Raw genomic sequence first — 110419 nt, forward strand, 5'->3', positions numbered from 1 at the left:
GCGGCGAGCTGAAACGTCGTGAACGCCTGTCGGCCCGATTGGGTGATGTGCTGAGCCATCTGTACCTGGGTTCGGCCGCACTCAAGCGCTATTACGACCAGCATTCGCCAGAGCATCTGCGTCCCCTGCTGCGCTGGGCCATGGAAGAAAGTCTGGGGCAATCCGAGCGGGCACTGGACGAGTTGCTGAGCAACTTCCCCAACCGTCTGCTGGGCGGCCTGCTGCGAGTGGTGATCTTCCCGTTCGGCCGTCGCCACAAAGGTCCGTCGGACAAACTGGGTGCCGAAGTCGCGCAAGTGCTGGGCCGCGCCAAGGGTGACGCTACGCTGGAAGAGCTTCTGGCCGGTTGCTATCGCCCACAGGCGGAAGGTGATCCGGTCGCAGCACTGCAACAGGCCTGCGACTTGCTGAGCGAAGCCCAACCGCTGCACAAAAAGCTGCAAAAGGCGGTCAAGAGTGGACAGGTCAAGCCTGAGCCGGGCGAAAACATCATCGATGCCGCCCTGCGCCTTGGCGTCCTGATGCCCAGCGAAGCACAAAGCCTGAAGACTGCAGAGGCCGCACGCCGCAAGGTGATCGACGTGGATGATTTCGACAAGGAGCAATTGACGCTGGCACCGGGCAAGACTCGATAAGCATCAGTGCATTAGCACAGCGAGCGCGCAGAGCCTTATACTCTCGCGCTCGTTTTTGTCTTTGAGGATCACATCATGGCCGACGCCACTCTCGACCACCATCTCAGCCTGCTGACGCACCTGCGCAGTATTCTGGTCGCGCTGGGCGAGGCCGACCAGGTTCCCGAGGAAAGCCATGCGCTGTTCCTGGAACGCTTCGACGAGTTGATCACGCTTCTGCCCCAAGACCCTATCGAAAGTCAGTATCTGGGTCAGGACATCATCTGCCAGGTGATCCAGCGCTACCCGCAGATTGCCCATCTGGTGCCCCGCGACCTGCTCTGGTTCTTCGCGGGTGATTGCCTGCATTTCATGCCGGACGACGAAATCGACATGTATCAGGCACTCGAAGAGCGCCGTTACGAAGCCGAACAGAATGACGAGCCTTTTGACTGGAACCAGGAAAAACAACTGCTGGCGATGTCGGAGCAAAGCAGCAAGCATTGAGTAATGCTTTTCGCGAATAAATTCGCTTACGGTATAGGAGCGAATTCATTCGCGAATAACGATCAGCTGATCCCCGCCAACAACTCCCGCGCCATCTGTTTGTGCTGCTCGTCGGACTCTTCAATGACCTGCAGCAATATTTCCCGCGCTGCTTCCATATCGCCCTCATCGATCAGCACCTGAGCCTCGTTGATGCGAGTCAAGGGGGCTTCGTCCAGATCCAGCAGGTCGAATTCCGAATCGTCGTCCATGAAGCTATCGAGAAACTCGTCGCTCAGGGCGTCGCTATCGGCCGGTTCGATGACTTCAATCGGCTCGATGACTTCAGGCTCAGCGTAATCACTGAGGAACTGATCTTCAGGCAGCTCGAACACTTCAGGTAACTGGGTGAGGTTCGAGGCGAAGGCCGGATCAACTTCCGGGGCGGCAGGTTCTGCCGGCGCGGCCGCTTTGCTACGGGTCGGTGGAGCATCGAAAGGATCGACCAGATCCCAGTTGGCATCCATCGACAGGTCATCCAGGTTCAACTGGAACTCGTCGATCTGCTCAGGGTTGAGCGCAGCGGCTGCTGTTTCGTCGAGCTGGGCCGCTGGCGCTTCGGGCTGTGACGATTTTTCAAGAATCAGCGGCGCAGAGACGGCGGCTATGACCGCTGCCGTAACAGCAGGTGGCTCGCTGACTTTCATTTGCGGATAACGCGCATGAATTTCCTGGATTTTCTCGGCATCGACACCATGTCGCAGAGCTGCCTCTTCTTCCCTGGCGAAGCCGGCAACATCGCCCTGCTCGGCCAGCAGCTCAAGCATTCTGATGCGGATATCTTCACGCTCCGGCTGTTTGACCAGAGCATCACGCAGGATGCCCAATGCCTCGCTGAACCGTCCATAGGCGATATAGATGCTGACGCCATCCAGCGCATCCGGGGCGGCGCCCGCAAGACGTGGCGCAACAGGTGCCTTGATCGCCGGCGCAGGAGCAGCAACCGGTTGCGGCTCGGCAATGGTCGGCACCTCGAAGACCGGGAGGATGGTCGACTGGGCGGGTTTGATCAGCGGCTCTTCCGGTGCCACGATGGGCTCCAGGTCTTTCCTGGCCTGATGACGGCGTTTTGAATAGGCAAATGCCAGCAGGAGCAGGACGATAACGACCGCCCCCAGCAACAGAGGCCAACTGATGAAGGAATCGCTCTGCACGGGTTGCGCTGCCACAGGTACGGGCGCAGCCGGAGCAACAGCCGGATTGGCCGCTGGTCTGGTCTGGACCTGTGCCAGTTCAGTGCGCAGGGCCGTGATCTGTTTGTCCTTGCCTGCCAACTGTGCTTGCAGTTCCTGGGTCGTGACCTTGAGGTCTTCCACGGCCCTGTTCAACTGCTGACTCTCAATGGCTGCCGCGGCCAGTTGATCGGCAGTCCGCTGGGCCTCGACAGCCTGGGCGTCGGTCGGTGCGGTCTTTGCCACCGGGGCGGCTGCGGCGCCAGTCGGCACTGCCGCAGCATCCGGCAGCAGCAACACCTGACCGACCTTCAAGGCAGCGTTCGCGCCACTGGCAAAGGTCTGCGGATTGAGTGCGCGGATCCCCTCGGCCAACTGGCTTGCAGACACCTTGCCCTGAGGCTCTTGAACCTGCCGGGCGATGCCATTGAGCGTATCGCCTTCGGCCACGGTGTAACGTTTGCCTTCCCGGGCAGCAGGTGGCGCAACCGGCATGCGCGTCTCGGGCGCTGGCTGGGCGGCGCGTTCCTGTTTCCGGCTGCGGATCGCGGCCTGCCCTTCAGGCGTAGTAGCCGGGTCGAGCAGCAAGGTATAAGTGCGCAACTGATCGCCGTTGGGTCTGGCCAGTTGCACCATGAAGTTCAGGTAGGGTTCGGTGACAGGCTTGCTCGATACCACGCGAATCACGCCGCGATTACCACGAATGACCGGGGTAAAGCGCAGGTCATTGAGGAAGAACGAGCGTTCGACATCGGCCTTGGCGAAGGCTTCGGCCGAGGCCAGCTTGGCAACGACATCTTCAGGTCCCAGGCCGCCGGTTTCCAGCAGCGCGATCTCGGCATCGAGTGGCTGGTTCAAGGCCGAATGCAGAGTGATATCGCCCAGCCCCAGAGCCGAAGCGAGTGTCGAATAACACAGCGACGACACGACCAGAGAGGCAGCCAGCAGGCTCTTGTGAACACTGGTTGCAACCTTGCGCTGCGTGCCACCGGCACTCTCGAAAACAGCCTGAGAACTCTTCAGCATGCGAACCCTTATGGAAAGCTTGGCGTAATCGGTAATGGACTTCACTGTCCGTCAGCAGTATGAGCGAGAACCCGTGGCCTCGCCTCAGGATCTTTCCAGATTGGCCAGAATCCGTGCGTGCACGCTCATGCACACTCGCAGCTCTTCTTCGCTCACCCCTTCGAACAGCTCGATACGCAACGCATTGGCGATGGTTTCGATCTTCTCGATCAGGGGACGTGCCGCATCACTGAGGACGATTTTCTTGGCGCGGCGGTCTTCGAGAACAGCCTGACGCTGCACCAGTTGCTGAGCTTCAAGGCTGTCGAGCAGACGCGCCAGGGTCGGGCCTTCGACGCCGATGCTCTGGGCCAGTTCGCGCTGGGTCGGCGGCTCTTCATGACGCGCCAGATGCAGCAGGACCAGCCAGCGCGCCTGGGACAGCCCCAGGTCGGCGAGGCGGCGGTCCAGTTCGGCGCGCCAGCCTCGGGTGAGATGCGCCAGTTGCATCCCGAAACGATGTTCATCAGTCAGCGGCATAAAAAACTCATATCTAAAACTAATTATTAGCGAGCTAATCATGCTCCAGATATTCAGGCAAGCATGACACTGTGATGTTTCATCGTGAGCGTTACATCTCGAATTCGGACTGCAAGGCTGCCCTTACGCAATACAGGACACCTTCGGGGACTCGTCCGGTGAACATCCCGGCGATTTCCGCAACGGCAGGCAGTTCGCCTTCGCCATCGAGGAAGGCATCCTGAACTTCGCCCAGCAGGTCTTCGGGCAGATCCAGAGCCTGTTCCAGTGACAACTGCTGCTTGCCGATGGCTTCGGCGAGCATGGTGTAGACGTTCTTTTCCGAGCACTGCAATTGCCCGGCGATCTGCGCGGGAGTCATGCCGGCGCGAGCCAGGCTGATCAGTTCGTGACGCACATCAGCCACCACGCGAGGCGCTTCTGCCGCCCCGCCCAGCACTTCAAGAAACGCTTCGCCATAACGCTCCAGCTTGCGGGCACCAACGCCGCTGACCCGGGCCATCTGGGACATGGTTTCAGGCTTGCTGCGCAGCATTTCCAGCAGGGTCGAATCGGGGAAGATGACATAAGGCGGCACGCCATGCTCTTCGGCCAGCTTGCGACGCAAGGCACGCAGGGCTTCCCACTGTTCGCGCTCTTCGCCACGCACCAGTTGACTGGCCGGGCTGCCGGAGCTGCCTTTGGAAGTGGTCTGGGGTTTCAGGTCGCGACGCAGTTCCAGCGTGACCTCGCCTCGCAACAGCGGGCGGCACGTGTCGCTCAGGCGCAGGCCGCCGTAGCCTTCCAGATCGATATCCGCCAGCCCGCGGGCCACCAGTTGCCGGAACAGGGAACGCCATTCGCCTTCGGAACGCGCCTTGCCGACGCCAAATACCGAAAGGTGCTGATGACCGAAACTCTCCACTTTGTCGTTGGACTTGCCCAGCAGAACGTCCACCAGATGGCCCACACCGTAACGCTGGCCGGTGCGGTAGATCGCCGACAGGGCCTGACGCGCAGGCTCGGTGGCATCCCAGGTCTGCACGCCGTCGACACAGTTGTCGCAATGGCCGCACGGGTTGGGCATGTCTTCATCGAAATAGGCCAGCAGCGTCTGGCGGCGGCAGCGGGTTTCTTCGCACAGCGCCAGCATGGCATCGAGCTTGTGCTGCTCCAGACGCTTGTGGCGCTCGTCGCCTTCGGAGTTCTGCAACATCTGCTTGAGCATCAGCACGTCTTGCAGCCCGTAGGCCATCCAGGCATCGGCGGGCAGGCCGTCACGGCCGGCGCGACCGGTTTCCTGGTAATACGCCTCAAGGGACTTGGGCAAATCCATGTGGGCGACAAAACGCACGTTGGGTTTGTCGATCCCCATGCCGAAGGCAATGGTGGCAACCATGATCAGGCCTTCCTCATTAAGGAAGCGTTTCTGGTTATGGGCACGAGTCTCGGCGGGCAGACCGGCATGGTAAGGCAGCGCCGGGTAGCCGTTATCACTGAGAAACACCGCCACTTCGTCGACTTTCTTGCGCGACAGACAGTAGACGATCCCGGCATCGCTGCGCCGCTCGGACAGAAACGCCAGCAACTGTTTGCGTGGCTGCTCCTTGGGCACGATGCGGTAGAAAATGTTGGGCCGGTCGAAGCTGGACAGGAAACGCTCGGCGTTCTGCAGGTGCAGGCGCGTAACGATTTCTTCACGGGTCCGCTTGTCGGCGGTTGCCGTCAGGGCGATGCGCGGCACATTCGGAAACAGCTCGGCCAGTTGCCCCAGTTGCAGGTATTCAGGCCGGAAGTCATGACCCCATTGAGAAACGCAGTGCGCCTCGTCGATGGCGAACAGGGCAATCTGCAGATTCTGCAGAAACGCCAGCATGCGCGGCTGAACCAGACGCTCAGGCGCGAGATAGAGCATCTTGACCTCGCCCAGGCGGATCCGGTTGGCCAGATCGCGCTGCTGTTCGGGGCTCAGGGTCGAGTTCAGCGAAGCAGCCGAAACCCCCAGCTCATCAAGGGTCGAGACCTGATCTTCCATCAGGGCAATCAGTGGTGAAACCACCACGCACAAACCATCACGCAACAGGCCCGGAACCTGAAAACACAAGGACTTGCCACCACCGGTCGGCATCAGAACCAATGCATCGCCACCGCTGGCCACGCGCTCAATAATGGCACCCTGACGGCCACGAAAACTGTCGTAGCCGAAGATGTCTTTAAGTACGCGTTGTGCCTGTTCGAGCATAAAAACCCCAGATTGTCCTGCTGCACTGCAAAGCCCGGCAGTATACCCGAGCGATCAACGGCAAAGGATGACCGGGACATGAGTGGTCAAAATTAACTGTGATCGACCTCTACGCTGGCGCCCCGGACGCGCAGGGCCTAGAATTCAGCATTGTTTTCTTTCCAAGGTAGTCCGTCCATGTCCTTCGCTGAGCAACTCACCCGCCTGCAAGTCTTCCTCGATGCAGATGAACTGCATGAAGAAGCACTGGACTACGTGGCCGCTCATGGCTATCTGACCGCCATTTCCATCTGTTCCGAGCAGGTTCCGGAGCGCGAGTGGATCGATGCGCTGTTCTCAGAACCGCCGCATTACGCCAGCGAAGCCCAGCGCGTCGAAATCGAAACCACCCTGAGCCTGCTGCAGGCGCATATCGCCCGCCAACTGGCTTCCGACGAAGAATTTGAACTGCCATGCGACCTGGATCTGGGCGACGAGCCGGACGATTCCGATCTGCGCGGCTGGTGCATCGGCTTCATGGAAGGTGTGTTCCTGCGTGAAAACGCCTGGTTCGAGAGCGCCGAAGAAGAAGTCAGCGAAATGCTGTTGCCGATCATGGTCGGTTCGGGCCTGTTCGACGAACAACCGGAGTTTTCCGACATCGCCTCGGACGCCAACCTGATGGACGACATGATCGTTCAGATCCCCGAAGCCCTAACCGCGCTGTACCTGCTGTGCCAGGCTCCGGACGAAAAACCGGCGATCCTCAAGCCTCGTCACCACTGAGTCGGCGCCTATGGCGCACGACCTGCCGCGCACCAGCCGCCACCGGTTAGTGCGCTATCTGTTAGTAGCTGTCGGCTGGACAAGCGTAGGCCTGGGTGTCATCGGGATTTTCCTGCCGGTGCTGCCCACCACGCCTTTCCTGCTGCTGGCTGCTGCCTGTTTCGCCCGCAGCTCACCCCGCTTCTACAACTGGCTGGTCAATCACAAACGGCTCGGCCCGTGGATTCGTGATTATCTGGCGGGCAACGGCATTCCCCTCAAGGGCAAGGTCTACGCCATCGGCCTGATGTGGGCCAGCATCAGCCTGTCCTGCTATCTGGTGCCCCTGCCCTGGGCTCGCGGCTTCATGCTGGCCTGCGCAGTGCTGGTGACGATCTATATCCTTCGCCAGAAAACCCTGCACAAACCTTGAGCCTCAGACCGTATCGACCTTGAGGGAATGATCCCCCAGCATGCCGTTGATGATCGAAGCCGTGTCCGCGCCACTGGCAACCCAGCCGCCGGTTCCAGTGGTCACCCCGTAATGCCCTGCCAGGTCGATACCCGCCAGGTCGATGGTCTGGCTTGATGCACCGCCGCTGGCACCCACCTCGATGCTCGACACCAGGTTTACCCCGCTGCCCGACACCTTGAAGTGCAGGTAGTCATCCAGCGAATCGCCCACGCCCTGCAATAGCTGCGACAGATCGAGCTTGTCGGCACCAAAGGTGAAATCGACAACCCGATCATGCCCGGTATCTCCCGCCAGCCACATGAAGGTGTCCTGACCTGCGCCACCGGTCAGCGTGTCGTTTCCAGCACCGCCAATCAGCAGATCGTTGCCATCGCCGCCGTACAAGCAGTCATTTGCGCCGCCTGCCAGCAACACATCATCGCCATCAGTACCGACCAGAGAATGCCCTTGCTGATAACGGATGCTGACCGGCGCGACATCACTGCCGCCATGGGCATCGCTGGCGGTGTAAGTGCCGTGATAAGTGGGCGTGGTATCGACGGCGCTGTAGTCGATGGTCAGGCCAATCTGATAGGTCAGCCCTTTGTTGACCACGCCTGGATCAGGCTGATGAATCAGGATCAGGCGATAGACATTGTCCTCTGTGGCAGTGATGGTGCCGCTCGCGTCCAGAGGTTGAAACTCGCCGTTATCCATTTTCCAGGCCAGCCCGATCTGATCGGACAGATAGCGGGTATCGACGGTCAGGGTTTCACCGGCCTTGAGTTCGATATTGAGGATGTCCTGGTGGTTATAGGTATCGATCTGCCAGGCCCCCAGATAACCATTGAGCAGCACGGTCGCGGTCACGGCGCTATTGACGTAAAAGTCGCTGCGGTTCAGGTCCCGAACCTGATTCTCGACCTTGTCCCGAATCCCCTTGAACTCGATGGTGCCGGGCATACAGGCCGTGAAATCCGTTCCGGGCGCACGCCAGCCGGTATGGAAAACCGTCGGCGTTGCGCTCAGCGAGTCACCCTGGGGCGAGCGATCATTGACCAGCAACACTGCACCGGGCACCTCGATACAGGGTGCCAGGATATTGGTGATGATGTGGTCGGCCACCGCTTGCGGTCCCTGCCACGCCGGAACATGGATCGACAGATCAGCGCCGGACAGATCACCGTCATTGTCGCTGAGCACAAAACCGATCTGCTCGGTCATGGGGCTATCCACAGCACCCGGCGTGTAACTGAAAGCGCCGCTGTCCATGTTCACCAGCAACGTCCCGCCCGTGCTGCTGAGCAGGGTGAGTTCGTGGGTGACCGGATCGAAACCAACCAGCCTTGAGCCGCCACAACCTGTTTCGTCCACAACCCGAATGCCGCTTTGATCATGGAGGTAAGTCACGCCTTCCAGCGTGATGGATTTGACGAACCCGCCATCAGCGCCAAACGTCCCGCCAGTCAGCAGGCTGCCACTGACCACCCGACTCGGCGCGACCTCGCAGCCAGGCGGCGGGCACGGCACCGACAGTTCGATATCGGCAGCCATCGGCACATCGTCGATGATGGAAATATCCAGATGGGCCGAACCTGAATCACCGTCCCGGTCCATGGCGATCACCTCGATCTGCTCACCGATACTATTGGCCCCCTCGCCTTCAGGGTGTTCCAGCGAGTCGAGCAAGGTGTAGCTATAACTGACCACCCCGCTCTGCGGATCGTAACCCGTAATACTGAGGCTGTTGCCCAGAGCGGTAAGGGCAGACAGGGGAAAACCCATCACGACACCGGCAACCACCACCTCGATACCACCGACCGTCAGGGATTGCAGCCCGTCCGGCGCACTGACCGTGAACGTACCCTGCTGAGTCAGCTTTCCGGCATCGGGCTGCGAACCGCCACACAGGTTGGCTTCATTGAATGTGAGCGCGCTGCACGACACCTTGACGCAATGATCCACGGGGGGCTCAACGGGCGGATCAATGGGCGGTTCGACAGGTGGCTCCACGACCGGCGGCTCGGTGATGGGCGGTTCCACAATCGGCGGTATCACCACCGCGCCGGGCGGATCGCTTGCCACGCCACGCAAGAATTCGGCCTGCCCCTCGGGAAACAGCGGGACCATGATCAGCCCCTCAGTCGCAAAGCCTGTGACAGGCGTCACTTCTGCGCCCGTTTCACTGAGGATCACGGCGCTGTGCCCGCCGCCCTCTGCGCTAACCACTTCATCGCCGCTCTGCACAGGCTCTGCCTCCAGCCCTGTGGCCTGCTCGACAGCCGCCAGCAGCCCGAGGGTCGGGGTCAGCGGGTCGAGGGTTTCCACATGGGCGGGCTGGCCGTCGAGCAGCGATGGCTCAAGCGAAAGACGGCTTTCGCGCCCCAGCGTCAGCTCACCGCCGCCCTCAAGCTGCACGACAATCGCGCCTGTTGTACCGGTCTGTAGTTGCTCACCTGCAAACACTCGATCGCCTTCACTCAACACCCGCTGAGTACCACTGCTCGACACTGCTACAACATCGCCCACCGCTTGTCGTACCGTACTGATCAACCTGGCCATATTCCCTCCCTTTTTCGTAACGATCGAGCCCGAGAACCCTCGGATCTGCTCTTGAATTGGCTCGCCCCTGCAACAGATAAAACCCCGACAACCTTTTCGCGACAAAAAATCGTCACCTGATCAATCTGTTGTTTTCACATGCAATTTCATGCGCTTCACATGCCGACATAATTCCGTCGAAAGCCAAAAAATCTAAAAAATCGCATTTAAGTGGCTGAATAAAAGGGCCTGACAAAAACAACCATCGTCGCAATTCGGAAAACTGCATAAGTTTTTTTCGGCATAAGGCATATGAAATAAACGTCTGAGCTTTCTCAAAAGTTGTTCTTAGCTGTGTTGTTACAAGCCTGACACGGCTGACTGCACGAAAAAGTCATTTTATTGACCCGCAGAACACTTTTACGAAGGGAGACGTATTCATGCGCGATTTGACCCCGCTTTACAGCGCCGTCGTGCTTGCGGTGGCCTGTGCGCAAGCGCAAGCCATTACATTGACCGAAGCGATCCAGAACACCCTGGACCATCACCCGGAAATCCAGGCCAGCAAGAACGAAAGACTGTCTGCCGGTGAAGAGTTGAACGTCGCCAAAGGCGGCTACCTGCCCACCGTGGATGTGGTGGCCACCTATGGTCGGCAGAAGACCGACAGCCCCAGCACCCGCGCCCTTTACGGCCATGACTCGCAGATCCTCAATTACACCCAGTCCGAACTGCGCCTGCGCCAGTTGCTGTTCGACGGCTTCAATACCCCCAACGAAGTGGGCCGCACCCAGGCGGTGGTCAACTCCCGTGCCTATTACGTGCAAGGCACTTCCCAGAGCCTGGCCCTGCGCGCCATCGAGGTTTATCTCGACGTGCTCAAGTGCCGTGAATTGCTGACCCTGGCCCGCAACAACCTGCAGGCACACTTGCGCATCAATGACCAGATCACCCTGCGCAGCGAACGTGGCGTGGGCAGCGCAGCGGATCGCGACCAGTCCCTGGCTCGCCGGGCGCTGGCGCAGAACAACTTCCATACCGCTCAGGTGGAACTGGCGGATGCCGAAGCCAGCTTTGCCAGTGCCGTGGGCCGCCTGCCGGACGAACTGGAAACCCCGCCGTCCATCAAGGGCGAGGTCCCGCTGAGCCTGTCCGATGCCCAGCAGAGCATGCTGCTCAACAACCCCTATCTGAAATCGGCCCAGGCCGATGTGCAGGCCGCCGAGAAACAGTATGAAAGCTCGAAGGCGCCCTTCTACCCGCGCTTCGATGCGGAACTGGCCGTGGGCGCCAATGACAACCTGCAAGGCGAGGAAGGCCACGACAAGGAATGGCGGGCCGCCGTGGTGATGAATTACAACCTGTTCAACGGCAACCGGGACAAGTCGCGCCTGCGCTCCAACGCCTACAAGACCGGCCAGGCCCTGGACATCCGCAACAACGCCTTGCGCATGCTCAACGAAAACATGTCGCTGGCCTGGAACGCCATGGACAACGCCCGCCTGCAAACCCCGATTGCCCGAGACTACGTGACCTCCACCACCCGCGTGCGCGCCGCGTACCAGGACCAGTTCGGCCTGGGCCAACGCACCCTGCTCGACCTGCTGGACAGCGAAAACGAACTCTACAACGCCAGCCGCCGCTACACCGAAGTGCGCTACACCGAAGAACTGGCCATGTACCGCGTCCTGGCCAGTGAAGGAGAACTGCTGCGCAAACAGCGTGTGGTGCTGCCAGCCGAAGCGGTGGCGCTGAACGAAGTGGAAAACCAGGCGCGTTTGCCGTCGCTGAAATAAATAAAACCACTCCGGATTAAAGCCGACCCGTTTTGTGGGAGGCAGCTTGCTGGCGAAAAGGCCTGTGAACCGGCAGATATTATGCGTCTGTACGCTGAAGTCGCCAGCAAGCTGCCTCCCACACGTTGAATCATCTGTTCTATGGGAGCTCCCCCCTGTGAATCGTATGGAACTGTCCGCCGCCCTCGACCCTGTGCCGAACGATGACGATCCCTTGCTCGATGGCCTGCTGATCCTCTGCAACCTGCATGGCTGCACCACCAGCCGCGCCAGCCTGAGTGCCGGGCTGCCGCTGGCCCGGCAGCGCTTGAGCACTGCGCAACTGCCTCGGGCCGCCGCCAATGCCGGATTGCAGGCTCGCTGGTTGCGACGCGAACTGAACGCCATCGACAGCCTGAACCTGCCGGTCCTGCTGTTGCTCGACCATCAGCGCTGCGCCGTCCTGAGCCGCTGGGGCGATGACGGACAAGCGCTGATCCTGCCCAGCGAAAACGAAGGCGGCGAGCAGTGGATCAGCCGGGAAGAACTGGCCCGTCACTACACCGGCCAAGCCCTGTTCGCACGCCCGCTGCATGAACTGGAGCAACTGCGCGCCCCGCTGCTGCCGAGGGTCAAGACCTGGTTTCGCGACACCCTCAAACTGTCTCGCGGGCTCTACAGCGATGCCATGCTTGCCAGCCTGTTGATCAACCTGCTGGGCCTGATGGTGCCTCTGTTCGTCATGCAGACCTACGACCGCGTCGTGCCCAATCAGGCCACCGCGACCTTGTGGGTACTGGCAATCGGGCTGCTGGTCGGCACCCTGTTCGAACTGGGATTGCGCCTGATCCGCGCGCGCCTGCTGGATCGGGCCGGCAGCAAGACCGACCTGATTCTGTCCGCGACCCTGTTTGAACGCATCATCGGCATGCACCTGAAAAACCGCCCGGCCACGGTGGGCGGTTTTGCCCAGAGCATTCATGACTTTCAGGGGCTTCGGGAGTTTCTGACCGCCGTCACCCTCACCAGCCTGATCGACCTGCCCTTCGCGCTGCTGATGCTCGGTGTCATCGGCCTGCTGGGCGGCTGGCTGGTGCTGATCCCGATTATCGCCTTCCCGCTGACCGTGGCACTGGCCTGGACCATCCAGGTGCTGCTGCGCGACACCGTACAAAAAAGCCTGAGCCTGGGCGCAGCGCGGCAGGCCTTGTTGGTGGAAACCCTCGGCGGCCTGGAAACCCTCAAGGCCTGCAATGCAGAAGGTGAACGCCAGCATCAATGGGAAAGCACCCACGGCGCCCTCACCCGCCTGGACAACCACGCCCGGCATCTGGCCGCACTGGCCAGCAACAGCACCTTGTTCATCCAGCAGTTCTGCGGCATGGCGACCATCGTCGCCGGGGTCTACAGCATCATCGCCGGCAACCTGAGCGTCGGCGCACTGGTTGCCACCTACATGCTGGGCAGCCGTGTGCTGGCACCGCTGGGTCAGATCGCCGGGCTGATCACCCGCTATCAACAAGCGCAACTGACCCTGAAAAGCACAGACACCCTGATGGCCTTGCCCCAAGAGCGAGATATCCACCAGCGACCACTGCAATGCCCGCCCCTCAAGGGTGCGGTGACTGCCAGCAACGTCAGCTTCGCCTATGGCCAGCAAGGCGCAGCGGCACTGCACGGCATCAGCTTCAGTGTCGAACCGGGCGAGCGGATCGGCATCATTGGTCGCAGCGGCTCGGGCAAAAGCACACTCGCACGCCTGCTAATGGGCTTCTATACCCCCGACGAAGGCCAGTTGCTGCTGGACAGCCTCGACCTGCGGCAACTCGAAATTACCGCCCTGCGCCAACAGATCGGCTACGTCGCCCATGACATGCCGCTGCTGGCCGGCAGCCTGCGCGACAACCTGACCCTCGGCGCCCGCAACACCAGCGAGGCCCGCATGCTGGAAGTCGCACGCCTTACCGGTGTCGACGAACTGGCCCTCAAACATCCTCAGGGCTTCGACCGCCCCGTGGGCGAGCGTGGCCAGTTGCTGTCCGGTGGTCAGCGCCAAGCCGTGTTGCTGGCCCGGGCGCTGTTGCGAGACCCGCCGATCATGCTGCTGGACGAACCCACCAGCCACATGGACAACGCCAGCGAAGACATCCTGCGCCAACACCTGCATCAACTGATGCCCGGCAAAACCCTGCTGCTGGTCACCCACCGCATGTCGATGCTGAGCCTGGTGGACCGTCTGCTGGTTCTGGACAACGGCAAGCTGATGGCCGACGGCCCCAAAGCTGCCGTGATCGAAGCGCTGCGCAAGGGCCAGGCCGGCCCAGCCCCTGTTTGAGGAGCACCATCATGTCAGTCACCTACGGATTGCGCCGCCGCTTCAGGCCCGAACTCGCGTTCATGAACGAACGCAACAGCGCCCTGCTGCAAGACTCATCGGACTCCCAACGCCTGACGGTCTGGATCGCCACCGCGCTGATCCTGACTGCGCTGATCTGGGCACACTATGCCGTGCTGCAGGAAGTCACCACCGGCGAAGGCAAAGCCATTCCATCCAGCAAGGTCCAGGTGATCCAGAACCTGGAAGGCGGCATCGTCACCGAGATATTCGTGCGCGAAGGCCAGGTGGTAAACAAGGGCGACACCCTGCTGCGCCTGGACGACACCCGCTTTCTGTCCAACCGGGGAGAAAGCGAAGTCGACCGCCTGACCCTCACCGCCCAGGTCGAACGCCTGGCCGCCGAAGCCGAAGGACGACCCTTGCTCCTGCCCCAGGAACTGCTCGACAAAGCCCCGCAAGTGGCCGCCGATGAACGTGCGCTCTATGAGTCCCGCCAGCGACGACTGGACGGAGAGCAACGCACCCTCAACGAACAACTCAGGCAAAAGACTCAGGAACTGGCCGAGTTTCGCTCCCGCCAGGAACAGTTCCGCAACAGCCTTGCGCTGGTGCAGCAGGAACTGGACATGTCGATACCGCTGGTGGGCTCAGGCGCCGTCTCGCCCGTGGAAATCCTGCGCCTCAAACGCAACGCCGTGGAAATGCGCGGCTCGATGAACGCCAACACCCTGGCCATCCCCCGCGCAGAAGCCGCCATCAACGAAACAAGAAGCAGAATCCAGGAATCGGAACTGACCTTCCGCAGCGAAGCCTCCCACGAACTCAACGAAAAACGCGCCGACCTCGCCAAAATCAGCGCCAACCGCATCGCCATCGACGACCGCATGACCCGCACCACCGTCACCTCCCCGGTACGCGGCATCGTCAAGACCCTCAAGATCAACACCATCGGCGGCGTCGTCCAACCCGGCAGCGACCTGCTGGAAATCGTCCCCCTGGAAGACAACCTGCTCATCGAAGCCCGAGTGCGTCCACAAGACGTCGCCTTCCTGCATCCGGGGCAGAAAGCGATGGTCAAATTCAGCGCCTATGACTACACGATTTACGGCGGGCTGCCTGCCAGACTGGAGATGATCGGGGCGGATACGGTTACGGACGACAAGGGGAATAGTTTTTATCTGATACAGGTACGGACCGACAGAAATCATCTGGGCGGGGATGATCGACCGCTGCTGATCATTCCGGGGATGGTGGCGACGGTGGATATTATTACCGGGGAGAAGAGCGTGATGGATTATTTGTTGAAGCCGGTGCTTAAGGGGGGGAGTGAGGCGTTGAGGGAGAGGTAGGCTAATGTCTAACCCGACTCGTCCCCGAATGCTTCACTCTTGCATGTCAACTACTGACATCCAGATTTTTTACAGCGACCATCCAAAGCGACACTATTAAATAGAAAATTCATTTATCGTCACTTCCGTCCGACAAACTTTTTAGAGTCACTGCCGCACCCATATCGACGATATTATATTGAGATTGTTTTATTTTCTCCGCAGCCGCTGACGCAGTCATAATATCCGAAACTAAACGCGCAGCCAAACCCCAGCCTCCAAGCCCTTTATAGGAGTCATTGACTGCTTTTTGCGATACTGCCAGCGCCTGAGAGTAATGTGACTCTAACTCTTTCAAATTTCGCTCCAGATCACATAAAACATTACGCTGCTCTGGAGAGTCCACCAGAGAGTTTAACTTAGATATATTCTCTTTAAGAGCTGAAATCTGGCTTGAGGCTTCTTCTACAGGCTCGTAAGTATCAGCCTTTTCAGCAGACAGAGCAATGGTAAGCGTCTTAACGAAATCCCCCATTTCGTCGGCACCACCACAGAGCCGATTAAAAATCCCTAAAAACTGCTTAACCAGTACATTATCGCTGTAATTTGGATATCTAATATCGTGATCAATTTCAGCCCACCCCTCTTCAAATATAGTTCTAACCTGCAATTCGGAATATACCTTACCCTTAAATGGCGCAGACTGGATTATATAATGCACCGACCTGTAAGCATCATCATGCTCTTTAATTACAAACCCTTTATCCTCGATAGCACAGACAGAATCACCTTGTCGAACATAAGCAGTTGGACCTTCAAATACATCTAACGCCTTCCTGACCTCCTCATCTATAGACAGCATGCTGCTTTTATACAAATGCAAAGCTCGCAAACCAACAAGATCATGAATAATCGAGGTGTAATTAGAAGAATCTATATCTCTGTACTTCTTGCTTCCTTCACTATGCTTTCTTATTATTTTTGAGATTACGTGCGATGCTTCTTTTACTCTCCACCGAACAGAATGAACACCAGGTATCTTCTGTATAACCGCGGCAAGAGATGTTGCTGTTTGTTCAAGATACGGAACCTGCCGCTCATAATCCTCATATATTCTTGAAAGAACAGAAACCTCTAATCCACACCGCGTAAGCTCCACCTTGCTAGTCTTATAACACTCATAAAACTCTTTACTATCTTGAGGCTTCATAAACTTCACTTCCTTTTGAAAAACAAAATTATAGAACCATGCAGCCAACCACCAGACACAGCCAAACAAATATCAAACCACTATTAGTAGTCAACTATAAAAATCAACCACTCCAAATATTTACCACTACATGACCAAGTGGTTACGGCTCAATAGCAGCAGCTTGCCCCAGAGACTACAAGAATCTGAGTATAAGCCCTCATACTTTTAAAGATCCAGTATCGACTCTAAACTCTTAACCCACTCATCAGATGCAGAGTACCTTAAATAATACTCACCCCTTTCTGCTGCACTCAGGGCTGAAAAAAACGAAAAAAAATAATTATCGTTGTACAAGCCTTGAGCACCCTGCATATCGCCACCCCACCAAGACGCCTCATAATCTTCAAAGGCTATCCACGGCGGAGGAACAGCAAATTTCTTTTCCTTTATCAGACGCAATAACTCGACACTGTTCGTAGCGAGCCGAATCGTTGCCACGTTGAACTCTTTGTACGAAACAGAAAAAATGAGTTCATCTTTCGAGATCTGATGCTGATAGCGCGTTACAAGCAGCTCATTGAAGATTCTTTCATCAACCTTCAAAAAACGCTCATCAATGAGTTCTTGCAGTTCTCCAACATCTGCCTTATCCATGACAAAACTGGAGTAATACGCTTGTATTCCTGCTGAAACCAGCAACGTATGAGCTGGATAATCAGAGGATCCTCCCGCATCCTCAGTCAATACCTTACCGAAAATAGATTTTAGTTCTGAAACGGAATAGCCCAGTACTTGCTCATCAGGAGTACGTTTAAAAAGACTTTTTACGCGATTAAAAAAACTCATACCACTCTTACTCCTGAAGGTAGTCAGTCAGCCAGGTAGCTCCCAGGTAACCTGCAATGCCAAATATGATTCCGCCAACTGCCCCACTTACAAAAGCGCCTGGCCCTGTCTCTATACCAACCGCAGCTCCGGCAACAATTCCAACTCTTGCGCCAGCCATCGCTCCACCCCAACCGCCCGCCTGTTTGACAACCTCGACAGTTATAGGCTTTACGCTGGACTGTTTTATTGACTCATCCGCAGCCAATTTCAAATCATACGCAGTAAATCCGATAGCAAACACCCTTACGACTTTCGCCCCATTCATCAACGCACTGGTTACTGCGTGGGACTTTGGAGTGAATATTGCGCTTGCTGGCACCTTCTCCGCCTGAACCAATACTTCCTTGTCGATATCCTTGACCCAGCTTGCGATTTGATCAATTCTTGCTGCATTCTTCGGAGCTACTTTTTTATAGTCTTCTAACGACTTAAGTATTTCCTCCGTCGTAACCAGCTTCGCTCCAGCTGCCTTTGCTTTCTCAATATCGATGTAGACGACCTTCCCATCGAACCTTGGAGAACCACTTGGAAACTCGGAGCTGGTTGAAAGATAGCTTGATGGATATCTCTTGCTGCTGAATACGTGCTCGGCCACGGTGGCGCTTGAGTTCGGCGCGACAGGCCGCATGCCGTACTTTTCAGGCCAGACTTCGTGTTGCATCTGAAACGCGGGTAGATTTTTTGCGACGAGATGGGGGTCGTCCGGGGACGAATAGATTTTTCGGACTAGAAAACCATCCTTGCCTATTTCATCCACCACGACAAAAAGGTGGATGTTTGCAGGCATTGCATAGCCAGGCACGTTGCTTACAGAACCGCTTTCCTTGTTTGTAGGTACTTTGCAGGAGAACTCTGTCATGCATCCTCCCACTTTTCGAGCGCAGCAACTCCCGTCGTGATTTCCAGCATTTCCTCCTTGCTCGTAACGATTCTCGGTGTACGTCCCGACTCATCTGAAAAGCCGGTATACACCCTGCCTGACTCATCCTTGATGTGATACGGAACATTAGCCAACGGCTGACCGTCATCACCAACGATCCGGAACTGCTCATCGAATACCAAAGCCCATAGAGGCATGGCAGACGGAGGAATGAAATCTGCCGGGGTATGGGTGTTACCTATGATTACGGTGCCAGACCCACTGATGACGTTATTACCATGAGCGCCAGTACTCCCGACGGTTGCTGCCGGCATGCCATTGATAAGAACAGTCGAAGCTACGTCTCCGACAATAGGGCTACCGCATGCACTCTTGTCATTTTGCCGTGCGGCAGCCAGGCCATCGAAAAAGACGTCTGGAGAACCCGAGGCAATTGGATTGACTCCATGTCCAGGCTGAGGGCAGGAGGTTGGATCGGTAATGCGAGCTGCTGGTTTACCTGACATATGAAACATCCTTGTACAATCCACACGAGTTGAAGTGTTACATAAAAGGCAGGTCGCAACCATGCATGGGCAATGTGAGACATTTGAATTGTCAGCACACTCTATGGCTCTAGCGCGCCCATTTGCGCCATAGCTGTAGTTTTTTGAATGGATCGCAGACTTGCTGGTTGCAGATAGCTGATCATCAAACCCGCAATTAAGCATCGCTGAGGTCGCGAAGATTAATACACTCAAGGTGGCCGCGATCAGCGGACGCTATTCCATATCTTCAAAGAAAACAAAAGAAACCCCATACCAGCAATCAAGCATAGCGCCGCCAATGCTTGAGGCCCTATCAGATCATGAAGATTACTCAATGCCCGAGCCCGGCTGAGCCGTAGCACGGGCTCTCCTCCGATAATCTTGATCCCTGTCGTAACTGCCCCCAATCCCATACAACTCACAAACAGGGCCAGGAGTCTTACAGGGAAGGCGCTTCGAAACTTAGCGTCTGGCATTAACCTTACAACCTTTGCAGTCGAGATGAATGGAGCCGAAACCTTTGACGGCAGCAGTGTAACCAGGCTCAACACAGTCGTCGAAGCCCATAGAGGCATCTCAGACAGAGGTATTAAGTCTGCTGGGCTATGGGTATTACCTATAAAATTTCCAGCTCATTGCCCCCAGCAACAACACCCAACCCATCCCAAACCCCCATCACCTGACTAACCGCAGCATCCAGCGTCTCATACGGCACCCCATCCCGAGCCAGTGTCGACAAGCCCAGGAGAAAACTGTCAAACACGGCGGCAAGTGTCTCCGGCACCACCGTCACAGGCAATTCGCCTGCTGCAATGGCGCGTTCGATGCAAGCAGCAATACCCGCACGGTTCAACTTCCGCGCCCGTGCAAGAGGCTCGGAGATGGCTTTGCTCTCTTCCGAGCAAGCGCTCATCAGGCCTAACGCCACCAGACATCCCTTGGGATGATCGGGCTCGCATTGCATTTTCGCTGATCGGCGAAGGGTGAGTTCAATCGCTTCCCTGGGCGGCAGGTTTGTATCAAAAAGGCTGTCCATAACCCGGCCGTGGGTGGCGAGGTAGCGCTCCATGACCTCATTGAACAGCGCCTGCTTCGAGCCAAAGGCCGCGTAAAAACTGGGGGCGGTGATGCCTCCCCCAATATTCGCCTTGAGCTGGCTGAGGGAGGTCGCGTCGTATCCATGCTCCCAAAACAGATGCAGTGCCTGAGTGATTGCTTCGTCGCGGTCAAAGGTGCGAGGACGCCCCATCTGTGCCATGTCGGTTCTCCTTCAGAATTACTTAAATACTAATCGATACATAAGTCATTGACCAGCCGACTGCTCACACCCTATATTTATACCGATCAGTATATTAGTGGGAAAAATCGAATGACTACGCATGAGAAACAAAGCGACAGGCTTCCGCTTGGGGCATTACTGGCACTGGCGATGACGGGGTTTATCTGCATCGTGACCGAAACCTTGCCTGCGGGTTTGCTGCCCGAGATCGGCAGCGGTCTGGGCGTCTCGGCATCGTTTGCCGGGCAGATGGTGACGGTTTATGCACTGGGGTCGCTGCTGGCAGCCATTCCGCTGACCATCGCCACGCAAAGCTGGCGTCGCAGAACCGTCTTGCTGATGACGATTGTCGGCTTTCTGGTTTTCAACTCCGTCACGGCATTGTCTTCCAATTACTGGCTGACCCTGGTCGCGAGGTTCTTCGCGGGCGTCTCGGCGGGTCTGGCCTGGAGCCTTGTCGCGGGGTATGCACGACGCATGGTTGTCCCGCAATTGCAGGGGCGCGCACTGGCAGTCGCGATGGTCGGCACACCCATCGCCTTATCGCTGGGCGTGCCGTTGGGAACGTGGCTGGGTGGCTTCATGGGCTGGCGCATGGCGTTTGGCTTGATGTCCGGGCTGACCCTGCTGTTGATCGTCTGGGTGCTGATCAAGGTGCCGGACTACCCAGGCCAATCCTCATCACAGCGTATGGCGCTGCGTCAGGTCTTTTTCACGCCTGGCGTGCGCTCGGTGCTAGGCGTCGTCTTCACCTGGATGCTGGCGCACAACATCCTCTACACCTACGTCGCGCCCTTTGTTTCCGAGGCCGGGTTGGCGAGTGACGTTGATCTGGTATTGCTGGCATTTGGGGTCGCGGCGCTGGTGGGCATCTGGGTTACGGGCCGACTGGTTGATCGCCATCTGCGCAAGACCGTATTGGCCAGCCTTGCAACCTTTGCAGCGGTTTCGGTTTTCTTTGGCTTGTTCTCAGGCTCTGCCCTGGCCATTTACGTCGGGGTTGCCATCTGGGGCCTGACCTTTGGTGGTGCCGCCACGCTGCTGCAAACTGCCCTCGCCGACTCGGCCGGTAAAGGCGCAGACGTTGCGCTGTCCATGAACGTCGTTGTCTGGAACAGCGCCATCGCAGGCGGTGGGCTACTGGGTGGCGTTTTGCTTGGCCAATGGGGCGTAAGTGCTTTCCCCTGGGTCTTGCTGATGCTGTTACTGCTCAGTCTGGCCATTGCATCGAGAGCGCGAGTGCATGGTTTTGCAGGCGGTGACAGACAGTCCGGCCAAATCGTCGCCGGCCATTGATGTGCAGGCGGCATTGCGCTGCATGACCTGACGTTTCAACACCACAGGCCGATGGCTGCCCTCGCCCGGGGCAGCTCCGGCCATAAACGCGCATCGACTTCAGTAATGCGCTTGAGCCTGCGCAGCATCACTCACTCAACAGCCCTGCTCGTCTCATCAATCCCAAGCCGCCTGCGCCGAGCGACCAACGCCCGACGAAATGACAAATCGGCATAGTCCAGAAAAAGCCGCGCCAGATGATTGAGCGCCTTCTCCTCCCCTTCGCTGCCCGCTACAAAATCAAAGCCCAAGGCACGCTTGTTTTCCTCGGGCAACTCTTCCCAGCTTGTCATCAGGTAGGCGTACATGGAGCTGACGATTTGCAGTTGAGTCGAAGGTGTCTTCGGGGCAGATCCTGCGCGGCTGGGAAAGCGTGGGCGTGCATTGCGTGATGATTGCCTGGGGTTGCGGGGGTGGATTCGGGTTTTCATGGGGGGTGTCCTTTCAGATAGGGCTTCCGGATTTCTTGGGGGCCGGGCAAGGCGGTGGCTTTGCTCGGGGTTGCGGCCAAGGATATCTATGCATATCAAATATCTGAAAATCAGTTATATCGTATGAGGCTGTTCAACGAGAGCGGCGTCATGGCAAGAGCACTTTATCGACGAGAACATCAGGTTCTGATCAAACTGCTGAGGACGGTCAGAGAGAATGCCAACCTCACCCAAGCTGAGTGCTCGCGGGCGCTTGGCCGGCCTCAGTCGTTTATGAGCGATGTAGAAAAGGGATTGCGGCGGCTGGATCTTGTCCAGTTGCGGGATTTGTGTGAAGTGACGGGATATGAGCTGCCGCAGTTCATAAGGGAATATGAAGAAACGTTGATAGCTGATGAATGAATGTCAGTAGCAGATTCTCATCAAAAAATGATTTGAATGCTCGTGCAGGAGCTCGCTTGCCCGCGACCGGTATCATTGTCAGACGTAGATTTTACGAAGGGGTCGGCCTGATCGTCGAAGTGCCACTCAGGACAAACGCGCTTTAAAATATAGAAGACAGGTACCGAATATAAATATTTAAGATACTGAAAAACAAGGAAATTTATTATTTTGTCCGACAAAAACCTTTGAATTAAAAAGCGCTTACCATTATTTTTCATCTCAACAATATTTGCTAAGCACAAAGGACCCAAGTCAACAGTGTTTGAGATACAACCAGACACACTCAATTGAGCAAGTATATTCGACAGAACCAATCAATTGAGTGTTTGCCCACCTTCCGTTTTTATTCGTCACACCTTTCATACACATTTAGAAAAACTCACCAGCAGAAATTTATAGCCACAATAATGGCCAAGGGCTATGCTCAATATCGGCTTTGCACCAATATTGGACAAGTAAAGCTTTAACAACTGCAATTTTAATATAAACAACTTTCTAAGGAAAAAAAAAATGACTGATCGTACACCAATAAACCCAAATGTTAATGTCCCCAAACCCGGCGGAGGAGAACAACCACGTACTAGAAATAAAGATGGACAGATCCGTGAAAAGCGTGATGACGCAGGAAAGCCAAGAAAAAAATAAAAGATAAATACCCTAGCGGGTCATCCTCCTGATGGCTCGCTAACAAGTAACTAATTTAATATTTAGCTCTCAAACACCGACAAAAACACCAAAAACCCGAATAATCCAGCAGTAAAAACCCATTAAACATCAAACATCCACGACCAATTAAAAATAACCTTTAGCTAACAGATTCCTACTTCCTAAAACTACAAAATCAAAGAGACACAAGGATGAGAGCATGATAGAAGCAAACAGATCAAAACTTATACGAATATCTGTGCGCAATATTGGATGCATTGGAAATGAGGGTGTTGATATAGAGCTAGATAACATCGTATGCCTAGTCGGCAAGAATAATGCAGGAAAGTCCACCATTTTGCGAGCCTACGAGCTGGCAAAAGGCTCTGCATCCTTTGATATCAGTAGAGACCGGTGCCAATACGCACCGATTGAACAGCCTTCAGAGGTAGTACTTGAGGTACACATCCCGACCGGTATTGGTAATGTTGATGAAAAGTGGAAAACTGAAAAGGATGGTTTGCTAATAGTCAAAAGTAGGTGGCAATGGTCAGGCCCTAGTTACCAAAAAATACGTAAAACTTGGGACCCTACGGCTGGAGAAAATGGTCAGGGCGACTGGGCAGAAGATGGAAAAGCCGGTGGTGCAGATCCAGTGTTTAGTTCACGTTTACCACGACCATTGCGAATTGGATCGCTTGACGATGCAGCAAAAACTGAAGATATGCTCCTTGCACTTGCACTTTCACCTCTTCTGGTTGGCCTTGAAAAGGAGAGAATGAATCCAGAGTCCGACCTAGCCAAAGCAATTTCAAGTGTCTCACGTCATATGGACATGATTAGTACGGCACACGAAGAACACTTTAATAAGATCGCGAGCAGGGTATCTGCTGGATTTAAAGGTGTATTCCCAAGTTTAGACGTAAAACTTCAGATCGGATCGACCCCTCTGGTACCAAAAGTTTCTGACTTAGTAAAAGGAGGTTCAAGTCTAAAGGTCAAAGACGGCACGACAGAAACAGATCTCACGCAGCAAGGCACAGGAGCTCGAAGAGCGCTTTTTTGGGCTATGCTTCAGGTGCATAACGAGCTATCGAGAGATAAAGAGGTACGAACTGAATTTCGCAAACAGTTAGAAAAAATCATTACCGATGCAGAAAAAAAACTTCCAAAAACCAAAAAAGATGAGGATAGGGCAATACTCATTGAGGAAGTCAAACAAGCAAAAGCACAACTTGAGGCTCACGATGAAGGAGCACCGATACCAGATAGTCCCGATGACCCGGCATTCCCTGGGTATTTGTTGCTAATCGACGAACCAGAAAATGCATTACACCCCATGGCCTCACGTGCAGCTCAGAGACATTTGTACAAACTCGCCGAGAGCCCAGATTGGCAAGTCATCATGACAACCCATTCACCATACTTCATCAATCCTTTTGAAAACCACACCACTATTGTAAGACTTGAGCGAAGCAACGATGCTGAAAATAGTCCCATCCACCCCAAGACATATAGATCTGATTTAATTGAATTTGAGGGAGACGACAAGGCACGCTTACAAGCCCTACAACATATTGATCCAAGCTTCTCAGAAGTATTTTTTGGCTCTTACCCAGTGCTAGTGGAGGGCGACACAGAACATGCAGCATTCATGTCATCAATCATGGAGCGCCAGCATGAATTGATAGATCAAATAACTATCATTCGTGCTCGCGGCAAAGCCATTCTTACACCGCTAATCAAAGTTATGACACACTTCAAGATAAACTTCGGTATCGTGCATGACTGCGATCCGCCTTTCAAGAAAAACGGTGACAACAATGGTATGTGGACTGAGAACAACAAAATTCGCAACGTCATTAAAAAAGCACGCGAAAAAGGAATTATTGCTCGACACCGTATAAGCATACCTGACTTCGAGCGTTTCTTAGAAAGTGAAGAGGAATCCAAAGACAAGCCTCTGAATACATACATAAAAGTATCAAAAGATAATGACCTAGCTATCCGCATTCAAAACTTACTAGCAGAACTATTATCTTCAGAACAACACGAGCCATTCAAAGAGTCAGAGATTAACTCCACCGACTATATGACGTTATTAATGAAAACCGTACAAAACTGGGCAAAGGATAAAGGCCTCCACGAGCACATCCGATTCAAACCCAAGTAGCCCTCAGTACTGGTAACGGCCACAAAAGCTCGTGTGGCCGTTATTTACTTAATGATACAGAGAACAATTCGGATCTTGCCCACCCTCTCTGCGACTCTATCTCCCCCTCCCAAACACCCCCTCCAACGCCTCATTAATCACCCGCAAAACCTTAACCCGCGCCCACCGCTTGTCATTCGCCTCAACCAACGTCCACGGCGCAATCTCTGTACTCGTACGATCCACCATATCCCCCACAGCCTGGCGATACTGCGGCCATTTTTTGCGGTTGCGCCAGTCGTCTTCGGTGATTTTGTAGCGTTTGAAGGGGATTTTTTCTCGTTCCTGGAAGCGTTCGAGTTGGGTCTGTTCGTCGATGGCGAGCCAGAATTTCACGACGACGATGCCGGCGTCGGTGAGTTGTTCTTCGAAGTCGTTGATTTCGCCGTAGGCTCTGGCCCAGTCGGATTCGCTGCAGAAGCCTTCGACCCGTTCCACCAGCACGCGGCCGTACCAGGAGCGGTCGAAGATGGTGAATTTGCCTCGTGGCGGGATCTGTCGCCAGAAGCGCCAGAGATAGGGCTGGGCGCGTTCGTCCTGGGTGGGGGCGGCGATGGGGACGATGCTGTATTGGCGTGGGTCGAGTGCGGCGGCGACTCGGCGGATAGCGCCGCCTTTGCCTGCGGCATCGTTGCCCTCGAAGACGGCCACCAGGGCGTGTTTTTTCATGCGTTTGTCGCGCAGGTTCACGGACAGGCGTGCCTGTTCGGCAATCAGTGCTTCCTGGTATTCGTCCTTGCTCAGGCTGCGGCTCAGGTCGAGGCTGTCGAGCAGGGTCAGTTCGCCGTGGTTGGCGGGCAGCGGACCAAAGGTCAAGGGCTTGGGCTCGGCCTTGGGGGTGTTCAATGCGGCCTGCATGCCTTCGAGCAGCAAGCGCCCCACGGTAAGGCTGCGGTAGTTGGCATCCACGCCTTCGATCACGTGCCAGGGCGCGTATTCGCGGCTGGTGCGGCGCAACACCCGCTCGCCGAAGCGCACGAACTTGCCGTAGGTTTTCGATTGCTGCCAGTCCAGCGGGCTGATGCGCCAGCTGTGCAGCGGGTCGTCCTTGAGGGTTTTGAGGCGTAATTTCATCTGTTTGCGGGACAGGTGAAACCAGAACTTGAAGATGAGTGCGCCTTCGTCACAGAGCATTTTTTCCAGGCGCTCGGCACCGCTGATGGCCTGGTCGAGTACCGCGTCCTTGAACAGCCCATGCACCCGACCTTGCAGCATCTGGCTGTACCAGTTGCCGAAGAAAATGCCCATGCGGCCCTTGGCGGGCAGTTGCCGCCAGTAGCGCCAAGCCGTGGGGTGCGCCAGTTCTTCGTCGGTCTGTCGGTCGAAGGTGCGTACTTCGATCAGGCGCGGGTCCATCCACTCGCTGAGCAATTTGACGGTTTCGCCTTTGCCCGCACCTTCAATACCGTTGATCAACACGATGATCTGACGTCCGGCCTGCTCGTGTAAGTCGTACTGGGCTTCCAGCAAGGCTTCGCGCAACGCAGGGACTTCAGCCTCGTAAGTTTCATCGGAGATGGCATGACCTATTTCAGCGGACTCAAACATTAGCGGCATCCTTCAAATGATCTGCGGCTAATGTAGACCACTCATGGCATCAAGCTATCCTCGTGGGTCAATAAAAGAGGCAGAGAAAACCCTGTGCGCTGACGTCAGTCACGATAACTGGCTTTCTCACGCCCCGAACTCAGGCTTGTCTTTTCTTCTGTCTACCCTGTTTTTCCTGCTCCTGATCGTCCTCCGAGTCCTGATCCTCCAGATCCATCGTTGCAGCCTGGGTGCCGCCCTCTTCGGCTATGGCCGTGAGTTTCTGGTCGGCGGATTTTTCTTCTTCCAGAGTTTCGCCCAGCAGGCTCGCGGCGTCGTCCAGGCCCAGGTGCTTGGCCATGGCGATCAGCGTGCCGTAACCGGCGATTTCATAGTGCTCGACCTTCTGGCAGGCCGCGATGAGGCCGGCATCGAGGACGGGGCCTTTTTCGATTTCCTCCAGCAATTCCTTGCTCTCTTCGATCAGCCCTTCCATGGCAATGCATTTGACGCGTTTGAGTTTGATCTCGGACTGCTCAACCAGTTGATCGATACGCTGGATCTGGCCCTGGGTTTCTTCCAGGTGTGCGTTGAACGCTTCGGCCAGCTTGGGGTTGGTCGAAGCACGAGCCAGTTTAGGCAATGCTTTGGTGATCTGCTTTTCAGCACTGTAGATATCGGAAAGCTCGTGAATGAACAGATCTTCTATCGTCGTTCTGCTCTTGCTTGATGCTTTGTTCATCGGGAACCTCGTGGAGTGAGTCCTGCTTCAGGTTGATGACCTTGAAGGGTTACGACTGCTTACCCGTCAATGGGGTCGACCGGGCAAGAACGAGGGCTGTTCAGAGCGATGAAAAATAAGCCGACGAACAGTAGCAGTGGCCATTACCCACCTTTGCCAACGATCTGTAACCGTTAATCCATTGTTCTGAACCAAAACCGGAAACCCCTGTTCCTCTGAGGCAAGTCCAGACTTCTTCTGGCACAGCCGAGGGCTAACCATGAGAGCACTGACCTACCACGGGGCGCACAATGTAAAAGTCGATACCGTGCCAGACCCGGAACTACAGGAAGCCGATGACATCATTCTGCGGGTCACGGCCACCGCCATCTGCGGGTCCGACCTGCACCTTTATCACGGCAAGATTCCGGCCACTGAACATGGCGATATCCTGGGCCACGAGTTCATGGGGATCGTCGAAGAAGCAGGCCCGGCGGTGACTGCCGTGCAGCGTGGCGACCGGGTTGTCATTCCCTTCGTGATTGCCTGCGGGGAATGTTTTTTCTGTCAGCTGGATCTGTTTTCTGCCTGCGAAACCACCAATACCGGCAGAGGCGCGATCCTCAACAAGAAATCCATTCCACCCGGCGCAGCACTGTTCGGCTACAGCCATTTGTATGGCGGTATTCCCGGCGGGCAGGCCGAGTATGTGCGGGTGCCGAAAGCCAACGTCGGCCCGTTCAAGGTGCCCGGTACGCTGGCGGACGAGAAGGTGCTGTTTCTCTCCGACATTCTGCCAACGGCCTGGCAAGCGGTGCTCAATACCGGCATCGGCCAGGGTTCCAGCATCGCCATCTATGGCGCAGGCCCGGTCGGGCTGTTGTGTGCTGCCTGCGCCAGAATGCTGGGAGCCGAGCGGATTTTCATCGTCGATCATTACCCCTATCGGCTGGCCTATGCACAAAAGACCTACGGTGCCATCCCGATCAATTTCGATGAAGACGATGACACGGCCGACACCATCATTCGTCAGACTCCCGGTATGCGCGGTGTCGATGCCGTGGTGGATGCGGTCGGTTTCGAGGCCAAAGGCAGCACCACGGAAACCGTGCTCGCCACTCTCAAGCTGGAAGGCAGCAGCGGCAAAGCCTTGCGCCAATGCATCGCCACTGTGCGGCGCGGCGGCGTGGTGAGTGTGCCGGGCGTCTATTCCGGGTTTATCCATGGTTTCATGTTTGGCGATGCGTTCGACAAGGGCCTGACCTTCAAAATGGGCCAAACCCACGTCCAACGCTTCATGCCCGAGCTGCTGGAGCATATTGAAACCGGTCGGCTGTCTCCTGAAGCCATCATTACTCACCGCATGTCCCTGGAAGAGGCCGCTGCGGGCTACAAGATTTTCGACAAGGGGCAGGAGGACTGTCGCAAGGTGATCCTGACGCCGGGCAACAACGCCATCAGCGTGCCGGAACCCGACTCGACGATCGTGCTGCCTGCGACATGACAGGTACGGAGGTGCCGAATGGAAATGTCTACCGTGTTCTGGATCGCCGTGGCGGTCATGATCGTGGCGCTCGATGCCTGGATCATCAACAGCGTCTGGCGCTCACGCAAAAGCCGGGCGACCAAGGCAGGCTGGAGTGTGCTGGTGCTGATCCTGCCGGTGATCGGTGCCGGTATCTGGGGAATCTCCGGCCCACGCGGCGTGGTTGAAGGGCCTACGTCGTCGGAGCATAGCAAGGGGTGAGAAAGGCTGGTTGATCTGGTCAGTCAAGAGGCTGATTTCAAAAATCGGGGGCTGGAGTCTCAATCCGTGGGAGGGGCCTGAACTGATCGGCATTAGCGAAAGTTTGTGGAATACCTGCCGATACAGCGAGTCATCTTCAAGATTCGTACTGTGTCTCAGGAGTTCAACGCCCCATGACTGTCGGCATCCCCCTCAGCCTGCCAAGGTTCAGCCCGCCGCTTGCGCTGGATGTGCAGGAATGAATTGCTGGTCTGTGCTGGGGCTGGGACCCGATGCCGATACCCGCAGTATCAAGCGTCGATACGCAACCCTGCTCAAACAATACCGGCCAGACGAGGATCCTGAGGGTTTTCAACGTCTGCGCGACGCCTATGAACAGGCTCTGAACTGGGCTGCCGAATGGCAAGAGGTGCAGGCCACCGATCCAGCTCCAACGTTTGATCCGCATTATGTACTGCCGCTGAACGACGGTTCGATCCCAGCCTGGAAGCTGGCGGAGCAACTGATTGAAGGCATCACGGCAGATAACCTGGTCGAGCGCATTGAACAGGCTCGCACGAGTTATTGCGAAGCGGCGTTTGAAGAGCGTTTGCTGCACCTCTGCCTGTCGAACCCGGAAGTCATGAAGGAACTGGCAGAGCCTGGCGTAGAGCACTTTTACTGGCTGACGCCGTGGCAACGTCAGGATATTTCCTATGCAGCCACCGAACCCGTATTGAACTATCTGCTGAGCCATACCGAACGGCAGTTGCATGGCACGCTGGACACAGGAAACACCCAGCGCTTGCTGGAGCTGTGCCGCAACCTTGAACAAAAAGCCTGGCTACAGACACTCGACCGTCGCCAGTGGCTCAATGAGTGTCTGGCCCGGCTGCTGCTCAATGCCACGTTCTGGTCCAACACCTTGTTCGACGCGGTGTGTGCAAGCCAAGGCTGGAAACAACCAGGAAAAAGTACGCCTTTGCGCTATTGGAACGAGTTGCTGGAGCGCAGTCACAACACCGTTTTTCTGGATGAGCAACGGCGTCTCGCCGCCCAGAACAGCGAAAGCCCTGACTCCAGAGCAGCCCGCCTGTTGTTTCAGCCCATGCAAGAGGATGCCCGAGTGCATCTCACGGCGGCATTCAACAAGGCCGACTGGCAGATGTGCGAACACCTGGCCAATATCGTAGAGCATCGCTATCCACAACTGGCAAGCGAAATGCCGGGCATGGACCCTTATTTCTGGCGTCCGCTGCAGCGCAGCCCAGCGGTATGGGCGCTGCCCCTTGCAATCCTCGGCTCCACTGGGGAAATAGCCTTCAACGATTACTTTCGTCTGGGCAGCAGCCTGCTTGAAACACTGAGCACGATGCTGGAGATGGCCGCATTGTTCGGCTTGTTGGCGTGGTGCGTGAGTTGGGTGTGTCGAGCCGTTGCCCTGAATGCCTGGCGCACGGACAAGGCTCTAAGAGAACGCTGCGGCCACTGGCTAAGCCTGCGACGTCCCACGCCATTGCCGCTACGTGAAAGTCTGCCGGGGTGGTTGCTTGCGATACCGGCCTTTCTGGCAGGTGGCATTGGCACACTGCTGGTCTACACGGCAGTCCTGCTGGGCCTGGCCCTGCTGAGCCGCACGTCCTGGCCAGACCGTCGTAAGCAGGTATTTACAGAATCACCGCCTGGCTCATGGCTACGGGAAATGAGAGTCGGCATAGTCTTCGGACTGCTGGCGTCTTCGCTCTGGGTAGCCGTCGCCATCATCAACTATCGCCCGTTGGGCGAAGATCAGGGCATGCACCCCTGGCCACTGCGCCTGTGCGCAACCCTGGCCGACACTTCACCGCAGTGTCAGGTACAGGTGACACGCCAGCAATGGTACGCACCTTCCACGCAAGGAGGCCGACCATGATCAGTAGTCGCGCCTTTGTTGTCGCCGTATGCGTGTTTCTGGGGATTGCCTGGCTGCACCAGATACTCGTTCCTTCTCGCGAAAAACCAGAGTCTGTATCAACCCAGTTGCTGAAGATGAACAAATGCCTGGCTTACAGCGATACGTTGCTGCGCATTCGTTATCACTTTTACCAAACCCGTTTTGACGATGTGATCGCTCGCAATCCCTCTCCAAGCCGGACGTTCAGCGGCTTCGGCATGGGCTCTGTCGAAAAAGACTCTACAAGTCCCTGCTCCTTTTATGTGAGCGGCGTGCACAAATGGAACAGCCTTCTGGACATTGCCGCTTATGATTACATCCAGGCCTATGACAATCTGCGCCCTGAAGCCCGTAAGGTCGAACAACTGTACGTTGAGCGATACCCCGAGATACCGATTGCGCGCCAGCTCAATGAGTTAATCACTCAAAGAATGGACGAGTTGTACGAACGTGCGCCCGCCTTCAATCAGGCGCTCGAACAGCCAATGCTGCAATTGCGCAGCAAACAACTCAAGCAAATCGAACAACGCCTCGGGCGTGATCAGCACTGGCACACGCTCAATTTCATGCTGATGGCGCGCCTGGCAATCAATCAACTGGATGAGCAGGCTGGCAGTCAGCGCCTGACTCCCGAGCAGGTTCAGGCCTTGCACCGCTCATTGCTGGCAGCCTGGAGCGACGCTGAAGACTACTTCAAGACCTTGCCACGCCTGACCTCAGCCGGAGGCGGTAAACCTGTGTGGCGCAAGATCAGCGAGCCGGCCAAGACCTGGATCGACACCTTGGCTACCCTGCAACAACACTGGACCACTCGGGCAGAGCCCGAGCAATTGAGTAACGATTTCATCGCCGTAGACAACGGCTATGACCGGATGTGGACGCTCTATAACCTGGCTGCATTTGGCAAGTATTGAGCGCTGCCTTTCAACGACTCAGATACGCAAAACGCCCCTTGAACGGTTTGCCGATCGGGTCGGCCAGGTCGCCGTGTTTGCTGGTGGTCAGGCCCAGGTCCACCAGTGATTCGGCCAGTTTCACGGCGGCGCTGACGCCTTCCACTACGGGCAGGCCGATGGCTTCGCTCAGTTGTCGAGGCAGGTCCGCCATGCCGCCGCAGCCCAGCACGATGGCACCGGCGCCCTCCTCGTCACGGGCGCGGCGGGCTTGGTCGATCATGCGTTCGATCAGTTCCGGGCCGCCTTCTTCCAGGGCCAGGACCGGCAGGTCGATGCAGCGCACTGAGGTGCAGAGTTCGCTGAAGCCATAACGTTGCAGCAGGTGCTCAGCAATGATCCGGGTGCGGCTCAGGGTGGTGACGACGGCAAAGCGGGTGGCGATCAGGGCTGCCATGTGAAAGGCCGCTTCGGCGATGCCGATGACCGGCGCCGTGGCGTATTCCCGGGCGGCCAGCAGGCCGGGGTCGCCGAAGCAGGCGATGATGTGGGCATCGACCTGTTGCTCCCTTCCCTTACGCACTTCCTCCAGCACGCCCAGCGTGGCAATGGCTTCGTCAAAATGCCCTTCGATGGACACAGGGCCATCCTCGGGGCTGCAGGCGATGATTTGCGTGCCCGGCCTTGCGATGGCTTGTGCGGCCAGCCCGATCTTGTGGGTCATGGCATCGCTGGTGTTGGGGTTGATCACTTGAATACGCACAGGGCCTCCTTCAGCGCCGTTTGAAAATGCCATGGATATTATCGGCACTCAAGATTGTATACAGAAATAGTGCCATGTTGGATTACAGATCAGGTAGCCCGATTCCAATCCTATCTGTCTGAACATGCCATTTGCTCATGCCCTGAATGCACTTCAATCGAGCAAAACCGCCCTTTTATCGTGCACTGCAAACACCACCGGGTGTTGATCCGTCACGCCCACTTCCTCTCCTTGAACTCATGCCCGGCAACACTCTGCGGGCTTTTTCCCGAAAAACTCAGGCCATGGCATACGTCTTGCGTACAGGATCGTATACAAAATACCCATCGCTCGTACCCAGCCGTAGCGATGGCCCAACGAGGGAGGGAATGCCATGACAGACCAACGCCCGGCCGGTTACAGCCCGCGCCTGCACAATGAGGATCTGGGACCGATTCCACAGAAGTGGACCTGGTACAACATCTTTGCCTTCTGGATGAGCGACGTGCACAGTGTCGGCGGTTATGTGTTCGCCGCCAGCCTGTTCGCTCTCGGGCTGGCGAGCTGGCAGGTGCTGATCGCGCTGTTGGTGGGCATCTGCATCATTCAGGTGATTGCCAATCTGGTGGCCAAGCCCAGCCAGCAGGCTGCGGTGCCCTACCCGGTCATCTGTCGCCTCGCCTTCGGGGTATTCGGGGCCAATATTCCGGCCATCATCCGCGGCCTGATCGCGGTGGCCTGGTATGGGATTCAGACTTATCTGGCGTCCAGCGCGCTGGTGATTGTGGTGCTGCGTTTCTTCCCGGAACTGGCCGCTTATCAAGACGTGAGTTTCCTGGGGCTTTCATACCTGGGCTGGTTCGGCTTCCTGACGCTCTGGGTGGTGCAGGCGATTGTGTTCTGGTCGGGCATGGAGTCGATCCGTCGTTTCATCGACTGGGCTGGCCCTGCGGTCTACGCCGTGATGTTCGTGCTGGCAGGCTGGATCGTCTGGCGTGCGGGCTGGGACAACATCAGTTTCACCCTGGCGGAAAAAGAGCTGTCCGGCTGGGCCGCCTTTGGTCAGGTGATCATGGCGATTGCGCTGGTGGTGTCATATTTCTCTGGCCCGACCCTGAATTTCGGCGATTTCAGCCGCTACTGCCGGAGCATGGAAGACGTGCGTCGCGGCAACTTCTGGGGCCTGCCTGTTAACTTCCTGGCGTTTTCCCTGGTCACGGTGGTGATCGTTTCCGGCACGCTGCCGATCTTCGGGGAAATGATCCATGACCCGATTGCGACCGTAGCCCGTATCGACAACACCACTGCCGTGCTGCTCGGTGCATTCACCTTTGTCACTGCGACCATCGGCATCAACATTGTTGCCAACTTCGTCTCGCCAGCCTTCGACTTCGCCAACGTGGCCCCGAGCCGTATCAGCTGGCGTGCAGGCGGGATGATCGCGGCAGTCGCTTCCATCTTCATTACCCCATGGAACCTGTTCAATAACCCGGAAGTGATTCACTACACCCTGGATATCCTGGCGGCCTGTATCGGCCCGCTGTTCGGCATTCTGCTGGTGGACTACTACCTGGTGAAGAAACAGCAGATCGATGTCGATGCCCTGTTCAATGACACACCCAGCGGTCGTTACTGGTACACCAATGGCGTGAACCGTGTGGCAGTCACTGCGCTGCTGCTGAGTGCACTGGTGGGCCTGTGCTTTACCTTCATTCCCTGGTTCAAGCCGATTGCCAACTTCGCCTGGTTCACGGGTTGTTTCCTGGGTGGCGTGTTGTATTACGGCCTGACCCTGTGGCCGCGCAAGCAGCCTGGGAATGCGGGCAGCCCGGTCGTCCAGAACTGAAAAATCTGCCGGACAGGTCTCCTACAAGGCTTGTCCGGCTATCAATCTGCACCGCTTTTGTCTGCATACACGGGTAAAATGCCGCCTCTGCCACCGCCGAGCCGAACATGACCATTACCCGCCACGCCCAGATCGACTGGGACGAACAAGGCAACCCGCATTCCCGCGCCTTTTCCGATGTGTATTTCTCCACCGAGTCCGGTCTGGCAGAAACCCGCCATGTGTTTCTGGTGCAGAACGATCTGCGCGAGCGGTTCACGGCTTTGCCTGCGGGCGAGCGACTGGTCATCGGTGAAACAGGTTTCGGCACCGGGCTGAATTTCCTCTGCGCCTGGCAGTTGTTTCAGGAATGCGCTCACCCCGAGGCTCGGCTGCATTTCGTCAGCGTCGAGAAATTCCCTCTCAATCACGCAGACCTGCAACGCGCCCTGGCCTTGTGGCCGGAGCTGGCAGCTTTTGCCGAGCCGTTACTCGATCAATACATCGCTGTGCATGAAGGCTTTCAGCGGCTGGTGTTCGACGAGGGGCGTGTGTCCCTGACGCTGCTGATCGGCGATGCCTTGCACATGCTGCCGCAACTGGACGGGCAGATCGATGCCTGGTTTCTCGACGGCTTCGCTCCGGCCAAGAACCCGGAAATGTGGACGCCGGAGCTGTTCACCGAACTGGCGCGACTGTCGGCGCCCGAGGCGAGTATTGGCACCTTTACCAGCACCGGCTGGGTTCGACGCGCCCTGAACGCGGCGGGCTTCAAGATGAAGCGTGTACCGGGCATCGGCCATAAATGGGAAGTGCTGCGCGGCAAGTTCATCGCCTGGCCTGAAGAGGCTCCACTGCCCTCGCCCATCAAGCCATGGTTTGCCCGACCCGCTGCCCTTCAGGGTGAACGCAAGGCGCTGGTGATCGGTGCCGGGCTGGCGGGTTGTGCCACGGCAGACAGCCTGGCGAAGCGCGGCTGGCAGGTAAGCCTGCTGGAGCGTCACGCCCAACCGGCGCAAGAGGCCTCGGGCAATCCGCAGGGCGTGCTTTATTTGAAGCTGTCGGCACACGGCACGGCCTTGTCGCAGTTGATCCTCAGTGGTTTCGGCCACACGCGACGGCTGCTTGAGCGCCTGCAAAGGGGTGTCGACTGGGACAACTGCGGCGTGCTGCAACTGGCTTTCGACGACAAGGAAGCCCAGCGCCAGCAGCAACTGGCCGACGCCTTCCCAGAAGAGCTGCTGCATCGGCTGGATCAGCCTTCTGCCGAGGCGCGCAGCGGTGTAAACCTGCGTTGGGGCGGGCTGTTCTTTCCCGAAGGCGGCTGGGTTCATCCGCCAGCGCTGTGTCATTCGCAGGTTGCGCACCCGAATATCAAACTGATTGCGCATCACGAAGCACTGGAATTGCGTCGCGTCGATGGGCAATGGCAGGCCTGGGATCAGGAGCAACTGATCGACAGCGCGCCGGTGGTGGTGCTCGCAGGTGCCGCAGATATCAAACACTTTGCGCAAAGCGCCGACCTGCCGCTCAAGCGCATTCGCGGGCAGATCACCCGCCTGCCGCAGACCGACAACAGCCAGGTGTTGCGCACGGTGGTCTGCGCGGAAGGTTATGTCGCGCCGACGCGACTGGGTGAGCACACCTTGGGTGCCAGCTTCGATTTCAACAGTGACGACCTGAATACCAATACCGCCGATCACCTGAGCAATCTGCAATTGTTGCAGGAAATATCCGAAGACCTGACCGAGCGTCTCGGCGCGTCGGAGTTGTTGCCGGAGCAGTTACAGGGACGTGCGGCCTTCCGTTGCACCAGCCCGGATTACCTGCCAATCGTCGGGCCGCTGGCAGACAGGGAATCGTTTATTCAGGCTTATGCGGCGCTTGGCAAAGATGCCCGACAGGTGCCGGACATTGCCTGCCCTTGGCTGGACGGGCTGTACGTCAACAGTGGCCATGGTTCACGCGGCCTGATTACTGCGCCATTGTCCGCCGAGCTGATCGCCGCCTGGCTGGATAACGAACCGCTGCCGCTGCCCCGCAGCGTGGCAGAGGCCTGCCATCCCAACCGGTTTGCCTTGCGGGGGTTGATTCGCAGACAGGGGAAATGACCTGGTTTTTCACTTTTGGGGAGGCAGCTTGCTGGCGACTTCTCGTACAGACGCAGAATATCTGCCAGTTTTCAGACCCTTTTCGCCAGCAAGCTGCCTCACACAAGTTTCTGCTACACCCAATAGAAATGCATCGTATGAAACGCCGCCTTCACGAATGAATTCATTCACACACCCATAGGCGATAGCCGTTATCCTCAAGGCATGACCACTTCCAACCGGGCATCCCGATGTTGTATGTGCAAAACGTGTTCAAGAGCTATCCCTCGGCCCAAGGCCCGGTAGAGGTGTTACGTGGCATCGATTTGCATCTGGAGCGTGGCAGCAGTCTGGCGCTGATGGGCGAGTCGGGCAGTGGCAAAAGCACCTTGCTGCATCTGGTGGCGGGGCTGGATCAGATCGACAGCGGCACCATCACCGTCGCCAATCAGCAACTGAACAGCATGAGCGAAGCCCGGTTGGCCAACTGGCGGCGAACCGAAATCGGTCTGGTATTCCAGCAGTTCAACCTGATCGAAAGCCTCAAGACCGAAGACAATCTGGCGTTCCAGGCACGCCTGGCCGGACGCCATGACCCGCTCTGGCAGGCGCAACTGATTGAACGTCTCGGCCTGGGCGATCTGCTCCATCGTTATCCGGAGCAACTGTCCGGTGGCCAGCAGCAACGGGTTGCCATCGGACGCGCACTTGCTTCGCGCCCCGCCCTGCTGCTGGCCGACGAACCCACCGGCAACCTCGACGAAGCCACCAGCGATGAAGTGCTGCAATTATTGCTGGACCTGCTCAATGACAGCAGCACCAGCCTGCTGATGGTCACTCACAGCTCCCGTGTCGCAGAACGATTGGCGCACAAGGTCACATTGCACAGGGGGCGCCTGGTCGCCGCAGGCGAAGGCTGATATGCGAGTGTTTTATTGGACAGTGCGCGCCCTGCTCAGCCATTGGCGTCGCCATCCGGTGCAGTTTTTCAGTCTGCTCACCGGGCTATGGCTGGCTACCAGCCTGTTGACCGGTGTTCAGGCCTTGAACAGCCAGGCACGGGAAAGCTATCAACGGGCCAGTCAGATGATTGGGGGCGAGCCGCAAACCAGCCTGACAGCGCCAAACGGGGCGGCTTTCTCACAGGATCTATTCATCGAGCTGCGGCGAGCCGGTTGGCCGGTATCACCCACGGTGCAGGGTCGCATCACCCTGAAGGGGCTGGAGGATCAACGCCTGCAACTGATCGGGATCGAGCCGGTGACGCTGCCCAGTGGTTCCGCAGTGGCCGGGCAGACGCTGGATACCCGGCAAGTCCTCGACTTTCTCGCTCCGCCGGGCGCGACCTGGATTGCTCCTCAGACCCTGAGGGCACTTGGCCTGCAAGAGGGGCAGCACCCGGAAACCCATGACGGTCTGACCCTGCCGCCTCTGCACATCAAAAAAGATATGGCCCCGGGAGTCTTGCTGACCGATATCGGCTTTGCTCAACCGCTGCTGCACCTGCCCGGTCAATTGACCCGCCTGCTGCTGCCCAAGGAGTTTGCCGCTGACAATCCGGCTCTGCCTCCAGCCCTCAGCGAGCAATTGGTGATCAAAAAGAGTGGCGAAGAAAATAATCTGCAACGCCTGACCGAAAGCTTTCACCTGAACCTGAATGCGCTGGGGGTGCTGTCCTTCGTGGTCGGGCTGTTTATCGTTCATGCCGCGATTGGTCTGGCACTGGAACAACGTCGGGGTCTGCTGCGCAACCTGCGGGCGTCAGGCGTCAGTGCCCGCCTGCTGATCGCTGCGCTGGCTCTGGAGCTTGGGGCAATGGCTTTGCTCGGCGGGCTCCTGGGCGTCGTCAGTGGTTACTGGCTGGCCAGCCTGCTGCTACCGGATGTCGCGGCTAGCCTGCGTGGCCTGTACGGGGCCGAGGTGGACGGGCAGTTGAACCTGAATATCGGGTGGTGGCTCAGCGGCATTGCCTTGAGCCTGCTCGGCGCATTTCTGGCCGGGGCCAACAGCCTGTTGCGTGCCGCGCGCCTGCCACTGCTGGCTTTGGCCAATGCACAAGCCTGGCAACAGGCCCATGCACGCTGGTTGCGGCGTCAAGCCTGGGTTGCCGCTGCCAGTGCAGCCGGGGCTCTGGCGGCCTGGCTTTTCGGCAACAGCCTGGGCTGGGGTTTTGTATTGATATCTGCCTTGTTATTGAGTGCGGCGCTGGGGTTACCGGTATTGCTCGATGCGTTGCTGAGTGGATTGCTGAAACGCAGCCGTTCGGTCCTGGGGCAGTGGTTTCTGGCCGATTGCAGACAACAACTGCCAGCCTTGAGCCTGGCGTTGATGGCCCTGCTTCTGGCGATGGCAGCCAATGTCGGGGCCGGCAGCATGACTTCAGGTTTTCGCCAGACCTTCAGTCACTGGCTGGAGCAACGTCTGAGCGCAGAGCTGTACGTCACGCCGCAAACCCCGGATCAATCCCGAGAGATGCAGGCCTGGCTGGGCAAGCAACCCGCCATCACGGCAGTACTGCCCAACTGGCAGGTGCCGATCCAGTTGCAAGGCTGGCCTGCGGACCTGTTCGGCATCATCGAACATGAGACTTATCGCCAGCACTGGGTACTGCTGGAGTCGACGACAGAAGATCCCTGGAATCAACTCGCCCATCAAGACACCCTGATGCTCAGCGAGCAACTGGCCAGACGCCTCAAGCTCGGGCTGGGCGACACCCTGAGTATTCCTGTCCCGGCCGGTCAATGGTCGCCACGTATCGTGGCTATTTACGCCGACTACGGTAATCCCAAAGGCCACCTGCTGGTCAATGCCAAGCACCTGCTTGAGCACTGGCCACACCTGGCGCCCATTCGTTTCAACCTGCGCATCGATCATGCCGCCACACCGCCACTGGTGAAAGAACTGCAAAGCCGGTTTGCACTCGACGACAATCGCATCATCGATCAAAGCCAGCTCAAGTACTGGTCGAATCAGGTGTTTGAGCACACGTTCGCAGCCACTGCCGCACTCAACAGCCTGACTCTGGGTGTAGCGGGCGTGGCGCTGTTCATCGGGCTGCTGACGCAAAGCCAAAGCCGACTCGGACAACTGGCCCCGCTCTGGGCGCTGGGCGTTACCCGTCGCCAGTTGATGTTGCTCAATCTGGGCCAGACCTGGTTATTGGCGGTGCTGACACTCCTGCTCGCCCTCCCCCTTGGGCTCATGCTGACCTGGTGCCTGAATACCGTGATCAATGTCCAGGCATTCGGCTGGCGCTTGCCTTTGCAGGTTTTCCCCCTGCAACTGCTGCAATTGATGGGGCTGGCATTACTGGCAACCTTGCTGGCATCGGCCTGGCCACTGCTGAAGCTGCAGCGCACCCGGCCAGCCGACCTGCTCAGGACATTCGCCAATGAAAACTGACTGGCTGCGACTGGCAGGCTTAACGCTGCTACTCACCGCATGTGACCCGCAACCGCCTCCTGAAACCGGTTTCGCCGGGATGAGCAACCAGGCCGACGAATATGCTCAGGTCAAGCCAGGCCGTGTGTTCTCATTCCCCGAGGATCATGGCCAGCATCCCGGATTTCGTATCGAGTGGTGGTACATCACCGCCACCCTCAAGGACGAAAAGGGCCAAGACTTCGGCGTGCAATGGACGCTGTTCCGCAACGCCCTTCGCCCCGGTACACAAGCGACAGGCTGGGGTGACAGCACGGTCTGGATGGGCCATGCCGCCGCAACGTCCGCGACCCGACATCATGCAGCCGAACGCTACGCACGCGGCGGCATTGAGCAGGCAGGCGTCAGGCTTGCACCTTTCTCGGCCTGGATCGACGATTGGTCGCTGAGCAGCGACTCGCCAACGCAGAACCCATTGGCACGCATGCAGTTGCAGGCCAGCGGCAAGGACTTTCGCTACAACCTGCAACTCACCTCCAGTAAACCTCTGGTGCTGCAAGGTGAGCAGGGTTACAGCCAGAAATCCGACCTGGGCCAGGGCTCCTATTACTACAGCCAGCCCTTTTTCGAGGCCAGCGGCAGTCTGGAAATGGATGGCAAGACCCATCAGGTCAGCGGTCGCGCCTGGCTGGACCGAGAATGGAGCAGCCAGCCATTGACGGCCAACCAGACCGGTTGGGACTGGCTGTCCCTGCATCTGGCAGAGGGTGAACACGTGATGCTGTATCGCATGCGCCACAAAAACGGCGAGCCTTACCTGAGCGGTACCTGGATCGGCGCAGACGGCACGACCCAACACCTGCATGCCCGTGACATCGACATGCAGCCTCTGAACGAAACCGAAGTCGCCGGACGCCGCTTGCCCACCCGCTGGTCGATCAGGATCCCCGGCAGGAACCTGGACATCACCACCGACGCCCTGAATCCCGCGTCATGGATGGGGTTGAGCATTCCTTACTGGGAAGGGCCGGTAAAAGTCAGCGGGAGTCAGAGCGGGGTCGGGTATCTGGAGATGACGGGGTATTGATCTACCCCGTCATTGACTCGGACATACGACTTGCCTGATGGATAAACCCCCGACAAGGATCGCGGCCGCAGCAAGCCTGCGTACTCAGGTGCAGCGCCTAAAATCCGGCGGGAGGAAAACAGTGAACATTCAGTCGCCCGCCAAGTGCTACCCGACTTCCGTTTTGTCAGAGGCCGCCACTCGCGGTGATGTTCTCACCGGTCACGAAACGAGCATCGTCAGACGCAAGGAAAGCCACTACACGTGCGATATCTTCCGGTTGGCCAGCACGACCGAGCGGTGTCTGCGAAACGATACCTGCTTCCATGTCAGAGCCGACGATACCCGCAGCGGTGGTGCCCTCGGTCACGACGAAACCGGGACTGACAACGTTGACTCGAATTTTTCGGGGAGCGAGTTCTTTGGCTAACACGCCAGAAATTGCATCTACAGCTGCCTTGGTCGCTGTATAGACCGATGTTCCAGGTGTACGAAGGCGAGTGATGGAAGACGAAATGTTGACGACGCTTCCACCCTGCGCAAGATGCTTGATTGCCGCCTGGGTAGTCAGTATCACACCTAGCACATTGACATCGAAGAGGCGTCGGTACTGGTCTTCTGTGACATGCTCAACAGGCGCAACATCGAAAATGCCAGAATTGTTGACCAACACGTCCAGTTGCCCGAACTGCTTGACTGCTGCCTCAATCAATCCCTGGGCCTCGGCCGCTATTGAAACATCGCCCTGGACCGCGATAGCTGTACCTCCGATCGATTTAATGTAATCAACGACTGCGTCTGCACCCGCCTTGCTTGACGAGTAATTGACAACGACTGACGCACCGTCATCAGCCAGAGCCTTGGCGATACCCGCACCAATCCCCTTCGATGCCCCCGTCACCACAGCCACCTTGCCTTCAAGTTTCTTCATTACAACGATCCTTTTCTGTTAATTTTCGAGGCTGATACGCATTGAGACCGAGGCCAGAAGCTGGAAAACCTCTGAAACGACTAATAATCCCATAGTTCCGATCTTATGAACTATTCAGAGTAACAGTCAAGGACATTAGCGAAGACGATATGAGACCTTTATTTCACCCTGCGATTGAGGACGTTCAGCCTCAAGCAATTCTTCACGCGCTGTCCGATCCAAACCGTGCAGCTATTCTCGCCAAGATCCTTACGTCGGGCACTGTCGAAGCCTGTGCGGCGGTTTCCAGGCTAGGGGATCGGGTCATCCCTAAATCGTCGCTGTCCACCCATATCAAGATCCTTCGCGAAGCCGGATTGATTCGCAGCGAGCGTCATGGTGTGGAAATGCGGAACCATTCACGTTTTCCTGAAGTGGAAAAACGCTTTCCAGGTCTGGTTGCGGCGATCATCAACGCCTACGCCTCGGCTGTCGTGATTGACTCACCAGAGGCTCTAGAGACGTCGGAGCCGAATGGCATCGGCGCACATTCGTTCCCCAACCCTGATGAGATCCGCGGATAAAACGCCCGGTTATACAAGGCTCAAGCCTCTACTGCCTGCTTATAACCTATTGATCTAAAACTCCCACAACGCCTTCGGGTCAGTTTCTGGGTGACTGCACTTTTTTCAGTCACCTCCCCAACGGAAACCCGGTAAGGAATTATGTGCGGATTAGCAGGTGTATTGGAAAAGGGGGTTTTAAAGGGATTCAGGGGTGCTTAACACCCCTTTATTCCCCTGAAAAAACCTCATTTGGTACAAAAAGTGGTACGAACAACCCGCCCATCAACCCAAAATTCCGCACCGCCCCTCCTTGAAAACGGAACTCACGCCCCCCAGCTTTATGAAGCTCAATTTCGAGCAGCAGGATGCGAAGGGGTTACACATGGCTGAGTTTTTGATTTTTGGCGTTGCTTACAACAAAGATGATCAACATATAGATTGGGTTGTAGTTTCTCGCGCGGTAGATCGAAAATTAAGAGGACTTTCATTGGTTAGCCGCCAATTCATAGTAGAGCTAATAAAAACCGAATCAGCAACATTCAAAACGGCGACGATACATAGAGAAATAAACATATATGAAGAGGGGGCCAAAGTGCATATCTATGATGATGAGTATCTGACTACTGCTGCTGACGACACAGAAAAAAATAATCTAGAAAGCCTGCCTTCATTTGTGATGCCTGACGACGATATAGAAGCCGCAATCCTAAAAGCCTTCCCTGGATTGTCTGTTGCTGACTAACACCATATTCTAGGACGACCAGTGCTGCTATCTTGCACTGGTCAGTCTTTGAGCCGATTGGTAGACCGTCTCGCCCTCGCCAGTCCTCTATCGCGGCAGCACTGACGACGTGAAGGTCAGAGCACGAGCTCTATGATCTTTATTTTGCCAGCACCTTCAATGCACGCTGATAGAACGCCTCACGCTCAGCCAGGCCATTTGTCCCGCCATTGATCCGCTTCGTGATCCCGACGAAATCAGACTTGTCAGCGAGCCGGTTCAGACCGTTGCTGCCCCAGAACCACGCGGCGGACATCGCGGCATGCTCAGGCTGCTCCAGCAACTCAGGGCGCTTGAGCAGGTCCAGCCCCAAGGCTTCACCGCAAGCAGCGTAGTTCGCCCGGCCAGTGACCTGAATCAGACCCCGACCGCGATAGAGCTGGCCATCGCCGTCAGCCTCAGGCGTATTGCCCAGGTTCTTCGCCAGCTTGCCCGTATCGTACTTCTTCAAGTAGTCGTCATTGCCCAGTTCCCGGACATACCGCAACTGGCCGGATTCGTGACCGATCTGTGCGATGAAAGCCGATACCTGCAACCGGGTGAGGATGCTGTATCGGTTCATGGCCGCATTGAGCGCAGGAACAAAAACGCCGGCTTTAGAACCGGCGCTGGGAAGAATCTGCAGCAGTTGCTGCTGAGTGATCGACATTTGTCTTTCTCCAGGCATGAAAAAGCCCGCACGCGGCGGGCCAGAGAGATTTGGTGAATCAGATAGCGTCTTGAGCCACAGAGAGAGGATCTGCCTCGATAACTGGAATGGCGGGCTCGCTTGGCCAGCTCGGTGCGGCAGGCCATGTCGGCTGCTTTGCGACCTTCCCCAGTGCGAACTTATAGGCCTTCCAGGAAGCCACGCTGACGATCAAGTCCGCTTGCTCAACTTCGTCCTCTTCAGTCGCATCGCCAGAATCAATGCCGTACCCCAGGGTGTCGATTCGATCTTGAATGCGCAGTATTTGAGCGGCAGCCCGGGCATTGCGCGCCGCGAGTTCGGCTTTCATCGCAGCCAAGTGCGCGGCAAGCGCTGCTGCCTCTTTCATTGCCTTTGTAATGAGCTGTGTCCAATCGATATTCATGCTTCGGCCTCCGTCACTGATGCATCAACAGATAAGAAGCTGATGGGTAGCGGCGCAGGGAATGCGACTGGGCCATCGCCGACATTGATCAGCGGCTCAGGAAACGCTTGTGAATGGCTGTAATTTGCAGGGAGCGGCAGAAGCAGTGTCAGCTCAAGCTCTCCGCCGATGTTGTCGACATTGCCCACAAAAAATGGCGAGCTGATCGCGCTTGCGGGCAGCGTGTCACCATCAACCATCCTTGCGAAGTCAAAAGGTTCGCCGTTCAGAATCAACACACTCCCATTTTTAACAACTTCGAGGCTGTCATCACGGCGCTGCGGAGCCAAGAAAATCTTCATTAGAACCATCTCCCGATTGCTAGGTAGCGGACATTAAAGCTCTGTGCAATTGAGCCGTTTCTTATCGCGATCCTTCCGGACGCAGAAGATGCTGGATAACTTGCAGTTGCGCCGTAAGCATCATATGACGCTCCAGGCACTGCGATACCGATAAACAAAAAACTAGCATTAAAAAAGTTCGCTGCGAAATTCACCAAGAATTCATTTGCATTCGTATTTGCTGCATAGCTTGGCGTTGGGATGTTTAACGTTCCGCTTGTGCAGATCAAGGTACCGTCTGCAAACTTTACGTAGTCACCACTTGCTGTACTTCCTCGCTCGATAATAGCGCCGGTCGGGATGCCCGCAGACTGGGAAACGGTTCCGAGAATATTTGACTTGGCATATGCAAAGTCCGTGATGCTTGCAACTGCCATCTTGTCGGCAGCGGTAAAGTAAGGGATCTTCCCTGCCCCACCTGTGAGCGCTGCAAACGCATTAATTGAAGCCGACGCGGCAAGAGCCCCGAACTTGTTAACGAGCGTCCGTAGCGCGTCAGCCGAATCCTTTACATATCCTTGCATCGGCGCGAGCGCATAACCGCCAGCGGCGACACTCGCCCCTTGATAAGCAGGGGAGATCGATATTGCAGTATCACTTGCAACGTTTGTGACTTCGTACCACGCCCCATCCGGCCCGCGAAACGCATCCCCCACCCTGCTGTTTGCAATGAACGAAGTTCCAGCGCCGATCACCGCGTTTGAATTCTGAGTGCACGAAACCGTGCCTGTCTTGTACCAGGGCATTTGAGCACCTTGTGTTATCTGTAAGGAAACGGAAGTCCGGCAGTCCTGATGTACAAAGCTTGCGGATAGCGGTCGGTCGGAAGATTGACGTAGGAAGCCGGACTGTAAGCGCCGGTTCCCACATACTGGCTGAAGATGCCCTCCGTTGTTGCGGCGAAGATGAAGCTTATTCCGCCCGCTCTCCCGTAAGCACCTTCAACAACGCCGTAGGACCATGGCTGAGTAAACGACCATGCCTCGCTGTCAATAACGGTTGCCGTTCGACTCCAGGGCAAAAACACTGCGCACTCGCCACCGCCGACATCGATATTGACGATGCATGCGATATTCGCGCCTGACGCCTGCGTCATTGAGTAGTATGAGAGCCTTGTCATTACGCCGCCTGCATACGTCTCTCGGTACCTGCCATTTGGCCAAACCGATCCGGGGCCGGGCGCCTGGACTACCCCAGCAATGTTCAGCGGTGGCTGCAATGAGTTGAACGTGCATACGCCATTATTCAAAAATGTCTTGAGGTAAGGGCTACCCGGAATGTCGTCAGCCATTAGATCGAAACAGTAGTACTTCGTGTCAGTACTCGCGCTTGCGTAATAGAACGTGACGCTGTCACCACTTCTTGCAGTGCTGACAAGGCATCCGCGACCGACTATGAAAACAACCGGTGATCTAGCATTGCTCACTGTGAAGCCGTGTATCGGATACTTTCCTGCGTTATAGTTGTAACTGCTTTTCTGATCTGGATCGACGTTTGAGCCCCTTATGACGTAAACCCCATCAGAGCGCAGATAGGTCATATATCCGCTCTTCACAAGCCCATATGTAATCTTGGATGTGTCGAACAGAAGCTCGCCCGTTTCTTTTCTAACTATCAGTTCCGGCATCAGTAGTACCCATACCAAATTCGACAGTTTGCCGCGAAGTAACCCCAGCCTCCCCCGGTGTTGAATGAGTAGGCCCAGCTCAGAGAAGTCCCCGACAATGTTACACCCGGCCTCTTTCCTTTTTCGTTTTGCATATCGACAAGCGGCACAACAATGAAATACGCGAGCTTTCCAGTGGGAGGCGATGGAATAGTGACTGCGCCATTAACGCCGCCAGTATCAACACTACCCATTGTTTGGCTGATCTTCATTGTCATGTCGACAAGTACAACATTGTCTGCCGACCGTATTGTCAATCCTGTCATGTTAGAGAACCAGCGCGACTCCGAGAACGCCATTAGCGTGGTACAGCTTAAATCCCGAATTTTCGATTGTTGAGCGACGTCCATCAGACATAGAGCCATTCAACTGCCAAGGCCCTGTCTTCGGAAGAAGCCATCCTGATGTATTCGCGACGTAATCATTCGACTGCAAGTTGCCGACTTTCAGGCTTGTGATGGAGCCGTCTTCAATAAATGCAGACTTGAGAAACGTCTGTCCACCACTTATACCGAACAGCGCCTCGGGATTCTGAGCGTTTGTATTCATCACGAGAAAAGTGTCGGCTCGCACGACAAAACTTGATGTTGTTCCCCCTGGACCAGACGCCAACCCCAAACCGAAGCCCGTGGTGTATGGTTGGCCGTTCGCTGTTGCCTCCATACGCAGCGTCCAGAGCGTCGACATTTTTCCGTCTGTGGTCACCTGTGCTTGTGTCACCTGCTGGACCGCAGCTGTATTCCCTGCCACGCTGGCTCTCAACGTTTCAGTTGAGCTGACAATTGCTTGGTCTTGAGTCGCTCGGGCAACGATCTCGTTTGCATATGCCGCCTGTGTGTCCCACAGCTTCAGCGCACCCTGCAAATCACCTTCGCCATTATCGTCGCGCCATGCAGCACGTAACACTTGAACGCTTGATGCTTCAGCACCCAGCTCATCAATATCAGCAGTGTTCTGCTGCACCTGCTGAGCCAGGCCGTTCGCTGCTTCGACAACAGCCCCAACGTCGATCCAGTAATTGACGTTGGGCGGAGGCGTATTGACCGGCACCGCCTGGGTGGCCTGGTAGATCCTCCCGTTTGCAAGCGTCATCTCGCCAGCGAAATAGGATTGATCAGGTATGTAAGCCGACAATCCATCCAGCGCTTCTATCTGCGCCTGCAGGTCGTCGATCCTTTCCGAGAGCTGCTGACCCACTTCGCTTTCAACGTACTTGCCTGTGAGCAGTTCAAGGATCGGGGCTGGGTCTGAGCTGGAGCGACCGACAATCCCTGCTCCATCCGGATACCAGGCACCGACATTCCCTGTCCGGTCGACAAGTCGCGCCCAGAAAAAGAACTCAACGCCCGCCTGCGGAATACGCATCAGGTATTCGGATTGGGGATAAGCCAGGTCTGTGAGCTTTGTTGCCGTTGCACGATCGGGCGTCGGGCCGTACCAGATCTCTGTGCGCTGGGTGTCCTCTGCGCCCTCAGGGAAGCCCCAGCTCAGGCCGATACCAAACAGCTCGCTGCTGGTCGTCAGGTAAGCAACGGCAGGCGGCGCGCCATCCTTGCCCTTCAATTCAGTGAGTGCTGACTCTCGCCAGATCGACGCAATATCGAATGAGCTGACAGCACGCACGCGGGCCAGATACGCCCCCGCGTAGATCCCCGTCACGTCGACAGAGGTCGAGCCAGCACGCGGCAGGCGAATCCAGTTGCCGCTGTCCTTGCGCCATTCAACATCGTATGCGACAGCACCGGCCACAGCCGGCCACTCGATTGTCATCGTGCTGACAGCCAGCCCTTGAGAGATCGAGTAACCAGAGGTCAGCGCAACGCTGGCCGGAGGCAGAACTGTCGTGATCGGAATGACGCTGATCGGACGAGTTTCGAGCTTTGCCCCTGTGTCGATACTTGGGAACTTGCTCGGATTGAACTCGAGCGCAGTGATCTCGTGCTGGCCATCATCTGTTCGCGAGGTCTTGAGAACACGGAACAGTTGGATGGCCAGGTCCTCGTAATCAATCGCCCACTGCAACTGAGGCTCGGGCTGCACGCCGTAGTCGGTTGTGACTGTAACTGCGCGGCCTGCCACGGATTGAACGGTGCGGGCCTGGGCTGTGCCGTTGGGCAGGTTCACGATCAAACGATCACCGGCCTTGATCGGCGTGTCGCGGTCCAAAGTGACAACCCGACCGGCTGCGGCCGAGATCCGGCCACCGTTGGGTCGACCGGCAACCAGCTCATCAGCAACAGGAATGACGTAGCCAGGCAGCGGGATGCGACCCTCAATGCCTGTCTTGAATGTTACTGTTCGGTCCTGGTTGTTGCTCAGGAGCGCCCATTTGCCTCTGCGCTGGGCTTCGGAAGCTCGGGTACAGCCAATTGCCGACAGCTCAATCGGTCGATCGCGGAACCGGCGCTGAAGCGCTGCATCGGTGACCGGAATGACATCGGTGTCGTAGTTGTTCGCAGGGTTGTCGTAGCTGACCAGCGCTCGGCTGTAATGCGTGTTGCGCTCTGCACCACCGTAGACGAAATCACCATCGATGACGTTCGACCGAGTGAACACATAGTCAATGTCCTGCTCGCGAGGCATGTCGGCCTGCATGAACAGCGAGCCATGAGCCCAGTACACCATCCCCCGGTAGATCGCAGAGAGATCGCGCAGCAACGTCCAGGCCTCGGCCCGGCCCTGCAGATTCATGTCGCACAGGAAACGCGGCTCCAGACCACCCTGCCCGTCCGGCACAACCTGGTCACAATACTGAGCGATGCGATACATCTCCCACTTGTCGACCATCCACGGCTTGATACGCTTTCCCAACCCGAAGCGGTCCTCGACACACAGGCCATAGGTCACGAACGCGGGATTGTTTGTCCAGGCCTGCTTGAAAGAGCCGTCCCACACGCCGTTGTAGGTCCTGGATTCTGGATCGTAGTTGCTCGGCACCGGCCAGCGCTTGGCCCTGCAATCGACAGTCACTGTCGGGATGTTCTGAAACTGCTGAGCATCGAACTCGATATAGAGCAGCGCTGTGTTCGGGTACCGCAGCTTTTGATCGATGATCTCCGTGTAACCAGCGATATTCATCGTGTCGGCAATGGTGCCCGAGTTCGCATTCGGCGTGATCCGGCGAACACGCATCATCCAGCCAGACTCAGCGGCAGGCAGGTCGACGCGCACAGAACGCTGGTAACCATTCGTGCTCTTGCCGCTCACCGCGCCACGGTGCGCCTCGACGTAAGCGCCGCCATCAGTTGCGATGTCGATTGCATACTCGATGGTGTAGCCGTTCGTGTTGCCGCTGCTGTCTTGCTGTGCAAGGCGAGGCCAGTCGAGGCGCGGCCGAACGGCAGAGAGTTGGATATTGCTCAGGGAGCGGGTGAACGGCGCATCACTGCGCAGCTCAACACCGACAGTTGTTTCACTCTCAACGGCAGGAATGCCTTGGATATAGGACTGATCGATACCACCTGGTCGCCATTCCCACTTCACGCCGGGAAAGTTGAGGTTGCCGCTGGCATCCATGATCGGCGTGTTGTCGAGGTAGATATCGCGCGCGGTCGGAACGCCGTCGAACTCCCCCTCCCCCACGGCAAGCAGGATCTTGGCGATGTTCGTCGACGACAGGCTGTCCGGGGCTTCAACTGGGGTCTTTGGGTTGCTTTCGCCACCCTTGGCACCGGCGATCTCGATACGCTCTGCTGCGCCCATGTTTTTCTCCAGGCATAAAAAAACCCGCCTGGGCGGGTTGATTAATAGTGTGCTCACCAAAGCCTTACTGATGAATCTCACCACTGCTTCTTAAGATGACTTCGATTTGTTTCGGGTTGAGATGGTAGTAACGAGCAACGGCGACCCTGGCTTCGTCCATGTCGACAGCGAGAGTTCGCTCAACGTCCCCTGCGGGCCTTTTGGTTCCTGACTTAGCGTGACGGTCGAGTGTCTCTAATTCGCCTGAGCTCAGAGACGGCTTGCAGAAATCGAGAAGATCTTTCGCGTGGCTGCCAAACTCGCGAACATGGCTGAATCTCAACCTCCATTCCTGTAATAGGCTTTTTTCTGCCTCTTCACGCACATCACACCAACGATCGACTTTGGCCAATATGAAGCCGTTTCCGTCCTCAAAAAGCACATACCCGATATCCTCAATTTTTTGTTCTTCATCGGGTTGCAAGCTGCACTGCCAGCCACAATCAAACTTGCTCTTAACTTTCACATGCTTCACGATTTTCGACATTGCACGCTCCTTATCGCCTAGATAGCGATCCTGACACAGCGGGAGCAGACACTAAACCCTATCCTCGGCATAGATCGATGCCGAGATGATCGCCCCGCCCCAGCGGCGCTTACCGATACAGATCGGAACCGGGTTACCGGCAGCAGTTGTGTTTTTGGCACTGCCGAAGGCATAGGACGGCAAGTTCTCCGATGCGGCGCTCTGTGATAATCCACCAGCCTGGGGGCTGAGCATCTGAATTACGCCGCCTGCGACCATTGCGACACCGCCCCCCATCAGAGCATTTGCTGCCGCAACAGCAAACGGCGAACTTCCAGGCACAAAAAATGAAGCAGCGATCATTACCATTCCTACAATTGTTTGCAACAGCCCGGCGCGCTTTGCACCCGAAACAACTGGCACTATTCGGACCTCGCGAACTCCGGCGCGGTCGAACTCGTCTGCGCCCACGTTCCGCCCATTCCTGAAAATGGCAAATCTCATGCCTTGGCGATCCAGCCGCTTAATTTCCTCATCAAATCCAGGCAGGGTCGCAATAAGGGCCTTGCACACATCCCTGAAATTACTCACTTGCAGAAGACGTCGATGCTCCCTGCCAAATCGCTTGGCCAAGGACCCCGAAAGCTTAATGATGGTCATCTGTTCGTAATGCGCGGCTGTTGCTGCCATGTTTCCTCCAAGCAATAAAAAACCGCCCGAAGGCGGCTTGTATGTTGTTCAAATACATTTTCTTACAGCGTCTGAAACAGCAGACCGCCCTATTTGTTGCCAAGCAATTCTTTGGTAATGACGAACTGTGGCTCCGGCACCCGAGCCCTGAATCTCCAAAAGCTCATCCGTTTGCCCAACACCTGGATTTGACATTACCAAGCGATAGCCAGATTCAGTTTCGGACATAGTCGAGCCGGAATTCTGATCCTGCCACTTAGGAAAAACACAAAGAGCGTACTGTTTTGGAGATTTTTTTGTGACCGCTGAAAATACTGGTGACCCAGCTCTCAAGTCCGATGGCGTTGTACAACCTGCCAACAACGCAACAGCAAGCGCGCCAATAAAAACCCTCATATTTCCTCCCCTGAAACCTCGAAGCATACAATTTAATTGATGCCTGTTACTCACCAAAACCAATCTCTTTCAAAACGGTTTTATAAATAGATTCGCTTCGACAAAGAATAACAACAGAATCACCACTTTTAGCAGCATCAAAGACTTCTTTAACTCCCTTCTCTACAGCTTTGTTCTTTTCGATCAGGGTCATATGAACCTGAGCATCCCCCTCTACTTTCTTGGTATCTAGATCATTAGCACTCTTGGCTACAGACACCCGAAGGGTTTTATCCATATAGCGTGTTTCAAGTATCTCGAAGCCGACTCCATGCTGCATTGATGCCCTTACGCTTGAAACTGTCATCCCTCAAAGCTCCGCTGAAAAAAACAGACTCTAGCTTATACCTGTCCACCCATCCAGCGTGGATGGAATACCAGCAACCAGCCTGGGAGGTTGTGCATCTTTGTGCCTGAGGATCAGGCGTGCCCGGTCATGCCAGGGTCCGCCGTAGACGATGATCTCGGACGGCCTGCCGTACAGATGATGCAGCAGGAACGGCCCCGGGCCGAATGCGCCTGACTCTTCGCCGGGCAGTTTCGGATCGGCCCCGAGATATATGCCTGCGTGATTGGGATGAGCTGTGCGCCCAACAGACATCACGATCATGTCGCCACGCTGGGGCTGGCTGACCTGGTAAAAGCCCGCCGCTTCGTAGGCCTGCTCGTACAGGCTTTCCCCGTCCGCCTTTTCCCACCACCCGTCCTGCCGAGCGTAGGCCGGGAATTCCAGCCCCCACACGCGCTGATACCAGTCTGCGCAGACTTGCCAGCAATCCCACGCCCCATGAACGAATGGCCGCTTGAGCAGTGGCGTGCTGCCGGTCGGCGTGATCGTGCGCAAATCCCCCTCCGGCCAAGACAGAATGTGCCAGGGCAATTCGGTCGCCTCGCACATGGCCAGGTCGCGGGCCGACGGCCGGCTGGTTGCGTCCGGGTGCGAGTGCACGATACCGATGACCTCGCCGACATCTTCCGCATCAGCATACTGCTCAGGCGAGATGCGGAACTCTTCGCTGGGGTCAGCAGCAGTGTTCTGGCAGGCGATGTACTGTTGCTTTCGGCCTACGGCCACGATCAGCCCGCAACACTCCCGCGGATACTCGGCCGCAGCATGAGCCTGCACGGCGGCGAGGATGTGTTTCAGCATGATTAGCTCCGGGCAATCAGGGATATTGCAGGAAAACCGCCGAAGGGGTTTTCGTTACCCTGGCCGTGGCGCACAACGCAGCCAGAATCGAGACAGCCATTGCACTCGTCTTTTTCCGGGTCATCCGTGGGGTTTCCATCGAAATCGAAGTATGGCCCGGTATAACCGCAGTTCGGCCCCCGGTAGCCATTGGTCATGGCCCAGTGGCAGAGCTGAGTCATCTGCCGACCAATGACCTCGCCGCCGACATCGCCGGGGCTGGCCAGCTCCCACGTTACCGAGACCCCATTCTCTTGAGTCTTCTGGTCGATGTACCAAACCTCGACCTCTTCCTCTGCCGGATCAGCTTCAGGATTGCCACCGGGAAAGTTGGCGGCATCCAGGTACTGAGCGAGGGTGTGACGCATCGTCAGCTTGAACTCGAGCAAATTATCGAAGGCCAGGCACAAGGCTGTAATTCGACCATTGACGTTACCCACGGCCAGTTTCGGGCGAACCGCAGTACCATCCGAATTGGCTTCAATCCCCTTGATCTCCATCGGCCAGGCACCATACTCATTGCCCTGCCACCAGATCGACCTTGCGGGTAACTGGTCGGCATTCGCGCCCGCCGCAGCCAGTTCTTCGGGAGTGTGCGGTATGGCGTGCCCGTGGAAGCGCAGCACATCCGCACCGAAGTCCGAGCCATCCAGCTCAAACAGCAGGATCTCGGCTCCAGGCTCGAGCTTCTGAAGCTGTGTGATCAAGCTCATGGGTGGTACGCCCTTTCAAATGTTGCAGTGAGCGAAACGATATCGGCAGGCTTGCGCTGCTGCCGGTACGTCTCACAGCGATAAAGCCCGAGAACGCCGTCCGGCGTGGTCCACAGGAATGACCTGGCACCGCGATGGGCTCGAATGAATTCAAGGATCGGCAAGATCTCACTCGCCAGGCCACCAAACGACAACGACCATGACTCACTCTCCGCATTCAAACCATCGCTCGTAACCTGGACATACCCATCGCCGAACTGGGACTTCCGTGTCCGCATCGTGCTGTCGCAACTGGCCTCGTCGTCGGGAATCCACGCGAATGTTTCTAAGGCCATCAGCGCCTCCCGGTACTGTTTCGATAACTTGTGCCACCGGCACGCCACGAATCGGCAATAGCCTTTTCTGCAACGCCGAGCATTTGCCGCTGCATGTTCTGCTGCAGGGCCGCGCTGTCGAGTTCCATCCCTTCGGAACTGCGGTCCTGAACGGTGATATGCATGGGCGCGCTGAGCTGTACAACCGTGCTGCCACCTGGGGTTCCGCCTACCACCTGCACACCCAGAGAACCATCCGCGCCACGAGCAAGCGGCATGATTGCCTCCGGCCCAGCCTCGCCCGCAATCCCCATATCTCCGGTGCCAAAGCTGAATGGCGTTGGCATGGTCAATATGCTGTTGGTCTCAAAGGCTCCACCATTGGCGAACATCTGCACGCCATTCGACCAGGCACCGCCCAGCGCCTGAGGAAAGTATGTGGATGAGTAGCCTGCCGACGACGCGCCGAGGTTCGACGATGTAGCGCCCGCCGATCCTGACGCCAGCCCGTTCCCGGAACCGGAGCTGAAGTAGCTCATGCCGGCATTGAACAGCATCTCCAGCAGCGCCGAGGATGCCTTGCGAGCAGCAATGCGCCCCATGTCAGCAATGATCGACTTTGTGAAATCGGCGAACGAGAACTTGCCTGTTTCTGCGAAGCTCACGACAGAGTCTTCCATCGAGCTGAAAGCGCCGGTGAAAAAGGTTTTTGTCTGGCCGGCGACGTCCTTTGCCGAATCGAGATAATCCTGGAACGCAGACTTTGCGCCGTTCTTCCAGTCGGCTTGAGCCTCATCAAGCTTTTCGTACCCCTGCTGCATGGCATCGAGCTGACGGACGCCGTACTGCTGAGTGAGCTGGATCTGCGTCTCAAGCGCCTGGCGCTGCCTTTCCGTTGTGGCTGTCGCCAACTGGGTGCGCAGGGCCAGGATCTTGTTGTTGGTATCCTGCTCCAATGCCAAGCGTGCCTGGGCGCGGTCAGCCTGCTTGTCTCCCATGCCCACCGCTGCGGCCATCTGGTCATAGGAAGCGCTGGAAACCGCCAGTTGCCGCTGCAGATCGGCCTCGTACTTCATGGCTTCTGCCAGCCCCGAGGAGGACGCGACCGTCTGCTCGTACTGCAACTTCAACCACTGGAGTCCCTTGCCGTACTCTTCAGTGGAAATCTTGCCGGACTTGTAGAGCAGGTTCAGCTCATCGGTCTTTTGCTTCTGCTCATCCGCTGCCGCGCTGACAGGATCGAATTTCTCCTTGAGCTTGGTGTAAGCATCACCTGCGGTCTTGAGCTGCTGCTCATCCGCTGCCGCGCTGACAGGATCGAATTTCTCCTTGAGCTTGGTGTAAGCATCACCTGCGGTCTTGAGCTGCTGCTCAAGCTTGCTCTGAGCCGATTTGTTTTTCTGGGCGGCATCAGTCGCAGCCTTGTCGGCATCCTTCTGCGCGTCATACGCCTTGGCCGTTTCCCGAATCTGCTTCGCCAAGGCGCTCTGCGGATCGATCTTGTTTTCAGTGATGAAGCGATCAGCTTCCTCGAGCTTTGTCTTGTCCTTCAGCGTGTGCAGTTGCTTTTCGAGGGTCTGCTGAAAGTTCTTGCCAGCGTTATCCGCTGCTATATCAGCATCGGTCTTACCCTTGGTGCTTTTGGTGCTGTCATCCAGTTGCTTGCTGTACAGCGCCTGCCGGGCAGATAGCAGCCCTGTCTCGACATCAAGGCTGCTGACGGTTTCGGATTGCTTGACCCATCCATCGAGCGCTTTTTGCGGGATTCCGAGCTGCTGGCCCACCTTCAGGATCGTGTCAGACAGAGGCTGGCCAGCAGCCCGAGCCTGATCCATAGCGCTCGTCAGAGCTGCAAACTGCTTTGCTCCCGCCTCGCTTGATCGGGGTCCAACGAGAGCCCGCTGCGCCGATGTGCGCAACGCATCGTAGGCTTCAGTCGCCTTTTGCGCCGAATCGCGCTGCTGCTCGGTAACGCGCACCAGCGCGCCCTGCTGCTGGTCACGGGTGAGCTGGGCGAACTCTTTGCGCACTTCCTCCACGGAGCGCTTTAGGTCGTTCACGTCCGTGCGTGCAGTTTGGGCGTTTGAGCCCATAGCCAGGAAAGCCACACCCACGCCGACCGCCAGCGCCGCGATGCCTGCCGGACCGCCAAGGATCGAGAGCAGCGACGCACCCGCACGGGCAAGCACGTTCTTGGCGGCAGCGGCCTGGGCCTGCGCCGCTGCGTTTGCCGTTGTGGCGGCAGTATCGCGAGCCATGGCCGCCGTGGACGCCGTAGTTGCAACAGTCAGCCGCTGAGTGGCGGCGGCAGCGGCAGCCTTGGCAACAGCCAAATCACGCTCAATGGCGGCCAGCGCAGCGGTGTAGCGAGCCTCTTCGGCAGTACCAACCGCCAGCCGGGCCTGATATGCCAGGGTCTGCTGAGCGGCCTGCAGGCTTGCCACGCGGGTCGCAGTCTCCAGTTGCACGGCCTGGGCGGCAGAGTAAGCGGCGACAGACTCGCGCAGCTTTGCCGATGCCGCTGCAGCCGATGCCGCCGTTTCCTCGGCCTTTGCAATTGCTGACGCTTTCGTTGTCGCGATGTTGGTGACCATCGCCTTGGTCGCCGCGCCCGCCGACGTAACCGCATCAATCGCGAACTTGGCGAAAGCGGCAGCCATCTTTCCGCCCAGCGCCGCGACAAGCACATCGATGTTCTCGACGAGAAAGCCGATGGTTTCGCCAAGGCGCTGTGCGCCGCCGTTATCACGCAACTCCTGAAAGCTCTTGGTGACACTTTCGATTCCAGGCAGGAGGCCGATCGTCAGTTGGTTTGCAGCACCAGCGAACGTGTCCTTCATCGCCGAAATAGCTTTCCCGGCTTCAACGAGACGCACGATATTGAATTCGGAAATGACTCCGCCCGCACGCTCTGCCTGGTCGCCCAGCTCCTTGAAGCCTTTGCCGTTATCACGCAGCAGGGGTATCAGGGCAGTGGCCTCATCAGCAACCGACTCCATGTAAGTCGTCATTTGCTGTTGGTTGAGCCCGGCCTTTTCAAGCGAGCTGTAGTAGAGCTGCAGGGCCTGCGGGCCTGACAAGTTCGCAAATGCGCTCGCAGTGACGCCGATCCGGGGGGCGATCTCCTTAAAGAAATCGGCCATCTCCCCGCCTCCACGCTGCAGGAATTCACCGACCCGGTCGTTTGTATCTTTCAGGATGTCGCCGAGCTTGTCCTGCTCGACACCGACACTCTTGGCTCCGTACGCCCAGCGCTGAAAGTCTTCAACCGTGGTGTTCGATAGCGCCGAAAGGTTCTTCACCTCTTTTGCGTAATCGATGGTGCTTGTTGTCAGCGCGACCAGGCCTGCAACAGAACCGACCGCAGCCAGATTGGCAGCGCCGATGGCAGAGAATACAGACGTGACTTCATGCCCAGCTTCCCGGGCATTGACGTTGAGGCGGTCGAACGCACTATCCACAACCCCAAGACTGCGGTCGATGTTCTGGGCCGTATTCGCCACCGCACTTTCCGAACGAGCCAGCTCCTGACGAAGCTGCGCTGTCGTGGCCTCGATCCTGACAAGCATGCCCTGTACGTCTGTATCAGCCACGGCGGGCCCTCCAACTGATTATTTTTCACCGCGCCCAGTCAGCGCCATGCGCAGCTTCTGCGCGACTGTCGCAGGCTTGGGTTTGGCCTGGGTTTGTACGGGCTGGCTGAAAGGATTGGTAATGCGCGCCCACTCGATTTTTGCGTCCATGGCTAGGAACAGTTCGGGGAGCGGGGTATGCCACGCGACATCGGGTGACCAACCAAGCCAGCCGGTGGCCACCGCATAAAGCCGGTCAACGTAGCTCCCCGCCTCTACGGCGCTGACTCCGTCGCCATTTCCTTTCCCGGTTCACCCCCGCGTGGGTTGTACAGGGCGGCCAGGTATTCGTTGAGCAATGGAGTAAGCTCCGTCACGCCCTTCTGCCAGACCGCCTCGGGCAGGCCATCGGTCTGCTTTTCGGTCAGGTTGGCACCCGCCGCGATGATGAATGCCGCGCCATCGACGCTTACCGCATGCAACGCACTGGCAGCGCCGCGCAACCCACCGAAGCGGGCCTCGATAGCACGAACAGCCGCCAGGGTTGGGCGCAGGTGATAGATGACACCATCAATTTCAATATCGATATTTCCATGCAGCGTCTTGCTCATGTGTCACCCAGTCAGGCCGCAGGGCCAGCTTCGATTTCGAGAATGTCGGAGTTGATGCCGATGGTGATGTTGCGGCGCACGACGTTGTCAGCAGCGCCTGGCGCAACCGTGTTGTTCATGATTTTGCCGTTGAAGTAGAAGGTGGTAGGCAGCACTGCCGGCTGGGCCGTGGGGTCGCCATCGTTGAGGGTAACCTTGATGTTGTAGTTACCCTTGGAGCGGTCTTTGTGCGCCGTCTTGACGGCCTTTTGACCGGCGTCGCCATTGTCCAGGCCGACAGTCAGCGTCATGTCACCCGCATCAGCAGTGCCCTTGTATTTGCGCACTCGGCCATCACTGAGCGAAGTGAAGGTCACCGAGCTGAAGGTATCGCCAAACTCGCCCAGGTCTTCGATCTCGCCGACCTGTATATAGGTGTCTGCCGCGTATTCGGCTTCGGTCGCAGCGACCATCTTTGTGCCGAGCGAGAATCGGCAGCCGGCTGCGGTATTCAGGTTGTCATCAGCCATGGGTAATCCTCCAAAGGCATTGGATAAAGCTGCCAGGCGGCAGAAGTTAGTGAGTGGTAATGATGCGAACGGTGACAGAGCCTTGGTAGGTAACCCCGTCAGCGTCGCGCTGGGCATCGAACTGCTCGATTCGGACTGAAACTGCGCGCCCCACCGTCAGCGGCAAGGGGCGCTCATCCAGAGCGGCAACAATCTCTCCGATGACTCGCTTGACCTCGGCCTGGCCATGGGCGTCAGACCAGACCGACAAGTAGATCAGGCGCTGCTCGCGCTTCCTGCCAGCAATCGGCGAAATGTTGGTTGAGATTTCCCGGTCAATCGAGACATATGGCATGTCCGCATTCATCGGCGCGCCATCGTAAACAGGGCATGAAACCTCGGCCCCGAGCCGTTCAAATAACGCCTCTTGCAACGCAACGGAGGGGTCAGGCATCTGTTGCTCCTGCGCTGGCTTTATCCAGGGTTCTGGCAACAGCGGCGCGAATGTTGGCCAAGACAAATTCCCGATTTACATCTTTCGCCGGGCGCAGCCATGGGTGAGCAGGACGAGCAGGAATATCAGGGTACTTGCCGAAAAAGTTTGTGCCGTCCGACTTGTTCTTCGTGTCGCGGGCCCGCAACGAATTGCGACGACCTGACAGCTTCGACTTGTCCCGGTTGTTTGTGTGCTGACCACCGACAGCATCCCGGTCATCGCGGCGATAAATCGATCCGCTGTAGCCCTTTGTGCCGTACTCAAGAAAGCGCAGGTAGAAGAAGCGCTTCGTGTCACGCTTGCCACGAATACCGATCTCGGCATTAAGGCCGCTCTTCGTCACAAAGATCTTCAAGGCGTTTCGTGCAGCGCCCGTATCCTTGGGAATCAGTTGTTGCATGGTGGACAATATCCGCTCGGCGCTTTCCTTCATCACCACCGCAAGCTCGTTATCCATCGTCTTGTGGATGTTGCGCAGGGTTCGACGCAACTTGAAGTCACCGGACATACGAGATCGACGAGCAGCCATGACCTACTCCTTGGCCAGATCGGCTTTTCCAGGCTTCGAGGGGGCAGCCACAGCCTCGACCACTTCCTCGGCATAGCCACGACTGATGAGGCCTTCGCCGTAGTCCTTGGCGACGGTGAAGACTTCACCCTTCTCGCGATCACCGGACGCGCCGGACAATGGGCCAAGTGCACGAATTTTCATGATTCACCTCATGGGTTTGGAACGCTGGAGCACAACAGCCGCAGCATGTCCCGTTCGTTGTTGAGTAGCGTGGCCTCCACCCGGTAGGTGGTGCCGGTCCTTTTTTCGGTCACCCGCCAACCTGCAGCGATGTCTGCACGCGGGCGGATGCGGATCTCGGCAGTGACCGTGGCCTTCAGTTGCTCGGCCACCGGCGCTACCCGACCTGTCGGCAGTGTGATATCCGCCCAGACCTCGCCGACCGGCGACCAGACCTCATCGAATCCGCCCGACTTGTTCTGCACGCGCTCCGGCTTGGCCAGGATGCAGCGGTGTCGCATAGATCCTGCTCTCATCAGAAGCGCTTCCTGTACCAGAGCAGGCGGTCAACAGCGAGAGGCACGGCAGTGAGTCCCCCGACGGCGACCGCCTCGCGGTTTGCATACCAGTGCCCAACCAGCAGCAGGACGGCTTGCTTGACGTCACCGGTCAATCCCATCTGCTCGGGCTCGACAGGATCTGTCTCGACCAGCTTCCGGTCGCAATGCTGCTCGACGTGCGCCATGGCCGCCTCGATGTAGCCCGCGATCAAAGCGTCTTCCTCATCGCCATCGACACGCAGGTGCACCTTCACGGTGGCCAGATCGATCATTTACTTGACCCCTGCAGCGGCCTTATCGGCCTCAGCCTTTTCAGCCGCTTCCTTTTCCGCAGCGTCCTTTTCGGCCAGAGCCTTATCCGCAGCCTCTTTCTCGGCAGCAGCCTTTTCGGCGGCGGCCTTATCTTCCTTCGGAGCCGCTGGCTTGCTCTCCTTGGCAAGCGGCATACGCGGCTTTCCATTTGCGCCGACTTCGACTGCCAAGCCCTTGCCGATCAGCGTGTGGGCATACTCATCGTCCACATCATCAAAGATTGCGCCAGCCTTGACCTTGTCCGATTCAGAGCCCAGCAGCTTGGAGTTGCCAACAAAGCCCCACAGGATCTTGATTTTCATGATGCCTCCAGAAATGAAGAGGCCGACAATATGCCGGCCTTCAGTGGGGTTGCTTACGCTGCAGACGGGAATCGACCCTTCACCAGCGCCTCTTTACGGCGCACGCCAAGACCCAGGCGCTCTTCAACAAGCAGCGCTCGCTCGTTGCGAATGAACTGGTCGTTGATCAGGCCCATCTTGAACAGGAAAGTGAGGCGGTCAAACAGAGTGGTGGAGCGAGCGAAGTTTGCAACCAGGAACTCACCACCCGTATCCGCATCACCCTCGTCCATGCTGTCCGAGGTGATCACAGGGCGACCCCAGAGGATCGGCGTAACCAGGCCCTGCAGGTTTGCGAACAGGTAGCGGTTCTCGCCATCCTTCTGCAGCTCGATGTTCATCCAGTCGAGTTCGGTCATGACCGTGCCATCAGCGGACATCTTCGACTGTTTGCGCACCTGGTAGATGGCGCGACGCACCAGATCGATGGCGGTGTCACCGGCCTTGCTCAAGTTGGTGTCGTAAACGGTTGCCTGGGTCATCAGGCCATTCAGGTTCTCGCCGGTGCCGTCGCCTTTGAGGATCTGTGCCTCCTCTTCCAGCTTCAGGTCGTAACGCAGCAGTTGCTGAAGGTAGGCGAACATCTGGGGCACATCGTCCAGCGCTTCGTCGGTCACCGGCATCCAGACGGCGAGCTTCTTCACGCGATCAGTGACACGCTCGAAGGTGACGTTACTGGTCGGCTTCAGGCCGCCCTCGGCCACCGGCGCAGCCCCCTTGGTGTGCAGCAGCTCACGGAAGTAGGTGTACTCCTGAGCAGACACGGGGATCACGTTCAGCAGATCACGGATGCGCAGCTCCTGACGAATGCCTGGCTGAATGACAGGGTCATAGACAGGGGCCACAACGCCAGCGCTGGTGACCTTCATTTCCTTCATGCTGGCCAGGTCGGACTTGGTCACTTCCATATGAGCCAGCGAAGCGTTCTTCTGATTCAGGGCCTTGTAGCTGTCATCGCCCTTGATCATGTCGATGAAGCTCTTGCCCTCGCCTGGCTGGCCACGCAACTTGACGCCCTTCTGCTCCAGATCCACGACCTGGTCGATGACCTTTTGCAGCTCGCCCTTCTGATCCTCGATCTGCTTCTTCAGATCACCGGTTACCTTGTTGCCCTTTTCGACTTCATCCATGGCTGCGTCGTACTTCTTCTGCAGGCCATCGAAACCGTCCTTCAGTTGCTGCTCCAGGGCGTCTTTTACTTCTTTCACTTCGCTCATTGCGATGCTCCAAAATGGTGGGTGAACAGGTTAGAAATTTCTTTCAGCTCATCCACGATCACCGTGGCCTCACTGCCGCCATCACGGCGTAGTGCGGAGTAGCCGAGCGAAGCGACTGCTGCCGCTTCCTTCTGAGAAAGCCCGATGCGCTCGCGCAAGGCGTTCTCGAAAAGACGAATGTCAGATTTGACGGTAAGGACTTGCGCCTCAGGGTTCATGCCGAACGGGACGAAAGAGGCCTCCCACAGTTCGGCCTCCTTGATAATCCGAACTCGACGTCCGGCGCGCTCTTCAAAATCCGCCTTGATGGTGTTGAATCCGATCGACATGCTGTCCAGAATTTCGGACTTCATGAGTTCGTATGCATCTCGGGCATAGCTGACCGCAAGGTTGACTTTGCCCTTGAGCAACAGCCCGTGATCATCCGACGTGTAATCGGCTGCGCCTACCAGTCGGGTCAGGTCGTGATAAAGGGCCAGCTTCAGCTTGCCACCGCGAGTGGTTTTTACGCGGGTGAACGCACCAGGCAGGATGACGTCGTCGCCCAAGTCAACGTTGTTGAAAACCGCCGCGTAACCCTCGAAGTTGCCAGCCTCGTCCACCGCCTTCAGTTCAAAAGGCACTTCAAGCTTGGACATTTTTTTCCATCTCCCACCGGGTAACCCTGTTGTATTCGTCGCCTTCCAGAGGAGGCAGGTTTTCTTTTGAGCGGACTTCGTTGATGGTCATCCAGCCAGAACCACCTGAACCACCGAGGGCGGCACCAAGGTAGGTCGCTCGCCCGGCGCTATCGGCACGCAGCAAGCCCTCGACAACGAATTCCACGAAGCGCCCGGTACTGCCAAACAGCTTGCTGTTGAGCTCGTCTTCGATGGTGTCGATGTAGGGTTTGAGACCGAAGGTGATGAACCCGATCAGTTGCTGCTCCAGGTTGGAACCCATGATCGATGTCTTGCCCGCGCGGTTGGCCAGCCAGAGCGGCACGCCGTAGATGCCCGCCATCGCCTCTTCTTGAAACTGCTGCGACTCGATGAACTGGGCATCCTTCTGAGTGATGCCTGCCGGGACGATCTTGGGGTTTCCCTGGAGAATGGCCATCTTGCCGATGTCATCTGCATCGGCCTTGCGAACGTCGGGGAACTTCTCCATCACCTGAGCCTGCTGGGCCTTTGTGAGGAACTGCTCGTAGATGACGTAACCGCCGGTGAAACCGCCTTTACGCATGAACCGCGCCGACCATTGCTGCCCAGCCTTGGCGAGCCCCATGGTTTCAGCCTGATGATCAAGGGGTGATAGCCCGACAACCCCATCCAAGCTGAAGAGCTTGAAGTGCAGCATGTTCTCTGGCGATACCGGAAAGGGGTCGCCCTCGTTGGGCGTGACCATGTAGATCAGCTCATCGTCGGTGTCGATCTTCACCGTCCTGCCGTCAAGCGGGACAAGGCCGATCACGTCCCCCTGGCCGTTCCGCTCGATCAGTGCGAAAGCATTACCCCGAAGGGCCATGTTCACGACCACGAACTTGAGGAAGTTCAGCATCGTCATGTAGGGGTTTGGCTTGCGCAGCAGCTTAAGCATCCGGTCGCTGCCATTGATCATCTGCCGGCCGCCTTGTTTGTCCTCGTACAGCTTCAGCGGCAGACCACTCAGAGACTCCGAGAGGATCTTGACGCAGGACCAAACCATGCTGATGGAAAGGGCCGTCTTGACCGTGACCCGCACCCCCGCCTTGGTCCGCTTGCCGCCGACCTCAAGATCCACCTCCACATAGTCGCCCGTAGCCGGATCTGTGTAGCCAAGGAATCCCCATGACATGGGGTTGTACCATTTGAATGCCATGGTCAGCCTACTAATCCGAAGAACCCGTTTTCCAGGTAGTCACCCATGCCGCCCTGCGCCTCTGGGTTCAGGGCAATGAGCGTCACAGCGTTGAACAGGGCCATCAGCGGGTCGATCTTTGCCGAACCGCTGGCCTGCTTGGTAATGAGGATTGCGTTGCCGCGCGGCTCGACCCTGGCGTTGCCGCAGCACCAGGCCATCATTGGCTGGCCGCCATGCCACAGCCCGCCTTCGGCCAGCTTGCGCTCGGCAGTCTTGATCGCGCCGCCGAGGGTATAGCCCTGCTTCACTCCGCCGATCTTTTCTCTTGGGATGCCTCTGGCCTCCAGGGCGTCGAGAATCGCGCCGATACCCACAGGGTCGAGCCCCACCTGGTCGAGCAGACCAGCCTCCTCTACTTGGGCGACCAACTCGGCGATTTGGTCCACGTCGTCGCCGATGCGCTCGACCAAGGTCAGGTGACCATCCTTGGCGAAGTCACGGATGCGCGGGGCCTCAGCCTTGCGCCGCTCCAGCACCGAAGGGTGAGCCCAAGCATGCGTCCAGGTAAGCCACCGGCGGCTATCGCGCTCGCGCCCCACTGCAGCAAAGCCGAGTAAGTCATCGAGGCCGCCGCCGTCAATGCCGATGTCGATCACCTCGCAACGCTCGAGCAGATCCTCCAGCGTCAGGCAATCCGCAGAAGCCTGGCGCTCCCAGTAGTCGGCACCAGCCCAGCGATCCGACAGCAAAGCAAGACCGATCTCGACGTTCAGATGCTTGGCCAGGAAACCGCGGAACGACTCTTCACCATCGATCTGGGCCTGGGCATAACCCCGCTCGATGAACAGCTCATCCACCGACAACCCTAGATTGGGGTTGGTGATGTAGGCGTTGGAGAAGTCGCGGTGAGCACCGGCATCAAGCATTGCCTTGGGAAACTCGTAAAGCACAGGCAGGAAAGATCGATCGACAATCTCGCCGCTTCGCACCTTGCGGGCGTACATCAGCTTCTGGCGGAACACACCGGCTGGTGGCGCATCAGACTGGGTGGTAGCCCAGATGATGAATCCCTCGGGGCGTGACGCCAGGCCGCCAGTCGCCTCCCTCAGCATCGCCTCGGCGTTGGCTCGCTTGCCGAACACCCATAGCTCATCTACGAAGACCCCAATGGCCTTCTTGCCCGACACCGTTTCACTGTCAGCGGCCACCACCTTCAAGGTGGCATTGGTTTGGTGATGGGTGACGGTGCGGATGTGATCCTGCACCTTGAGCAGGGCCGAAAGCTCGTCATCGGCCCGTACCATGTCGCGGATCGGGATGTACGAGTTGTCAGCGATCTCCTTGGTCGGAGCCAAGATGATGAACTCGCCCGACGGACGCCAGTTGAGGATCAGCGCTGTGAGCATTATCCCGGCGGCGATCGTCGACTTCCCGTTCTTCTTGCTGATCAGCAGCATAAACTCGCTGACCAGTCGCCGCCCCTCGTCTGGGTCATACGCGCCGAATATGGCTGCCACGAATTGGTTGACCCAGTCGCGTACCGTCTCGGACATCAGCGGGCTGCCAGTGGCATCGACCATCCGGAGCGCCCCGAACACTTCCAGCGCCTCCTCGGCCTCAGTCGGGAACAGCGGCTCGAAGGGGATAAGGCTTTGACGCGCGACGATGCGCTGCTCCCAGTCGGGGCATGCGGTTGACCACTCCATCATTTCACCGATCGCAGAGGGCCCCGGCGGGCACCGAACTTACCAGACGCCGCCTCGGCAGCCTTATCCTTGGCCTGTTCCTTCTTCCCGCTCTCCCCTTTGCGAGGGTGCACGAAGGGCATCAGGGCCTTAGCGGCGTCGACACGTAACTTTGGCTCAGTGCCCAGGTCGTTCATGACGGCCAAAAGGAAATCTTTTGGGTCGCGATGCCCGAGCGCCTGAGCCAAGTCGAAGCCTGGCGACTCCACATCACCGGCACCAGCGGAAGGCGCTTCAGGCCGTGACTCGGCTTTAACACCTTTAACACTTTTAACAGTGCTGCCCAGGGCTTCCAGCTTATGCAGCTCGGCAATGACATCAGGGTCTTTTGCCAGACGAGAACCGGCTGCCGAGGCCGTTTTCTCTGGGCATCCAGCCTCAATAGCCGCATCTCGATTGGACGCACCTCTCCTCACGGCGTCGATGAACGCGCGCTTTCGAGGTGTTAAAGCCATTTAACAAAAATCCTGTGGGGGAAAAAAATCTGTACGTGGGATCGAAGGCGGTCTAGCTAGATGAGAATTACTATATTTTAGCCTCCCCCCACCCTTTGCAGCACGTCACCGGCGTGCCTGTCGGCCTCGGCCCGGACTCAACGCCGGTTTCCCGACGTCAGCCAGCAAGGCCTGCTGCTTCCTCTGCCTGCTTCACCGAGTCATGGCAGGGTTTGCACAGCGACTGCCAGTTGTCCTGACTCCAGAACAGATCCTGATCACCTCGATGCGGGATCTTGTGGTCAACCACGCTGGCAGCAACGGTCAGCCCTTGTCGCTCGCAATACACGCAGACCGGATGATCGAGAAGGTAGCGCTCACGCGCCTTTTGCCACTTGTAGCCATACCCACGCTGCGAGCTGGTCATGCCGCTTCGCCAACTGCCGGGCGTAACGACATTCACCCTTGAGGTGGATGACTCTTTGATCCTGGAACCGAGCGTCTTTAGCCTGGGCATCGTTACCTCGACTGACTGCGCTTTATCTGAGCGTCCACTTGGTCAGCGCACGTGTCGAGCAGGTTGACCGCTCGATCCTTGAGCGCCCAAAGATCACCGTTCACAACAACGTCTTCATCGCTTTCGCTGATGCGCTCACAGGGCACAAGCTCAGGGGGCTCCAGCCTTACCGCTGTTGTCTTTACTGGCACTGGCGGGCTTGCCGCGCAGGCCGTCAGGCAAAGGCTGATCAGCCCACTTACGAACAGCCGGACTCTTACGCTTGAGGTCTTCAAAGTCTTTCCTTGCCTTGAGGGCTTTCTGTTCGCTGGCCTTGAGCCGCCTGCTCAGATCTGCTTGATAGTCAGCATTGCGCTTGGCCTCGGCTCGCAGTGTTGTGATCGTGGCCTGGCTTTCAGCGTTGGCCGCCATGGCCTTCTGCGTGTTCTCAGTCTCGACCGCGAGACTGCCTTGCAGAGTGACGACCCGCACCTGCTGGACAGCTATCAACAAGGCCATGACGATCGTGATGATCACAGCAACAGCAATGATCCGCATGACCGTGCCCGCTTTTGCTACTGACTCAATGCTCATACCGAATCTGCCTTGCGATTGATGATCCGGAGCATCAGCTCGCGGATAGCCGCTACACCCAGAAAGCCGATAGCACCACCAGCGGCCACGGAAAGACTTGCAGGCCATTCCAACCACTCAATGATGGTCGAGGCCACCAGGCTCAAGCAGCCACAGATCAGAGACTCAAGGATGATCCGCCAAGGCTTGGTTTCCCTGGCGTCGTACAGCACGCGCAAGAACGAGATGACTGCGGCCATGATTACGCCCTGCCATAACGGATCAGAGAGAGCCAGGTAGAAACGGGCCCAGGTGTCTGGTTTATCAGGCATATGAGCACCCGGCTTACGAGGATTGTTGAATAAAAGGGACCGATCGGAGTCGGCCAAAGGAGCATTTAGGCGCGGCGATACAGCAGGCCGCCAGGGCGAAGCTCTTCACGGAGAATCTTGCGAACCACATCAGCTACCGACTCGGCATCAGTTGCAACCTGATCTGCACTTGCGTGGCCCTGAGGGCCTATGCCGCAGACGATGTGGCGCCCATTGAGCAAAGCAGTTTTGACCGACCAACCCTGCACAAGCTCCGATTTGGAGCCCATGTCGCACTCAACCTCAGCGTCGCGGATCAAAGTTACACCGCCAACGACGATGAATAGTGATGGGGCAGGAGTCTGAGGCTCGGTCTTGGGAGACAGCGCTTTATCCAAATCCCCGATGCGTACAGGCCCCTGTGGGCCACAGTGGAATTCAACAAAATCTTTGCCGAATTTAACCTTATATCCGGAGACGCCCGGCACGTAGACGCTGCTCTGCATTGTTGAACTCCAGATACGAAAAAGCCCCAGCAAATGCCAGGGCTCGAAATAAGGGTGCAGAGGGCCGGTGCTTACCCCGGCTTACTGGGCTGGATCGCTGGGTCACATACCCCAGCCTCTCATCGCGTAGTCGATCAGGGAGCGCACGGCTTTGATCAACGCCACTACCGACTTAGCGCATCTGCCTGCGCACGTCATCTGCATAAAACAAAAAACCCAGCACTTGGCTGGGTTTGATCCCGCGCCGCCTTTGCAGAGGTTGATCGGTACGGGCTTGAATTATTAACCAATCACGAGGGCGGTCGCCACAGAGTGATTACAGCCGCTACCAGTGGCTCCAGGTTCAAACCGGATTGCCCACCACAGGGAGCCACCTTCCAGAAACAAAAAGCCCAGCTCGGTGGCTGAGCTCTTCGTCAGGGATTGTGCTAGGAGCTCAAATCATCCATATCGGACTCAACGAGTTCCAGTTGTCCCGCACTCTTGTATCCGAATTTTAGAACGCCAATTTGTGCATCGCGAAGCCCTAGGAGCAAGAGCGACAAAGAACTCTTCTCCACACCAACGTGAAATCGAAGCGCATCGAGTTTTCGCCGCTGCTCTGGCTGGTTGAAGAACTGCGCCAGATCGTGGGCACAGCGTTCGTCGGCGGCCTTAAAATACCAGCATGACTCGCCCTCTACATCCACATACCATCCCAACGGGGTTTCTTCGGCTTCGTACCGCTTGAGGAAATGTACGTGGAAATATCCAGCTTGGTCTTCATCCTGTGCGCGCGCCAGCACAACCACCGGCACCGTCCCTCTAGCAACGGCAGAAAGTTTTTCCTGAAGCCTCAACCGGATTTCTTCGGTCTGCTCGGCCGTAAGAGAGCCACAAAGGGGGAGACCTTTTGTTACCCCCTCCAGTTCGCCCCCTTCAAGCATCCATGTTAGAGCTTCAAACAGCGTCTGAACTTCATCAGCAATTCCGTGATTCATCTATAGGCACTCGATCCATTGAGCCTAAAGAATGATTTGTCACAAACCAAAATGCAAAACCCCAGCGCGATGGCTGGGGTTTCTGTCTGGGTGTCGCGCTGAATGCGTTGAACACCGTGCCATGAAAACAGGTGTTTATCCGGCCTGAAAGAACTTTTTACGCTGCCGCGCAAATATCTCCCAAAGCACCATCAACCCATGACACTCCCTGGCGAATCACCTCTCGGGCAGATCGCTCCGACATTTTGTGAGCCTCACCAATCCGGACCATCGTCCACTTAGCCCCGAAGTACCACCAGACGAAATCCCCCATCTGCTGATTGCGCTTGATCAGCCTCGCGATAACTGCATCCACCAGCATTGCCCTCTCATCGGTAATCACATAAGTCATGGCGCTCGACTCAGGGCAGCACTGGTTTATCAGCGCCGAAAGTGGTGAGACGTAGCGCGGCACACCCATGCCAGACATCCGCCAGGAGCCCCATTGCTCCAACAGGTATTCGGTATCACCCAACGGCTTGTCTGTGTACGTTCGCTTTTTCATGCCGCTTTCCTCGGGCCTGGTTTATTCATGCCGAAGAGCTCTTTCAGCAGTTTGGTGGCTATGGTGCTCTTGGCGTTGCCCTCGGTTATCCATGCCTTGGCGAACGCTTCAAAACCTACATTCGCTCGGGATTCGTGCCAGTCGGCGACGATATCCATCAAGGCGGCTGAAGCCATGCGGCCGTTGTTGACCTCAAGCAATTGCCGGTTACCGATCTTGAGGAATTTGCACTCAATCGCAGTCAGACTTTTGCGCGGCAGTGCCGCCGTGACGTTACTCATGGGATTCTCCTGGCTGGGAATTCTGGTTTGGCATCCTCCCTTGGGATGGATGCGAAAAATGGCTGGAAGCTTTGATTTCAGAGGGCTGCACGGCATCAGCGCCGATTTCCTGTCTCGCATATGTCCCACCGTGCAGATTCTGGAATCCGTGCAGGTCAAGGTGCTCATGCCAGCGCTGCAAGGCCTGACGTTTGAGGCCTTCGGCAGTGGTGTGGATGTAGGTCGCGTCCAAGTCCTTCATGGCGTGGTTCAACAGCATCTCGCCCACCATGTAATCGACGCCCAGATCAGCCCAGGCCGTGCGGGCCACCTTGCGCAGATCATGGCTCGACCACTCACCACGCCCCAGCGAACGGAACAAGGTGCTGGCCTGTGTGGCGCTCACGGCAACCCCGGCGCGGCCAGGGAAAACGTATGGCCCGGTGTAGCCGGTCGCCCGCTGCAAAGTCCGGTACCGCTCGATCAACGCTTGCACCTGCCCAGTGATAGGCAGGATGTGCTCGGCCTTGGTCTTGGTATCCGGCGCAGGAATGAACCACTGTCGTGTGCCCAGGTTGATGTTTTTCCAGCGGGCCAGCCGTGTCTCGCCCAGCCGTGTCCCGTGGCAGAGCATCATCAGGGCCAGCATGCATTCCAGCGGAGCGCGGTCGAAGCGCTCGTCCAAGTCCACCAGCAAGCCTGGAAGGTCATCGCCGCGCAACCGCGCTGACTTGGGCCTGATCCGGGTCTGCACAAAGTCGGTGTACTTGAGGCTGGCCATAGGGTTGACGCTCAACAGCGCCAGCCGGGAGGCCTGGCGGAAGGCGACGGCGAGCACGCCATAGACCGACCGCACGAATGACAGCGCGTATTGCTCCTGCAGGGGCCACATCAGCAACCGATCCAGAGTTTCACGATTGAGCTGGGTCAGCGCCACCGCTTGCAGTCGGGGCACCAAGTGGCAGCGCAGGGCCGATTGCGCACTGGCCTTGCGTTTCTCGGACAACCCACGATCCCGGCTCATGCGCTCGGTGTACCAGGTCAACACGTCCCCTACGCTTTTCCAGGCCGTTGTCGTTGAAGGGGCATCCGGGTCGGCAGATCGGCGCGCGAGGATGGCAGGCAGCGTGGCCTGCATCAGCTTGGCATTGATGCCAGGGTAATTGCCGGCCTTGCCCCACTTGCCACGGACAACGACATGCCACGCCCCTTTGCGCCGATCTGCCGTGGAGTAGCGGAAATGCAGCTCTGGATGGCGTGCATCGCGCAGTGCCCGCACATGCAGGCGCTCGGCGTGCCGGCGGATCTCGGCATCGCTCATGATGACGGTCAGGGTCTTCACCAGGTCGCTCATGCTGCTGGCCCCCCCTTCCCATACTGGCGATGTGCAGCCCGAATTTGCTTTGCCTTCACATCAGTCATCGGACCCGCTCCCATCGGTCAATTCTTTTACTTTGACGCTATGCGCAAGCTTCAGCCCACTGAGATGGCGGCGCTCTGCACGAAGCTCGCGCAAGCGTTTGGCTTGTGCATCACGACGGCTTTTCTGCAGGTCTGACCTGAGCTTCTGCCAGCGGACACGGTTGGCTTCGGTGGGCTGCACGACAGTGCCGGTCAGAAGCCCAGCAATGGCTTGGCCGTCTTGGCAGATTGGCGCTATGCGAAGGTCAGCCAGGTACTGCTGGCCCGCTTCTTGGGTGATCAACTTCGAGCGGACGGCTGATTCAATAGCGGCTATCCGGCGACCAGCATCGAACCCAAGGGACACGCTCCAACTCACAGGGCGGGCTTCGGCGCGGGCCTGGGCAACTAAGCGCTCGTAGGCACTCAGGAACGCCATGCGCGCACCCACCTTGTCCCGGCCAGCCAGAATCGGCTGCGCGGCGGTCATGGCCTGACGGATCTCGGCGGTCATCACCACGGTGTCGCTCTCATCGCCAGCGGCCAGCGCGATTGACCACGCCTCATCCTTGCCCGGACGGCCATCTGCGGCGTGGACGCGCTGCATGATTGCTCCGGTTGTCAGCTTGCCTGTCAACTCCAGGCGACAGGATTTCAGGGCAGTAGCCACGACATTGGCCGGGAAGCCAGACAGGTCATCAGCCATCAGCTCAGCGGCGTCAGCACTCAGGGTGTGGCCCAGTGATTCGGCAGTCGCGCAGATTGCCAAGGCCAGTCGGGCGACCTGCTCAGGGCCCATACGGTCAGAGGAATTCATTAGCCTGCCCCCCTGCCCGTTGCCGGATGCGGTCAGCCGCTTCCTGTCCTGCGCTCAGGTTTGCCTGCTTGCGCTCCATCTGCTGGGCGGTTGTTGTGGTCATCTGGCGGTTGGTAGCCCATTGCGTGTGATAAGCCTCAGCCTTGGCCAGCAGGTCGCCAATGCCATGGCAGCCACGGATCAGGCCCGAGTCGTTGATTCCCACGAAGTACGCAGCGACGTGATGGGCTACGTCGATCCCCAAGCGGTCGATCAGTTGGCCAAGCTGTCCGCCAACCTTCGCGTTCCAGACCGGCCACGCTTGGTACCGCTTGCGGTAGGCCATTGCGTAGTTCGCCCAGGCCTTGAAGGTTTTGCAGGACCGATCCTTGGGGCCGGGCATATCCGATGGGATTTCACAGCGCGGTTGCTGAGAAGCGAATTGCACCACCTGCCCCGCCGCGACCGTGGCGCAAGCCTGGGTCGCAATAGGTTCAATGACTGGTTCATTGACTGATTCAGAAGAGTGACTGGTTCTGGGTGCAGCTCCTGCACTACCCCCTAGTGAATCTCCTGCACTAGGGGGTGAATCTGCTGCACTACCCTGGTGAATATCCTTCACTACCCCTGGTGCAGGAGGTGCACCACCATCCAGGGTCAAGTAATAGACGTTGGACGAGTTTCCTTTTGGTCCGCCCTTACGGATTTCTTTGCGAAGCAGGCCTGAAGCACAAAGAGATGCGATGTGACTCATTACGGAGCGCTTACTGATTTCACACTGGTCAGCGATGTGCTGATAAGACGGCCAGCACTCCCCCATATCATTGGCGTTGTCGGCCAGCTTGATCAGCACCAGCTTGCGCAATGGATTGCCAACCTTGGTTTCCAGGGCCTTGACCATCAAATTCATGCTCACAGGTCAAATCTCCAACTCATTGCATACACACCAGACGAAGTCGTCATAGGGTTCAAGCATGGTCACACCCCTGTCTTCCAGCGCCAGCCGACCAGTCTTGGCGAGCGAGTAAATCTCCCAACGCTCGCGCTCCGGCAGATGTCGGAAGTTGGCATAGCTTGGCCAGGGTCCGGCCACGATTGAGGCTCCAGCGGGCTGCTGGGGCGTATGGGGGGGGGTAGACGGTCTGCTCATTGCAGCGTCTCCCCGCAAGCGGTGGTGCGCCTGACCGCTACCGGCATCGGTGCTTTCACTGTGTCACCAGTGGCGGACATCAGCGCACGCACCGCAGTCTCAAGCCGGCGCTTTGCGCTACCCTTCGCACGCCTGGCCTTCTGCAATTGCTCGTAGGTCTGGCTGGTGAAGTTGATGACTGGCGCATAAGCAGGGTCGTCAGGGTTGATTCGGCGAAAGTTCGGCTCAGGCTCTCCGTGCGCACGGAAAAACTGCTGATACTCGTTGTTGAGCAACTGCCGTACATCCCGGACGAGTGCCTGAGCGTGGTACCAGTCAACACTCAGGGCTGCCACGCGCTCAACAAGCTGCTGATGGGTTGGTTTCTTGCTCATGCGAGCCTCGGCTTGATCTTGAACCGTCCTTGGGGGATTTCCGGGTGGGTGGCGCGCTCACTGGTCTCGTAGGTGCATTCGCTCACGAACCGGTCAAAGCGCTGGGTGATGGCCGGTTTGGGCCATATAGCGAAGGGCTGCCCACCATCATCTGCGTGCTTGCTGCGTACCATCGCGAATGGAAGTGGCGCGCCAGTCACCTCGCGCATAACGGCGTTGATCACCCAAGGCGGCAAGCCGTGACGCCGGTTGATCCGGTCGCGAATGTTGGTGATGGTCTCGAATCCACTGGGCACGGAATCCATGTAGCGGATCTGCTCCAGTCGTGCGGTTCGGCTTTCGACCCGCGCCAGCGCCTGTTGCTGCTCGGCCTGCTGGCGTTCGATCTGCACCAGTTGGTTGGCGCTGGCTGCAATAAGCTCGGCCGGGGTCATCGGGCGATAGGCTTTCTCTTCCAGTTCCTGCCAGCGGTCCACCAAGGCAGCGGTGAACTCGGGCGAGAGCTGAGCTACGACGATGAAGCTGTCTCGCTTGTTGACCAGATATTCCTGAACAACGACGCCGTTACCGGACTTAGGGCCACCCTGCATTGCAGGTTGGGAAATCACGCCTCTGGCCACAAGCCGGTCAATCGCGATCTTCACATTGTCGTGGCGGGAGCCGACCAGATCGGCGATTTCTTGGGATGACATAGTTGGGGCGTTGTTGGTGATCAGATTCATTGATCGCCCTCCTTTTCCGCGCCACGATTTGCGAGGTCGGCGTTTTGTGGCGCGGCCAGTTCAGTCAGGCGGGCCTCAAGCCTTTCCTCTGCGCACTCAGCATTGGAGCCCATGCTTTCGCAGGTGGAATAGCCAAGGTCCAACAGGCGACGACATAGAGAATGCTCGGCACAATGCGGCTTGGCAGACTCAAACAAGGCGCACATCTGCTGCAGAACAGCTCGGGTTACCGAAAGCTCAGAGAGAGCATCTTCGGCTATCAATTGGTGAGGGGATTTGCTCATGCCGCACCTCCCTTTTCTGTTGCCGCCTCAGCACCTGCCTGGCTTGCGTAAACCAAAGCCAGAGCCGATTCGGCGGCGTAGAAAGCAAGGGTTGCCTGCTGGGATACGGCACTGACGTTCATCAAGTCTTTCAGGGCTTCAACCACTGACTCAAGGCGATCTGTCGCAGCGTTGAGCGCTTCTACAACAGAAACATCACCAGCAACAGTGAACAGGAATTGCTCACCACGCACGCAATACGGGAGTTCAACAGTACGGATATGGGCTTTCATTGGCTGGCCCCCACTTCGGGACTGCCCTGCAGATCAGCAGCCTGATGTTCGAGATGGATGTAGAGTTCTTCGGCGATATGCTCGGCAGCCAACAGCAGTCCGTGCTGGTCTCTCACACTCAACGGCGCGCCACCGGGCATGTCGATGAAATCAATGTTTTCGCGGAGTACCCGTGTGAGGGCAAACAAAGCCAGCCCTGCATGATGCAGGCGGGTTGCTTCTTTTGATGACAGGCTCATTGGTTGGCCTCCTGCTGGCGCAGAGTGTCTGTCGCGGAGCGAGCCAGAGCCCGTACGGTCTGACTCAGGAATGCGAGAGCCTTGATTTCGCCGAGGTAAAGGGTTTCGCCTAAATTCACCGCATTGTGTTGGCGCATCAGCAACTGCGTCAGGCCTTCGGCCAGGTCAGAAGCAGTTTCAACTGCTTGAGCCACGTCGCCTCCCTCCTCTACGATAAAAAGCTGACTGGTGTGCTCCATGAGCGGATCGCCAAAGGAAGTTCTGGCCAGAGTTGGTTGTTGCGTTACTTCTGCCGCGGTGCTATTTTTTGAGTGCATGAAATCGTCCTCTAGAACGAAAATTCAAGAAGGTCCCTTGCAGGGGACTAGTTAAGAAACCCGCTTGCAGGCGGGTTTTTTATTGCCTGGAAGAAAGTCAGCCAGACAACAAAAACTGATAAACGCAGATCCTCATCCGAGAGCCTGCGAGATACTGGATGGATGATCAGCCCTACTAAGGGGCTGTGCGATGGGCGCTATGACAGACACAATTGAGTCAAGGTCAAGGCGACTTTTGCTCTCGCCGCCGGAAGGAAAGCCTCTCAGCTCAACTGCCTCAAACGCTCCGCAAGGCTTTTTCTGGACAAAAATATGTCGACCTGACCTTGCGGCTTTACTAATGGCGGCCTGAGTTGCGCCCAGAGCTTTGGCGGCCTCGGATTGGCCGTGCGTCGACACAAACTCAGCCAACGGTACTGGAGACATTTGATCACCTGAATCTGGCTATTACGCAAAAATATAACCATCAGTATATATCATGTCAATACTAAAGGTTTTTTGAATTACATAACCATTAGTTTAGGATGAGCCTATGGCCAAAAAACGCACCCTCACCCCTGAGCAAGACGCAGAATGCGAGCACCTGAAGAGCATCTATAAGGTTCGGGCCAAGACTGCCGGAATAAATCAGATGGATGTCGCCGATGAACTGGGGATTACTCAAGCTGCCGTATCCCACTACCTGAACGGAGTGAACCCGCTCAATGCGCGGGTAGCTGCAGTTTTTGCCAAGCTTCTTGGTATGCCGGTACGGTCGTTCAGCCCGAGACTGGCTGACGAAATCGAAGCGACAACCGAGGCGGCCCGACTCGGCCAAGCCGGGCTTGAGCCGGAAAGCAATGTTCGCCCCACACCTCAACCCAACCTCATGTACCGCTACCCAGTAATCAGTTGGGTAGCTGCCGGTGCCTGGGCTGAAGCCGTGGAACCCTTCCCGCCAGGCTTTTCTGACCGCTACGAGCTGTCCGAGTACGAAGCCAAGGGCCCGGCGTTCTGGCTTGAAGTGAAAGGCGACTCGATGACCTCCCCTGCAGGCCAAAGTATTACTGAAGGAACGCTGATCCTGGTCGATACAGAGGTTGACGCATTCCATGGCAAGTTGGTGATCGCGAAGCTAGGCAACAGCAATGAGGCCACGTTCAAGAAGCTGGTCGAGGATGGCGGACGGAAATTTCTGAAGCCTCTGAACCCAGCGTATCCAACCGAGATGTGCACTGAGGACTGTCGAATCGTAGGCGTTGTGGTGCGCGCGTTGATGAAGCTATAGTCAATCCGACAGGTTGATGCGGTGGGGGGGATATGACAGAACGGGCATTTTTTAGATTCAAGGCTCGCTCATGAGAACTCTTTTGAAGGTTTTTCCACTAATACTCAAGAAAAAATGCAACCTGCATGGAGCTTGAGTCCTGTCAATCTTGAACTTATCCACAGGTTTTTGTACAAATATAGTGAAAGCGCTAAGTGAGCGCGGAACAGGGAGGATGAAAGAATGATGAATTCTATGACAATGCATCAGGATGAATGCAAGGCGCCCGAGCTGGGTACGCTGCAGCCTTAGAAGACAGGCGTAACCTGCTGCGGCTCTCTCAGCCTTTCAGCAGGTAAAAAACGTAAAATGTGTGGAGCCAGCGATGAATATCCGTAAGAAAGACGAGCACGATGACCTTTAGCTAGGTCATTCCACCATCATCTAGAAAGGAGGCAGAGGCCTCCTTTCTGGCATCTGCAATTAGGACAGCAAAACCATATGGAAGCACCTGCACAGGCATGTGATCTGATCTGCCGTTTTTTCTCGGCGGCAGCGATAAACAATATAATTCTCTTCTGCGGCGTTGTTGCCACCGTCATGGCCATAAGAAGCGCCAAGGTCGCTACCGTTGAAACGATCTCTCATACGAGGGAAATCGCCAAGCAGACGGAAACCGCACTTTTTATGTTCAACTCAAGATCGGATCGAAATCTGACAGATGGATACCAGACGATCCGCTCAATCCACAGCTCAGATTCTGACAACATCGTAAGCTATGCTACGAACGATGAAAAACGAAAGTCTCCAGAGGCTGAAAAGATCCGTTACGCTCTGAACTTTTGGGAGAGGGTGGCCGTGTGCGTTAGCCATGGCATTTATTGCGAGAAAATCATCAAAGACAGCATGTATACAACGGTCACTGATGTGTTTCAGCGTGCCCAGCCATACATCAACGCTGTAAGAGAGCAGAAGCACTCGCAAACTCCTTACCAAGATTTTGAGACGATGGCTCGGCGGTGGCTCGCAGAACCTCTCAAGAGTAAACACTCCTAGATTAATCAAGCCCGGCTCAACACCGGGCTTTCCCTCGCCACCTAGAACACATCTTTCGCCAGCCCCTCCCGCAGCCCTAAAACGCTACATTTCCTCAAGCATCACCTGCCGCAAAATCGCTGACCTCACCAGGCTAACAGATTTCAAAACGCCACCCTTGCCATTCGTCCGCCCTCTAAATACTGTACATAAATACAGAAATCGCTAGGGATACGACATGCGAACCAGCCCATCCTTCTCCACCACACCCCCTCACACCTATGAGCGGATCGGTCATCGCCTACGCGATCTGGTGTCTGCCCCAAAGGCTCAGCGCCTGCAGTGCGTCACTGTCCGACGCCTGAAAGAGGAAGATCCAGCCGACTGGCGCAGGGTGATCAATGAGATTGCTGGCACCGCCGGGGTCAAGGTGGAGGACCTGGGTAACGAGGCGTACCGGATAGCCTGGAGCGACTACTGCGACTATTGAGCGAAAAAATAAAATATTTTATAACCATTAGTATTGCATAAAAAATATAACTGATAGTATATTTTAGTCATTCACAGGCCAGGCAGGCACCCCACCATGACAATCACTATCGGTAGCTGGACAGGAATCACCAACGGACCGCTTGCGCCACGCGAGCTTGAAGGTGTCTTGCATTGCGCCAACAGCCTCACAGTAAAGGAGGCTGCGAGGCTGATGAATATCAGTCCGGACACCCTCAAGAAACGACTCGAGTCGGCGCGACTCAAGCTCAGCGCGCCCAGTATCCGTGCGCTGGTGCTGGAAGCCTTCAAGCGCCAGATCATCTCCCCCGCTGCCGCCCTCGCCATCCTGCTGGCCGCCCACGGTGCGCTTGCTGATGATCCCATGGCCAGAGTTCGTCGTGGCAGTAGCGAGAAGAAGATCGAATACCGAGTAGCTGCCCGGCGAGCCGAAACAGCACTGACGGCATAACCCAACCCTGAAATTTGCGAAAGCCAACAATCGCGGCAGGCCCTCGGCCGGCCTGAAGAAAGGAGAAACACATGCTCATCCTCACCCGAAAGCTCGGCGAAACCCTGTGCATTGGTGAAGACATCACCGTAACCGTGATAGGCGTCCATGGTATGCAGGTGCGCATCGGCATCAGCGCACCGAAGGATGTGCCGGTTGATCGCGAAGAGATCGCCATCCGCAAGGCTGGTGGCGCACACAAGCCTGTTGTTGCGCCGACGACTGACGAACCTCTGTACGCCAACCGCACTGAACAGGAGTGGCGCGAGTTACTGGCTGCAGAAAAAGAAGCAGAGCAAGTCAGCTCGCGCACCGAGGGTGGCCGTCATGTCAGCAAATGATCGCATCAGCATAGTGCTGTCCGCCCCCAAAGGAACCACGTTGGACGCCATCCGCAAGCTCGCCCGCCTTGGCGACACCGTGGATATCGGCGGACTGGAGGCAGTGATCGAGGCGGCCTGCAATGGCAGTGCAATTGGTCAGCTTGCAGCGGCTGAGAACCGGTTGATTTCGGCTGACGCAGATCGTGTCAACCAAATTGCCTGGGAAGTCGAAAGCGTCAACCAGCCACAAAACGAACAGCAGAATATTCCACGAATTATTCCTGCCAACTGGAGTGACGCCCAGGTGCTCGACTTCTGCTCGGTCGCTTTCCGGCATGTGGTCGTTGAAGGCGATCTGAAGTTCAGCGATATCAACGACGCGCTGCGCTACATGGCGGACAAGGGCGAACCAGCATTCTTGCGTGAGTTCGACATGGACGAGCACGCCCGTATGGCCGCCGATGCACGCCGATACCGCTGGTTACGTGATCGTGATCGTATCGAAGATGTCGACAGTGACCTGATGGTCCTGCGCGGAGATACCTACTTAACCGGTGCCGAGTTGGACAAAGAGGTCGACGACGCAATTCGCCTTGATGTGTTGGAGGCCGAACCATGCAAGCCTTGAAGCGTCGCGCCATTTCCCCTGCCGCCCTGCCCGCCATTGGCCAGCCTCTTGACGGAGGTTTCTACGCTGGCCGAGTGTTCTTCGATGGGGTCGAGCACGCGCTGATTGATGCAGGCCGAGACTTTCAGGTTGAAGCCCAGTGGTGGGATCGCACCGGGCCGAGGCCCAGTATCAGTGGCGCAAAGTCCTTTGATGACGGGCTTTTGAATACCCACGCCATGGCTGAAGCGGGTAGCGCGATTGCCCAGAAAGTCCTGCGGATGATCATTCGCGGAACCGGATGCTGGCACATTCCGTCGATTCGCCAGCTCGAAGCCATGCGCACAACGCTGTTGCAGCTCGAAGAGTGGGATTACAGCCACGATACCGATGCCAAGCAATCTCTCGCCTGCATGCATAGCTACTGGTCCAGCACGGCTAACTCCGCTGGCTCCGCATGGAATCTGACCATGAGGCCTTGGTGCACGCCAACTACAAACTGGGGCAAGGACGTGAAGATGGTCCGCCCGGTCAAGACACTGGCGATCAAGGCGAGCTGCTTCGTGCATGAGCCAGCAACCGATGCTGCTGTGAGCGCAGCCGTCACCAGCCTGGGCGGAATCACCGCGAGCCCGGCGGTGTCCGAGGTTCTTGGCCAGTTCATCAACGAGGACACCGGGCGCTTCTACGGGCGCACGCAGGATCTGCTGATCCAGTTGGCGGCTATTGCCGGGGAGAATCGTGCATGAATCAGATAAAGCGCTTCGGAATCAACCCATCGGGCCGGGACTTTGCCGTCGGCGATCTCCACGGGCACTTCACAAAGCTGCAGGCCGCGCTGGATGCTGTTTCATTCGAGCCAAAAGTGGATCGATTGTTCAGTGTCGGGGATCTGGTCGACCGCGGGCCAGAGTCGGATCAGGTGGACACCTGGCTGGCAAAGCCGTGGTTTCATGCGGTGCGCGGCAACCACGAGCAGATGGCGATCGTGGCTTATCGCTGCGATCCCGATGGTCGCGCCGCAGGCTGTCACCTACATAACGGCGGGGCTTGGCTGTATGCCCGATCCTCTGTAGAGCAAGGTTGCTATGTCTCACTGCTGGCCGATCTGCCACTGATCATCGAGGTGGAAACGCCTGAGGGGCTGGTTGGGATTGTGCACGCCGACTGCCCATACCTGAGCTGGCAGGAGTTTGCCTGGGCTGTCGAAAACGGAGGCCCGGCAGAGTCAGCCCATGTCGCCGACATGGCGCAATGGTCGCGCAAGCGTGTTACGGAGCAGCTTATGACGCCAGTTGAAGGTGTTCGCGCCGTAGTGGTCGGCCACACGCCTGTGCGCCAGCCTGCAATCCTCGGCAACGTCTACCACATCGACACCGGTGCCTGGATGGGTGGCCACTTCACATTGATAAATCTGCAAACCCTGGTTTGCACGCCGCCGGTCAACCCAAAAATGCACTGGGATTGGGAGGATCAGCAGCCATGAACCGCCACCGTAACGGCCCAGTAGGGCAGGCATTGGTCGCGCTGTACGAGCTGTTGCAGCGCCGAGAAACAACCTTTGGTGAAGTGCTGAGCCTTTCTGCCACTTGCGGCCTGGATGGGCGGCGGGTGCTGGCTGATCACTTCAAGGGAGGCGTGCGATGAGCAGTCTCGCTGAACAAGCAGTGGAGCACGCCCGCCTGCACAAGGCTGGCCAGCCTCCCAAAACGCCTACATCTGCGGTGCCAAAAATTAGCACGCCCACCGGCCCAATCAGTCGACACCTTTTTCTGGAAGGTCGAGCTTGGGCCGTCGATATGGTCGCATCCCTGAAATCCGAACCGGCCGCGAAAATGATCGAGCGCCTTGCAGGTGCAACGGCAGGAAAACCAGCCAGCTACGTGGCGGGCGTTCACGCGGTTATTCAGGCGCTGCAGGAGGCATCAGCATGATCATGAAGCCTGAATTTGTCCGGCGTCTGGTGGATCTGTCTCTTCGTGGCAATAACTCGCCAGCGATCTCTGTGATCATCGCCCGCCGCTTTGCACGCTACCTACGCGATGAAGGCGAAGCCAAGCGCCAATACTTCAAGACTGAAATCGCAACAGCCAAGGCCGCCCTGCCCTTTACTGCAACCCGCCTCAAAGATCTGGAGTTGCAACAGGAAACAACCCGAGATATCCGTAAAAAGAACCTTCTCGGCATCGCCAATTGGCTGCGACGAAACGATGACTTGCTGGTTGAGCTGTATGGCTTCGCCGGTATCTGTGACCTGCTGAACGTCAATCCCGTGCACCGCGCCGAGGCCTTGGAGTACGCAGACGAATCCAGTGGGACCGTCACGACAATCGCGTTCATTTGCGGGCTTGAGGACAGCGCCAGCATCAACTCCGGCCGAAAGCGGAAGGACTGGAATGACGGGCCGCTGTTCTGGGCGTACCACACCCAGATGATGCAAATCATGATCGACAACCCTAGAGCAATGCCAGACCCGTTCGCCCCTGGTGGCCCGTTCTACGGTATGCCGACCTACTACCAGCAACCTGACGGAACTATGGCCCGGCAGAGCGCACCGCTGACGGTGCATGACGCCCAGGGCAGCCGCGTGGTTAAGCGCAAGATCGAGGTGCCCCGAAATGGCTCTTGAACCTGTCGTGACAAATCTGCGTGGCAATCAAAACCTGACGAGTCAGGAGGCATAGCCATGGCAACAGCCGAAAACCTGCATGAAGATGCCGCGCACGACAAGGTCACCGAAAAGCGGATGGCCGAACTGGTGGGATGCACTGCGAAGGCGCTGCAACGTAAGCGCGAGAAGGGAATCATCCCCAAATGGGTATGGATGAAGATCGATGGGCGAATCATGTACAGCAAACGGAGATATGAGGAATGGATAGAAAGCCTGTGGACCTGCCGACCGGGGTCGAGCTTGTCGGGCGATCAATCCGAATTCGCTTCTCCTGGAACAAGAGGCGCTGCTGCGAGACGCTCCCCCTCCCCCAGACCGCGAAAGGAATTGCAGCAGCAGCGAGTTTACGTGCTCAAGTAAAGGGGCTGGACAGGCTCGGCGCACTTAGCGCAGAGAAGTATGCTGAGCTGTTCCCCAATACACGCAGTGAGGCCGTGCAGGACCAAGCCGTACCAATTTTCTTTGACTATGCACAGGACTGGCTGAACAGTCTCCAGATCGTTGAAGGCACACGCAACAACTACAGGTCAGCCTTGCAGGTTTACTGGGTTCCGCACCTGGCCAAGATGCCCATCGACACCATCACATCCGTTCGACTGCGCAAGATCATGAACGAAATCGAATGGACGTCTCCAGCTCGGCGCAAGGGCGTTGTCGGCTTGCTCGTTTCGATATTCCAGCAGGCCATAGTTGATGAGCTGATCACTCGAAACCCGGCACTTTCTATCCCTGGCGCGAAAGTGCCCAAGCGTGATGTAGATCCGTTCACGAAGACCGAGGCGGATCTAATCATTGCTCATCTGTACAAAACGACGAGTGGTTTAACCGCGATCTACGCGGCCTATTTTGAGTTCTGTTTCTACACCGGAATGCGTCCCGGAGAGGTGATGGCTCTGCGCTGGAGCGAGATAGATAAGCGCAAGAAGACGGTCAATGTTTGCCGCATTCAAATACGCGGAGTGATACAGGAGAGAACCAAAACAAAGAAGCCGAGATACGTTTTATTGAACGATCGCGCTTTACATGCACTCGAAAAAGCCAGACCACTCACAGAGGCGCGATCTGATTATGTATTCGCGCCAAGTGGAACAGGTGAGAGATCGGAGTTGTTTATACGCTCTGAGACTGGTCAAAAACGTTACTGGCTTACTGCTTTGCGGAAATTAGGAATTAGGCGACGCAGGATGTACGACACACGCCATACCTACGCAACAATGTGCTTGATGGCCGGCATGAACCCGGCATTCATCGCCGCGCAACTTGGGCATAGCGTACAGGTGCTGCTTTCCACGTATGCCAAGTGGATCAATTCGCCAAATGATTGGGCGGAGCTTGAGAAGCTGAAAATGTTGGAAAGCGGTACAAGAGTGGTACAAGCAAAAAGCCAGTGACGCCGAGTGTGCCGAAACACATAGGGTTCAAGCAATATGTGCGGATTAGCAGGTGAATTACGTTTCGACCAACAACCAGCGGATCTGGCCGCTGTTGAACGCATAACCCACAATCTGGCGCCTCGCGGCCCGGATGCCTGGGGCTTTCACAGTCAGGGGCCGATTGCCCTGGGCCATCGACGACTGAAAATCATGGACCTGTCCGACGGTTCGGCGCAGCCCATGATCGATAGCCATCTGGGCCTGTCCATGGCCTTCAATGGTGCCATCTACAACTTCCCCGAATTGCGGGCCGAGCTGGAAGGTCTGGGTTACCAGTTCCATTCCGGTGGTGACACCGAGGTGTTGCTCAAGGGCTACCATGCCTGGGGCGCGGATATGCTGCCCAAGCTCAATGGTATGTTCGCGTTTGCCATCTGGGAGCGCGACACTCAGCAACTGTTCATTGCCCGTGATCGTCTTGGCGTGAAGCCGCTGTATCTGTCGCACACCGACAAGCGCCTGCGCTTTGCATCGACGCTGCCAGCCCTGCTCAAGGGTGGCGATATCAGCCCGATGCTCGACCCGATTGCCCTCAATCACTACCTGAACTTCCATGCCGTGGTGCCTGCACCGCGTACGTTGCTGGCCGGTGTCGAGAAACTGCCGCCCGCCACCTGGATGCGTGTCTACGCCAACGGCACGATCGAGCAGCAGACCTGGTGGACCCTGCCTTATGGTCCTCATGACGACGAGAAGCACCTGACGCTGGAAGACTGGCGCGACCGCGTGCTGGACAGCACCCGTGAAGCGGTAGCAATTCGTCAGCGCGCTGCGGTGGATGTAGGCGTGTTGCTTTCCGGCGGTGTCGATTCAAGCATGCTGGTGGGGCTGTTGCGTGAAGTCGGGGTCGAAGACCTGTCGACCTTTTCCATCGGCTTCCAGGATGCCGGTGGCGAACGTGGCGACGAGTTCCAGTATTCGGATCTGATCGCCAGGCATTACGGCACCCGTCACCATCAGTTGCGCATTCAGGAAAGCGAGATCATCGAGCAACTGCCTGCGGCCTTCCGAGCCATGAGCGAGCCGATGGTGAGTCACGACTGCATCGCGTTCTATCTGTTGTCACGGGAAGTAGCCAAGCACTGCAAGGTGGTGCAGAGCGGCCAGGGCGCGGACGAGCTGTTTGCCGGTTATCACTGGTATCCGCAAGTCGATGGCGCCAGCGATCCCGTGGCGGCCTATCGTGCAGCGTTCGTAGACCGCAGCTACGACGAATACACCGCCACCGTACAAGCCAAATGGCTGACCGCCACTGACGCGGCAGGCGATTTCGTACGCGATCATTTTGCCCAGCCCGGCGCAACGGCTGCCGTGGACAAGGCTCTGCGCCTGGACAGCACCGTGATGCTGGTTGAAGACCCGGTCAAACGAGTGGACAACATGACAATGGCCTGGGGCCTGGAGGCTCGTACACCGTTCCTCGACTATCGTCTGGTCGAGTTGTCTGCACGCATTCCCGGTCAGTTCAAACTGCCGGATGGCGGCAAGCATGTCCTGAAGGAAGCAGCACGTCTGGTCATCCCTTCCGAGGTGATCGACCGCAAGAAAGGCTACTTCCCGGTGCCGGGCCTCAAGCATTTGCAGGGCGACACCCTCAACTGGGTGCGCGACTTGCTGCTGGACCCAAGCCAGGATCGAGGCCTGTTCAACCCGTCGATGATCGACACACTGTTGACCAACCCTCAAGGCCAACTCACGCCGTTACGCGGCTCCAAGCTGTGGCAGTTGGCAGCGCTGAATCTGTGGCTCAGCGAACAAGGACTCTGATCGATGAAACACAATGCGACGGCTTACAGCCAACGATTGTTGCGCACACAGTCGCCCTCCTATGAACGTCTGCAAGCGCGCTTCGCCGAAGACGGCAGTCAGCCGGACAACGAGCAATTGGCGTTGCACTGCGGCTGGGGCCGCTTGTTGATCGGTCATACCTACCCCGACGCCGCTGCACTGGCTCAGGAGCTGCTCAACGAAAAAACCGGTGAACGCGACATCGCGCTGTACGTGGCGGCGCCCCAGCAAGTGCTGGCGCAGTCACCGCAGCAGTTGTTCCTCGATCCGTCCGATACGCTGCGCCTGTGGTTCAGCGATTATCGTCCGGCGCAGCGGGTCTTCCGGGGCTTTCGCATCCGTCGTGCCCAGAACGAAGCCGACTGGCAAGCCATCAACAACCTTTATCTGGCGCGGGGCATGCTGCCCATCGATCCGGCCTTGCTGACACCACGTCATCAAGGCGGGCCGGTCTACTGGCTGGCAGAAGATGAACGCAGCAATGCGGTGATCGGCAGTGTCATGGGCCTGAATCACCAGAAGGCGTTCAATGACCCGGAAAACGGCAGCAGCCTGTGGTGCCTGGCGGTTGATCCGCAATGCACACGCCCCGGTGTGGGTGAAGTGCTGGTGCGTCACCTGATCGAGCACTTCATGAGCCGAGGCTTGAGCTATCTCGACCTGTCCGTGCTGCATGACAACGAACAGGCCAAGGCGCTGTATGCCAAGCTGGGGTTTCGCAACCTGCCGACCTTCGCCATCAAGCGCAAGAACGGCATCAATGAATCGCTGTTTCTGGGGCCTGGGCCTCAGGCGGACTTCAACCCTTATGCGCGGATCATCGTCGAAGAGGCACATCGTCGCGGCATTGATGTGCAGGTCGATGATGCCGATGCGGGCCTGTTCACGCTGAGTTACGGCGGACGCCGCATTCGCTGCCGTGAATCACTGAGCGACCTGACCAGCGCGGTCAGCATGACCCTGTGCCAGGACAAGAGCCTGACCCACAAGGCCCTCAAGGCCGCTGGCCTGCATGTGCCTGCCCAACAACGTGTGGGCAATGCCGACGACAATCTGGCGTTTCTCGAAAAACACGGGCGGATCGTGGTCAAGCCGCTGGATGGTGAGCAAGGCAACGGTGTGGCCGTGGATCTGTGCACCTTCGATGAAGTGCAGAACGCTATCGAGTGTGCCCGTCAGTTCGACAGCCGGGTGATTCTGGAAAGCTTCCACGAAGGCCTGGACCTGCGCATCGTGGTCATCGGTTTTGAAGTGGTGGCGGCTGCGATTCGCCACCCTGCCGAGATCATTGGCAACGGTCGCCATACCATCCGCCAGTTGATCGAAGCTCAAAGCCGTCGTCGCTCTGCTGCCACCGATGGTGAAAGCAAGATCCCGATGGATGAAGAAACCGAACGTACGGTCCGCGACGCGGGCTATGACTATTCAAGCATCCTGCCAATGGACCAGCGCCTGGCCGTGCGCCGCACCGCCAACCTGCACACCGGCGGCTGCCTTGAAGACGTCACCGCAACGCTGCACCCGGTCCTCACCGACGCCGCCGTGCGTGCCGCCCGGGCGCTGGACATTCCGGTGGTTGGCCTGGACCTGATGGTGCCTGCCGCCGACCAGCCGGAATACGTGTTCATCGAGGCCAATGAACGTGTCGGCCTCGCCAACCACGAACCTCAACCCACTGCCGAACGCTTTGTCGATCTATTGTTTCCGCACAGCCTGCCTGTGCATGGGTGAACCGTAGCTGCAAGCTTTAAGCCTCAAGCTACAAGCTGCAAACAGATCACTGTCTGACCTTGCAGCTTATGGCTTGGGGCGTGTAACTACTCCAAGGAGCCCCTCCATGCCTGTTGAAAAAATTCCCGATCCGGATCTGAACTACCTGCAGAAAGTCCTGCTGGAAATGCTGGCCATTCCGAGCCCTACGGGTTTTACCGACACTATCGTGCGCTATGTCGCCGAACGCCTGGAAGAGCTGGGCATTCCGTTTGAACTCACTCGACGCGGCACCATTCGCGCCACGCTCAAAGGCAAGCAGAGCAGCCCCGACCGGGCCGTCTCGGCTCATCTGGACACCATTGGCGCCAGTGTTCGCGAGGTCAAGGATAACGGGCGCCTGGCGCTGTCGGCTGTGGGTTGCTGGTCCAGCCGTTTTGCCGAAGGCAGCCGGGTCAGTGTATTCACCGATACCGGCGTGATCCGTGGCAGCGTGTTGCCGCTGATGGCCTCCGGTCATGCGTTCAATACCGCCGTGGATGAAATGCCCATCAGTTGGGAGCATGTCGAACTGCGCCTGGATGCCTATTGCACGACCCGCGCCGACTGCGAATCTTTGGGCATCAATATCGGAGACTTCGTGGCTTTTGACCCGCTGCCGGAGTTCACTGAAAGCGGCCATATCAGCGCCCGCCACCTGGATGACAAAGCCGGTGTCGCAGCCTTGCTGGCGGCGCTCAAGTCGATTGTCGAGAGTGGTGCGGAACCTCTGATCGATTGTCACCCGCTGTTCACCATCACCGAGGAAACCGGCACCGGTGCAGCAGGCGTATTGCCCTGGGATGTGAGCGAGTTCGTCGGCATCGACATCGCTCCGGTCGCAGTCGGCCAGCACTCCAGCGAACATGCGGTGAGCGTGGCGATGCAGGATTCGGGCGGACCTTACGACTATCACTTGTCCCGGCATCTGCTGCGCCTGGGTATCGACAACGAATTGCCCGTGCGCCGCGATATCTTTCGCTATTACTACAGCGATGCCCATTCGGCGGTGACATCAGGCAATGATATCCGCACCGCGCTGCTGGCCTTTGGTTGCGATGCCACCCATGGTTATGAGCGCACCCATATCGATAGCCTTGCGGCCCTGAGCAAACTGCTCGGTGCCTATATGCTCAGCCCACCGGTATTCGCCAGCGACGCCAAACCGGCCCAGACTTCACTGGAGCGGTTCAGTCATCAGATTGAACATGACACCCAGATGGAGTCCGACACCCGCGTGCCGTCCGTGGATAGCCTGCTGGGGCAGAATCGCGAAGAGATTTGAGGTTCCTGGTGTTGGCCTTTCGCGAATGAATTCGCTCCTACCACGGTATGCGTAGGAGCGACTTCAGTCGCGAAGAGGCCTATCATCGCGGGCTACCGATACGAGAACCAGCATGCTGATCCCTTACGACCAACTCGAACCTGACACCCTCACCCGCCTGATCGAAGATTTCGTGACCCGCGATGGCACGGACAATGGCGACGAAACGCCTCTGCAAACCCGCGTGCTTCGGGTGCGTCATGCCTTGAGCAAAGGTCAGGCAGTGATTTTCTTCGACCTTGAAAGCCAGCAATGCCAGTTGATGCCAAAGCACGATGTGCCCAAAGAATATTTCGACTAAGGCTCAGGCTGCTGGCGACTCGGGAGCGGCGGCCTGCTGCGAGAGCTTTCGGGCAATGCGTCGGAACACTTCGGCGCGATGGATCTTGATGTCTTTGGGGGCATCGATTCCGAGCCTGACCTGATTGCCGTTCACCCCGAGAATCTGCACGGTGATGTTGTCACCGATGGAAAACGATTCGCCAATTTCCCGCGTTAGTACCAGCATTTTCTGCCTCTCTTGTTATTGCAAAGAGTGCAGAGTGCGCCCACGAAAAGGTCGCTTCAATGAGGCGGCGGCAAATCAGTAACGCCCTTCAAGCTCGCCAGAACACACTGTCGGAAACGTCTTACTTGCAGACCAAACGAGTAGGAAAACTGCCATATCCCCGGCGTTCAGGACGCCGACCAGCGTGGCCCCAACAGGATGATTGTCGCGCCGATGACGCAAAAGGCGACACCCAGCCAGTCGCTGCTCAAGGGCCTGGCCCGCTCGACCACGCCCAGCCAGGCAATCGACGCAATGATGTAAATCCCGCCATAAGCCGCATAAGCACGGCCTGCGTAGGCCGACTCGATCCGGGTCAGCAACAGGGCGAAGATCGTCAGGCTGATGAGTGCCGGAATGACCCACAAGGCACTCTTGCCCTGACGCAGCCACAGCCAGAAGGCATAACAGCCGAATATCTCGAACAGGGCCGCAAGGAAGAACCAGAGGTAATTGAGCACGCCAGTCTCGTCAGTCAGAGTTTGAATGGCCGAACCCTATCAGAAAAAGACTTTCCTGACTCCGGCCTTCAAACCCTGACAGGGCAACGGGTCAGGCCTTCGTCTGCCGGGCCTTGGCGCGCATCTTGGCGCACATGGTGGTCATCTCGTCATAGAGCGCCTGGGGATGCTTGCGTTTCAAGGTCCAGGCATCACGCCCCTGCTCATGGGGCAGGATCATGAACTCGCCCTTGGCGACTTCGTCGAAGATGTAATCGGCAATGTCGCTGGCGCTGATGGGCGAGCTTTCCAGCAGCTTGCCGACCTGGGCTTTCATCGCAGGCGTCGGGCCGCGGAAGGAGTCCAGCAGGTTGCTCTGAAAGAACGACGGACAGACCACATGCACGCCGACGCCCTGCTCGGTCAGCTCAACCAGGAGACTTTCCGACAGCGCCACCACACCCGCCTTGGCGACGTTGTAATTGCTCATGGCCGGCCCCTGCATCAAGGCCGCCATGGAAGCGATATTGATGATCTTGCCTTTGCTGGCCTCCAGCAGCGGCAGGAATGCCTTGCAGCCTTTGACCACGCCCATGAGGTTGATTGCGATCTGCCAGTCCCAATCTTCCAGCGACAACTCGCTGAAGAAACCGCCCGAAGCCACACCGGCGTTATTGACAATGATATCGATGCCGCCAAAGCGTTCTTCGCAGGCTTGCGCCAGGGCCATGAGTTGGCTGTAGTCGCGCACATCGCAGCGCTGGGTAAAGCCTTCGCCACCGGCTTCGCGCACCATGGCCAGGGTTTCCTGCAAACCGGCATCGTTGACGTCGGACAGTGCCAGGCGCCAACCTTCGCGAGCCCAGCGAAGTGCAATTTCACGGCCCAGACCAGAGCCTGCGCCAGTAATCATGATGCGATTTTGCATAGAGAGTGCCTTGTGGTTTGCAGGACGTTGGCTGGAGTGTAATCACAGCTGGCGGTTTCTAATGCCACCATCAAGACGCTGAATGCCGGCCCCTCATGTCTGCCTGATACGACGCACGAAGCGGATCAGCAGCCAGCCATAGATCGCGGCATTGATCGATACAACGACTGCGCCCAGCCACACCTGGATCTGCGGTGTCAGCGCTGGCGGATAAATCAGCGGAATCAGGTAATGCTCGATGAAGCCGCCCTCATACCCCTGCTGACCGGCCTTCTGGCGCAGGGCGTTTTCCAGGGGCGTCAGCGGGCAATACAGGTGAAAGAACTCCACCGAAGCCCCCCACACCATGGCCGGGACATGCAGAAACCCGATCCAGGGTCTGCGCAGTACCAGCAGCCCGCCAAACAGCACGAATAGAATAAACAGCAGATGAAATACCACCACGGCATCCGCAGCGAATCGATAAGGCATGGTGCAATCCTGTGTAAAAGTTCCATTGTTTTCAGGTCGATCATTCAGCCATGGAACAGGAGAAGGCGTCATATAAACCCTGAAAAAGTTCAATAAATATCACCGGTAAAAATCAGGTATCAGGCACCCCGTAAAAAATATAAACCATTGATATAAATGAAATTTTTAAACAAATTAAAAACCCGTGAAATATTTAGAACCTTTCAAGATTCGCAACAGTCGGATAATTCAAGCAGCGAAAATCATATACCTGCTGAACATTGCTTTAACTGCAAACGCCATTCGACACTGACGAAAAGAAGGAACTCATCATGGGCATAAGCACGATTCTTATCATCGTACTGATTCTGATTCTGATCGGTGGTCTGCCGGTCTTCCCGCACTCCCGCAACTGGGGCTACGGTCCTTCGGGTGTAGTGGGCACGATCCTGGTCATTCTGTTGGTGCTGGTATTGCTTGGCAGGATATGACCTTATCGGTCGCCCAATGAAAAAGCAGCCCCGAGGGGCTGCTTTTTTATTGCCGGTCAAACATGCTGCTTAGTGTGACGATGCACCGCTGGCACCCAGACCAGTCTGCGAACGTACGAATTGCGGGTAGAACAGCGCACGTTCGTCGTCTGTAGCCTTGGACTTGTCGGTGATGGAGAAGAACCAGATACCGACGAAGGCGATGATGATGGAGAACAGCGCCGGGTACTCGTACGGGAAGATGGCTTTAGGGTTGTGCAGGATCTGCACCCAGATGGTCGGACCCAGCACCATCAGGACTACAGCACTGATCAGCCCCATCCAGCCGCCAATCATGGCGCCACGGGTGGTCAGGTTTTTCCAGTACATCGAGAGCAGCAGAACAGGGAAGTTACAGCTGGCCGCGATGGAGAACGCCAGGCCGACCATGAACGCGATGTTCTGGCTCTCGAAGGCGATACCCAACAGGATGGCTACGACCGCCAGGGCGATAGTCGTCATCTTGGAAACGCGGATCTCGTCTTTCTCGTTGGCCTTGCCTTTCTTGATCACGCTGGCATACAGGTCATGGGACACTGCCGACGCACCGGCCAGAGTCAGGCCCGCAACCACCGCCAGGATGGTCGCGAACGCCACCGCCGAGATGAAGCCCAGGAACAGACTGCCACCTACCGCGTTGGACAGATGCACCGCTGCCATGTTGTTGCCGCCGATCAAGGCGCCTGCTGCATCCTTGAACGCCGGGTTGGTGCTGACCAGCAGGATCGCGCCAAAACCGATGATGAAGGTCAGGATGTAGAAGTAGCCGATGAAACCGGTGGCGTAGAACACCGACTTACGGGCTTCCTTGGCATCGCTCACCGTGAAGAAGCGCATCAGGATGTGCGGCAGACCCGCAGTACCGAACATCAGGGCCAGACCGAGGGAGAACGCCGAGATCGGGTCTTTCACCAGACCACCTGGGCTCATGATCGCTTCACCTTTAGGGTGAACGGCAACAGCCTGGGCGAACAGTTGGTTGAAGTCGAAGTTGACGTGCTTCATGACCATCAGCGCCATGAACGAGGCACCCGACAGCAGCATCACGGCCTTGATGATCTGTACCCAGGTAGTCGCCAGCATGCCGCCGAACAGCACATACAGGCACATCAGGATACCGACCAGGATCACCGCAACGGTATAGTCCAGACCGAACAGCAACTGGATCAGTTTGCCTGCACCTACCATCTGGGCAATCAGGTAGAACGCCACCACCACAAGCGAACCGCAGGCGGACAGGGTGCGAATCTCTTTCTGCTTCAGGCGATAGGAGGCCACGTCGGCGAAGGTGTACTTGCCCAGGTTACGCAGGCGTTCGGCGATCAGGAACAGAATGATCGGCCAGCCCACCAGAAAGCCGATCGAGTAGATCAGGCCATCGTAGCCGGAGGTGTAAACCAGTGCGGAAATACCCAGGAAGGACGCCGCCGACATGTAGTCGCCTGCAATCGCAAGACCGTTCTGGAAACCGGTGATCTTGCCGCCTGCCGCGTAGTAGTCGGACGCCGAGTTGTTTTTCTTGGATGCCCAGTAGGTGATGTAGAGGGTGAACGCCACGAACATGACGAACATGATGATCGCCGCTACGTTCAAAGGCTGCTTCTGCACCGCCCCGGTAAGGGCGTCAGCTGCCATGAGAGCGGGTGCGAATGCTGCAAGGCCCAAGGCCGCGGAGAGACGACGGATCATTGCTGAATCTCCTTGAGAATTGCATTGTTCAGTTCGTCGAACTCACTGTTGGCACGGCGTACGTAGACCCCCGTCAGAATGAACGCCGAGATGATCAGGCCGACCCCTATCGGCATGCCCCACGTAATGGTTGAAGTCGCACTGATCTTGGCTCCCAGAATATGAGGTCCATACGCAATCAAGAGAATGAATGCGGCATAGAGCCCGAGCATGATCGCCGAAAGAATCCAGGCGAACCGCTCTCTTTTGGAAACCAGCTCCTTGAAGCGCGGGCTGTTTTGAATCGAGAGGTAAATGCTGTCGTTCATTGTTTTTGTCCTCGCAGCACAGATGAGTTGTCACGCCTTCAACTTTAGTCAGGTCCGGCACGTACTCCAGACGACCTTAGTATTAGAACGACATTAATCATTGAAGCACTTCAAGGGACTTTTGCAGGTTCACATCAAACCCTGATAAACAAAAGGCCATCTGCCAGAGGTGGCAGATGGCCTTGAACCATGCGATACAGAGGCTTCGCTGTTATTTAGCGGTCCATGCGGCTACACGCTCAGGGTGCTTGGCCACCCACTCCTTCGCCGCGACATCAGGTTTGGCGCCATCCTGAATCGCCAGCATCACTTCACCGATTTCATCCTTGGATTCCCACTGGAATTTTTTCAGGAAGGCAACGACGTCAGGCGCTTTCTTCTCCAGGCTCAGGCTGGCAACGTTGTCGACGGTTTCAGCAGCGCCGTATACGCTTTTCGGGTCTTCAAGAAAACGCAGTTTCCACTTGGCAAACATCCAGTGCGGCACCCAGCCGGTGACCACGATGGACTCCTTGCGTTTCTCGGCACGGGTCAGCTCGGCAATCATCCCGGCTCCCGAACTGGCCTGCAGCTTGTAACCGTCAAGGCCGTAGTCCTTGATGGCCTGGTCGGTCTTGAGCATCACACCCGAGCCGGCATCGATCCCGGTGATCTTCTTCTTGAAGGAATCATCGGTCTTGAGGTCTTCGATGGTCTGGGCCTTGACGTACTCCGGCACGATCAGGCCGATCTTGGCGTCCTTGAAGTTCGGGCCGTAGTTCACGACCTGATCCTTGTATTTGGTGTAGTACTCACCATGAGTGCCGGGCAACCAGGCCGACAGCATCATGTCCAGCTTGTCGGTGGCTACTGCCTGCCACATGATCCCGGCTGCAACGGATTGCAACTTGACGTCATAGCCCAGTTTTTCCTTGAGCACTTCGGCGGCTACGTGGGTCGTGGCGACACTGTCGGACCAGCCTTCGACGTAGCCGATGGTCAATGTCTTGGTTTCAGCAATGGCCAGCGTGGAGCTGGCGGCCAGTACCAGCGCGGCACCTGCCCCCAGAATTTTTCGCATATTCATCATCACGTCCCCGGAAGTTGCGCGCCGACGGATGTCGGGCTGCATTAACGTTGTTTTTCAGAGTCGCCCGTCATGCCCGGCTTTGGGGCAGACGGTGCCCTTCACGTTTCAGTCGTGCTCGCCCGCCATGACAGGCATCACATCAACTTCTCGATAATCAACCGGCCTGCAGATCGGACATGCTCTGTCAGCGACACGGAGGAACCGGGAAACGACATCACACAGCCATCAGCGACAATCCCCACGAAAAGCGTCGGCAAAGCCGTCTGGTTTTTGCATGAAACAAAACATGCGATCCCCCTCGCCCCCTTGCAGGGCCGGGAGTGCGGGATGGGCCTCTGCCCTGTTCTGGTTCACTCGGGGCCGGGAAACAGAATGTGTTACCGCCTATGACCAGTTGCCACTCAAGACGGGTAACACGGAAACAATCGCATTACCTTTCGCCCTTGGTTTTTGCCGAAGTATTTTTCAAGCCGCTGTTTTTAAAGGACTTTTAAAAGTTGGCACAGCTTCTGCTATCTCTCTGGCACAACAAGAATAAAAACACGTAGCAAACCAACAAGAACAACACGAAACGGCTCTGACATAACAAGAACAACACGGACAGAGGCGCAGCTAACAGATTTTTTTGGAGTGGATAGGCTTTACAGGGACCTCTTGAACGAGAGGCCTCGCAACCGGACAGAGAACAATAAAACTACCTTCAGGTAGCTTCCCGTACCGGCTGGACCATGACGTTGTGCAGACCCATGGTTAAAGTGAATCAGCGCTCAAAAAAATACGTTTGCTCTTGATCCCGGATGGGGATCACACAAGAACGCAGTAAAGGGACTGGTCGCCAAAAACAAGAACAGACCGCCCTATAAAAATAAAAAGAGCAGGCAAGACACATTGAAGGAGAGCCCAGGCTCTCCTTTCGTGTTTTTGGCTTCTGGGCTTTCTAAGCTGCAAGCTGCAAGCTGCAAGACAAACACGCCACGCCCCCCTTTCCGACATTAAAAACAACAAAAAAGCACGGACGCACATTCCAGACTCCACAGAACGTGTATTGTTTCGCTGGATTTACAAAGGTTCGTTCGCTCATAGGGCACTTTGGCACTACGCCGGTGGTCATAGGCTGCATACCTCACCAGCACTTCTTTCCCAAGGGATTTAGTCATGCTCCGTTTTCTGCGCTTCGCTACCGTTTTAGGTGGCTTATGTTTGAGTGCGTCCGCTCTGGCGACCAACATTGATCCCGCCACCTATGGTTATCCGCTGACTAACCCGTTTGAAGCGACCATTGCGACCACTCCACCGGACATGCGCCCTGAACTGCCTGACGATGAAGATATCGATCAGGACGTCTACACGCTCAATCTGCACCCGGAACGCGAATTCATCCTGCCGGACAATTTCTGGGCGGTAAAAAAGCTGAGCTATCGCCTGGCCAGGCAAGACCATGCAGCACCTCTGATTTTCCTGATTGCCGGAACCGGCGCGCCTTATAACAGTACCCTCAATGAATTCCTGAAGAAGCTGTATTACGGCGCGGGTTATCACGTCGTGCAGTTGTCCTCGCCCACCAGCTACGACTTCATGAGTTCCGCTTCGCGTTTTGCCACGCCAGGGATCTCCACGGAGGATGCCGAAGACCTGTACCGGGTGATGCAAGCCATACGCGCCCAGCAGGCAGACTTGCCGGTGACCGAGTATTACCTGACCGGTTATAGCCTCGGCGCACTCAATGCGGCCTTCGTCAGCAAGCTGGACGAAACCCGTCGCAGCTTCAACTTCAAGAAAGTCCTGCTGCTCAACCCGCCGGTCAACCTCTATACGTCCATCAGCAACCTGGACAAGCTGGTGCAGACCAACGTCAAGGGCATCAACGACACCACCACGTTCTATGAACTGGTACTGGCCAAGCTGACCCGCTACTTCCGCCAGAGAGGCTACATCGACCTCAACGATGCGTTGCTCTATGACTTTCAGCAGTCCAAGCAGCACCTGACCAATGAACAGATGGCGATGCTGATCGGCACCTCGTTCCGTTTTTCGTCGGCCGACATTGCGTTCACTTCCGACCTGATCAACCGTCGCGGCCTGATCACCCCGCCCAAGTTTCCGATTACCGAAGGCACCAGCCTGACGCCGTTCCTCAAACGCGCCATGCAATGCGACTTCGACTGCTACCTGACAGAGCAAGTCATCCCCATGTGGCGTGCCCGCACCGATGGTGGCAGCCTGTTGCAACTCGTGGATCAGGTCAGCCTGTATGCACTCAAGGATTACCTGCACACCAGCACCAAGATCTCGGTCATGCATAACGCCGATGACGTGATTCTGGGCTCGGGTGACTTGGGCTTCCTGCGCAAGACCTTCGGTGATCGCCTGACCGTTTACCCATACGGTGGCCATTGCGGCAACATCAATTACCGCGTCAACAGTGACGCCATGCTGGAGTTCTTCCGTGGCTAAACGTCTTCTACTCCTTGCCGCCGTATTGTGCGCAGGTACTGTCCACGCCGCTGACGCGGACACCAGCAACAAAGCCCAGCATCCGGCCACCGTGGTGCGCAACCTTGATGCCGATGGTTTTACCCAGCCGTTGAAGTCCCTGCAATTCAACCCGGGCCTGGACCAGCGCGAATTCGAGCGCGCCTCCATCAATGCCCTGGAAGTCTACGACCCGCTGGAATCCTGGAACCGCCGGGTCTACCACTTCAACTACCGTTTCGATGAGTGGGTCTTCCTGCCGACGGTCAACGGATACCGCTACATCACACCGGGTTTCGTGCGCAGCGGCGTCAGTAACTTCTTCAGCAACCTGGGCGATGTGTCCAACCTGCTGAACAGCCTGTTGCAGTTCAAAGGCCAGCGCTCCATGCAAACCACGGGGCGTCTGCTGCTCAATACCACAATCGGCATCGCCGGCCTGTGGGATCCGGCCACCATGATGGGTCTGCCGCGTCAGACCGAAGACTTCGGCCAGACACTGGGCTTCTATGGCGTGCCTTCAGGTCCTTATCTGGTGCTGCCACTGTTCGGCCCGTCGAACCTGCGTGACACCGGTGGCCTGGTATTCGACTACGCCGCAGAAACCCAGATCAACTTCCTGAACGTGGCCGAAGTCAGCAGCGACCACCCGGAAATCACCCTGCTGCGCGCCATCGACCGCCGCTATGTCACCAGCTTCCGTTACGGACAGCTGAACTCGCCGTTCGAGTACGAGAAAGTGCGTTACGTCTACACCGAGTCGCGCAAGTTGCAGATTGCCGAGTAACAAATGCGGCAATCAAAAACGCCCGGCCCGGGTTACCGGGTCGGGCGTTTTTCATAACACCTTCAAACTTCAGTGAGGTGCCGGACCGTAGTCGTTCACACCGTCGGTGCCCGGCAAAAACAACAAGGATATCTGAGCCAGCGGGCCCACAATTGGAATAAGGCCGACCAGCACGAACCAGCCGCTGAGATTGATGTCGTGCAGCCTTCTGACGCTCAAAGAGAGATTGCTCATGAACATGGCCACTATCAGGAAAGCGGTCGCGCCGCCGATGCCTGTCTCCGGATCAAACCAGTCGTTACTGAGATCAATCACCACTGCCACCGCGAGCAGCGCACAAAAAAGCAGACCGAAGATGAATAATTCCATCCTTGACGCCCGGCCACTGAAATCGAATGTTTTTGCAAACCCGTTATACAGATGATTCATTCCTACATCTCTTCTTGATGGCTGTATTGGCATACCCAGTCAACGACTGACCACGCCCCTTCCTGGCGGCGACCAATCTAGCGATTTAAAAAAATAGGGATGCAGTCACCCTCCGAAACATCCGTAGGAAAATTCAACAGAACCAAGATTCTTCACTCTTCGGACGCCATCGAAAGCCCACGGTGATTGTTTCAATCATCAAAAAATCAGATTTATATGTGGCAAAAATCAACCCCATCAATCGAAGCATTCACACTAAGATGGCGCCATTCTCACCTGAACAGGAGTGCCCTTTTCATGGCTCAATTTCGTAAAGTGCTGTCGATTCAAGCTGGCCAACCGACTTCAGACGGGGCCGGTGTGCGCCTGACGCGGGTATTTGGCGGCCAGGGTGTCGAGCAGTTCGATCCGTTTCTGATGCTCGATGAGTTCGGTTCGGACAAGCCGGACGACTACATTGCCGGCTTCCCGCCGCACCCGCATCGCGGTTTTGAAACCGTGACGTACATGCTTGAAGGCCGCATGCGCCATGAAGATCACATGGGCAATGTCGGCCTGTTGCAGAGCGGCGGCGTGCAGTGGATGACGGCGGCACGCGGCATCATTCACAGCGAGATGCCGGAGCAGGAAGAAGGTGTAATGCGCGGTTTCCAGTTGTGGCTGAATCTGCCGGGCAAGAACAAGTTGATGGACGCCAGTTATCGTGACATCCAGCCGCAAGACATCCCGCGCCTGACCACCGAAGCCGGTGTGGAGGTGGTGGTGATTGCAGGCCGGTTTGACGATGGCCAGGTTCAACAGGATGGCGCCGTCCAACGGCCGGATACCGAGCCGCAGTATTTCGACTTTCATCTGCCAGCAGGCCGCAGCATCAGCCCGCTCATCCCGGCAGGACATCGGGCGTTGCTTTATGTGTACGAGGGCGCCATTGAGGTTGAAGGTTGCCCGCAAACCGTTGGCGCAAGCCGTCTGGTACGGTTGGCCGATGACGGCGAGTTGCAGATCAACAGTGCGAATGGTGCGCGAGTGCTGTTGATTGCGGGCAAACCCTTGCGCGAGCCTGTGGTGCAATACGGGCCATTCGTGATGAATACCCGCGAAGAGATCGAACAGGCATTGCGGGATTTCAGGGATGATCGGTTGACGGCGTGATGTGAAGTGTCTTCGCTCATTCGCGAAAAACGATTACTCCAACCGCAAGAACCGCTTCAACTCCTCCCGCTGGGCCATGGCATCGCGACGACCAAGGTCGATCAGTTCGCTGCAATAGCCCGCCTCGAACAGCAGGTAGCTCAAGACGCTGGCGCCACTGGTTTTGGTCGCCCCCGGCCCGCGCAGGAAGGTGCGCAGTGCCGGTGGCAGTTCATGGCGGTGGCGGGCCGCGATCTCGTCCAGAGGCTGGCTCGGGGAAATCACCAGCACGTCGACCGGCGCCATGCCGGGTTGGCGTCTGGCCTGCTCGTCAGCCAGCAGTGAACTCATCAGGTTCAGTCGCTCAAGCAATTCAATATCGCTTTCCAGGTTGTCGATGAAGGTGCTGTTGAGCATGTGGCCACTGATTTGCGCCAGGCTCGGTTGAATGCCGCTGGTGGCCCGATGGATCTGCTTGTTGGGCTGCACGCCTCGCGGGTTGCCGCTGACACCCACCACCAGCACGCGATTGGCCCCCAGATGCAACGCAGGACTGATGGGGGCCGACTGCCGCACCGCGCCATCGCCGAAATATTCATGTCCGATTTTCACCGGCTCGAACAGCAGCGGGATCGCCGAACTGGCCAACAAGTGGTCCACGGTCAATGCTGTCGGCAGGCCGATACGTCGATGGCGCAACCAGGGTTCGATGGTGCCGCCGCCCTGATAGAAGGTCACCGCCTGCCCGGACTCGTAGCCAAAGGCTGTTACCGCTACAGCCCGCAAATGATTGCTGTCGATGGCAGCATCGATGCCCGACAGATCAAGCCGCTCGCCGAGCAGGTCGCGCAAGGGCGAACTGTTGAGCAACGCGACAGGAAGGTCACGGCCCAGCCCGGTCAGGCTGCGCCCGAAAAAACGCCCCGCCTGGCGAATCACGCCAGGCCAGTCGCTGCGCAGCACCTGGTGGCTGCGAAATGACTGCCAGAACTCCGTCAACTGGCGGATCGCGATACGAAAGTGCAACGCGCCACTGGCCAGTTTCACGGCATTGATAGCGCCCGCCGAGGTGCCAACGATCACTGGAAACGGGTTGGCGGCGCCTGCAGGCAGAAGATCGGCAATCCCCGCCAGTACACCGACCTGATAAGCAGCTCGAGCGCCACCTCCTGACAGGATCAAACCGGTAACCGACTCTTTCTCGTTCACTGCATTTGTCACTACTGCACGCTCTGGCATCTACAACGGACCTCAGTGAACAACCATTTCTTTTTATTTATGTTTTTTGTATAGCTTCGGTTCATCCTCCGGTCGACTTTTAAAACGTCGATGCGCCCAGAGATATTGCTCCGGACATTCAGTGATGGCAATTTCAATCCACTGATTGATGCGCAAACAATCCTCTTCATCGCTCTGGCCGGGGAAATCCGTCAGCGGCGGATGAATCACCAGCTTGTAACCACTGCCGTCTGCAAGGCGTTGCTGGGTGAAAGGCACGACCTGGGCGCGCCCCAACTTGGCGAACTTGCTGGTGGCCGTCACTGTAGCGGCCTGAATGCCGAACAGCGGCACGAACACACTCTGCTTGGCACCGTAGTCCTGATCCGGTGCATACCAGATGGCACGGCCGGAACGCAGCAGCTTGAGCATGCCACGCACGTCTTCGCGCTCGACGGCCAGTGAATCGAGGTTGTGCCGCTCGCGACCACGACGCTGGACGAAATCGAACAACGGGTTCTTGTGTTCGCGATACATGCCATCGATGGTGTGTTGCTGGCCCAGCAAAGCTGCACCGACCTCAAGGGTGGTGAAATGCAGGGCCATGAGAATCACGCCCTCGCCCTTCTGCTGGGCATGCTGCAAATGCTCCAGCCCTTCGATGTGGGCAAGCTTTGCCAAACGGCCCCTTGACCACCACCAGCTCATGGCCATTTCGAAGAAGGCAATGCCCGTGGAGGCAAAGTTTTCCTTGAGCAACTGCTTGCGCTGAGCGGCGGACAAATGCGGGAAACACAGCTCAAGGTTGCGCGAAGCGATATATTTTCGATCAGTGGCCACGCAGTACATCGCCGCGCCCAGCAGACGACCAATCACCAGCAGCGCTCGAAACGGTAACTGGACAATCAGCCACAAGAGCCCCAACCCCAGCCACAGCGGCCAGAAACGGGGGTGAAGAAAACTGGCTTTAAAACGCGGGCGATCCATTTAAGCTTCCGTCAGGACAAAGGCTGCGCATTCTACATCGGTTCGACCCGGCTTGCGGCCCGAGGGCGTTCTCGTTATAAGTCTCGGCACTTTTAGCGACAAGCTGTTGTGTATCCCGACCATGAGCCAGATCGAATCGCAAAACCCGGACCCAGTGTTTCAGCTCAAAGGCAGCATGCTTGCCATTACCGTCATGGAGCTGGCCCGGAACAACCTCGACGCCCTGGACCGTCAATTGGCGGCCAAGGTTGCCCAGGCCCCCAATTTTTTCAGCAATACACCGCTGATCCTGGCACTGGACAAACTCTCGCCCAATGAAGGGAACGTGGATCTGCCCGGTCTGATGCGCGTCTGCCGTCAGCATGGCCTGCGCACCCTGGCGATACGGGCCAACCGCATCGAAGACATTGCCGCCGCCATCGCCGTCGATCTTCCCGTGCTGCCGCCATCCGGCGCCCGGGAACGTGTGCTGGAGCCTGTCGAAGCAGAGGCGCCGAAAAAGATTCCCGAGAAACCGCCAGAGCCAACCGTCAAGCCAACGCGCGTGATAACCGCTCCAGTCCGCGGCGGACAGCAGATTTATGCCCAGGGCGGCGATCTGGTGGTCGTGGCACCAGTGAGCCCCGGTGCGGAACTTCTGGCCGATGGCAACATCCATGTTTACGGCCCAATGCGCGGCAGGGCACTGGCAGGCATCAAGGGCGACACCAAGGCACGGATCTTTTGCCAACAACTGGGCGCCGAGCTGATTTCGATTGCCGGGCAATACAAGGTTTCCGAAGACTTGCGCAGGGATCCTCTCTGGGGTGCTGCGGTACAAGTCAGCCTGTCCGGTGACGTGTTGAACATCATTCGTCTTTAACGGATACTGCCGCAATTTTCAAAGCATCTCTGATTCGTCGCGAAAACGTAGTAAAGGTTGTAGGAAATCCGGAGAAACACCTGTTTCTCGATGGTTACACTCATCGAAGTAATGGCTCATAGCCATCTTTGAAGGCGAGCTTCCGTGATTTCCGTCATTCTTCGATTAACGTCGCTTCAAGGGATGCTCTTCAGGGACTAACTGTCCTTTTCCTCTAGGGGTGATACACCTTGGCCAAGATTCTCGTGGTTACATCCGGCAAGGGTGGTGTGGGCAAGACCACCACCAGCGCCGCCATCGGCACAGGCCTCGCTCTGCGTGGTCATAAAACAGTGATCGTCGACTTCGACGTCGGCTTGCGTAACCTGGACCTGATCATGGGTTGCGAGCGCCGCGTGGTGTACGACTTCGTCAACGTCGTCAACGGCGAAGCGACACTCACTCAGGCCCTGATCAAAGACAAGCGCCTGGAAAACCTCTACGTGCTTGCAGCGAGCCAGACCCGCGACAAGGATGCGCTGACCGTCGAAGGCGTCGAGAAGATCCTCGATGAGCTGAGAGAAAACTTCGAGTTCGTGATCTGCGACTCCCCTGCTGGTATCGAAAAAGGCGCCCATCTGGCCATGTACTTCGCTGATGAAGCGATCGTCGTGACCAACCCGGAAGTCTCTTCGGTACGTGACTCGGACCGCATGCTGGGCCTGCTGGCCAGCAAGTCGCGCCGCGCAGAGCGCAACGAAGACCCGATCAAGGAACACCTGCTGCTGACCCGCTACAATCCTGAGCGCGTTACCAAAGGTGAAATGCTGGGCGTCGAAGACGTCGAAGAAATCCTCTCGATCCGTCTGCTGGGTGTGATCCCGGAATCCCAGGCGGTCCTGAAGGCTTCCAACCAGGGTATCCCGGTCATTCTCGACGACCAGAGCGACGCCGGTCAGGCGTACAGCGATGCGGTCGATCGCTTGCTGGGCAAGGACGTTGCTCATCGTTTCGTCGATGTGCAGAAGAAAGGATGGTTCGAGCGTCTTTTTGGAGGCCGCTAAATGAATATTTTTGACTTCTTTCGTGACCGCAAAAAAGAAAGCACGGCCTCGGTAGCGAAAGAGCGTCTACAGATCATCGTGGCGCACGAACGCGGCCAGCGGAGCACACCGACACCAGACTATCTTCCTGCCCTGCAGAAAGAACTGGTGGAAGTGATCCGCAAATACGTCAACATCGAGTCAGACCAGGTACAGGTCGCTCTGGAGAACCAGGGCAGCTGTTCGATCCTGGAACTCAACATCACCCTGCCAGATCGCTGATCCGGCAGTTGTCCACGGCGGTATGGGTGGCACCTCTTTCGGAGTGCCGCGCATACCGCCGTTGGCGTTTACAGCGTTTCGAGGCCGTTGCATGCCGTTGTCGAACATCCGCATCATCCACCAGGACGCCGCCGTTCTGGTCATCGATAAACCCACATTACTGCTTTCAGTCCCTGGTCGTGCCGACGACAACAAGGACTGCCTGATTACCCGCCTGCAGGAAAACGGCTACCCCGAAGCCCGAATCGTGCACCGACTGGACTGGGAAACCTCCGGCATCATCCTGCTCGCCCGGGATGCCGATACCCACCGCGAGCTGTCTCGCCAGTTCCATGACCGCGAAACCGAGAAGGCTTACACCGCCCTGTGCTGGGGTCAGCCAACCCTGGACAGCGGCAGCATCGACCTGCCCCTGCGCTACGACCCGCCGACCAAGCCCCGGCATGTGGTGGATCATGAAGCCGGGAAGCACGCGCTGACCTTCTGGAAGATCGTGGAGCGCTACGACACTCACTGTCGCGTGGAACTCACGCCGATCACCGGTCGCTCCCATCAGTTGCGGGTACACATGCTGTCCATCGGGCATCCGCTGCTGGGTGATGGTTTGTACGCCCATCCAGAGGCGTTAGCGGCCTATCCGCGCCTGTGCCTGCATGCAAGCATGCTGAGCTTCACTCATCCGGTCAGTGGCGAGCGGTTGAAATTCGAGTGTGCGGCGCCGTTTTGAAGAGTTCGCGAATAAATTCGCTCCCACACGGGGTTGTGTGCGAATTCATTCGCGAAAAAGCACTACTGAGGCCAATACGGTAAACTCGCGCCATTGCTGTCTGGAGCTACCTATGCGCGAAGAGCTGAACAAAGGCCTGATCGACTTTCTCAAGGCCTCCCCTACCCCGTTCCATGCCACTGCAACCCTTGTAAATCACCTCGAAGCGGCCGGTTTCCAGCGTCTGGACGAGCGCGAAACCTGGGCGATCGAAACTGGCGGGCGTTATTACGTCACTCGCAATGATTCCTCCATCGTCGCGTTCAGAATGGGCCGCCAATCGCCACTGACCGGCGGTATCCGCATGGTCGGCGCCCACACCGACAGCCCGTGCCTGCGGGTCAAGCCGCAGCCGGAGCTGCAGCGTCAGGGCTTCTGGCAACTGGGCGTGGAAGTCTACGGCGGCGCGCTGCTGGCCCCCTGGTTCGACCGTGACCTGTCGCTGGCCGGGCGTGTGACCTTCCGCCGTGATGGCAAGGTCGAAAGCCAGTTGATCGATTTCAAGCTGCCTATCGCGATCATTCCCAACCTGGCCATCCACCTCAATCGCACCGCCAATGAAGGTTGGGCAATCAATGCCCAGAACGAACTGCCGCCGATCCTGGCCCAGGTGGCCGGTGACGAACGCGCCGACTTCCGCGCCCTGCTCACCGAGCAACTGGCCCGTGAACATGACCTGAACGCAGACGTGGTGCTCGATTACGAGCTGAGTTTCTACGACACCCAGAGCGCAGCCGTGGTCGGCCTCAATGGCGACTTCATTGCCGGTGCCCGTCTGGACAACCTGCTGTCCTGTTTCGCAGGCTTGCAGGCGCTGCTCAATAGCGACACCGATGAAACCGCTCTGCTGGTGTGTACCGATCATGAAGAAGTCGGCTCCTCGTCGACCTGCGGCGCAGACGGCCCGATGCTGGAGCAGATCATCCAGCGCCTGCTGCCCAACGGCGAAGACTATGTGCGTACCATCCAGAAATCGCTGCTGATTTCTGCGGACAACGCCCATGGCGTGCACCCCAACTACGCCGAAAAGCACGACGCCAACCACGGCCCGAAACTCAATGCCGGGCCGGTCATCAAGGTCAACAGCAACCAGCGCTACGCCACCAACAGCGAAACCGCAGGGTTCTTCCGCCACCTGTGCATGGCCGAAGAAGTCCCGGTGCAAAGCTTCGTGGTACGCAGCGACATGGCTTGCGGCTCGACCATCGGCCCGATCACAGCAAGCCACCTGGGCATTCGTACCGTGGATATCGGCCTGCCGACCTTTGCCATGCACTCGATCCGAGAACTGGCCGGCAGCCATGACCTTTCCCATCTGGTGAAAGTGTTGAGTGCGTTCTACGCCAGTCACGAGCTGCCGTAGTTTCCCTTCTTCGCGAATGAATTCGCTATCGCGGATTCATTCCCCTCAGAATGCTTCAAGCGCAATGCCGAAGCCTTCATTGCTTCGTGTCGACTAAAAACAGTTGACAGCAACTAACAAACTCCTATTCGCTGCTATTCAACCTCAAGAAATAATCTTGAGTGGGTTCAATCAACAGAAATGACACATAGATCACAAGGCGTCAGGAGTGCCTATATAAGGCCTCCATGAAGACAATAAAAAAATAAGGAAATTAATCATGAACACACCAACGCAAAAGACATTGCCACCCCCTTCGTTACCTCAACTAAATGACGACGGGGCATTGAGCCTGGCGCAGCTTCGTGGAAGCGGTATCAAGGTCGTTGTGCCCGTTTACCCTGCCATGAAAGCTGGCGACATGATTTCAGTCCCATGGGAAGGTACGCCTCAGGAATCAGAGCTTACTTTTCCGCAGATTCATACTGTTCAGCAGGTACAAGAGCTAACCCTCAAGATCCCCTATTCGTCAGTTCATTCAGGATGGAAAAAGCTGAAGATTTATTACCACGTCAAGGACGTTGGTGATTCCGGGTCGGTGGAAGTTGATATCGTTCCCTGAAGGATAGCAGTGGTTTACATAATACTTAGTTCAATAGTGGTTCGCCTCCCGGGCTCACTTGGCCCAGAGGCGAAACACTCTCTTTGAGGTCGCCGACAACCGGCAGACTGGACAGAAAATCTCCCGCCACTGCACTGACATGAATAGCGTCATGCCGCCAATATTCCAGGTCGCAGTCAATCAGGCGACCGCGTTGATCGTAGTTGACCCTGGCAATGCACAAGCCCGGGCTTCCCACTGAAACCTTGAGCGCCGCGCAGGCATCGGCATGCAGCGCAGTGGGCACGATTTCGAAATGCACCTGGCCGTAGGTCAGATCGTAGCGACTGGCGTACAGCTCGGTGAGTGACTGGCTGAAATCGCAATCGAGAATGCCGGGAAAGTATTCAGGGTTCAGGTAATGCTCCACATACAGCACCAGGCGCTGGTCGATACGCCTCGCCCGGCAGATCTGGATCACACTGGAAAGGGCCGGCAACTGGAGCTTCTCACAGATCTTCGCCGAAGCCGGCTGCAGCCGGGCAGAAATGACCTGGGTTTCGGCCACCCGCCCCTGGGCCTGAACCATTGCATGAAAATGGCTGCGGCGGATCAGGTCATAGGCCAGACGCGGTGGCGAGACAAACCAGCCGCGACGCTCCTCACGGTAGATCAACCCCTGGGCTTCCAGTTGCACCAGGGCTTCACGCAGGGTGATACGGGTCGTATCAAATACTTCACTGAGCTTGCGCTCGGCAGGCAGTTTGCTACCCGACGGTAACAAACCGTGCTCGATCTGCTCCTGCAGGGCATTGCAGATGGTGGTTACCGCTCGTGGTACATCTTCGCGCATCAGGATACCTGGCTGGACTAGACCAGCTCCATTAAAGGGCACGCTTCGAGACTTGAGCCCTCATTGAAAGTGCTTTCAAGCCTAGGTCGCATATATGACCGTCATGTGACAAATCGCTTCACAATCCATGCCAATGGTCGCTTCAATACCGGGAAAGCCCTTGGAGAACAGGCTATTCAGGATGGTCTACGCTTAGCCTTCAGCGCAGCTCACAGGCTCTGACCATAGGACAGAAAACACCACTCGACACAAAAATGTCATGCAAGAAGCCTAACTTGGCTCAGGTATTGCTGATCTAGACCAACCATCCGCAACGAACGCTTCCTGAAGAAGTGCAAAAGGAGATTTGAATGAAACACCTATTGTTGGCATCACTCCTCGGTTCCGCCATCGCCCTGAGTACCTCGGTTATGGCAGCGGACACAGACCTCAAGACGCTGGAAGCCGCAGCCAGAACCGAAGGCGCGGTCAATAGCGTCGGCATGCCGGATGACTGGGCAAACTGGAAAGCCACCTGGGCCGACCTGGAAAGCAAGTACGGCCTCAAGCACATGGACACTGACATGAGCTCGGCTCAGGAAGTGGCCAAGTTCGATGCGGAAAAAGACAACGCCAGCGCCGACATCGGCGACGTGGGTGCAGCCTTCGGCCCGATTGCCGTTGCCAAGGGCGTCACCCAGCCCTATAAACCAAGCACCTGGGAACAGGTTCCGGACTGGGCCAAGGACAAGGACGGTCACTGGGCACTGGCTTACACCGGCACCATCGCCTTCATCGTCAACAAAAAGCTGCTGCACGGTTCTGAAGTACCGACCAAATGGTCCGACCTCAAGAGCGGCAAATACATGGTCACCATCGGTGACGTGAGCACCGCCGCCCAGGCCGCCAACGGTGTACTGGCGGCTTCCATCGCCATGAAAGGCGACGAGAGCAACATCGCTCCAGGCCTGCAACTGTTCACCGAGCTGGCCAGGCAGAAACGCCTGGCACTCAACAATCCGAATATCCAGAGCATGGAGAAAGGTGAAGTCGAAGTCGGTATCGTCTGGGACTTCAACGGCCTGAGCTACAAGGCCAAGATGACCAACCCGGACGATTACGTGGTGCTGATCCCGTCCGATGGCTCGGTGATTTCCGGCTACACCACCATCATCAACAAATACGCCAAACACCCGAACGCGGCCAAACTGGCGCGTGAATACATCTTCAGCGACGCTGGCCAGATCAACCTGGCCAAAGGCAACGCACGTCCGATTCGTGCCGAGCACCTGACCCTGCCGGCAGAAGTCCAGGCCAAACTGCTGCCAAACGAGCAGTACAAGGGCGTGACGCCAATCAAGAATGCTGCGGCGTGGGAAGCGACTTCCAAGAAGCTGCCACAGATGTGGAACGAGCAAGTCATCGTCGAAATGAACTGATCCGACACACGCTTGAGGGCGAGTCAGCCTGGCTGCTCGCCCGTTTCCCCCGTAACACCCTTGTATCAATTGCAGTTGGAGCGACCCGCTCATGAAACACAATGTCATCCTCATCGTGCTCGATGGCCTCAACTACGAAGTGGCAAGGCATGCGATGGGTCATCTCCAGGCTTACAGCAGTGCAGGACGGGCCGCGCTGTACAAGCTTGAATCCGAGTTGCCGGCGCTGTCGCGCCCTTTGTACGAATGCATTCTGACCGGGGTCACGCCCCTCGAAAGCGGCATTGTGCACAACCAGGTTTCACGCCTGTCCAACCAGCGCAGCATGTTCCACTACGCCACCGATGCCGGGCTCACCACGGCAGCGGCGGCTTATCACTGGGTCAGCGAGCTGTATAACCGAACGCCGTTCAACGCCGCCCGCGACCGTCATACCGACAACCTGGCGCTGCCGATTCAGCACGGGCACTTTTACTACGCCGACCATTACCCCGATTCGCACCTGTTTGCCGACGCCGAAAGCCTGCGGGTCAAGCACGCACCGAATCTGTTGTTGATCCACCCCATGAATATCGACGACGCCGGCCACAAGCACGGCCTCGACAGCCCGCAATACCGTAACAGCGCACGCAGCGCCGACATCCTGATTGCCGATTACCTGCAACGCTGGCTCGATGCCGGTTATCAGGTACTGGTCACCGCCGATCACGGCATGAACAACGATCGATCACATAACGGGCTACTCCCCGAAGAACGTGAAGTACCGCTGTTCGTGCTGGGCGATGCATTCAGCCTCGATGCCCAGGCAGCCCCCAGACAAACCGAGCTATGCGGCACTGTCTGCGAACTGCTAGGCGTGCCCCACGACAAACCGGTATGCCGGGAGATCCTCAATTGACTACCAACAATCGTGGTAAATGGCTCGGGCTGCTATGCCTGCTGCCGTTTGCCCTGTTCTTCATCGTGTTTCAAATTGCGCCGCTGGCCTGGGTGGCGATCAACAGCCTGCACTCCGAAACAGGCTGGGGGTTTGACAACTTCGCCAAGGCATTCAATTCCCGCTTCTATCGCCAGGCCATTCAGTTCAGCCTGGAGATCAGTTTCTGGTCCAGCCTGTTCGGCATCGTGATCGCGGTACTGGGCAGCCACTCGCTGCGCAACGTGGATTCGCGGCTGCGGGATTTCGTCAACTCCTTCGCCAACATGACCAGCAACTTCTCGGGTGTGCCCCTGGCCTTTGCATTCATCATCCTGCTGGGTTTCAACGGGGCCGTGACGTTGATGCTCAAGAAGGCCGGGATCATTGAAGACTTCAACCTGTATTCCAAAACCGGCCTGATCATTCTCTACACCTATTTCCAGATCCCGCTGGGCGTATTGCTGCTCTACCCGGCCTTCGATGCCTTGCGCGAAGACTGGCGCGAGTCCTCGGCCTTGCTCGGTGCCAGCAGCTTCCAGTACTGGCGCTATATCGGCCTGCCGGTCCTGGCGCCTGCGCTGCTGGGAACCTTCGTGATTCTGCTGGCCAATGCCTTGGGGGCTTATGCCACCGTTTACGCCTTGACCACCGGCAACTTCAACGTGCTGCCCATCCGCATCGCAGCCATGGTTTCCGGGGATATCAGCCTTGATCCGAACATGGCCAGTGCCCTGGCAATGATTCTGGTCGGGCTGATGACGCTGGTCACGGTCGTTCATCAATGGTTGCTGAAGAGGAGCTACCATGTCTCGCGCTGAAAGAGGTCCCGCCGGGATCTACCACCGCTTCGTGGTGTATGTCCTGTTCCTGATCCTGCTGCTGCCACTGGCTGGCACGCTGCTGTATTCACTGTCCACCAGT

122 protein-coding genes and 4 pseudogenes (2 of these 126 running past the window's edge) are annotated in these 110419 nt (G+C 57.2%); 53 read left to right on the forward strand and 73 right to left on the reverse strand.

The features are described from left to right. Together KGD89_RS17305 and KGD89_RS17310 are read left to right on the forward strand one after the other, a co-directional pair. On the forward strand, positions 1-635 hold the 3' end of the coding sequence (locus KGD89_RS17305) for an acyl-CoA dehydrogenase (protein ID WP_025261028.1). 1813 nt of this gene lie to the left of the window's left edge; only the last 635 of its 2448 coding nucleotides appear in the window; its start codon lies beyond the left edge, outside the window; it ends in the stop codon at positions 633-635. A gap of 75 nt (positions 636-710) precedes the next feature. Then, positions 711-1121, forward strand: a complete 411-nt coding sequence (locus tag KGD89_RS17310; protein WP_025261029.1) for a PA2817 family protein — start codon at positions 711-713, stop codon at positions 1119-1121. A gap of 62 nt (positions 1122-1183) precedes the next feature. On the opposite strand, the gene KGD89_RS17315 is transcribed toward KGD89_RS17310, so the two are convergent. The 3 genes from KGD89_RS17315 to recQ form a co-directional block, all read right to left on the reverse strand. Then, entirely contained in the window at positions 1184-3358 is a 2175-nt protein-coding gene (locus KGD89_RS17315) for a FimV/HubP family polar landmark protein (protein ID WP_025261030.1), read from the reverse strand. A gap of 84 nt (positions 3359-3442) precedes the next feature. Further along, positions 3443-3877, reverse strand: a complete 435-nt coding sequence (locus KGD89_RS17320; RefSeq protein ID WP_025261031.1) for a MarR family transcriptional regulator — start codon at positions 3875-3877, stop codon at positions 3443-3445. 91 nt (positions 3878-3968) lie between these two features. Further along, the gene (gene recQ, locus KGD89_RS17325) at positions 3969-6098 is read right to left on the reverse strand and encodes a DNA helicase RecQ (protein ID WP_025261032.1); all 2130 of its coding nucleotides are present in this window, start codon (positions 6096-6098) and stop codon (positions 3969-3971) included. A 177-nt stretch (positions 6099-6275) separates the two neighbouring features. Between recQ and KGD89_RS17330 the strand changes: the two genes are divergently transcribed. Then, entirely contained in the window at positions 6276-6863 is a 588-nt protein-coding gene (locus KGD89_RS17330; protein ID WP_025261033.1) for a UPF0149 family protein, read from the forward strand. A 10-nt stretch (positions 6864-6873) separates the two neighbouring features. Beyond that, entirely contained in the window at positions 6874-7275 is a 402-nt protein-coding gene (locus KGD89_RS17335) for a YbaN family protein (RefSeq protein WP_025261034.1), read from the forward strand. 3 nt (positions 7276-7278) lie between these two features. Here the strand turns inward: KGD89_RS17335 and KGD89_RS26465 are convergent. Next, a pseudogene (locus tag KGD89_RS26465) lies at positions 7279-7917 on the reverse strand (type I secretion C-terminal target domain-containing protein); the annotation flags it as partial. A gap of 1575 nt (positions 7918-9492) precedes the next feature. Continuing rightward, a pseudogene (locus KGD89_RS26470) lies at positions 9493-9858 on the reverse strand (retention module-containing protein); the annotation flags it as partial. Positions 9859-10277: 419 nt separating this feature from the next. Here KGD89_RS26470 and KGD89_RS17345 point away from each other — a divergent pair. From KGD89_RS17345 to KGD89_RS17355, 3 genes are all read left to right on the forward strand, one after another. Continuing rightward, complete coding sequence (locus KGD89_RS17345) at positions 10278-11633, forward strand: TolC family outer membrane protein (RefSeq protein ID WP_025261036.1); 1356 nt, start codon at positions 10278-10280, stop codon at positions 11631-11633. A 166-nt stretch (positions 11634-11799) separates the two neighbouring features. Continuing rightward, complete coding sequence (locus KGD89_RS17350; protein WP_025261037.1) at positions 11800-13947, forward strand: type I secretion system permease/ATPase; 2148 nt, start codon at positions 11800-11802, stop codon at positions 13945-13947. 11 nt (positions 13948-13958) lie between these two features. Next, positions 13959-15299 carry an HlyD family type I secretion periplasmic adaptor subunit gene (locus tag KGD89_RS17355; RefSeq protein WP_025261038.1) on the forward strand — a complete coding sequence of 447 codons (1341 nt, stop codon included), beginning with the start codon at positions 13959-13961 and terminating at the stop codon, positions 15297-15299. A 109-nt stretch (positions 15300-15408) separates the two neighbouring features. Here the strand turns inward: KGD89_RS17355 and KGD89_RS17360 are convergent, their stop codons facing one another. From KGD89_RS17360 to KGD89_RS17380, 5 genes are all read right to left on the reverse strand, one after another. After that, a complete protein-coding gene (locus KGD89_RS17360; protein ID WP_025261039.1) occupies positions 15409-16488 on the reverse strand; it encodes a RelA/SpoT domain-containing protein in 1080 nt (359 codons plus the stop codon). Between the two features lie 207 nt (positions 16489-16695). After that, complete coding sequence (locus tag KGD89_RS17365) at positions 16696-17316, reverse strand: hypothetical protein (protein ID WP_025261040.1); 621 nt, start codon at positions 17314-17316, stop codon at positions 16696-16698. Between the two features lie 7 nt (positions 17317-17323). After that, positions 17324-18217, reverse strand: coding sequence for a hypothetical protein (locus KGD89_RS17370; RefSeq protein WP_025261041.1), 894 nt, complete (start codon positions 18215-18217; stop codon positions 17324-17326). Further along, complete coding sequence (locus KGD89_RS17375; protein ID WP_025261042.1) at positions 18214-18744, reverse strand: PAAR domain-containing protein; 531 nt, start codon at positions 18742-18744, stop codon at positions 18214-18216. Before KGD89_RS17375 ends, KGD89_RS17370 begins: the two co-directional genes overlap by 4 nt. 637 nt (positions 18745-19381) lie before the next feature. Further along, a complete protein-coding gene (locus KGD89_RS17380; protein WP_025261043.1) occupies positions 19382-20023 on the reverse strand; it encodes a TetR/AcrR family transcriptional regulator in 642 nt (213 codons plus the stop codon). 111 nt (positions 20024-20134) lie between these two features. Here KGD89_RS17380 and KGD89_RS17385 point away from each other — a divergent pair, with 111 nt between their 5' ends. Further along, positions 20135-21340, forward strand: a complete 1206-nt coding sequence (locus KGD89_RS17385; RefSeq protein WP_025261044.1) for an MFS transporter — start codon at positions 20135-20137, stop codon at positions 21338-21340. A gap of 131 nt (positions 21341-21471) precedes the next feature. On the opposite strand, the gene KGD89_RS26050 is transcribed toward KGD89_RS17385, so the two are convergent. Then, complete coding sequence (locus tag KGD89_RS26050) at positions 21472-21810, reverse strand: hypothetical protein (RefSeq protein WP_236250071.1); 339 nt, start codon at positions 21808-21810, stop codon at positions 21472-21474. A 54-nt stretch (positions 21811-21864) separates the two neighbouring features. Here KGD89_RS26050 and KGD89_RS17395 point away from each other — a divergent pair, with 54 nt between their 5' ends. The 3 genes from KGD89_RS17395 to KGD89_RS17400 all read left to right on the forward strand — a co-directional run bounded on the left by KGD89_RS17395 (position 21865) and on the right by KGD89_RS17400 (position 25072). Then, on the forward strand, positions 21865-22212 hold the full coding sequence (locus KGD89_RS17395) for a helix-turn-helix domain-containing protein (protein WP_307726243.1): 348 nt from the start codon (positions 21865-21867) through the stop codon (positions 22210-22212). 552 nt (positions 22213-22764) lie between these two features. Next, a complete protein-coding gene (locus KGD89_RS26160) occupies positions 22765-22899 on the forward strand; it encodes a hypothetical protein (RefSeq protein ID WP_256327104.1) in 135 nt (44 codons plus the stop codon). A 220-nt stretch (positions 22900-23119) separates the two neighbouring features. Further along, positions 23120-25072: an AAA family ATPase gene (locus KGD89_RS17400; protein WP_074568819.1), complete on the forward strand. Its 1953-nt coding sequence runs from the start codon at positions 23120-23122 to the stop codon at positions 25070-25072. 96 nt (positions 25073-25168) lie between these two features. Here KGD89_RS17400 and pap read toward each other — a convergent pair whose 3' ends face one another. Both pap and KGD89_RS17410 read right to left on the reverse strand, forming a co-directional pair. Further along, the gene (pap, locus tag KGD89_RS17405) at positions 25169-26659 is read right to left on the reverse strand and encodes a polyphosphate:AMP phosphotransferase (RefSeq protein ID WP_025261048.1); all 1491 of its coding nucleotides are present in this window, start codon (positions 26657-26659) and stop codon (positions 25169-25171) included. Between the two features lie 139 nt (positions 26660-26798). Then, the gene (locus KGD89_RS17410; RefSeq protein WP_025261049.1) at positions 26799-27380 is read right to left on the reverse strand and encodes a YciE/YciF ferroxidase family protein; all 582 of its coding nucleotides are present in this window, start codon (positions 27378-27380) and stop codon (positions 26799-26801) included. Between the two features lie 259 nt (positions 27381-27639). Here KGD89_RS17410 and KGD89_RS17415 point away from each other — a divergent pair, with 259 nt between their 5' ends. The 4 genes from KGD89_RS17415 to KGD89_RS17430 all read left to right on the forward strand — a co-directional run bounded on the left by KGD89_RS17415 (position 27640) and on the right by KGD89_RS17430 (position 31932). After that, on the forward strand, positions 27640-28863 hold the full coding sequence (locus KGD89_RS17415; protein WP_025261050.1) for a zinc-dependent alcohol dehydrogenase: 1224 nt from the start codon (positions 27640-27642) through the stop codon (positions 28861-28863). An 18-nt stretch (positions 28864-28881) separates the two neighbouring features. After that, on the forward strand, positions 28882-29106 hold the full coding sequence (locus tag KGD89_RS17420) for a PLDc N-terminal domain-containing protein (protein WP_025261051.1): 225 nt from the start codon (positions 28882-28884) through the stop codon (positions 29104-29106). A 238-nt stretch (positions 29107-29344) separates the two neighbouring features. Beyond that, positions 29345-30997: a J domain-containing protein gene (locus KGD89_RS17425; RefSeq protein ID WP_051427741.1), complete on the forward strand. Its 1653-nt coding sequence runs from the start codon at positions 29345-29347 to the stop codon at positions 30995-30997. Then, positions 30994-31932, forward strand: coding sequence for a DUF3829 domain-containing protein (locus KGD89_RS17430; RefSeq protein WP_025261052.1), 939 nt, complete (start codon positions 30994-30996; stop codon positions 31930-31932). Before KGD89_RS17425 ends, KGD89_RS17430 begins: the two co-directional genes overlap by 4 nt. 10 nt (positions 31933-31942) lie before the next feature. Here the strand turns inward: KGD89_RS17430 and KGD89_RS17435 are convergent, their stop codons facing one another. After that, positions 31943-32674 (reverse strand): aspartate/glutamate racemase family protein, encoded by a 732-nt coding sequence (locus KGD89_RS17435; RefSeq protein WP_025261053.1) that lies wholly within the window; start codon positions 32672-32674, stop codon positions 31943-31945. A 373-nt stretch (positions 32675-33047) separates the two neighbouring features. On the opposite strand from KGD89_RS17435, the gene KGD89_RS17440 reads away from it, so the two are divergent. From KGD89_RS17440 to KGD89_RS17460, 5 genes are all read left to right on the forward strand, one after another. After that, on the forward strand, positions 33048-34499 hold the full coding sequence (locus KGD89_RS17440) for an NCS1 family nucleobase:cation symporter-1 (protein WP_025261054.1): 1452 nt from the start codon (positions 33048-33050) through the stop codon (positions 34497-34499). A gap of 107 nt (positions 34500-34606) precedes the next feature. Then, positions 34607-36589 carry a bifunctional tRNA (5-methylaminomethyl-2-thiouridine)(34)-methyltransferase MnmD/FAD-dependent 5-carboxymethylaminomethyl-2-thiouridine(34) oxidoreductase MnmC gene (gene mnmC / locus KGD89_RS17445; protein ID WP_025261055.1) on the forward strand — a complete coding sequence of 661 codons (1983 nt, stop codon included), beginning with the start codon at positions 34607-34609 and terminating at the stop codon, positions 36587-36589. Positions 36590-36819: 230 nt separating this feature from the next. Beyond that, positions 36820-37488, forward strand: coding sequence for an ABC transporter ATP-binding protein (locus KGD89_RS17450; protein WP_025261056.1), 669 nt, complete (start codon positions 36820-36822; stop codon positions 37486-37488). A 1-nt stretch (position 37489) separates the two neighbouring features. Continuing rightward, positions 37490-39970 (forward strand): ABC transporter permease, encoded by a 2481-nt coding sequence (locus tag KGD89_RS17455; protein ID WP_025261057.1) that lies wholly within the window; start codon positions 37490-37492, stop codon positions 39968-39970. Beyond that, entirely contained in the window at positions 39960-41036 is a 1077-nt protein-coding gene (locus KGD89_RS17460) for a lipocalin-like domain-containing protein (protein WP_025261058.1), read from the forward strand. The genes KGD89_RS17455 and KGD89_RS17460 overlap by 11 nt, the downstream gene beginning before the upstream one ends. Positions 41037-41202: 166 nt before the next feature. On the opposite strand, the gene KGD89_RS17465 is transcribed toward KGD89_RS17460, so the two are convergent. After that, a complete protein-coding gene (locus tag KGD89_RS17465) occupies positions 41203-41946 on the reverse strand; it encodes a glucose 1-dehydrogenase (protein WP_025261059.1) in 744 nt (247 codons plus the stop codon). Positions 41947-42095: 149 nt separating this feature from the next. Between KGD89_RS17465 and KGD89_RS17470 the strand changes: the two genes are divergently transcribed. Both KGD89_RS17470 and KGD89_RS17475 read left to right on the forward strand, forming a co-directional pair. Further along, positions 42096-42509: an ArsR/SmtB family transcription factor gene (locus KGD89_RS17470; protein ID WP_025261060.1), complete on the forward strand. Its 414-nt coding sequence runs from the start codon at positions 42096-42098 to the stop codon at positions 42507-42509. Positions 42510-42873: 364 nt separating this feature from the next. Beyond that, on the forward strand, positions 42874-43233 hold the full coding sequence (locus KGD89_RS17475) for a DUF3892 domain-containing protein (RefSeq protein ID WP_162883711.1): 360 nt from the start codon (positions 42874-42876) through the stop codon (positions 43231-43233). 139 nt (positions 43234-43372) lie between these two features. Here the strand turns inward: KGD89_RS17475 and KGD89_RS17480 are convergent, their stop codons facing one another. The 47 genes from KGD89_RS17480 to KGD89_RS17710 form a co-directional block, all read right to left on the reverse strand. Next, the gene (locus tag KGD89_RS17480) at positions 43373-43921 is read right to left on the reverse strand and encodes a glycoside hydrolase family 19 protein (protein ID WP_025261062.1); all 549 of its coding nucleotides are present in this window, start codon (positions 43919-43921) and stop codon (positions 43373-43375) included. A gap of 58 nt (positions 43922-43979) precedes the next feature. Beyond that, complete coding sequence (locus tag KGD89_RS17485; RefSeq protein ID WP_025261063.1) at positions 43980-44345, reverse strand: hypothetical protein; 366 nt, start codon at positions 44343-44345, stop codon at positions 43980-43982. Continuing rightward, positions 44342-44686 (reverse strand): hypothetical protein, encoded by a 345-nt coding sequence (locus KGD89_RS17490; protein WP_025261064.1) that lies wholly within the window; start codon positions 44684-44686, stop codon positions 44342-44344. The genes KGD89_RS17485 and KGD89_RS17490 overlap by 4 nt, the downstream gene beginning before the upstream one ends. After that, positions 44686-45471 (reverse strand): hypothetical protein, encoded by a 786-nt coding sequence (locus tag KGD89_RS26475; protein WP_025261065.1) that lies wholly within the window; start codon positions 45469-45471, stop codon positions 44686-44688. The genes KGD89_RS17490 and KGD89_RS26475 overlap by 1 nt, the downstream gene beginning before the upstream one ends. 14 nt (positions 45472-45485) lie before the next feature. Further along, on the reverse strand, positions 45486-46352 hold the full coding sequence (locus KGD89_RS17500; RefSeq protein ID WP_025261066.1) for a hypothetical protein: 867 nt from the start codon (positions 46350-46352) through the stop codon (positions 45486-45488). A 306-nt stretch (positions 46353-46658) separates the two neighbouring features. Next, complete coding sequence (locus tag KGD89_RS17505) at positions 46659-50093, reverse strand: host specificity protein J (protein WP_038399956.1); 3435 nt, start codon at positions 50091-50093, stop codon at positions 46659-46661. A 64-nt stretch (positions 50094-50157) separates the two neighbouring features. Continuing rightward, a complete protein-coding gene (locus KGD89_RS17510; RefSeq protein ID WP_025261067.1) occupies positions 50158-50619 on the reverse strand; it encodes a hypothetical protein in 462 nt (153 codons plus the stop codon). A 51-nt stretch (positions 50620-50670) separates the two neighbouring features. Then, complete coding sequence (locus tag KGD89_RS17515) at positions 50671-51288, reverse strand: tail assembly protein (RefSeq protein ID WP_025261068.1); 618 nt, start codon at positions 51286-51288, stop codon at positions 50671-50673. A gap of 48 nt (positions 51289-51336) precedes the next feature. Next, complete coding sequence (locus KGD89_RS17520) at positions 51337-51684, reverse strand: hypothetical protein (protein ID WP_074568818.1); 348 nt, start codon at positions 51682-51684, stop codon at positions 51337-51339. Between the two features lie 46 nt (positions 51685-51730). Further along, the gene (locus tag KGD89_RS17525) at positions 51731-52030 is read right to left on the reverse strand and encodes a hypothetical protein (protein ID WP_143008676.1); all 300 of its coding nucleotides are present in this window, start codon (positions 52028-52030) and stop codon (positions 51731-51733) included. A 30-nt stretch (positions 52031-52060) separates the two neighbouring features. Further along, positions 52061-52873: a C40 family peptidase gene (locus tag KGD89_RS17530; protein ID WP_025261071.1), complete on the reverse strand. Its 813-nt coding sequence runs from the start codon at positions 52871-52873 to the stop codon at positions 52061-52063. 2 nt (positions 52874-52875) lie between these two features. Further along, positions 52876-53625, reverse strand: a complete 750-nt coding sequence (locus KGD89_RS17535; protein WP_025261072.1) for a phage minor tail protein L — start codon at positions 53623-53625, stop codon at positions 52876-52878. After that, complete coding sequence (locus tag KGD89_RS17540; RefSeq protein WP_025261073.1) at positions 53622-53960, reverse strand: phage tail protein; 339 nt, start codon at positions 53958-53960, stop codon at positions 53622-53624. The genes KGD89_RS17535 and KGD89_RS17540 overlap by 4 nt, the downstream gene beginning before the upstream one ends. Further along, complete coding sequence (locus KGD89_RS17545) at positions 53960-57532, reverse strand: phage tail tape measure protein (RefSeq protein WP_025261074.1); 3573 nt, start codon at positions 57530-57532, stop codon at positions 53960-53962. The genes KGD89_RS17540 and KGD89_RS17545 overlap by 1 nt, the downstream gene beginning before the upstream one ends. An 18-nt stretch (positions 57533-57550) precedes the next feature. Further along, positions 57551-57682 (reverse strand): hypothetical protein, encoded by a 132-nt coding sequence (locus KGD89_RS26165; RefSeq protein WP_256327102.1) that lies wholly within the window; start codon positions 57680-57682, stop codon positions 57551-57553. A gap of 104 nt (positions 57683-57786) precedes the next feature. Next, positions 57787-58122: a hypothetical protein gene (locus KGD89_RS17555; RefSeq protein ID WP_025261076.1), complete on the reverse strand. Its 336-nt coding sequence runs from the start codon at positions 58120-58122 to the stop codon at positions 57787-57789. Positions 58123-58133: 11 nt separating this feature from the next. Beyond that, a complete protein-coding gene (locus tag KGD89_RS17560) occupies positions 58134-58631 on the reverse strand; it encodes a hypothetical protein (RefSeq protein ID WP_025261077.1) in 498 nt (165 codons plus the stop codon). Positions 58632-58677: 46 nt separating this feature from the next. Then, positions 58678-59064: a DUF3168 domain-containing protein gene (locus tag KGD89_RS17565; protein ID WP_025261078.1), complete on the reverse strand. Its 387-nt coding sequence runs from the start codon at positions 59062-59064 to the stop codon at positions 58678-58680. Next, the gene (locus KGD89_RS17570) at positions 59057-59635 is read right to left on the reverse strand and encodes an HK97-gp10 family putative phage morphogenesis protein (protein ID WP_025261079.1); all 579 of its coding nucleotides are present in this window, start codon (positions 59633-59635) and stop codon (positions 59057-59059) included. The genes KGD89_RS17565 and KGD89_RS17570 overlap by 8 nt, the downstream gene beginning before the upstream one ends. A 3-nt stretch (positions 59636-59638) precedes the next feature. Next, a complete protein-coding gene (locus KGD89_RS17575; protein ID WP_025261080.1) occupies positions 59639-59818 on the reverse strand; it encodes a hypothetical protein in 180 nt (59 codons plus the stop codon). Between the two features lie 8 nt (positions 59819-59826). Then, positions 59827-60153 (reverse strand): phage head closure protein, encoded by a 327-nt coding sequence (locus KGD89_RS17580; protein ID WP_025261081.1) that lies wholly within the window; start codon positions 60151-60153, stop codon positions 59827-59829. Further along, positions 60153-60449, reverse strand: coding sequence for a head-tail connector protein (locus tag KGD89_RS17585; protein WP_025261082.1), 297 nt, complete (start codon positions 60447-60449; stop codon positions 60153-60155). The genes KGD89_RS17580 and KGD89_RS17585 overlap by 1 nt, the downstream gene beginning before the upstream one ends. After that, positions 60450-60791 (reverse strand): hypothetical protein, encoded by a 342-nt coding sequence (locus KGD89_RS17590; RefSeq protein ID WP_025261083.1) that lies wholly within the window; start codon positions 60789-60791, stop codon positions 60450-60452. 53 nt (positions 60792-60844) lie between these two features. Then, positions 60845-62047 carry a phage major capsid protein gene (locus KGD89_RS17595; RefSeq protein ID WP_025261084.1) on the reverse strand — a complete coding sequence of 401 codons (1203 nt, stop codon included), beginning with the start codon at positions 62045-62047 and terminating at the stop codon, positions 60845-60847. Then, complete coding sequence (locus KGD89_RS17600; protein WP_025261085.1) at positions 62044-62685, reverse strand: HK97 family phage prohead protease; 642 nt, start codon at positions 62683-62685, stop codon at positions 62044-62046. The genes KGD89_RS17595 and KGD89_RS17600 overlap by 4 nt, the downstream gene beginning before the upstream one ends. Then, positions 62672-63886 carry a phage portal protein gene (locus tag KGD89_RS17605; protein ID WP_025261086.1) on the reverse strand — a complete coding sequence of 405 codons (1215 nt, stop codon included), beginning with the start codon at positions 63884-63886 and terminating at the stop codon, positions 62672-62674. The genes KGD89_RS17600 and KGD89_RS17605 overlap by 14 nt, the downstream gene beginning before the upstream one ends. A gap of 2 nt (positions 63887-63888) precedes the next feature. Continuing rightward, positions 63889-65577 (reverse strand): terminase large subunit, encoded by a 1689-nt coding sequence (locus KGD89_RS17610; RefSeq protein ID WP_038399958.1) that lies wholly within the window; start codon positions 65575-65577, stop codon positions 63889-63891. Next, positions 65574-66068: a terminase small subunit gene (locus tag KGD89_RS17615; RefSeq protein WP_025261088.1), complete on the reverse strand. Its 495-nt coding sequence runs from the start codon at positions 66066-66068 to the stop codon at positions 65574-65576. Before KGD89_RS17615 ends, KGD89_RS17610 begins: the two co-directional genes overlap by 4 nt. Before the next feature lie 157 nt (positions 66069-66225). Beyond that, on the reverse strand, positions 66226-66564 hold the full coding sequence (locus KGD89_RS17620) for an HNH endonuclease (RefSeq protein ID WP_025261089.1): 339 nt from the start codon (positions 66562-66564) through the stop codon (positions 66226-66228). Between the two features lie 2 nt (positions 66565-66566). Continuing rightward, positions 66567-66755, reverse strand: coding sequence for a hypothetical protein (locus KGD89_RS17625; RefSeq protein WP_038399960.1), 189 nt, complete (start codon positions 66753-66755; stop codon positions 66567-66569). After that, entirely contained in the window at positions 66715-67101 is a 387-nt protein-coding gene (locus tag KGD89_RS17630; protein WP_025261090.1) for a hypothetical protein, read from the reverse strand. Before KGD89_RS17630 ends, KGD89_RS17625 begins: the two co-directional genes overlap by 41 nt. Positions 67102-67133: 32 nt before the next feature. Then, positions 67134-67448 (reverse strand): phage holin, lambda family, encoded by a 315-nt coding sequence (locus KGD89_RS17635; protein ID WP_025261091.1) that lies wholly within the window; start codon positions 67446-67448, stop codon positions 67134-67136. A gap of 65 nt (positions 67449-67513) precedes the next feature. Beyond that, positions 67514-67933, reverse strand: a complete 420-nt coding sequence (locus tag KGD89_RS17640) for a hypothetical protein (RefSeq protein WP_025261092.1) — start codon at positions 67931-67933, stop codon at positions 67514-67516. Positions 67934-68361: 428 nt separating this feature from the next. Further along, entirely contained in the window at positions 68362-68913 is a 552-nt protein-coding gene (locus KGD89_RS17645) for a hypothetical protein (protein ID WP_025261093.1), read from the reverse strand. Positions 68914-69070: 157 nt separating this feature from the next. Next, positions 69071-69457, reverse strand: coding sequence for an antiterminator Q family protein (locus KGD89_RS17650; protein WP_025261094.1), 387 nt, complete (start codon positions 69455-69457; stop codon positions 69071-69073). Further along, positions 69454-69738 (reverse strand): hypothetical protein, encoded by a 285-nt coding sequence (locus tag KGD89_RS17655; protein ID WP_025261095.1) that lies wholly within the window; start codon positions 69736-69738, stop codon positions 69454-69456. Before KGD89_RS17655 ends, KGD89_RS17650 begins: the two co-directional genes overlap by 4 nt. Then, entirely contained in the window at positions 69731-71071 is a 1341-nt protein-coding gene (locus KGD89_RS17660; protein WP_025261096.1) for a tyrosine-type recombinase/integrase, read from the reverse strand. The genes KGD89_RS17655 and KGD89_RS17660 overlap by 8 nt, the downstream gene beginning before the upstream one ends. A 60-nt stretch (positions 71072-71131) precedes the next feature. Beyond that, on the reverse strand, positions 71132-71935 hold the full coding sequence (locus KGD89_RS17665) for a hypothetical protein (protein ID WP_236250072.1): 804 nt from the start codon (positions 71933-71935) through the stop codon (positions 71132-71134). Then, positions 71922-72830, reverse strand: coding sequence for a helix-turn-helix domain-containing protein (locus tag KGD89_RS17670; protein ID WP_025261098.1), 909 nt, complete (start codon positions 72828-72830; stop codon positions 71922-71924). The genes KGD89_RS17665 and KGD89_RS17670 overlap by 14 nt, the downstream gene beginning before the upstream one ends. 3 nt (positions 72831-72833) lie before the next feature. Beyond that, positions 72834-73064 (reverse strand): hypothetical protein, encoded by a 231-nt coding sequence (locus KGD89_RS17675; RefSeq protein ID WP_025261099.1) that lies wholly within the window; start codon positions 73062-73064, stop codon positions 72834-72836. Continuing rightward, positions 73061-73438, reverse strand: a complete 378-nt coding sequence (locus KGD89_RS17680) for a hypothetical protein (RefSeq protein WP_025261100.1) — start codon at positions 73436-73438, stop codon at positions 73061-73063. Before KGD89_RS17680 ends, KGD89_RS17675 begins: the two co-directional genes overlap by 4 nt. Continuing rightward, a complete protein-coding gene (locus KGD89_RS17685; protein ID WP_025261101.1) occupies positions 73435-74160 on the reverse strand; it encodes a Rha family transcriptional regulator in 726 nt (241 codons plus the stop codon). Before KGD89_RS17685 ends, KGD89_RS17680 begins: the two co-directional genes overlap by 4 nt. Beyond that, positions 74157-74444, reverse strand: coding sequence for a hypothetical protein (locus tag KGD89_RS17690; RefSeq protein ID WP_025261102.1), 288 nt, complete (start codon positions 74442-74444; stop codon positions 74157-74159). The genes KGD89_RS17685 and KGD89_RS17690 overlap by 4 nt, the downstream gene beginning before the upstream one ends. Further along, positions 74441-74716, reverse strand: a complete 276-nt coding sequence (locus tag KGD89_RS17695; RefSeq protein ID WP_025261103.1) for a hypothetical protein — start codon at positions 74714-74716, stop codon at positions 74441-74443. The genes KGD89_RS17690 and KGD89_RS17695 overlap by 4 nt, the downstream gene beginning before the upstream one ends. After that, positions 74713-74955 (reverse strand): hypothetical protein, encoded by a 243-nt coding sequence (locus KGD89_RS17700; protein ID WP_025261104.1) that lies wholly within the window; start codon positions 74953-74955, stop codon positions 74713-74715. The genes KGD89_RS17695 and KGD89_RS17700 overlap by 4 nt, the downstream gene beginning before the upstream one ends. Continuing rightward, positions 74952-75272 carry a type II toxin-antitoxin system VapC family toxin gene (locus tag KGD89_RS17705; protein WP_143008675.1) on the reverse strand — a complete coding sequence of 107 codons (321 nt, stop codon included), beginning with the start codon at positions 75270-75272 and terminating at the stop codon, positions 74952-74954. Before KGD89_RS17705 ends, KGD89_RS17700 begins: the two co-directional genes overlap by 4 nt. Positions 75273-75404: 132 nt before the next feature. After that, entirely contained in the window at positions 75405-75698 is a 294-nt protein-coding gene (locus KGD89_RS17710) for a Cro/CI family transcriptional regulator (RefSeq protein WP_074568817.1), read from the reverse strand. 106 nt (positions 75699-75804) lie between these two features. Between KGD89_RS17710 and KGD89_RS17715 the strand changes: the two genes are divergently transcribed. From KGD89_RS17715 to KGD89_RS17790, 17 genes and pseudogenes are all read left to right on the forward strand, one after another. Then, positions 75805-76539 (forward strand): LexA family protein, encoded by a 735-nt coding sequence (locus KGD89_RS17715; RefSeq protein ID WP_025261106.1) that lies wholly within the window; start codon positions 75805-75807, stop codon positions 76537-76539. 480 nt (positions 76540-77019) lie between these two features. Beyond that, positions 77020-77574, forward strand: a complete 555-nt coding sequence (locus tag KGD89_RS17720; protein ID WP_025261107.1) for a DUF4760 domain-containing protein — start codon at positions 77020-77022, stop codon at positions 77572-77574. A gap of 217 nt (positions 77575-77791) precedes the next feature. Then, a complete protein-coding gene (locus tag KGD89_RS17725; RefSeq protein ID WP_025261108.1) occupies positions 77792-78043 on the forward strand; it encodes a DUF1654 domain-containing protein in 252 nt (83 codons plus the stop codon). A 96-nt stretch (positions 78044-78139) separates the two neighbouring features. Then, on the forward strand, positions 78140-78514 hold the full coding sequence (locus KGD89_RS17730; protein ID WP_025261109.1) for a helix-turn-helix domain-containing protein: 375 nt from the start codon (positions 78140-78142) through the stop codon (positions 78512-78514). Positions 78515-78585: 71 nt separating this feature from the next. Continuing rightward, positions 78586-78759, forward strand: a pseudogene (gene csrA, locus KGD89_RS26055) (carbon storage regulator CsrA); the annotation flags it as partial. A 121-nt stretch (positions 78760-78880) separates the two neighbouring features. Next, positions 78881-79504, forward strand: coding sequence for a hypothetical protein (locus KGD89_RS17740; protein WP_143008674.1), 624 nt, complete (start codon positions 78881-78883; stop codon positions 79502-79504). Then, positions 79492-80232, forward strand: coding sequence for a hypothetical protein (locus KGD89_RS17745; protein WP_038399962.1), 741 nt, complete (start codon positions 79492-79494; stop codon positions 80230-80232). The genes KGD89_RS17740 and KGD89_RS17745 overlap by 13 nt, the downstream gene beginning before the upstream one ends. After that, on the forward strand, positions 80229-80969 hold the full coding sequence (locus KGD89_RS17750) for a metallophosphoesterase (RefSeq protein ID WP_025261113.1): 741 nt from the start codon (positions 80229-80231) through the stop codon (positions 80967-80969). The genes KGD89_RS17745 and KGD89_RS17750 overlap by 4 nt, the downstream gene beginning before the upstream one ends. Beyond that, on the forward strand, positions 80966-81130 hold the full coding sequence (locus KGD89_RS17755; RefSeq protein ID WP_162883712.1) for a hypothetical protein: 165 nt from the start codon (positions 80966-80968) through the stop codon (positions 81128-81130). Before KGD89_RS17750 ends, KGD89_RS17755 begins: the two co-directional genes overlap by 4 nt. Next, positions 81127-81417, forward strand: a complete 291-nt coding sequence (locus tag KGD89_RS17760) for a hypothetical protein (protein WP_025261114.1) — start codon at positions 81127-81129, stop codon at positions 81415-81417. Before KGD89_RS17755 ends, KGD89_RS17760 begins: the two co-directional genes overlap by 4 nt. After that, positions 81414-82112: a hypothetical protein gene (locus tag KGD89_RS17765; protein WP_025261115.1), complete on the forward strand. Its 699-nt coding sequence runs from the start codon at positions 81414-81416 to the stop codon at positions 82110-82112. The genes KGD89_RS17760 and KGD89_RS17765 overlap by 4 nt, the downstream gene beginning before the upstream one ends. Positions 82113-82169: 57 nt before the next feature. Continuing rightward, on the forward strand, positions 82170-82514 hold the full coding sequence (locus tag KGD89_RS26060) for a hypothetical protein (protein ID WP_236250073.1): 345 nt from the start codon (positions 82170-82172) through the stop codon (positions 82512-82514). Further along, a complete protein-coding gene (locus KGD89_RS17770; RefSeq protein WP_236250078.1) occupies positions 82415-83545 on the forward strand; it encodes a tyrosine-type recombinase/integrase in 1131 nt (376 codons plus the stop codon). The genes KGD89_RS26060 and KGD89_RS17770 overlap by 100 nt, the downstream gene beginning before the upstream one ends. A gap of 36 nt (positions 83546-83581) precedes the next feature. Then, positions 83582-85354, forward strand: coding sequence for an N-acetylglutaminylglutamine amidotransferase (locus tag KGD89_RS17775; protein WP_025261117.1), 1773 nt, complete (start codon positions 83582-83584; stop codon positions 85352-85354). Positions 85355-85357: 3 nt separating this feature from the next. Next, on the forward strand, positions 85358-87106 hold the full coding sequence (gene ngg / locus KGD89_RS17780; protein ID WP_025261118.1) for an N-acetylglutaminylglutamine synthetase: 1749 nt from the start codon (positions 85358-85360) through the stop codon (positions 87104-87106). A gap of 106 nt (positions 87107-87212) precedes the next feature. Then, positions 87213-88409, forward strand: coding sequence for an osmoprotectant NAGGN system M42 family peptidase (locus tag KGD89_RS17785; protein WP_025261119.1), 1197 nt, complete (start codon positions 87213-87215; stop codon positions 88407-88409). Between the two features lie 112 nt (positions 88410-88521). Further along, complete coding sequence (locus KGD89_RS17790) at positions 88522-88749, forward strand: YheU family protein (RefSeq protein ID WP_025261120.1); 228 nt, start codon at positions 88522-88524, stop codon at positions 88747-88749. Positions 88750-88752: 3 nt separating this feature from the next. On the opposite strand, the gene csrA (KGD89_RS17795) is transcribed toward KGD89_RS17790, so the two are convergent. The 4 genes from csrA (KGD89_RS17795) to KGD89_RS17810 all read right to left on the reverse strand — a co-directional run bounded on the left by csrA (KGD89_RS17795) (position 88753) and on the right by KGD89_RS17810 (position 90834). Beyond that, complete coding sequence (gene csrA, locus KGD89_RS17795) at positions 88753-88956, reverse strand: carbon storage regulator CsrA (protein ID WP_025261121.1); 204 nt, start codon at positions 88954-88956, stop codon at positions 88753-88755. A gap of 167 nt (positions 88957-89123) precedes the next feature. Beyond that, complete coding sequence (locus tag KGD89_RS17800; RefSeq protein ID WP_025261122.1) at positions 89124-89456, reverse strand: YnfA family protein; 333 nt, start codon at positions 89454-89456, stop codon at positions 89124-89126. A gap of 91 nt (positions 89457-89547) precedes the next feature. Beyond that, positions 89548-90363, reverse strand: coding sequence for an SDR family oxidoreductase (locus KGD89_RS17805; protein WP_025261123.1), 816 nt, complete (start codon positions 90361-90363; stop codon positions 89548-89550). Between the two features lie 93 nt (positions 90364-90456). Beyond that, complete coding sequence (locus KGD89_RS17810; RefSeq protein ID WP_025261124.1) at positions 90457-90834, reverse strand: DUF2784 domain-containing protein; 378 nt, start codon at positions 90832-90834, stop codon at positions 90457-90459. Between the two features lie 311 nt (positions 90835-91145). On the opposite strand from KGD89_RS17810, the gene KGD89_RS17815 reads away from it, so the two are divergent. After that, the gene (locus tag KGD89_RS17815) at positions 91146-91304 is read left to right on the forward strand and encodes a DUF3309 family protein (protein WP_038399964.1); all 159 of its coding nucleotides are present in this window, start codon (positions 91146-91148) and stop codon (positions 91302-91304) included. Positions 91305-91373: 69 nt separating this feature from the next. Here KGD89_RS17815 and KGD89_RS17820 read toward each other — a convergent pair whose 3' ends face one another. The 3 genes from KGD89_RS17820 to KGD89_RS17830 all read right to left on the reverse strand — a co-directional run bounded on the left by KGD89_RS17820 (position 91374) and on the right by KGD89_RS17830 (position 94406). Further along, positions 91374-93032: a cation acetate symporter gene (locus KGD89_RS17820; protein ID WP_025261125.1), complete on the reverse strand. Its 1659-nt coding sequence runs from the start codon at positions 93030-93032 to the stop codon at positions 91374-91376. Further along, positions 93029-93340, reverse strand: a complete 312-nt coding sequence (locus KGD89_RS17825) for a DUF485 domain-containing protein (protein WP_025261126.1) — start codon at positions 93338-93340, stop codon at positions 93029-93031. The genes KGD89_RS17820 and KGD89_RS17825 overlap by 4 nt, the downstream gene beginning before the upstream one ends. Positions 93341-93551: 211 nt before the next feature. Beyond that, on the reverse strand, positions 93552-94406 hold the full coding sequence (locus KGD89_RS17830) for a glycine betaine ABC transporter substrate-binding protein (protein ID WP_025261127.1): 855 nt from the start codon (positions 94404-94406) through the stop codon (positions 93552-93554). A gap of 1158 nt (positions 94407-95564) precedes the next feature. Between KGD89_RS17830 and KGD89_RS17835 the strand changes: the two genes are divergently transcribed. Then, positions 95565-96863 carry a serine/threonine protein kinase gene (locus KGD89_RS17835; RefSeq protein ID WP_025261128.1) on the forward strand — a complete coding sequence of 433 codons (1299 nt, stop codon included), beginning with the start codon at positions 95565-95567 and terminating at the stop codon, positions 96861-96863. Then, entirely contained in the window at positions 96856-97668 is an 813-nt protein-coding gene (locus tag KGD89_RS17840; protein ID WP_025261129.1) for an MlaA family lipoprotein, read from the forward strand. Before KGD89_RS17835 ends, KGD89_RS17840 begins: the two co-directional genes overlap by 8 nt. 69 nt (positions 97669-97737) lie before the next feature. Here the strand turns inward: KGD89_RS17840 and KGD89_RS17845 are convergent, their stop codons facing one another. Then, positions 97738-98097: a DUF805 domain-containing protein gene (locus KGD89_RS17845; RefSeq protein WP_074568816.1), complete on the reverse strand. Its 360-nt coding sequence runs from the start codon at positions 98095-98097 to the stop codon at positions 97738-97740. 297 nt (positions 98098-98394) lie between these two features. Here KGD89_RS17845 and KGD89_RS17850 point away from each other — a divergent pair, with 297 nt between their 5' ends. Next, entirely contained in the window at positions 98395-99249 is an 855-nt protein-coding gene (locus KGD89_RS17850) for a pirin family protein (protein ID WP_025261131.1), read from the forward strand. A 33-nt stretch (positions 99250-99282) separates the two neighbouring features. On the opposite strand, the gene KGD89_RS17855 is transcribed toward KGD89_RS17850, so the two are convergent. Next, the gene (locus tag KGD89_RS17855; RefSeq protein ID WP_025261132.1) at positions 99283-100467 is read right to left on the reverse strand and encodes a patatin-like phospholipase family protein; all 1185 of its coding nucleotides are present in this window, start codon (positions 100465-100467) and stop codon (positions 99283-99285) included. A 33-nt stretch (positions 100468-100500) separates the two neighbouring features. Continuing rightward, the gene (locus tag KGD89_RS17860; RefSeq protein WP_025261133.1) at positions 100501-101433 is read right to left on the reverse strand and encodes a lipid A biosynthesis lauroyl acyltransferase; all 933 of its coding nucleotides are present in this window, start codon (positions 101431-101433) and stop codon (positions 100501-100503) included. A gap of 121 nt (positions 101434-101554) precedes the next feature. On the opposite strand from KGD89_RS17860, the gene minC reads away from it, so the two are divergent. The 6 genes from minC to KGD89_RS17890 all read left to right on the forward strand — a co-directional run bounded on the left by minC (position 101555) and on the right by KGD89_RS17890 (position 106329). Further along, complete coding sequence (minC, locus tag KGD89_RS17865) at positions 101555-102295, forward strand: septum site-determining protein MinC (RefSeq protein ID WP_025261134.1); 741 nt, start codon at positions 101555-101557, stop codon at positions 102293-102295. 230 nt (positions 102296-102525) lie between these two features. Continuing rightward, the gene (gene minD / locus KGD89_RS17870) at positions 102526-103338 is read left to right on the forward strand and encodes a septum site-determining protein MinD (RefSeq protein ID WP_025261135.1); all 813 of its coding nucleotides are present in this window, start codon (positions 102526-102528) and stop codon (positions 103336-103338) included. Further along, positions 103339-103599, forward strand: a complete 261-nt coding sequence (minE, locus tag KGD89_RS17875; RefSeq protein ID WP_025261136.1) for a cell division topological specificity factor MinE — start codon at positions 103339-103341, stop codon at positions 103597-103599. Between the two features lie 91 nt (positions 103600-103690). After that, positions 103691-104326: an RluA family pseudouridine synthase gene (locus tag KGD89_RS17880; protein WP_025261137.1), complete on the forward strand. Its 636-nt coding sequence runs from the start codon at positions 103691-103693 to the stop codon at positions 104324-104326. 112 nt (positions 104327-104438) lie between these two features. Continuing rightward, positions 104439-105728, forward strand: a complete 1290-nt coding sequence (locus KGD89_RS17885; RefSeq protein ID WP_025261138.1) for a M18 family aminopeptidase — start codon at positions 104439-104441, stop codon at positions 105726-105728. A gap of 259 nt (positions 105729-105987) precedes the next feature. Next, positions 105988-106329 carry a hypothetical protein gene (locus KGD89_RS17890; protein ID WP_025261139.1) on the forward strand — a complete coding sequence of 114 codons (342 nt, stop codon included), beginning with the start codon at positions 105988-105990 and terminating at the stop codon, positions 106327-106329. A gap of 118 nt (positions 106330-106447) precedes the next feature. Here KGD89_RS17890 and KGD89_RS17895 read toward each other — a convergent pair. Next, a pseudogene (locus KGD89_RS17895) lies at positions 106448-107161 on the reverse strand (UTRA domain-containing protein); the annotation flags it as partial. A 350-nt stretch (positions 107162-107511) separates the two neighbouring features. Between KGD89_RS17895 and KGD89_RS17900 the strand changes: the two are divergent. The 4 genes from KGD89_RS17900 to KGD89_RS17915 form a co-directional block, all read left to right on the forward strand. Next, positions 107512-108579: an ABC transporter substrate-binding protein gene (locus KGD89_RS17900; protein ID WP_025261141.1), complete on the forward strand. Its 1068-nt coding sequence runs from the start codon at positions 107512-107514 to the stop codon at positions 108577-108579. A gap of 91 nt (positions 108580-108670) precedes the next feature. Then, complete coding sequence (locus tag KGD89_RS17905; protein ID WP_025261142.1) at positions 108671-109477, forward strand: alkaline phosphatase family protein; 807 nt, start codon at positions 108671-108673, stop codon at positions 109475-109477. After that, positions 109456-110316, forward strand: a complete 861-nt coding sequence (locus tag KGD89_RS17910; RefSeq protein WP_038399965.1) for an ABC transporter permease — start codon at positions 109456-109458, stop codon at positions 110314-110316. Before KGD89_RS17905 ends, KGD89_RS17910 begins: the two co-directional genes overlap by 22 nt. After that, positions 110303-110419 carry the 5' end (the start) of an ABC transporter permease gene (locus KGD89_RS17915; RefSeq protein WP_025261144.1) on the forward strand. It continues 681 nt past the right edge of the window, so the window shows 117 of its 798 coding nt (coding positions 1-117); its start codon is at positions 110303-110305; the stop codon falls past the right edge of the window. The genes KGD89_RS17910 and KGD89_RS17915 overlap by 14 nt, the downstream gene beginning before the upstream one ends.

The sequence above is a fragment of the Pseudomonas cichorii genome (genome assembly GCF_018343775.1).
GTDB classification, from domain to species: Bacteria; Pseudomonadota; Gammaproteobacteria; order Pseudomonadales; family Pseudomonadaceae; genus Aquipseudomonas; species Aquipseudomonas cichorii.

What these genes read in the sequence shown, in the direction of transcription:
- KGD89_RS17330 (WP_025261033.1), top strand. Translation starts at nt 6,276, where the DNA reads ATGTCCTTCGCTGAGCAACTCACCCGCCTGCAAGTCTTCCTCGATGCA.
- KGD89_RS17765 (WP_025261115.1), top strand. Translation starts at nt 81,414, where the DNA reads ATGATCATGAAGCCTGAATTTGTCCGGCGTCTGGTGGATCTGTCTCTT.
- KGD89_RS17695 (WP_025261103.1), bottom strand. Translation starts at nt 74,716, where the DNA reads ATGAAAGCCCATATCCGTACTGTTGAACTCCCGTATTGCGTGCGTGGT.
- KGD89_RS17415 (WP_025261050.1), top strand. Translation starts at nt 27,640, where the DNA reads ATGAGAGCACTGACCTACCACGGGGCGCACAATGTAAAAGTCGATACC.
- KGD89_RS17760 (WP_025261114.1), top strand. Translation starts at nt 81,127, where the DNA reads ATGAGCAGTCTCGCTGAACAAGCAGTGGAGCACGCCCGCCTGCACAAG.
- KGD89_RS17535 (WP_025261072.1), bottom strand. Translation starts at nt 53,625, where the DNA reads ATGAGCTTGATCACACAGCTTCAGAAGCTCGAGCCTGGAGCCGAGATC.
- KGD89_RS17370 (WP_025261041.1), bottom strand. Translation starts at nt 18,217, where the DNA reads ATGACAGAGTTCTCCTGCAAAGTACCTACAAACAAGGAAAGCGGTTCT.
- KGD89_RS17630 (WP_025261090.1), bottom strand. Translation starts at nt 67,101, where the DNA reads ATGCGGATCATTGCTGTTGCTGTGATCATCACGATCGTCATGGCCTTG.
- KGD89_RS17655 (WP_025261095.1), bottom strand. Translation starts at nt 69,738, where the DNA reads ATGAGTAACGTCACGGCGGCACTGCCGCGCAAAAGTCTGACTGCGATT.
- KGD89_RS26160 (WP_256327104.1), top strand. Translation starts at nt 22,765, where the DNA reads ATGACTGATCGTACACCAATAAACCCAAATGTTAATGTCCCCAAACCC.
- KGD89_RS17460 (WP_025261058.1), top strand. Translation starts at nt 39,960, where the DNA reads ATGAAAACTGACTGGCTGCGACTGGCAGGCTTAACGCTGCTACTCACC.
- KGD89_RS17815 (WP_038399964.1), top strand. Translation starts at nt 91,146, where the DNA reads ATGGGCATAAGCACGATTCTTATCATCGTACTGATTCTGATTCTGATC.
- KGD89_RS17450 (WP_025261056.1), top strand. Translation starts at nt 36,820, where the DNA reads ATGTTGTATGTGCAAAACGTGTTCAAGAGCTATCCCTCGGCCCAAGGC.
- KGD89_RS26475 (WP_025261065.1), bottom strand. Translation starts at nt 45,471, where the DNA reads ATGCCCTGGTACAAGACAGGCACGGTTTCGTGCACTCAGAATTCAAAC.
- KGD89_RS17580 (WP_025261081.1), bottom strand. Translation starts at nt 60,153, where the DNA reads ATGAGAGCAGGATCTATGCGACACCGCTGCATCCTGGCCAAGCCGGAG.
- KGD89_RS17490 (WP_025261064.1), bottom strand. Translation starts at nt 44,686, where the DNA reads ATGAAGATTTTCTTGGCTCCGCAGCGCCGTGATGACAGCCTCGAAGTT.
- KGD89_RS17555 (WP_025261076.1), bottom strand. Translation starts at nt 58,122, where the DNA reads ATGAGCAAGACGCTGCATGGAAATATCGATATTGAAATTGATGGTGTC.
- KGD89_RS17400 (WP_074568819.1), top strand. Translation starts at nt 23,120, where the DNA reads ATGATAGAAGCAAACAGATCAAAACTTATACGAATATCTGTGCGCAAT.
- KGD89_RS17740 (WP_143008674.1), top strand. Translation starts at nt 78,881, where the DNA reads ATGTCAGCAAATGATCGCATCAGCATAGTGCTGTCCGCCCCCAAAGGA.
- KGD89_RS17525 (WP_143008676.1), bottom strand. Translation starts at nt 52,030, where the DNA reads ATGACAGTTTCAAGCGTAAGGGCATCAATGCAGCATGGAGTCGGCTTC.
- csrA (WP_025261121.1), bottom strand. Translation starts at nt 88,956, where the DNA reads ATGCTGGTACTAACGCGGGAAATTGGCGAATCGTTTTCCATCGGTGAC.
- KGD89_RS17685 (WP_025261101.1), bottom strand. Translation starts at nt 74,160, where the DNA reads ATGAATCTGATCACCAACAACGCCCCAACTATGTCATCCCAAGAAATC.
- KGD89_RS17420 (WP_025261051.1), top strand. Translation starts at nt 28,882, where the DNA reads ATGGAAATGTCTACCGTGTTCTGGATCGCCGTGGCGGTCATGATCGTG.
- KGD89_RS17600 (WP_025261085.1), bottom strand. Translation starts at nt 62,685, where the DNA reads ATGTCCAAGCTTGAAGTGCCTTTTGAACTGAAGGCGGTGGACGAGGCT.
- KGD89_RS17890 (WP_025261139.1), top strand. Translation starts at nt 105,988, where the DNA reads ATGAACACACCAACGCAAAAGACATTGCCACCCCCTTCGTTACCTCAA.
- KGD89_RS17620 (WP_025261089.1), bottom strand. Translation starts at nt 66,564, where the DNA reads ATGCCCAGGCTAAAGACGCTCGGTTCCAGGATCAAAGAGTCATCCACC.
- KGD89_RS17575 (WP_025261080.1), bottom strand. Translation starts at nt 59,818, where the DNA reads ATGAAAATTCGTGCACTTGGCCCATTGTCCGGCGCGTCCGGTGATCGC.
- KGD89_RS17605 (WP_025261086.1), bottom strand. Translation starts at nt 63,886, where the DNA reads ATGGCATTCAAATGGTACAACCCCATGTCATGGGGATTCCTTGGCTAC.
- KGD89_RS17830 (WP_025261127.1), bottom strand. Translation starts at nt 94,406, where the DNA reads ATGAATATGCGAAAAATTCTGGGGGCAGGTGCCGCGCTGGTACTGGCC.
- KGD89_RS17835 (WP_025261128.1), top strand. Translation starts at nt 95,565, where the DNA reads ATGCTCCGTTTTCTGCGCTTCGCTACCGTTTTAGGTGGCTTATGTTTG.
- KGD89_RS17590 (WP_025261083.1), bottom strand. Translation starts at nt 60,791, where the DNA reads ATGAAAATCAAGATCCTGTGGGGCTTTGTTGGCAACTCCAAGCTGCTG.
- KGD89_RS17700 (WP_025261104.1), bottom strand. Translation starts at nt 74,955, where the DNA reads ATGAGCCTGTCATCAAAAGAAGCAACCCGCCTGCATCATGCAGGGCTG.
- KGD89_RS17640 (WP_025261092.1), bottom strand. Translation starts at nt 67,933, where the DNA reads ATGCAGAGCAGCGTCTACGTGCCGGGCGTCTCCGGATATAAGGTTAAA.
- KGD89_RS17595 (WP_025261084.1), bottom strand. Translation starts at nt 62,047, where the DNA reads ATGAGCGAAGTGAAAGAAGTAAAAGACGCCCTGGAGCAGCAACTGAAG.
- KGD89_RS17585 (WP_025261082.1), bottom strand. Translation starts at nt 60,449, where the DNA reads ATGATCGATCTGGCCACCGTGAAGGTGCACCTGCGTGTCGATGGCGAT.
- KGD89_RS17485 (WP_025261063.1), bottom strand. Translation starts at nt 44,345, where the DNA reads ATGAATATCGATTGGACACAGCTCATTACAAAGGCAATGAAAGAGGCA.
- minC (WP_025261134.1), top strand. Translation starts at nt 101,555, where the DNA reads ATGAGCCAGATCGAATCGCAAAACCCGGACCCAGTGTTTCAGCTCAAA.
- KGD89_RS17885 (WP_025261138.1), top strand. Translation starts at nt 104,439, where the DNA reads ATGCGCGAAGAGCTGAACAAAGGCCTGATCGACTTTCTCAAGGCCTCC.
- KGD89_RS26050 (WP_236250071.1), bottom strand. Translation starts at nt 21,810, where the DNA reads ATGAAAACCCGAATCCACCCCCGCAACCCCAGGCAATCATCACGCAAT.
- minE (WP_025261136.1), top strand. Translation starts at nt 103,339, where the DNA reads ATGAATATTTTTGACTTCTTTCGTGACCGCAAAAAAGAAAGCACGGCC.
- KGD89_RS17690 (WP_025261102.1), bottom strand. Translation starts at nt 74,444, where the DNA reads ATGAGCAAATCCCCTCACCAATTGATAGCCGAAGATGCTCTCTCTGAG.
- KGD89_RS17910 (WP_038399965.1), top strand. Translation starts at nt 109,456, where the DNA reads ATGCCGGGAGATCCTCAATTGACTACCAACAATCGTGGTAAATGGCTC.
- KGD89_RS17510 (WP_025261067.1), bottom strand. Translation starts at nt 50,619, where the DNA reads ATGTCGAAAATCGTGAAGCATGTGAAAGTTAAGAGCAAGTTTGATTGT.
- KGD89_RS17860 (WP_025261133.1), bottom strand. Translation starts at nt 101,433, where the DNA reads ATGGATCGCCCGCGTTTTAAAGCCAGTTTTCTTCACCCCCGTTTCTGG.
- KGD89_RS17650 (WP_025261094.1), bottom strand. Translation starts at nt 69,457, where the DNA reads ATGAAAAAGCGAACGTACACAGACAAGCCGTTGGGTGATACCGAATAC.
- KGD89_RS17730 (WP_025261109.1), top strand. Translation starts at nt 78,140, where the DNA reads ATGACAATCACTATCGGTAGCTGGACAGGAATCACCAACGGACCGCTT.
- KGD89_RS17375 (WP_025261042.1), bottom strand. Translation starts at nt 18,744, where the DNA reads ATGTCAGGTAAACCAGCAGCTCGCATTACCGATCCAACCTCCTGCCCT.
- KGD89_RS17345 (WP_025261036.1), top strand. Translation starts at nt 10,278, where the DNA reads ATGCGCGATTTGACCCCGCTTTACAGCGCCGTCGTGCTTGCGGTGGCC.
- KGD89_RS17410 (WP_025261049.1), bottom strand. Translation starts at nt 27,380, where the DNA reads ATGAACAAAGCATCAAGCAAGAGCAGAACGACGATAGAAGATCTGTTC.
- KGD89_RS26060 (WP_236250073.1), top strand. Translation starts at nt 82,170, where the DNA reads ATGGCAACAGCCGAAAACCTGCATGAAGATGCCGCGCACGACAAGGTC.
- mnmC (WP_025261055.1), top strand. Translation starts at nt 34,607, where the DNA reads ATGACCATTACCCGCCACGCCCAGATCGACTGGGACGAACAAGGCAAC.
- KGD89_RS17710 (WP_074568817.1), bottom strand. Translation starts at nt 75,698, where the DNA reads ATGTCTCCAGTACCGTTGGCTGAGTTTGTGTCGACGCACGGCCAATCC.
- KGD89_RS17680 (WP_025261100.1), bottom strand. Translation starts at nt 73,438, where the DNA reads ATGAGCAAGAAACCAACCCATCAGCAGCTTGTTGAGCGCGTGGCAGCC.
- KGD89_RS17610 (WP_038399958.1), bottom strand. Translation starts at nt 65,577, where the DNA reads ATGATGGAGTGGTCAACCGCATGCCCCGACTGGGAGCAGCGCATCGTC.
- KGD89_RS26165 (WP_256327102.1), bottom strand. Translation starts at nt 57,682, where the DNA reads ATGGACGCAAAAATCGAGTGGGCGCGCATTACCAATCCTTTCAGCCAG.
- KGD89_RS17515 (WP_025261068.1), bottom strand. Translation starts at nt 51,288, where the DNA reads ATGGCAGCAACAGCCGCGCATTACGAACAGATGACCATCATTAAGCTT.
- KGD89_RS17465 (WP_025261059.1), bottom strand. Translation starts at nt 41,946, where the DNA reads ATGAAGAAACTTGAAGGCAAGGTGGCTGTGGTGACGGGGGCATCGAAG.
- KGD89_RS17560 (WP_025261077.1), bottom strand. Translation starts at nt 58,631, where the DNA reads ATGGCTGATGACAACCTGAATACCGCAGCCGGCTGCCGATTCTCGCTC.
- KGD89_RS17335 (WP_025261034.1), top strand. Translation starts at nt 6,874, where the DNA reads ATGGCGCACGACCTGCCGCGCACCAGCCGCCACCGGTTAGTGCGCTAT.
- KGD89_RS17705 (WP_143008675.1), bottom strand. Translation starts at nt 75,272, where the DNA reads ATGCACTCAAAAAATAGCACCGCGGCAGAAGTAACGCAACAACCAACT.
- KGD89_RS17850 (WP_025261131.1), top strand. Translation starts at nt 98,395, where the DNA reads ATGGCTCAATTTCGTAAAGTGCTGTCGATTCAAGCTGGCCAACCGACT.
- KGD89_RS17805 (WP_025261123.1), bottom strand. Translation starts at nt 90,363, where the DNA reads ATGCAAAATCGCATCATGATTACTGGCGCAGGCTCTGGTCTGGGCCGT.
- KGD89_RS17820 (WP_025261125.1), bottom strand. Translation starts at nt 93,032, where the DNA reads ATGATCCGTCGTCTCTCCGCGGCCTTGGGCCTTGCAGCATTCGCACCC.
- KGD89_RS17785 (WP_025261119.1), top strand. Translation starts at nt 87,213, where the DNA reads ATGCCTGTTGAAAAAATTCCCGATCCGGATCTGAACTACCTGCAGAAA.
- KGD89_RS17855 (WP_025261132.1), bottom strand. Translation starts at nt 100,467, where the DNA reads ATGCCAGAGCGTGCAGTAGTGACAAATGCAGTGAACGAGAAAGAGTCG.
- KGD89_RS17425 (WP_051427741.1), top strand. Translation starts at nt 29,345, where the DNA reads ATGAATTGCTGGTCTGTGCTGGGGCTGGGACCCGATGCCGATACCCGC.
- KGD89_RS17455 (WP_025261057.1), top strand. Translation starts at nt 37,490, where the DNA reads ATGCGAGTGTTTTATTGGACAGTGCGCGCCCTGCTCAGCCATTGGCGT.
- KGD89_RS17360 (WP_025261039.1), bottom strand. Translation starts at nt 16,488, where the DNA reads ATGAAGCCTCAAGATAGTAAAGAGTTTTATGAGTGTTATAAGACTAGC.
- KGD89_RS17320 (WP_025261031.1), bottom strand. Translation starts at nt 3,877, where the DNA reads ATGCCGCTGACTGATGAACATCGTTTCGGGATGCAACTGGCGCATCTC.
- KGD89_RS17810 (WP_025261124.1), bottom strand. Translation starts at nt 90,834, where the DNA reads ATGCCTTATCGATTCGCTGCGGATGCCGTGGTGGTATTTCATCTGCTG.
- KGD89_RS17570 (WP_025261079.1), bottom strand. Translation starts at nt 59,635, where the DNA reads ATGGCTGCTCGTCGATCTCGTATGTCCGGTGACTTCAAGTTGCGTCGA.
- KGD89_RS17905 (WP_025261142.1), top strand. Translation starts at nt 108,671, where the DNA reads ATGAAACACAATGTCATCCTCATCGTGCTCGATGGCCTCAACTACGAA.
- KGD89_RS17745 (WP_038399962.1), top strand. Translation starts at nt 79,492, where the DNA reads ATGCAAGCCTTGAAGCGTCGCGCCATTTCCCCTGCCGCCCTGCCCGCC.
- KGD89_RS17565 (WP_025261078.1), bottom strand. Translation starts at nt 59,064, where the DNA reads ATGCCTGACCCCTCCGTTGCGTTGCAAGAGGCGTTATTTGAACGGCTC.
- KGD89_RS17615 (WP_025261088.1), bottom strand. Translation starts at nt 66,068, where the DNA reads ATGGCTTTAACACCTCGAAAGCGCGCGTTCATCGACGCCGTGAGGAGA.
- KGD89_RS17475 (WP_162883711.1), top strand. Translation starts at nt 42,874, where the DNA reads ATGGCTGAGTTTTTGATTTTTGGCGTTGCTTACAACAAAGATGATCAA.
- KGD89_RS17900 (WP_025261141.1), top strand. Translation starts at nt 107,512, where the DNA reads ATGAAACACCTATTGTTGGCATCACTCCTCGGTTCCGCCATCGCCCTG.
- KGD89_RS17825 (WP_025261126.1), bottom strand. Translation starts at nt 93,340, where the DNA reads ATGAACGACAGCATTTACCTCTCGATTCAAAACAGCCCGCGCTTCAAG.
- KGD89_RS17530 (WP_025261071.1), bottom strand. Translation starts at nt 52,873, where the DNA reads ATGCTGAAACACATCCTCGCCGCCGTGCAGGCTCATGCTGCGGCCGAG.
- KGD89_RS17775 (WP_025261117.1), top strand. Translation starts at nt 83,582, where the DNA reads ATGTGCGGATTAGCAGGTGAATTACGTTTCGACCAACAACCAGCGGAT.
- KGD89_RS17845 (WP_074568816.1), bottom strand. Translation starts at nt 98,097, where the DNA reads ATGAATCATCTGTATAACGGGTTTGCAAAAACATTCGATTTCAGTGGC.
- KGD89_RS17635 (WP_025261091.1), bottom strand. Translation starts at nt 67,448, where the DNA reads ATGCCTGATAAACCAGACACCTGGGCCCGTTTCTACCTGGCTCTCTCT.
- KGD89_RS17755 (WP_162883712.1), top strand. Translation starts at nt 80,966, where the DNA reads ATGAACCGCCACCGTAACGGCCCAGTAGGGCAGGCATTGGTCGCGCTG.
- KGD89_RS17505 (WP_038399956.1), bottom strand. Translation starts at nt 50,093, where the DNA reads ATGGGCGCAGCAGAGCGTATCGAGATCGCCGGTGCCAAGGGTGGCGAA.
- KGD89_RS17470 (WP_025261060.1), top strand. Translation starts at nt 42,096, where the DNA reads ATGAGACCTTTATTTCACCCTGCGATTGAGGACGTTCAGCCTCAAGCA.
- KGD89_RS17440 (WP_025261054.1), top strand. Translation starts at nt 33,048, where the DNA reads ATGACAGACCAACGCCCGGCCGGTTACAGCCCGCGCCTGCACAATGAG.
- KGD89_RS17520 (WP_074568818.1), bottom strand. Translation starts at nt 51,684, where the DNA reads ATGAGGGTTTTTATTGGCGCGCTTGCTGTTGCGTTGTTGGCAGGTTGT.
- recQ (WP_025261032.1), bottom strand. Translation starts at nt 6,098, where the DNA reads ATGCTCGAACAGGCACAACGCGTACTTAAAGACATCTTCGGCTACGAC.
- KGD89_RS17355 (WP_025261038.1), top strand. Translation starts at nt 13,959, where the DNA reads ATGTCAGTCACCTACGGATTGCGCCGCCGCTTCAGGCCCGAACTCGCG.
- KGD89_RS17385 (WP_025261044.1), top strand. Translation starts at nt 20,135, where the DNA reads ATGACTACGCATGAGAAACAAAGCGACAGGCTTCCGCTTGGGGCATTA.
- KGD89_RS17365 (WP_025261040.1), bottom strand. Translation starts at nt 17,316, where the DNA reads ATGAGTTTTTTTAATCGCGTAAAAAGTCTTTTTAAACGTACTCCTGAT.
- KGD89_RS17380 (WP_025261043.1), bottom strand. Translation starts at nt 20,023, where the DNA reads ATGGCACAGATGGGGCGTCCTCGCACCTTTGACCGCGACGAAGCAATC.
- KGD89_RS17500 (WP_025261066.1), bottom strand. Translation starts at nt 46,352, where the DNA reads ATGCCGGAACTGATAGTTAGAAAAGAAACGGGCGAGCTTCTGTTCGAC.
- KGD89_RS17725 (WP_025261108.1), top strand. Translation starts at nt 77,792, where the DNA reads ATGCGAACCAGCCCATCCTTCTCCACCACACCCCCTCACACCTATGAG.
- KGD89_RS17720 (WP_025261107.1), top strand. Translation starts at nt 77,020, where the DNA reads ATGGAAGCACCTGCACAGGCATGTGATCTGATCTGCCGTTTTTTCTCG.
- KGD89_RS17750 (WP_025261113.1), top strand. Translation starts at nt 80,229, where the DNA reads ATGAATCAGATAAAGCGCTTCGGAATCAACCCATCGGGCCGGGACTTT.
- KGD89_RS17790 (WP_025261120.1), top strand. Translation starts at nt 88,522, where the DNA reads ATGCTGATCCCTTACGACCAACTCGAACCTGACACCCTCACCCGCCTG.
- KGD89_RS17480 (WP_025261062.1), bottom strand. Translation starts at nt 43,921, where the DNA reads ATGTCGATCACTCAGCAGCAACTGCTGCAGATTCTTCCCAGCGCCGGT.
- KGD89_RS17660 (WP_025261096.1), bottom strand. Translation starts at nt 71,071, where the DNA reads ATGAGCGACCTGGTGAAGACCCTGACCGTCATCATGAGCGATGCCGAG.
- KGD89_RS17665 (WP_236250072.1), bottom strand. Translation starts at nt 71,935, where the DNA reads ATGAATTCCTCTGACCGTATGGGCCCTGAGCAGGTCGCCCGACTGGCC.
- KGD89_RS17880 (WP_025261137.1), top strand. Translation starts at nt 103,691, where the DNA reads ATGCCGTTGTCGAACATCCGCATCATCCACCAGGACGCCGCCGTTCTG.
- KGD89_RS17430 (WP_025261052.1), top strand. Translation starts at nt 30,994, where the DNA reads ATGATCAGTAGTCGCGCCTTTGTTGTCGCCGTATGCGTGTTTCTGGGG.
- KGD89_RS17675 (WP_025261099.1), bottom strand. Translation starts at nt 73,064, where the DNA reads ATGAGCAGACCGTCTACCCCCCCCCATACGCCCCAGCAGCCCGCTGGA.
- KGD89_RS17540 (WP_025261073.1), bottom strand. Translation starts at nt 53,960, where the DNA reads ATGGCCTTAGAAACATTCGCGTGGATTCCCGACGACGAGGCCAGTTGC.
- KGD89_RS17715 (WP_025261106.1), top strand. Translation starts at nt 75,805, where the DNA reads ATGGCCAAAAAACGCACCCTCACCCCTGAGCAAGACGCAGAATGCGAG.
- KGD89_RS17315 (WP_025261030.1), bottom strand. Translation starts at nt 3,358, where the DNA reads ATGCTGAAGAGTTCTCAGGCTGTTTTCGAGAGTGCCGGTGGCACGCAG.
- KGD89_RS17350 (WP_025261037.1), top strand. Translation starts at nt 11,800, where the DNA reads ATGGAACTGTCCGCCGCCCTCGACCCTGTGCCGAACGATGACGATCCC.
- KGD89_RS17645 (WP_025261093.1), bottom strand. Translation starts at nt 68,913, where the DNA reads ATGAATCACGGAATTGCTGATGAAGTTCAGACGCTGTTTGAAGCTCTA.
- KGD89_RS17310 (WP_025261029.1), top strand. Translation starts at nt 711, where the DNA reads ATGGCCGACGCCACTCTCGACCACCATCTCAGCCTGCTGACGCACCTG.
- ngg (WP_025261118.1), top strand. Translation starts at nt 85,358, where the DNA reads ATGAAACACAATGCGACGGCTTACAGCCAACGATTGTTGCGCACACAG.
- pap (WP_025261048.1), bottom strand. Translation starts at nt 26,659, where the DNA reads ATGTTTGAGTCCGCTGAAATAGGTCATGCCATCTCCGATGAAACTTAC.